General features: G+C 60.0%; 77 protein-coding genes, 5 tRNA genes, 3 rRNA genes and 1 CRISPR repeat array (1 of these 86 running past the window's edge). Of the genes, 60 read left to right on the top strand and 25 right to left on the bottom strand.

The features are described 5' to 3' along the window. Window positions 1–188 precede the first annotated feature (188 nt). The 9 genes from BN2664_RS01945 to ilvD all read left to right on the top strand — a co-directional run bounded on the left by BN2664_RS01945 (window position 189) and on the right by ilvD (window position 14,456). Window positions 189–1,726: ribosomal RNA gene (locus tag BN2664_RS01945) — 16S ribosomal RNA — on the top strand. Window positions 1,727–2,037: 311 nt separating this feature from the next. After that, window positions 2,038–5,131: ribosomal RNA gene (locus BN2664_RS01940) — 23S ribosomal RNA — on the top strand. Between the two features lie 94 nt (window positions 5,132–5,225). Then, a 5S ribosomal RNA gene (gene rrf, locus BN2664_RS01935) occupies window positions 5,226–5,342 on the top strand. Together the 16S, 23S and 5S rRNA genes form the textbook arrangement of a ribosomal RNA operon. 291 nt (window positions 5,343–5,633) lie before the next feature. After that, complete coding sequence (locus tag BN2664_RS01930) at window positions 5,634–6,707, top strand: heme/hemin ABC transporter substrate-binding protein (protein ID WP_051014085.1); 1,074 nt, start codon at window positions 5,634–5,636, stop codon at window positions 6,705–6,707. Window positions 6,708–6,806: 99 nt separating this feature from the next. Continuing rightward, a complete protein-coding gene (locus BN2664_RS01925) occupies window positions 6,807–8,681 on the top strand; it encodes an ATP-binding cassette domain-containing protein (RefSeq protein WP_007000538.1) in 1,875 nt (624 codons plus the stop codon). Then, entirely contained in the window at window positions 8,674–10,482 is a 1,809-nt protein-coding gene (locus BN2664_RS01920) for an amino acid ABC transporter ATP-binding/permease protein (RefSeq protein ID WP_007000537.1), read from the top strand. The genes BN2664_RS01925 and BN2664_RS01920 overlap by 8 nt, the downstream gene beginning before the upstream one ends. A 135-nt stretch (window positions 10,483–10,617) precedes the next feature. After that, window positions 10,618–11,673 carry a FecCD family ABC transporter permease gene (locus BN2664_RS01915; protein ID WP_007000536.1) on the top strand — a complete coding sequence of 352 codons (1,056 nt, stop codon included), beginning with the start codon at window positions 10,618–10,620 and terminating at the stop codon, window positions 11,671–11,673. Beyond that, the gene (locus tag BN2664_RS01910; RefSeq protein WP_007000535.1) at window positions 11,670–12,446 is read left to right on the top strand and encodes a heme ABC transporter ATP-binding protein; all 777 of its coding nucleotides are present in this window, start codon (window positions 11,670–11,672) and stop codon (window positions 12,444–12,446) included. The genes BN2664_RS01915 and BN2664_RS01910 overlap by 4 nt, the downstream gene beginning before the upstream one ends. Window positions 12,447–12,611: 165 nt before the next feature. After that, window positions 12,612–14,456 (top strand): dihydroxy-acid dehydratase, encoded by a 1,845-nt coding sequence (gene ilvD / locus BN2664_RS01905; RefSeq protein WP_007000534.1) that lies wholly within the window; start codon window positions 12,612–12,614, stop codon window positions 14,454–14,456. 17 nt (window positions 14,457–14,473) lie between these two features. Here ilvD and BN2664_RS01900 read toward each other — a convergent pair whose 3' ends face one another. After that, window positions 14,474–15,886, bottom strand: a complete 1,413-nt coding sequence (locus BN2664_RS01900; RefSeq protein WP_231723430.1) for a threonine/serine exporter family protein — start codon at window positions 15,884–15,886, stop codon at window positions 14,474–14,476. Window positions 15,887–16,264: 378 nt separating this feature from the next. On the opposite strand from BN2664_RS01900, the gene BN2664_RS01895 reads away from it, so the two are divergent. From BN2664_RS01895 to BN2664_RS01880, 4 genes are all read left to right on the top strand, one after another. Beyond that, window positions 16,265–18,139 (top strand): acetolactate synthase large subunit, encoded by a 1,875-nt coding sequence (locus BN2664_RS01895; RefSeq protein WP_007000532.1) that lies wholly within the window; start codon window positions 16,265–16,267, stop codon window positions 18,137–18,139. Between the two features lie 12 nt (window positions 18,140–18,151). Then, entirely contained in the window at window positions 18,152–18,673 is a 522-nt protein-coding gene (ilvN, locus tag BN2664_RS01890) for an acetolactate synthase small subunit (protein ID WP_007000531.1), read from the top strand. A gap of 46 nt (window positions 18,674–18,719) precedes the next feature. Beyond that, window positions 18,720–19,748, top strand: a complete 1,029-nt coding sequence (gene ilvC / locus BN2664_RS01885) for a ketol-acid reductoisomerase (RefSeq protein ID WP_007000530.1) — start codon at window positions 18,720–18,722, stop codon at window positions 19,746–19,748. 108 nt (window positions 19,749–19,856) lie between these two features. Next, window positions 19,857–20,771: a DsbA family protein gene (locus BN2664_RS01880; protein WP_007000529.1), complete on the top strand. Its 915-nt coding sequence runs from the start codon at window positions 19,857–19,859 to the stop codon at window positions 20,769–20,771. Window positions 20,772–20,940: 169 nt separating this feature from the next. Here BN2664_RS01880 and BN2664_RS01875 read toward each other — a convergent pair whose 3' ends face one another. Next, complete coding sequence (locus BN2664_RS01875) at window positions 20,941–22,125, bottom strand: thiolase family protein (RefSeq protein WP_007000528.1); 1,185 nt, start codon at window positions 22,123–22,125, stop codon at window positions 20,941–20,943. Between the two features lie 257 nt (window positions 22,126–22,382). Between BN2664_RS01875 and BN2664_RS01870 the strand changes: the two genes are divergently transcribed. Further along, window positions 22,383–23,522: a branched-chain amino acid aminotransferase gene (locus BN2664_RS01870; protein ID WP_007000527.1), complete on the top strand. Its 1,140-nt coding sequence runs from the start codon at window positions 22,383–22,385 to the stop codon at window positions 23,520–23,522. Window positions 23,523–23,693: 171 nt separating this feature from the next. Here the strand turns inward: BN2664_RS01870 and BN2664_RS09135 are convergent, their stop codons facing one another. The 3 genes from BN2664_RS09135 to BN2664_RS01860 form a co-directional block, all read right to left on the bottom strand. Beyond that, complete coding sequence (locus BN2664_RS09135; RefSeq protein WP_155856436.1) at window positions 23,694–23,903, bottom strand: hypothetical protein; 210 nt, start codon at window positions 23,901–23,903, stop codon at window positions 23,694–23,696. A 187-nt stretch (window positions 23,904–24,090) separates the two neighbouring features. Beyond that, on the bottom strand, window positions 24,091–24,834 hold the full coding sequence (locus tag BN2664_RS01865; protein WP_007000525.1) for a YggS family pyridoxal phosphate-dependent enzyme: 744 nt from the start codon (window positions 24,832–24,834) through the stop codon (window positions 24,091–24,093). 68 nt (window positions 24,835–24,902) lie between these two features. Further along, window positions 24,903–27,584 carry a DEAD/DEAH box helicase gene (locus BN2664_RS01860; RefSeq protein ID WP_007000524.1) on the bottom strand — a complete coding sequence of 894 codons (2,682 nt, stop codon included), beginning with the start codon at window positions 27,582–27,584 and terminating at the stop codon, window positions 24,903–24,905. 444 nt (window positions 27,585–28,028) lie between these two features. On the opposite strand from BN2664_RS01860, the gene BN2664_RS01855 reads away from it, so the two are divergent. The 11 genes from BN2664_RS01855 to BN2664_RS01800 all read left to right on the top strand — a co-directional run bounded on the left by BN2664_RS01855 (window position 28,029) and on the right by BN2664_RS01800 (window position 42,589). Further along, window positions 28,029–30,995: a CRISPR-associated helicase/endonuclease Cas3 gene (locus BN2664_RS01855; RefSeq protein WP_058120599.1), complete on the top strand. Its 2,967-nt coding sequence runs from the start codon at window positions 28,029–28,031 to the stop codon at window positions 30,993–30,995. A 49-nt stretch (window positions 30,996–31,044) separates the two neighbouring features. Further along, complete coding sequence (gene casA, locus BN2664_RS01850; protein ID WP_007000522.1) at window positions 31,045–32,685, top strand: type I-E CRISPR-associated protein Cse1/CasA; 1,641 nt, start codon at window positions 31,045–31,047, stop codon at window positions 32,683–32,685. Beyond that, a complete protein-coding gene (gene casB, locus BN2664_RS01845) occupies window positions 32,666–33,379 on the top strand; it encodes a type I-E CRISPR-associated protein Cse2/CasB (protein WP_051014084.1) in 714 nt (237 codons plus the stop codon). The genes casA and casB overlap by 20 nt, the downstream gene beginning before the upstream one ends. Window positions 33,380–33,397: 18 nt before the next feature. Then, window positions 33,398–34,540, top strand: coding sequence for a type I-E CRISPR-associated protein Cas7/Cse4/CasC (cas7e, locus tag BN2664_RS01840; protein WP_007000520.1), 1,143 nt, complete (start codon window positions 33,398–33,400; stop codon window positions 34,538–34,540). Further along, window positions 34,540–35,238: a type I-E CRISPR-associated protein Cas5/CasD gene (gene cas5e / locus BN2664_RS01835; RefSeq protein ID WP_007000519.1), complete on the top strand. Its 699-nt coding sequence runs from the start codon at window positions 34,540–34,542 to the stop codon at window positions 35,236–35,238. The genes cas7e and cas5e overlap by 1 nt, the downstream gene beginning before the upstream one ends. Continuing rightward, a complete protein-coding gene (gene cas6e, locus BN2664_RS01830; RefSeq protein WP_007000518.1) occupies window positions 35,235–35,966 on the top strand; it encodes a type I-E CRISPR-associated protein Cas6/Cse3/CasE in 732 nt (243 codons plus the stop codon). The genes cas5e and cas6e overlap by 4 nt, the downstream gene beginning before the upstream one ends. A gap of 167 nt (window positions 35,967–36,133) precedes the next feature. Beyond that, window positions 36,134–37,204 (top strand): type I-E CRISPR-associated endonuclease Cas1e, encoded by a 1,071-nt coding sequence (gene cas1e, locus BN2664_RS01825; RefSeq protein ID WP_007000517.1) that lies wholly within the window; start codon window positions 36,134–36,136, stop codon window positions 37,202–37,204. Continuing rightward, the gene (gene cas2e, locus BN2664_RS01820; protein WP_007000516.1) at window positions 37,201–37,593 is read left to right on the top strand and encodes a type I-E CRISPR-associated endoribonuclease Cas2e; all 393 of its coding nucleotides are present in this window, start codon (window positions 37,201–37,203) and stop codon (window positions 37,591–37,593) included. The genes cas1e and cas2e overlap by 4 nt, the downstream gene beginning before the upstream one ends. A gap of 84 nt (window positions 37,594–37,677) precedes the next feature. Beyond that, a CRISPR array of direct repeats spans window positions 37,678–40,695; the repeat unit is 28 nt; unit sequence GTGCTCCCCGCGTAAGCGGGGATGAGCC. Between the two features lie 176 nt (window positions 40,696–40,871). Continuing rightward, a tRNA-Lys gene (locus BN2664_RS01815) sits at window positions 40,872–40,943 on the top strand. Between the two features lie 111 nt (window positions 40,944–41,054). Continuing rightward, complete coding sequence (locus BN2664_RS01810; protein WP_007000515.1) at window positions 41,055–41,864, top strand: FMN-binding negative transcriptional regulator; 810 nt, start codon at window positions 41,055–41,057, stop codon at window positions 41,862–41,864. Between the two features lie 308 nt (window positions 41,865–42,172). Further along, window positions 42,173–42,589, top strand: a complete 417-nt coding sequence (locus BN2664_RS01800) for an Hsp20/alpha crystallin family protein (RefSeq protein WP_007000514.1) — start codon at window positions 42,173–42,175, stop codon at window positions 42,587–42,589. A 161-nt stretch (window positions 42,590–42,750) separates the two neighbouring features. Here BN2664_RS01800 and BN2664_RS01795 read toward each other — a convergent pair whose 3' ends face one another. Further along, entirely contained in the window at window positions 42,751–44,319 is a 1,569-nt protein-coding gene (locus tag BN2664_RS01795; protein ID WP_007000513.1) for an aspartate:alanine exchanger family transporter, read from the bottom strand. Between the two features lie 243 nt (window positions 44,320–44,562). Between BN2664_RS01795 and BN2664_RS01790 the strand changes: the two genes are divergently transcribed. The 12 genes from BN2664_RS01790 to BN2664_RS01735 all read left to right on the top strand — a co-directional run bounded on the left by BN2664_RS01790 (window position 44,563) and on the right by BN2664_RS01735 (window position 57,820). Then, window positions 44,563–45,486 carry an ATP-grasp domain-containing protein gene (locus tag BN2664_RS01790; RefSeq protein WP_007000512.1) on the top strand — a complete coding sequence of 308 codons (924 nt, stop codon included), beginning with the start codon at window positions 44,563–44,565 and terminating at the stop codon, window positions 45,484–45,486. Window positions 45,487–45,648: 162 nt separating this feature from the next. Next, window positions 45,649–45,721 (top strand) — tRNA-His (locus BN2664_RS01785). Between the two features lie 119 nt (window positions 45,722–45,840). Next, a complete protein-coding gene (locus tag BN2664_RS01780) occupies window positions 45,841–46,362 on the top strand; it encodes an SRPBCC family protein (protein WP_051014082.1) in 522 nt (173 codons plus the stop codon). 240 nt (window positions 46,363–46,602) lie between these two features. Continuing rightward, window positions 46,603–47,586 (top strand): mevalonate kinase, encoded by a 984-nt coding sequence (mvk, locus tag BN2664_RS01775; RefSeq protein ID WP_007000510.1) that lies wholly within the window; start codon window positions 46,603–46,605, stop codon window positions 47,584–47,586. Beyond that, window positions 47,583–48,593: a diphosphomevalonate decarboxylase gene (gene mvaD, locus BN2664_RS01770; RefSeq protein ID WP_007000509.1), complete on the top strand. Its 1,011-nt coding sequence runs from the start codon at window positions 47,583–47,585 to the stop codon at window positions 48,591–48,593. Before mvk ends, mvaD begins: the two co-directional genes overlap by 4 nt. A 66-nt stretch (window positions 48,594–48,659) precedes the next feature. Next, window positions 48,660–49,730 (top strand): phosphomevalonate kinase, encoded by a 1,071-nt coding sequence (locus BN2664_RS01765; RefSeq protein WP_007000508.1) that lies wholly within the window; start codon window positions 48,660–48,662, stop codon window positions 49,728–49,730. After that, window positions 49,730–50,791: a type 2 isopentenyl-diphosphate Delta-isomerase gene (gene fni / locus BN2664_RS01760; RefSeq protein ID WP_007000507.1), complete on the top strand. Its 1,062-nt coding sequence runs from the start codon at window positions 49,730–49,732 to the stop codon at window positions 50,789–50,791. The genes BN2664_RS01765 and fni overlap by 1 nt, the downstream gene beginning before the upstream one ends. Window positions 50,792–50,807: 16 nt before the next feature. Next, entirely contained in the window at window positions 50,808–53,015 is a 2,208-nt protein-coding gene (locus BN2664_RS01755) for an AAA family ATPase (RefSeq protein ID WP_007000506.1), read from the top strand. A 93-nt stretch (window positions 53,016–53,108) separates the two neighbouring features. Beyond that, window positions 53,109–54,293 (top strand): hydroxymethylglutaryl-CoA reductase (NADPH), encoded by a 1,185-nt coding sequence (locus BN2664_RS01750; RefSeq protein WP_007000505.1) that lies wholly within the window; start codon window positions 53,109–53,111, stop codon window positions 54,291–54,293. 61 nt (window positions 54,294–54,354) lie between these two features. Further along, entirely contained in the window at window positions 54,355–55,557 is a 1,203-nt protein-coding gene (locus BN2664_RS01745) for a hydroxymethylglutaryl-CoA synthase (RefSeq protein ID WP_007000504.1), read from the top strand. A gap of 221 nt (window positions 55,558–55,778) precedes the next feature. Further along, window positions 55,779–56,519 (top strand): hydrogen peroxide-dependent heme synthase, encoded by a 741-nt coding sequence (gene hemQ, locus BN2664_RS01740; protein WP_007000503.1) that lies wholly within the window; start codon window positions 55,779–55,781, stop codon window positions 56,517–56,519. Window positions 56,520–56,527: 8 nt separating this feature from the next. After that, complete coding sequence (locus tag BN2664_RS01735) at window positions 56,528–57,820, top strand: ferrochelatase (RefSeq protein ID WP_007000502.1); 1,293 nt, start codon at window positions 56,528–56,530, stop codon at window positions 57,818–57,820. A gap of 148 nt (window positions 57,821–57,968) precedes the next feature. Here the strand turns inward: BN2664_RS01735 and orn are convergent, their stop codons facing one another. Beyond that, window positions 57,969–58,604 carry an oligoribonuclease gene (orn, locus tag BN2664_RS01730; RefSeq protein ID WP_007000501.1) on the bottom strand — a complete coding sequence of 212 codons (636 nt, stop codon included), beginning with the start codon at window positions 58,602–58,604 and terminating at the stop codon, window positions 57,969–57,971. 368 nt (window positions 58,605–58,972) lie between these two features. On the opposite strand from orn, the gene BN2664_RS01725 reads away from it, so the two are divergent. Next, on the top strand, window positions 58,973–60,010 hold the full coding sequence (locus tag BN2664_RS01725; RefSeq protein ID WP_007000500.1) for an alcohol dehydrogenase catalytic domain-containing protein: 1,038 nt from the start codon (window positions 58,973–58,975) through the stop codon (window positions 60,008–60,010). 73 nt (window positions 60,011–60,083) lie between these two features. On the opposite strand, the gene BN2664_RS01720 is transcribed toward BN2664_RS01725, so the two are convergent. Further along, window positions 60,084–60,156 (bottom strand) — tRNA-Arg (locus tag BN2664_RS01720). 152 nt (window positions 60,157–60,308) lie between these two features. Between BN2664_RS01720 and BN2664_RS01715 the strand changes: the two genes are divergently transcribed. The 4 genes from BN2664_RS01715 to ettA all read left to right on the top strand — a co-directional run bounded on the left by BN2664_RS01715 (window position 60,309) and on the right by ettA (window position 65,937). Continuing rightward, entirely contained in the window at window positions 60,309–61,850 is a 1,542-nt protein-coding gene (locus BN2664_RS01715) for a GTPase domain-containing protein (RefSeq protein ID WP_058120597.1), read from the top strand. A 76-nt stretch (window positions 61,851–61,926) separates the two neighbouring features. Beyond that, a complete protein-coding gene (locus BN2664_RS01710; protein ID WP_007000498.1) occupies window positions 61,927–63,405 on the top strand; it encodes a GTPase in 1,479 nt (492 codons plus the stop codon). Between the two features lie 178 nt (window positions 63,406–63,583). Continuing rightward, the gene (locus BN2664_RS01705; protein WP_007000497.1) at window positions 63,584–64,135 is read left to right on the top strand and encodes a single-stranded DNA-binding protein; all 552 of its coding nucleotides are present in this window, start codon (window positions 63,584–63,586) and stop codon (window positions 64,133–64,135) included. A gap of 122 nt (window positions 64,136–64,257) precedes the next feature. Then, window positions 64,258–65,937, top strand: a complete 1,680-nt coding sequence (ettA, locus tag BN2664_RS01700; protein WP_007000495.1) for an energy-dependent translational throttle protein EttA — start codon at window positions 64,258–64,260, stop codon at window positions 65,935–65,937. 99 nt (window positions 65,938–66,036) lie between these two features. On the opposite strand, the gene BN2664_RS01695 is transcribed toward ettA, so the two are convergent. Continuing rightward, window positions 66,037–66,969 carry an acyl-CoA thioesterase gene (locus BN2664_RS01695; RefSeq protein ID WP_007000494.1) on the bottom strand — a complete coding sequence of 311 codons (933 nt, stop codon included), beginning with the start codon at window positions 66,967–66,969 and terminating at the stop codon, window positions 66,037–66,039. A gap of 300 nt (window positions 66,970–67,269) precedes the next feature. Here BN2664_RS01695 and malQ point away from each other — a divergent pair, with 300 nt between their 5' ends. Then, on the top strand, window positions 67,270–69,423 hold the full coding sequence (malQ, locus tag BN2664_RS01690) for a 4-alpha-glucanotransferase (RefSeq protein ID WP_007000493.1): 2,154 nt from the start codon (window positions 67,270–67,272) through the stop codon (window positions 69,421–69,423). Window positions 69,424–69,520: 97 nt separating this feature from the next. Here the strand turns inward: malQ and pepN are convergent, their stop codons facing one another. Then, on the bottom strand, window positions 69,521–72,079 hold the full coding sequence (pepN, locus tag BN2664_RS01685) for an aminopeptidase N (RefSeq protein WP_058120596.1): 2,559 nt from the start codon (window positions 72,077–72,079) through the stop codon (window positions 69,521–69,523). Window positions 72,080–72,338: 259 nt separating this feature from the next. Here pepN and BN2664_RS01680 point away from each other — a divergent pair, with 259 nt between their 5' ends. After that, on the top strand, window positions 72,339–72,935 hold the full coding sequence (locus BN2664_RS01680) for a mycothiol-dependent nitroreductase Rv2466c family protein (protein WP_007000491.1): 597 nt from the start codon (window positions 72,339–72,341) through the stop codon (window positions 72,933–72,935). Window positions 72,936–73,002: 67 nt separating this feature from the next. Here the strand turns inward: BN2664_RS01680 and BN2664_RS01675 are convergent, their stop codons facing one another. Then, entirely contained in the window at window positions 73,003–73,443 is a 441-nt protein-coding gene (locus BN2664_RS01675; RefSeq protein WP_007000490.1) for an HNH endonuclease signature motif containing protein, read from the bottom strand. 213 nt (window positions 73,444–73,656) lie between these two features. Here BN2664_RS01675 and BN2664_RS09420 point away from each other — a divergent pair, with 213 nt between their 5' ends. After that, window positions 73,657–73,785, top strand: coding sequence for a hypothetical protein (locus BN2664_RS09420; protein ID WP_269431461.1), 129 nt, complete (start codon window positions 73,657–73,659; stop codon window positions 73,783–73,785). A gap of 1,311 nt (window positions 73,786–75,096) precedes the next feature. Here the strand turns inward: BN2664_RS09420 and BN2664_RS01665 are convergent. The 3 genes from BN2664_RS01665 to BN2664_RS01655 all read right to left on the bottom strand — a co-directional run bounded on the left by BN2664_RS01665 (window position 75,097) and on the right by BN2664_RS01655 (window position 81,401). Next, window positions 75,097–77,568, bottom strand: coding sequence for a LacI family DNA-binding transcriptional regulator (locus BN2664_RS01665; RefSeq protein ID WP_007000488.1), 2,472 nt, complete (start codon window positions 77,566–77,568; stop codon window positions 75,097–75,099). Between the two features lie 135 nt (window positions 77,569–77,703). Next, window positions 77,704–79,041 carry a sugar porter family MFS transporter gene (locus tag BN2664_RS01660; RefSeq protein ID WP_007000487.1) on the bottom strand — a complete coding sequence of 446 codons (1,338 nt, stop codon included), beginning with the start codon at window positions 79,039–79,041 and terminating at the stop codon, window positions 77,704–77,706. A 341-nt stretch (window positions 79,042–79,382) separates the two neighbouring features. Next, window positions 79,383–81,401, bottom strand: coding sequence for a M13 family metallopeptidase (locus BN2664_RS01655; protein WP_007000486.1), 2,019 nt, complete (start codon window positions 81,399–81,401; stop codon window positions 79,383–79,385). Window positions 81,402–81,517: 116 nt separating this feature from the next. Here BN2664_RS01655 and BN2664_RS01650 point away from each other — a divergent pair, with 116 nt between their 5' ends. Continuing rightward, window positions 81,518–81,970 (top strand): ribose-5-phosphate isomerase, encoded by a 453-nt coding sequence (locus tag BN2664_RS01650; RefSeq protein WP_007000485.1) that lies wholly within the window; start codon window positions 81,518–81,520, stop codon window positions 81,968–81,970. A 28-nt stretch (window positions 81,971–81,998) separates the two neighbouring features. On the opposite strand, the gene epsC is transcribed toward BN2664_RS01650, so the two are convergent. The 3 genes from epsC to BN2664_RS01635 form a co-directional block, all read right to left on the bottom strand. After that, the gene (gene epsC / locus BN2664_RS01645) at window positions 81,999–82,607 is read right to left on the bottom strand and encodes a serine O-acetyltransferase EpsC (RefSeq protein WP_374047444.1); all 609 of its coding nucleotides are present in this window, start codon (window positions 82,605–82,607) and stop codon (window positions 81,999–82,001) included. Between the two features lie 145 nt (window positions 82,608–82,752). Further along, on the bottom strand, window positions 82,753–83,688 hold the full coding sequence (gene cysK / locus BN2664_RS01640; RefSeq protein WP_058120594.1) for a cysteine synthase A: 936 nt from the start codon (window positions 83,686–83,688) through the stop codon (window positions 82,753–82,755). A 676-nt stretch (window positions 83,689–84,364) separates the two neighbouring features. Beyond that, complete coding sequence (locus BN2664_RS01635; protein ID WP_040317094.1) at window positions 84,365–85,009, bottom strand: IMPACT family protein; 645 nt, start codon at window positions 85,007–85,009, stop codon at window positions 84,365–84,367. A gap of 166 nt (window positions 85,010–85,175) precedes the next feature. Between BN2664_RS01635 and rpmF the strand changes: the two genes are divergently transcribed. Beyond that, complete coding sequence (rpmF, locus tag BN2664_RS01630; RefSeq protein ID WP_007000481.1) at window positions 85,176–85,340, top strand: 50S ribosomal protein L32; 165 nt, start codon at window positions 85,176–85,178, stop codon at window positions 85,338–85,340. 141 nt (window positions 85,341–85,481) lie between these two features. Here rpmF and BN2664_RS01625 read toward each other — a convergent pair whose 3' ends face one another. Next, the gene (locus tag BN2664_RS01625) at window positions 85,482–86,087 is read right to left on the bottom strand and encodes a TetR/AcrR family transcriptional regulator (protein ID WP_007000480.1); all 606 of its coding nucleotides are present in this window, start codon (window positions 86,085–86,087) and stop codon (window positions 85,482–85,484) included. Window positions 86,088–86,312: 225 nt separating this feature from the next. Here BN2664_RS01625 and BN2664_RS01620 point away from each other — a divergent pair, with 225 nt between their 5' ends. Both BN2664_RS01620 and BN2664_RS01615 read left to right on the top strand, forming a co-directional pair. After that, entirely contained in the window at window positions 86,313–87,449 is a 1,137-nt protein-coding gene (locus BN2664_RS01620) for an ABC transporter permease (RefSeq protein ID WP_007000479.1), read from the top strand. A gap of 140 nt (window positions 87,450–87,589) precedes the next feature. Then, on the top strand, window positions 87,590–88,033 hold the full coding sequence (locus BN2664_RS01615; RefSeq protein WP_007000478.1) for a DUF6591 domain-containing protein: 444 nt from the start codon (window positions 87,590–87,592) through the stop codon (window positions 88,031–88,033). Window positions 88,034–88,077: 44 nt separating this feature from the next. Here BN2664_RS01615 and BN2664_RS01610 read toward each other — a convergent pair whose 3' ends face one another. Together BN2664_RS01610 and BN2664_RS01605 are read right to left on the bottom strand one after the other, a co-directional pair. Beyond that, complete coding sequence (locus BN2664_RS01610; protein ID WP_007000477.1) at window positions 88,078–88,305, bottom strand: hypothetical protein; 228 nt, start codon at window positions 88,303–88,305, stop codon at window positions 88,078–88,080. 146 nt (window positions 88,306–88,451) lie between these two features. Continuing rightward, window positions 88,452–89,015, bottom strand: coding sequence for a TetR/AcrR family transcriptional regulator (locus BN2664_RS01605; RefSeq protein ID WP_007000476.1), 564 nt, complete (start codon window positions 89,013–89,015; stop codon window positions 88,452–88,454). A gap of 192 nt (window positions 89,016–89,207) precedes the next feature. On the opposite strand from BN2664_RS01605, the gene BN2664_RS01600 reads away from it, so the two are divergent. Both BN2664_RS01600 and BN2664_RS01595 read left to right on the top strand, forming a co-directional pair. Further along, a complete protein-coding gene (locus tag BN2664_RS01600) occupies window positions 89,208–91,691 on the top strand; it encodes a YhgE/Pip domain-containing protein (protein WP_007000475.1) in 2,484 nt (827 codons plus the stop codon). 56 nt (window positions 91,692–91,747) lie between these two features. After that, window positions 91,748–92,281, top strand: a complete 534-nt coding sequence (locus BN2664_RS01595) for a hypothetical protein (protein WP_197408633.1) — start codon at window positions 91,748–91,750, stop codon at window positions 92,279–92,281. 495 nt (window positions 92,282–92,776) lie between these two features. Here BN2664_RS01595 and BN2664_RS09505 read toward each other — a convergent pair whose 3' ends face one another. Beyond that, entirely contained in the window at window positions 92,777–93,094 is a 318-nt protein-coding gene (locus BN2664_RS09505) for a helix-turn-helix domain-containing protein (RefSeq protein WP_007000473.1), read from the bottom strand. A gap of 369 nt (window positions 93,095–93,463) precedes the next feature. Further along, a tRNA-Gly gene (locus tag BN2664_RS01590) sits at window positions 93,464–93,537 on the bottom strand. Window positions 93,538–93,730: 193 nt separating this feature from the next. Here BN2664_RS01590 and BN2664_RS01585 point away from each other — a divergent pair. Both BN2664_RS01585 and BN2664_RS01580 read left to right on the top strand, forming a co-directional pair. Further along, window positions 93,731–93,807 (top strand) — tRNA-Pro (locus tag BN2664_RS01585). Window positions 93,808–94,262: 455 nt separating this feature from the next. Continuing rightward, window positions 94,263–95,315 carry a zinc-dependent alcohol dehydrogenase family protein gene (locus BN2664_RS01580; protein ID WP_007000472.1) on the top strand — a complete coding sequence of 351 codons (1,053 nt, stop codon included), beginning with the start codon at window positions 94,263–94,265 and terminating at the stop codon, window positions 95,313–95,315. Between the two features lie 32 nt (window positions 95,316–95,347). Here the strand turns inward: BN2664_RS01580 and BN2664_RS01575 are convergent, their stop codons facing one another. Together BN2664_RS01575 and BN2664_RS01570 are read right to left on the bottom strand one after the other, a co-directional pair. After that, entirely contained in the window at window positions 95,348–95,593 is a 246-nt protein-coding gene (locus BN2664_RS01575; RefSeq protein WP_007000471.1) for a helix-turn-helix domain-containing protein, read from the bottom strand. After that, window positions 95,593–96,057, bottom strand: coding sequence for a DUF2975 domain-containing protein (locus tag BN2664_RS01570; RefSeq protein ID WP_007000470.1), 465 nt, complete (start codon window positions 96,055–96,057; stop codon window positions 95,593–95,595). The genes BN2664_RS01575 and BN2664_RS01570 overlap by 1 nt, the downstream gene beginning before the upstream one ends. Before the next feature lie 171 nt (window positions 96,058–96,228). Here BN2664_RS01570 and BN2664_RS01565 point away from each other — a divergent pair, with 171 nt between their 5' ends. From BN2664_RS01565 to BN2664_RS01535, 7 genes are all read left to right on the top strand, one after another. Then, window positions 96,229–96,867, top strand: a complete 639-nt coding sequence (locus BN2664_RS01565; protein ID WP_007000469.1) for a GNAT family N-acetyltransferase — start codon at window positions 96,229–96,231, stop codon at window positions 96,865–96,867. A 305-nt stretch (window positions 96,868–97,172) separates the two neighbouring features. After that, window positions 97,173–98,807 (top strand): trigger factor, encoded by a 1,635-nt coding sequence (gene tig / locus BN2664_RS01560; protein WP_007000468.1) that lies wholly within the window; start codon window positions 97,173–97,175, stop codon window positions 98,805–98,807. A 332-nt stretch (window positions 98,808–99,139) separates the two neighbouring features. Then, window positions 99,140–103,792 (top strand): metallophosphoesterase, encoded by a 4,653-nt coding sequence (locus tag BN2664_RS01555; RefSeq protein ID WP_197408632.1) that lies wholly within the window; start codon window positions 99,140–99,142, stop codon window positions 103,790–103,792. Window positions 103,793–104,196: 404 nt separating this feature from the next. Further along, window positions 104,197–104,814 (top strand): ClpP family protease, encoded by a 618-nt coding sequence (locus BN2664_RS01550; RefSeq protein WP_040316929.1) that lies wholly within the window; start codon window positions 104,197–104,199, stop codon window positions 104,812–104,814. A 41-nt stretch (window positions 104,815–104,855) separates the two neighbouring features. Further along, entirely contained in the window at window positions 104,856–105,521 is a 666-nt protein-coding gene (locus BN2664_RS01545) for an ATP-dependent Clp protease proteolytic subunit (protein WP_040317091.1), read from the top strand. 273 nt (window positions 105,522–105,794) lie between these two features. Then, on the top strand, window positions 105,795–107,060 hold the full coding sequence (gene clpX, locus BN2664_RS01540; protein ID WP_058120592.1) for an ATP-dependent Clp protease ATP-binding subunit ClpX: 1,266 nt from the start codon (window positions 105,795–105,797) through the stop codon (window positions 107,058–107,060). Beyond that, window positions 107,057–107,356, top strand: coding sequence for a chorismate mutase (locus BN2664_RS01535; protein ID WP_007000462.1), 300 nt, complete (start codon window positions 107,057–107,059; stop codon window positions 107,354–107,356). The genes clpX and BN2664_RS01535 overlap by 4 nt, the downstream gene beginning before the upstream one ends. Before the next feature lie 6 nt (window positions 107,357–107,362). Here BN2664_RS01535 and BN2664_RS01530 read toward each other — a convergent pair whose 3' ends face one another. Beyond that, on the bottom strand, window positions 107,363–107,816 hold the 3' end of the coding sequence (locus BN2664_RS01530) for an AMP-dependent synthetase/ligase (RefSeq protein ID WP_007000461.1). 1,355 nt of this gene lie beyond the right edge of the window; only the last 454 of its 1,809 coding nucleotides appear in the window; its start codon lies off the right edge, out of view; the stop codon is at window positions 107,363–107,365.

Below are 107,816 nucleotides of genomic sequence, written 5' to 3'. Positions count from 1 at the left end.
ATGAGTTCGGGTGTGGTGTTTGGGTGCTTGATAGTGTGTTGGACATTGTTTGTGGTGGACTGACAGTTTTTTCTGTTGGTTTGTTTTTTTGTTAAATCCTCTGCTGGTGTGGGGGTCGATGCTTGGCTGGTTTTTTCTGGTTGGGTGTTGTTTTTTTGAGAGCTGGTTTGGCTTTCCATTTTTTGTTTTTTGTGGAGAGTTTGATCCTGGCTCAGGACGAACGCTGGCGGCGTGCTTAACACATGCAAGTCGAACGGAAAGGCCCTTCCTTTTTTGGTTGGGTGCTCGAGTGGCGAACGGGTGAGTATTACGTGAGTAACCTGCCCTCAACTGTGGGATAAGCCTGGGAAACTGGGTCTAATACTGCATATTCTTCTTTCACCGCATGGTGGGGGTTGGAAAGTTTTTTCGGTTGGGGATGGGCTCGCGGCCTATCAGCTTGTTGGTGGGGTGATGGCCTACCAAGGCGGTGACGGGTAGCCGGCCTGAGAGGGTGGTCGGCCACATTGGGACTGAGATACGGCCCAGACTCCTACGGGAGGCAGCAGTGGGGGATATTGCACAATGGGCGCAAGCCTGATGCAGCGACGCCGCGTGAGGGATGAAGGCTTTCGGGTTGTAAACCTCTTTCGGTACAGAACAAGGCACGTTTTTTGCGTGTGGAGGGTATGTGCAGAAGAAGCGCCGGCTAACTACGTGCCAGCAGCCGCGGTAATACGTAGGGCGCGAGCGTTGTCCGGAATTATTGGGCGTAAAGGGCTCGTAGGCGGCTTGTTGCGCCTGCTGTGAAAACGCGGGGCTTAACTCCGCGCGTGCAGTGGGTACGGGCAGGCTTGAGTGTGGTAGGGGTGACTGGAATTCCAGGTGTAGCGGTGGAATGCGCAGATATCTGGAGGAACACCGATGGCGAAGGCAGGTCACTGGGCCATTACTGACGCTGAGGAGCGAAAGCGTGGGTAGCGAACAGGATTAGATACCCTGGTAGTCCACGCTGTAAACGTTGGGAACTAGGTGTGGGGCCCTTTTCCGGGGTTCTGCGCCGTAGCTAACGCATTAAGTTCCCCGCCTGGGGAGTACGGCCGCAAGGCTAAAACTCAAAGGAATTGACGGGGGCCCGCACAAGCGGCGGAGCATGCGGATTAATTCGATGCAACGCGAAGAACCTTACCAAGGCTTGACATACACCGGGAGCATGCAGAGATGTGTGTGCCTTTTTGGCTGGTGTACAGGTGGTGCATGGTTGTCGTCAGCTCGTGTCGTGAGATGTTGGGTTAAGTCCCGCAACGAGCGCAACCCTTGTCTCGTGTTGCCAGCGCGTTATGGTGGGGACTCACGAGAGACTGCCGGGGTTAACTCGGAGGAAGGTGGGGATGACGTCAAATCATCATGCCCCTTATGTCTTGGGCTTCACGCATGCTACAATGGCCGGTACAGTGGGTTGCGATACTGTGAGGTGGAGCGAATCTCTGAAAGCCGGTCTCAGTTCGGATCGGGGTCTGCAACTCGACCTCGTGAAGTCGGAGTCGCTAGTAATCGCGGATCAGCATTGCCGCGGTGAATACGTTCCCGGGCCTTGTACACACCGCCCGTCACGTCACGAAAGTTGGCAACACCCGAAGCCCGTGGCCTAACCTTTTGGGGGGAGCGGTCGAAGGTGGGGTTGGCGATTGGGACGAAGTCGTAACAAGGTAGCCGTACCGGAAGGTGCGGCTGGATCACCTCCTTTCTAAGGAGCTGCGTTGCTGGGTCTGTGTTGGGCCTGGTGTTTTGCGTGGTTGTTTTTTTTGGAAACTGCGAACGGCCTCATGTTTGTGTGGGGTTTCTGCCTGTTGTGGGTGGGGTGTTTGGCACACTGTTGGGCTCTTGGGTACTTGGTGCCTGTGCTGCCTGCGTGGCTGGCCTTGTTGTGGGGTTGGTTGTGTGGTGTTGGTGTGGTGGTTGTGAATCGTATAGTGGACGCGAGCATTTTTCTGCAATTTTGCGTGTGCGTGACTGGCCTTTTTTTGGTTGGTTGTGTGCGTGTTTTTGTTGAGTTTTTTGTAGGTGTTTTAGGGCGTTCGGTGGATGCCTTGGCACGATGGGCCGAAGAAGGACGTTGCAGTCTGCGATATGCCTCGGGGAGTTGACTAGCGAGCTGTGATCCGAGGGTGTCCGAATGGGGGAACCTGGCTCGAGTTGTTTCGGGTCGCCTGCCTTTTGAATTGATAGGGGGTGGGTGGTGACGCGGGGAAGTGAAACATCTTAGTACCTGCTGGAAGAGATATTTCGTGAGTAGTGGCGAGCGAAAGCGGAGGAGTCTAAACCTTGTGTGTGTGAGAGCCGTCGGGTGTTGCATATGAGGGGTTGTGGGACGCATTTTTCTACTCACCGACGTGGGTGGGCGTAGTGATAAACCATGCTGATAGTTGAAGGGTCTGGGATGGCCTGCCGTAGTGCGTGATAGCCGTGTAGATGAAATTGGTGTGGCTGCGTGGGTGTGTTCCCGAGTAGCACGGGGCTCGTGGAATCTCGTGTGAATCTGCCAAGACCACTTGGTAAGGCTAAATACCTGTCGTGACCGATAGCGGATAGTACCGTGAGGGAATGGTGAAAAGTACCCCGGGAGGGGAGTGAAATAGTGCCTGAAACCGGGCGCCTACAATCCGTCAGAGCCTTTTTTGTGGGGTGATGGCGTGCCTTTTGAAGAATGAGCCTGCGAGTTAGTGGCATGTGGCGAGGTTAACCCGTGTGGGGTAGCCGTAGCGAAAGCGAGTCTGAAGAGGGCGTTTGAGTTGCATGTTCTAGACCCGAAGCGGGGTGATCTACCCATGACCAGGGTGAAGCGCGTGTAAGAGCGTGTGGAGGTCCGAACCCACCAGGGTTGAAAACCTGGGGGATGAGTTGTGGGTAGGGGTGAAAGGCCAATCAAACTCCGTGATAGCTGGTTCTCCCCGAAATGCATTTAGGTGCAGCGTTGCGTGTGTCTTGTGGTGGTAGAGCGACTGGATGGCTGATGGCCCCGACCGGGGTACTGACGTCAGCCAAACTCCGAATGCTGCAAGGTTGAGCGTGGCAGTGAGACTGTGGGGGATAAGCTCCATTGTCGAGAGGGAAACAGCCCAGATCGCCGGTTAAGGCCCCTAAGTGTGTGCTAAGTGGGAAAGGATGTGGAGTTGCTGTGACAACCAGGAGGTTGGCTTAGAAGCAGCCATCCTTGAAAGAGTGCGTAATAGCTCACTGGTCAAGTGGTTCCGCGCCGACAATGTAGCGGGGCTTAAGTACACCGCCGAAACCGCGGCAACAATTTTTGTTTGTTGGGTAGGGGAGCGTCGTGCTTGGGGTGAAGCGGCTTGGTGATGGGTCGTGGACTGGGTGCGAGTGAGAATGCAGGCATGAGTAGCGAGTGGTGGGTGAGAATCCCACCGGCCGTATGACTAAGGGTTCCAGGGGCAGGTTTGTCCGCCCTGGGTTAGTCGGGTCCTAAGGCGAGGCCGACAGGCGTAGTCGATGGGTAACCAGTTCATATTCTGGTACCGGCGTAGGACCGTCAGTGTAGCCCGCGTTGATGCTAACTGCCATGAAGCTGTTGTCATGCTTTCCATTTTTTTGGGGGGTGTGGTGGTGGTGGAGTCGCAGGGTCCTAAGTGTGGGTTGCAAGCGTATTAACAGGTGTGACGCAGAGTGGTAGTTCCGCGTGCCTAATGGCTTGGCACGTCTAAGGGCGCAGCCCGTCTCTCAGGTAAATCCGTGGGGCGTGTGGGTGAGGCCTGATGGTGACTGGTTTTGACTGGGAAGTAGGATGATCCTGTGCTGCCGAGAAAAGCATCGACGCGAGGTCCGGGCCGCCCGTACCCGAAACCGACACAGGTAGTTGGGTAGAGCATACTAAGGCTAGCGAGTGAATCGTGGTTAAGGAACTCGGCAAAATGCCCCCGTAACTTTGGGAGAAGGGGGGCCCTCGCTTTGAAGCCTTTTTCGGGCTAGGGGTTGGGGGTCGCAGAGTCTAGGGAGAAGCGACTGTTTATCAAAAACACAGGTCTGTGCGAAGCTGTAAGGCGATGTATACGGACTGACGCCTGCCCGGTGCTGGAAGGTTAATCGGACTGGTTAGCCCACGTTGTGGGTGAAGCTGGGAAGTTAAGCCCCAGTAAACGGCGGTGGTAACTATAACCATCCTAAGGTAGCGAAATTCCTTGTCGGGTAAGTTCCGACCTGCACGAATGGCGTAACGACTTCTCCGCTGTCTCGACCACGAGCTCGGTGAAATTGCAGTACGAGTAAAGATGCTCGTTTCGCGCAGCAGGACGGAAAGACCCCGGGACCTTTACTATAGCTTGGTATTGGTGTTTGGTTCGGCTTGTGTAGGATAGGTGGGAGACTGTGAAGCAGTGACGCTAGTTGTTGTGGAGTCGTTGTTGAAATACCACTCTGGTCGTGCTGGATGTCTAACTGTGGCCCGTGATCCGGGTCCGGGACAGTGCCTGGTGGGTAGTTTAACTGGGGCGGTTGCCTCCTAAATGGTAACGGAGGCGCTCAAAGGTTCCCTCGGCCTGGTTGGTAATCAGGTGGTGAGTGTAAGTGCACAAGGGGGCTTGACTGTGAGACAGACATGTCGAGCAGGTACGAAAGTAGGAACTAGTGATCCGGCGGTGGCTTGTGGAAGCGCCGTCGCTCAACGGATAAAAGGTACCCCGGGGATAACAGGCTGATCCTGCCCAAGAGTTCATATCGACGGCATGGTTTGGCACCTCGATGTCGGCTCGTCGCATCCTGGGGCTGGAGTAGGTCCCAAGGGTTGGGCTGTTCGCCCATTAAAGCGGTACGCGAGCTGGGTTCAGAACGTCGTGAGACAGTTCGGTCCCTATCCGCTGCGCGCGTAGGAGAATTGAGAAGGGCTGTTCCTAGTACGAGAGGACCGGAACGGACGAACCTCTAGTGTGCCAGTTGTTCCGCCAGGGGCATTGCTGGTTGGCCACGTTCGGGAGGGATAACCGCTGAAAGCATCTAAGCGGGAAGCCTGCTTCGAGATGAGTTCTCCAGCCACAATTTTTTGTGGGTGAGGCCCCCTAGAGATGATGGGGTTGATAGGCCGGGGGTGGAAGCCTTGTGAGGGGTGGAGCTGACCGGTACTAATGGCCGACCACCTATGATTACTTTCTTTTTTGTGGGAAACGTGTTTCGCGTCTGCTATACGATTCAGGGCTACCACGCTATGGCATGGTGTGTATGGAGTGCCTGACTGGTTTGACGGTGGTTATAGCGGCAGGGTAACGCCCGGTCCCTTTCCGAACCCGGAAGCTAAGACTGCCCGCGCCGATGGTACTGCACTCGGGAGGGTGTGGGAGAGTAGGTCACCGCCGTCATCATTCGTGAATAAAAAGAGTGAACGGGATCTGTTCCGATAGGTTGATAGCCTATTCGGTGACAGGTCCCGTTCCCGCATACCCCCAAACAACCACAACACACAACACACCGGGTAAATAGGAAACATTTCGCGTTCGTAATCCGTAGATCGTTGCCAGCGCCAAAGGTGTCGCGTAAAAAATCTTCTAGAAGTGCCGTGTTTGAGTTGAAATATACGCGGGCGTGACAGAAACTAGAGCGGTTCCAGTTTTGGATGTCGCTAAATGTATGGCAGGGAGTCGAAGCGTTTTATGAGTCGGAAGTTCTGGGCAAGCCTTTCCGGATTGGTTCTAGTGCTTAGTGGATGTTCCCTCGGTGCGGCGTCGTCGGAAATGGAAACGATCACGGAGCAGACCCAAAGCGCCAGCGTTCCGGCGGCAGATAGCGCTGGCGAGGGGCCGCGCCAGTTGCGGGGAATGGGGACTGTTCCGGATTTGGGCGATCCCGTTCCGGTGGCGCAGGCGCCCGCGCCGCAACTCCCGGTTACTGTGAAGGACGCGGATAATAAGGACGTCACGATCACGGATACCTCGCGGATCGTTACCCTGGATCTTTCGGGGTCAATTTCGCGCACTGTTATAGGCCTTGGGTTGGAAAATACCATCGTTGGTCGCAGTGCCTCGGACACCGCCAGTGGGTTGGCGGGAGTTCCGGTGGTGACTCGCGAGGGACATGCCGTGAATTCCGAGGCGATTCTGGCTCAGTCGCCGTCGTTGGTCATGACCGACGGGAGTCTGCGGGGGAGCGAGGGTGAGCTCGCTACGTTGCGAGCTTCCGGGATCACCGTGCTCAAGGTGAAACACGCCCACTCCTTTGACGGCGCGCCGGATCGGGTGCGCGAAGTTGCCACTGCCCTCGGCGTTCCCGGTGTGGGCGAGACGCTTGCGGTGCAAACCGCTCAGAGTATTCGCGACGCTAAGGAACAGATCGCGCAATGGACGCCCGCGGACCCTATGAGCGGCATTTTCCTCAATATCCGTGCGCAAGCTGGCGTATTTTCAATTCTCGGATCTTCCTCGGGTGTCACGGATCTGATTGAGGCGCTGGGAATGAAGGACATGGCCGCGGCTAACGGGATCACCCAGGCCGTGCCGGCTTCGCAAGAGGCCCTGCTCGCTGCTGATCCCGAGGTGATTTTTGTGATGGTGAAGGGGCTGGAGAGTTTTGGAGGGCTAGAGGCCCTGCTCGCCCAACCCGGGTTGGCAGAAACAACCGCGGGCAAGCACCAGCGGATTATTCAAATTCCCGATAACCAGTCACTTTCCTTTGGGCCGCAGGCAGGAGAGATGCTTCTGGAGACCGCGAAGGTGGTTTACGGCAAGTAGATGCGCGATGACTAACATGCTTGCATCGTGGAGCCTTCGCGCCGGGGTCAATATACTGCGTAAACGTAGTTAGCTTTTGCAACCGAGTGGGTTTTCAGGATGCAGATTATTAGTCAAAGCGGAAAACGCGGCGCGGCGCTTGCCGGCGTGTGGAGGTTCGCGACGATTGCCTTCACCGCGGCAACTCTGGTGATCGCGACCGGGTTCTTTACGCGCCCGGAGGGCGAAGCGAGCGCGGATGTGGGGCAAGTAGTGGCGCTCGGCGTATGCGCCCTTTTTGCCGGAATCGCCGCCTTCGCCGAGATGGAAACCGGAGGTCGGGCGGCTAGGGAAGAAGAACGGCGTTTACGGGCGCGATTGCTCGGGCACAGTTTCGCGCTTTCGGAGAAAGGGAGCCCCTCGACCTACGCCGCCGGGCGCCTGCTATCCATGCTTACCGATTCGGTGGAGCGGGTTACCGAGTTTCGTCAGAATTATCTGGGCGCTACTATCGGCTCGCTCCTCGCGCCGGCGGCAATTTTGATTTATATGGCGGTGGCGATTGATCCGGTGGTCGGCATTGGCGGGCTGATTGCGATGCCGCTCATTCCGGTGCTTCTGGGCGTGTTTATGAAGTTCTTCCGCAAGTCTTCCGGGGCTAATCGACGACGCCGGAGCGAATTATCCGCAGCTTATCTGGATGCCATTCGTAATATGAGCACGATTCGGCTCTTTAACGCGGGGCCTCGCATTGAGCGAGATCTGGCGGAAAAGGGCGAGGCGAACCGCCGCTCCATTATGAAGCTGTTAGCCGGGAACCAGATCGTCATCATTGTGGTTGACGGCCTGTGCGGCTTGCTGCTTATTTGCCTAATTGCCGGCCTGGCGATGATGCGTGGCGCTTCGCTAAGCACCGCCGAAGCGTTGACTATTGTTTTGCTGACGGTGCTACTCCTGGATCCGCTCTCGCGCGTCGCGGGATTCTTCTATATCGGTATGGGCGGGCGTGCGGCGCAAAAGGCCATCACCCGCTACCTCTCCGGGGCGGGTCAGTCTGGCGGGCATCCGGCTGGGCATGCCGGTGAGCATCCCGGCGGGCATCCGGCTGGCCATCCCGCCGAGCGGGGCGAGCACCCCAGTGCTCATCGCGGCGGTCACCCCGGTGCGGGTGCCACGGCTGAACCCAGCAAGACTCAGCTACCCCAAGCGCAACCGGCGGCCGAAGCAACGGCGATGGTAACTGAAACCGATATGTTGGAGCTGGAGACGAGCGGCGGCGTCGTCGCCCGAAACGTGAGTTTTGACTACGGACGCGGGAAGGTGCTCGACGGGGTCGACCTTACGATTAGGCCTGGCAGCAAGGTGGCCCTTGTGGGTCCCAGCGGCGCGGGAAAATCGACGCTGTTTAACCTCCTCCGCGGGGCGCTGGCGCTCCAGAGCGGGCAGATCGCGGTGGGAAGCGCGCGGGCGAGCCGCGGCAAGCCGGGCGAGCTGCGGCGCGAATGCGCGGTAGTTGCGCAAAACACCTGGCTGTTTACCGGAACCGTAGCGGATAATGTGCGCATGGCTGCCCCGGGCGCGAGCGACGAAGAAATTTGGCGCGCGCTGGACGCGGCGCAGGTGGGTGAGGATGTGCGGGCGATGCCCGAGGGAATCAACACCTACCTCGGCGAAGATTCCGCGCTTATTTCGGGTGGGCAGGCTCAGCGAATTGCGCTGGCGCGGGCGCTCGCATCCGGGCGGCGAATCCTGTTCCTGGACGAGGCGACGAGTCAGATCGATATCGAGTCCGAGGCGCGAATTATCGCCGCCTTGCGTGATTTGCCCGCCGATTGGACGGTGCTTATGGTGAGCCACCGGCATAGCTTGCTAGAGATCGCGGACGAAATTTATGAGTTGCGGGCCGGAGAACCCGGAATTCGCCGGCTCGCTGGCGGGGCCGAGAACGCATCGGCCGGGGCGCACAACGAAAAGCGAGGCGAGAGACATGAATAAGACCCAGGAAACCCAGCCGACGACGAACGGAATTTTGCGTTGGCTCGCCTCGATTACCCGGCCGGTGCTTGCTCCGCTCGCAATTTCCACGATTTTCCGCGCGCTTCACTTGCTTTCCGATATTGCCATGTTTGCCCTCGCTGCCTATGCGGTGGTGGCTTCGGTGAGCGGGGGAGGCGCGCGCTGGGGCTTGCTCGGAATTGTGATTGTGCTGGCCCTGTGCAAAGCTCTGTTCCGCTACCTCGAGCAGTTCACCGGGCATTATGTGGCTTTCCGTTCGCTGGAAATTCTGCGCACGTATGTGTTCTCGCGGCTGTGGCCCAAGGCGCCCGCGATCGTGGCGAGTCAAAAATCGGGAGAAGTACTAACTTCGCTGACCGATGACGTGGACCGGATCGAAGTTGTGTACGCCCACACCGTGGCGCCGATGATTACCGCCTACGTGCTCACGCCCATCGTGGGCCTGGGGCTCGCGCTCGGTTCGGGGCATTTTGTGGCGCTCGTGCCGGCGCTTGTGTGCCTGGCATTCTCGCTTTTCGCTGTGCCTTACCTGGGCTTTGGCGCGAGCTTGCGGGGAACCGATCGCACGCTGGCCGTGCGTCGCGAGCTTTCCCAGCACATGACGGATTCGCTTTACGGCATGGATGAGGTCCTCGCTTTCGGGCACGCCGCCGCGCGCGCTGAGCAGGCCGACCGAATCGGCGCCCAAATTTCGCGCACCTCGGCGGTGGCGCGGGGTTGGGCCGGTGCCCGCTCGGGTATCAACGCCACCCTCACGGTGGTGGCGGTTGCCGCCACGATTATGTGCTTCCCGGGCGACTCCGCCACGACGGCCGCACTTGCCTTGGCGGTGTTCCGCCTGTTCGTGCTTCCCCGTTCTATTGAAGCGGCGACGGCGTCTGTCGATGCCTCACTTGCCGCCGCGCGCCGACTCTACGATATTGCCAACTCCCCGATGCAGGTGGCTGATGGGCAAGTAACCGCAACGTTTGATAGCGCACCGGAAGTGGAAATTGATGGCGTGAGCTACCGCTACCCGCGGCAAAACGATAGAGGTTCGGGCGCGGAAGCGGTGGCTACGCAATCTGCCTCGGCGGGCGCGCGCGGACGGGCCGCGGCGGCCATTGCCGCAGCGCCGGCGGTAGTCGAGGCATCGCTGCGGGTTCCCGCTGGCGGGCGCGCGGTGATCCTTGGCCGGTCGGGATCCGGCAAGTCCACATTGCTGCACCTGGTGCACCGTTACGCGGATCCGGACTCTGGGCAGATTCGAATTGGCGGTGCGCCCATCACACAGATGACCCTCGAATCACTACGCGCCACGGTTGTGCAGGTGTCCCAAAAGAACCAGCTCATCGCCGGTTCGATTGCGGATAATCTGCGGCTCGGCGCGCCCGGCGCATCTGAGGAAGAACTCTGGGCGGCGCTAGACGTAGCCAAGCTTGCCGGCGAGGTACGGGAGATGCCTCAGCAACTGGCCACGAAGGTGGGCGGGCAACCGGCGCACGGCCGACCCTCCGGGTACGCGCTTTCCGGCGGTCAAACCGCGCGGCTTTCGCTTGCCCGCGCGCTCCTTATGCGCCCGAAGGTGCTCCTCTTGGACGAATTCGCCGCGAACCTCAATATCGAGCTCGAAGCCGAGATCCGCGCAGCGCTGGCGCGGGCCCTTCCGGACGTGACGATTCTTGAGGTAAGCCATCGGGTCGAGGCCGCCAACGGCGCGGATGTGGTGGCGGTCATGGACCGCGGCCACCTGATAATTTTGACGTTAACCTCGGCCGACGAATTAACTAGGGTATTCTGAAACACTTAGGCGGGCCGCTTTGGCTGGTAGGTCGCTTTGACCGGCGAGGCCGTCAAGGCAGGCGAAGCCGCCTAGGCGAGGAAGGTCGCTTAGGCTAGCAAAGCCACTTAGGCGCGCGGCGCGATGGGAGTGAGAATGGCGGAAGTAAAAACCGGCCTGGCGCGGCGGCGCTCGCGGCGGGCCGTGACCTTCGCCGTACTCACGATCCTGCTCTGCGTCGGGGCACTCGGTTCCGCGCACCTCGGCCAATTCCCGGTTGAGTTTGGCGACGTCACGCGCGGATTCCTAGCGCAATTCAATCTCGCTGACCCGCCCGAAGGTGAGCATGTGATGAGCGCGCTGTGGAACATTCGTTTCCCCCGCATCGCCTTGGGTATTCTGGTCGGCGCCGCACTGGCGGTGGCCGGTACCGTCATGCAGGCAATCTTTTCAAACCCGCTCGCCGAGCCCGGAATTATTGGCGTATCTTCGGGCGCGGCCCTCGGCGCCGCCATCGCCATCGTCCTCGTGCCCCAACTCCTCGGCGGTTTTTCGGTACCGCTTGCTGCTTTCGCCACCGGGTTGGTGGCCGCGTTGTTGGTGTACACGCTCTCGCGCCGCGGCGGGCGAGCCGAATCCCTCACCATTGTGCTGACCGGAATCGCGGTGCAGGCCGTTTGCTCGGCGCTCACCTCGATCGCAATTTACGCCGCTGAATCCAATGCCCGCGATCAAATCGTGTTCTGGCAGATGGGGTCGCTCTCCGGTGCAACCTGGAGTCAGGTGGGAATCGTCGGTGTCGTCGTCGTGATTGGAACCGCACTCGCGGGCGCAATGGCGAGCCGCCTCGACACCCTCGCCCTCGGAGACCGCGCCGCCGGCCACGTCGGGGTGAACGTGCAGGCGCTTCGCCTCGGAGCAATCGTCGTGTCCGCCCTGTTGACCGCCGCCGCGGTGTGCTTCGCGGGGGTTATCGGTTTCGTGGGCCTGATCATCCCCCACGTTCTGCGCCTCGCGATTGGTCCGCTCAATCGCTACCTGGTGCCCGCCTCGATGCTCGGCGGCGCGGTGCTCATTACGTACTCGGACCTCGCCGCGCGCACGATCGTGCCGTTCGCCGAGCTCCCGATTGGGATTTTCACGGCCCTGGTAGGCGGGCCCACGTTCTTCGTGCTGTTGCGGCGCACCATGAGGGGGTTTGCGGGGCGATGAGAGAAATTGTCGAACTCGCCGTTGAGGCGCGCGACCTCCATTTTTCCTACGGTCACCGCGAGGTGTTGCGCGGAGTTTCGCTCGCCGCTCGCGCGGGTGAAGTTGTGGGGTTGCTCGGCCCGAACGGCACCGGCAAATCCACCCTGGTGGGCGTGCTTTCCGGTGACCTCATTCCCGCTTCGGGGAGCGTAGAACTGCGCTCGCGGGCAGTGGCGGAGTATTCGCGCGCCGACCTTGCTCGCGTGCGAGCGGTTATGCCGCAAGTTTCCGATTTTCCGTTCGCTTACCTGGTGCGCGACATCGTGGAGATGGGGCAGGGTCCGGGGCGCGACGACGCCGCTCGCGTGGACGCGGCTATGCGGGAAACGGATGTGATCCATCTGCAGGATCGAGATGTCACGCGGCTTTCGGGTGGAGAAAAAGCGCGAGTGACACTCGCCCGCGTGCTGGCGCAAGATGCACCGATTGTGTTCTTGGATGAGCCGACCGCCGCGCTGGATATTTCGCATCAGCAGCGCACGATGGAGATTTGCGCGCGGCTGGCCGCGCGGGGGAGGGCCGTTATCGCCGTTATGCACGATATTCAGCTCGCCGCGGCGTATTGCGACCGCATCGTCCTCATGAGCGAGGGAAGCATTGTGGCGCAGGGCCAGCCGGGAGAGGTGCTTTCGGCGGACCTCCTGACCCGCGTTTACGGCTGGCCGATCCGGGTCGCCCAACTTCCCGACGGGGAACTAGCGATCATTCCGCGCCGCGGTAACGCAGCCGGCTAGGAGCGCCTCGTTACCTCGCCGCCCGAGCCTCGGGCAGCGCTCGCGACGGACTCAACAGGCATCGCGGGGAGGGGTAAGGGTAACCTAAGTTTGTGTACAGTATGCGGACAGTGCGCAGCTCGGCGCGAAGGCTGGCCTAAACTCGGCACCTGAAAGGGAGGAACTATGCCGCGTTTGCGTTCAGCTACATCAATGACGGGCCGCAATATGGCCGGTGCGCGAGCCCTGTGGAGAGCTACCGGGCTAGGATCCGGGGATTTCGGGAAGCCAATTATTGCCATTGCGAACTCGTTTACGCAGTTTGTTCCCGGGCACGTCCACTTGCGAAACGTCGGAAAGATTGTGGCGGAGGCGATTGCCGAGGCAGGCGGGGTAGGGCGCGAGTTTAATACCATCGCGGTAGATGACGGTATCGCGATGGGCCACGACGGCATGCTCTACTCGCTCCCGTCGCGCGAGATCATCGCCGATTCCATCGAATACATGGTTAATGCGCACACCGCCGATGCGCTGGTGTGTATCTCCAACTGCGACAAAATCACCCCGGGAATGCTCCTAGCCGCCATGCGCCTGAATATCCCCACCATTTTCGTCTCCGGCGGTCCCATGGAATCAGGTGAGCCGGTGGAGGGCGTGATTGACCATCGCCTCGACCTTATTGACGCGATGACGGGATCTGCCAACGACGACATTTCCGACGACGAACTGGCCCAGATTGAAGCCAACGCGTGCCCCACCTGCGGATCATGCTCGGGCATGTTCACGGCAAACTCCATGAACTGCCTGACGGAGGCATTGGGGCTATCTCTGCCTGGAAACGGATCCACGCTGGCAACCGCCACGCGGCGTCGCGAACTTTTCGTGGAAGCCGGGCACATGATCGTGAAGCTCGCTAAGAGGTTTTACGACGACGACGATGATTCCATCCTTCCGCGTTCCATAGCCACCAAGGATGCCTTCACGAACGCGATGGCGATGGATATTGCGATGGGTGGGTCAACGAACACCGTGCTCCACATTTTGGCAACCGCGCAGGAGGCGGCGGTGGACTTCACCCTGGCGGATATTGATGCGCTCTCGCGGCGAGTGCCCTGTCTGTCGAAGGTGGCGCCGAATTCGCAGCGCTTCCACATTGAAGATTTCCACCGCGCGGGTGGAATCCCAGCGCTACTCGGGGAAATGTATCGGGCGGGGATGCTTAAGGATTCTGTGCACTCGGTCCATTCGGATGACTTTAAGAGCTGGCTAGAAAAATGGGATATTCGCGGTCCGAACCCCTCGCCGGAGGCTATTGACCGCTTCTCGGCAGCGCCCGGGCGGGTGCGAACCACCAAGGCGTTTTCCCAGGACGTCACGTGGGAGAGCCTCGATACAGATTCGGTGGAGGGCTGTATTCGGGATGCCGACCATGCCTATACGAAGGATGGCGGGCTTTGTGTTTTGCGGGGAAACATTGCCCCGGATGGAGCGGTGGTGAAAACCGCCGGCGTGGACGAATCGCTGTTCCACTTCGAGGGCCCGGCGCGGGTGGTGGAGTCCCAAGAAGACGCGGTTCAGCTGATTCTTTCCAAGCAGGTGAATCCCGGCGACGTGGTCTTAATCCGCTACGAAGGCCCCAAGGGTGGGCCAGGCATGCAAGAAATGCTTTATCCCACCTCGTTCCTCAAGGGCCTCGGGCTGGGGAAAGTGTGCGGGCTCATTACGGACGGGCGTTTTTCGGGGGGTACATCCGGCCTTTCCATTGGGCATATCTCCCCGGAAGCCGCGGCAGGCGGGCCAATTGGCCTGGTGGAAGAAGGCGACCGGATTATTATCGACATCCCTCACCGCGAGCTACGCGTAGACGTGCCCGAGGAAGAACTTGAACGGCGCCGGGCGCAAAAAGGCCCGGCCCCCTGGCGTCCGAAGTCTCGCGACCGGAAGGTATCCAAAGCCCTGCGTGCTTACGCCGCACTTACCACCTCCGCCGATCGTGGCGGCGTGCGCGTGGTAGACGGATCGGTGTTCTAAGCCCGGACGCGGCGTCGCTATTTGGCTAAGCCGTCGTTCTCCGCTCCGGCCTCGTAGTTCGCCGCTCCGGCGGCGTCGTTCATCTTGCGCACGTGGTCAAGCACTTCGGGGGTGAGGGTAGCGCGCGAATCGCCGAGCGGGCCGACTAGGGAATGCGGCGGTTCCATGCGCCAGGTGCGGTCGGTAAGCATCCGGGCTGCGGCGAGGCCAACCCCGATCGCGGTAATCACGAGGATCACGCCGATGGCGGCTTCCGCGGCTTCCATAGTGTGGCCGTTGACGAGGTTGCTAATCGCGCGGAAAAACGTGACGCCAGGAATCATGACGACGACGGACGGCACCGATAGCGATACTCGCGAATGGCGGGTGCGGCGGGAAATGGCGTGCGCGATGAGGCCGGCGAGGAGCGCGGCGAGTAAGCAGGCCAGGGCCGGCATAACGCCCGCGTCCTGAGCGGTAAGGCGCGCGGGGTTAATAATTGCGCCGTTGAGGGCGGCTAGCGCGCACGCCGTCGGGCTGGCTTGGAAAAGCATCGCGAAGCCAAAGCTCGCGACGAAAGTGGCGGTGATTCGCGCGGGTAACAGCGCCCACGGAACCAGGTGGTAGCCGTCGGCGCCGGTTGTACCCCAGCCAACGATCGTCGTTACCGCCCACACGGTGGCGGCCGCCGCGAACATCAGAATTGCAACGTAGATCCCGCGCGGGACGCCGGCGGAAAAATCGGCGCGCAGAAGATCCAAAAGCGCGGTAACCATAGGGAACCCGGGGATAAGGAACAGTATGGCAGAGACGACGCCCGCCTGATGGGCACCGCTAATCCACCCCAGTGAAAGTTCGAGCGTAACGAGACCAACGTAAATAAAACACGAGAGCAAGCCGCACAAAAACCACACTCCGAATTGATTCCAGAGCCGCTTCATCAGACCCGAGCGCAAGAATTGGCCGGCCGCGGCAGCGCAAAATACCGCGGAGCATTCCACAATTCCGCCGTGGTTCAAAAAACAGAAGCAGGCGCACGCAAACCCGGTAATGAGAACCATGAGGTATCGGTTGTAAAGGGCAGGTTTGGCGCTAAAGCCATCCATTTGCTCGTTCGCGTCCTCCACCAAGATGGCGGGCGGCAAGGTTTCCACCCAGCCCACCAGCTCGTCGATTCGCGCCGCATTGGTCCCCATGATGCGTTGCTCGGCGGTCTCGGTGCGGAAGGTGCCGCCCGCGTAGCAGGTGAGGGTGATTTCGGTGAACGTTACAGTTGCGTGAGTGTCCTCGACGCCGAGGGCCAGGGCGAGTTTTTGCATCGAGTGCTTGACTCGGTAAGCCGAAGCCCCGGCCGAAAGGAGCATCATGCCGAGCCGCAGAACCGCCCGCGACTGGTGCGCGAGGCGCGAATGCTTCTCGAAGTTGCGCTGTGCATTCTGGATTTCCTTCACTAGGCCATGGTAGGCCGTAAGCGTTCTGGCCGGTATCCGGCGGGCGGCGAGAGCGGGCTGCGGGCAGGTCCCCGCCGCGGCGGCAAGAAAACCTGCGCACAGCCCCGTGCCCACAATTCGAGACGTTGCGGTGTTTGCGTCGCAAACGAGCGATCTTCGGGTATTCTCAGAGCCATGCCAAAGATTTCCGTCATCGTAGTTACCTAGCGCGTAGGTGCCCACCCGGCTTACCTACGCGCTCCCCTCCACGCGAGGGGATTTTTTTATGAGCGCGGACGGCGGCCGGCGGGCACTGCGGGAGAAGCGCGCGGGGCGTAGCGCCTGCCACGTGCACGAGCTACGTGCAACGAATGAAGGAACGACATCGAAGGAGGAGCCATGGCGAAGCGGACCTCAAGCCAAGTCACCGAGGCGGCGGTAAGCGCGCCGGAGCGGCTGACGGGTGCGCAGGCGATCGTGCGATCGCTGGAAGAACTCGGTGTGGAGGTTGTATTCGGCCTGCCGGGCGGAGCGATTTTGCCGACGTACGATCCGCTGTACGACGTCGAACAACCGAAACATATTCTGGTACGCCACGAACAGGGAGGCGGGCACGCCGCTGAGGGGTACGCGCTCGCGACCGGGAAGGTCGGCGTGGTGATCGCGACCTCCGGGCCGGGGGCCACCAATCTGGTGACGCCGCTCCTGGATGCCATGATGGATTCGGTACCGCTGGTGGCGATCACCGGGCAGGTCGGGGCGGCAGCGATCGGAACGGACGCGTTCCAGGAAGCCGATATTGTGGGCTCGTCGATGCCGATGGTCAAGCATTCCTACTTGGTGACCGAGGCGGAGGATATTCCGCGGGCAATCGCGGAGGCGTTTCATCTTGCCTCGACCGGCCGGCCCGGGCCGGTGCTGGTAGACATTACGAAGTCCGCGCAGAACGCGGAGATTGATTTCAGTTGGCCTCCGCAGTTTGAGCTTCCCGGCTATAGGCCGGTGGGCAAGCCGAATTCGGGCCAGGTGCGCGAAGCGGCAAAATGGCTGGCCGCTTCGCGCCGGCCGGTGCTGTACGTGGGCGGGGGATGCGTGCGGGCGGATGTCTCCGCGCAGCTGGTGGAATTGGCTGAGCGTTCCGGGGCGCCGGTGGTGACGACCCTTCCCGCGCGCGGGGTGATCCCCGATTCGCATCCGCAAAATCTTGGAATGCCGGGGATGCATGGAACTGTTCCCGCGGTCGCGGCCATGCAAAAAGCAGATTTGATCGTGGCCCTTGGCGCGCGTTTCGATGACCGCGTGACCGGGGATCTGAGCGGGTTCGCGCCGGGCGCGAAGGTGGTGCATATAGACATTGACCCGGCGGAAATCTCCAAGAACCGCGTTGCGGATATCCCCATTGTGGGTAATTTGGCGCATACCGTGCCCATGCTGGTGGCTGAGCTCCGCGCGCTCGGCCAGGAGGCGAACATTGCGCATCCGTGGTCGGCCGCTCCGGAATTGGAGGCGGGAGCTTCGGCGTCGGGAAACGGCGCGCGGGCGCGCCTCTCACCCTGGTGGTCCTACCTCAACAGGATGCGCGAAACCTATCCCAGCGGATACGCCGAGCCGGCCGACGGGCTGCTCAGCCCGCAGTTTGTGATTGAGCGGCTCGGGGAGCTCATGCGCGGGGAGGACGTGATTTGGGTGACGGGCGTGGGCCAACATCAAATGTGGGCTTCGCAGTTCCTCCCACTCGAGCGGCCCCACAGTTGGCTCTCCTCCTGCGGCGCCGGCACCATGGGATACGGGATTCCGGCGGGAATGGGCGCGAAAGTCGGGCGGCCGGGCGCCACGGTGTGGGTGATTGACGGCGACGGATCCTTCCAGATGACCAACCAGGAACTCGCCACCTGCCGCCTGAACGGCATCAATATCAAGGTGGCAATTATCAATAATTCCTCGCTGGGGATGGTGCGCCAATGGCAGAGCCTTTTCTACGGCGAGCGCTACTCGCATACCGATTTGGAAACCGGAATGAATACCAAGCGGATTCCCGATTTCGTGAAGCTGGGAGAAAGCTACGATTGCGCGGCTTGGCGCGTGGAAGAAGCTGGTGAGGTCGACGCCGCAATTCACCGCGCGATGGAAATTGACGATCGCCCGGTGGTCATCGACTTCGTGACCTCTCCGGAAGCGGAGGTGTGGCCGATGGTGGCGGCCGGCGTTTCCAATAGCGAGATTTTGTACGCGCGGGATTTACGCCCGCAACTCGACGAAGAAAACCACGCCTGAAAGGAGGAGATCATGCGCCACGCACTCTCAGTATTGGTGGAAAACCGCCCGGGCGTGCTTACCCGAGTCTCCGGGCTCTTCGCCCGGCGCGCCTTCAATATCAAGTCACTTGCGGTGGGGGAGACGGAAAATCCCGCAATTTCGCGAATGACGTTGGTGGTGGAAGGCGATGAGGCGCCGCTTGAGCAAATCACCAAGCAGCTCAATAAGCTCGTGAACGTCCTGAAAATCGTGGAGCTCGAGTCCGAGCTCTCGGTTCAACGCAAGCTCATGTTGATTAAGGTCGCCGCTAGCGACGCCAACCGCACCAATGTGCTCCAGGTGGTCGACCTCTACCGCCTGCACGTGGTGGATATGGTGCCCGACGCCGTGATTATCGAGGCGACCGGTTCGGACGCAAAAATAGAAGCCCTGCTCGTGGCCCTCGCGCCCTACGGGGTCAAGGAAATCGTGCAGTCGGGAACCGTGGGGCTTCAGCGCGGCGCGAAGTCACTTTCCGAGCGGGTTACGCAAGAATTGCAGTTGAAGAAATAGATTTGGCCGGCCGAAAGGCGCCGTGCCGAGAATTCAAGGAGAAAAAATGGCAGAGATCTATCACGACGACGACGCAGATATGTCGATCATCCAGTCCAAGCGGGTAGCGATTGTTGGCTACGGTTCGCAGGGTCACGCTCACGCTCTGAATTTGCGGGATTCCGGGGTGGACGTCGTCGTCGGACTACGCGAAGGCTCGAAATCTATTGAGCGCGCCGAGGAGCAGGGCCTGGAAGTCAAGCCGGTGGCGGAGGCGGTCAAGGACGCCGACGCGGTGATGATCCTCGCCCCCGATCAGCATCAGCAAAAGATTTGGACGGAGGATATTGAGCCGAATATCCGCGAAGATGCCGCGATTTTCTTCGCGCATGGATTCAATATTCACTATGGCTTCATCAAGCCCGCGGCCGGGCACGACGTTCTGATGGTTGCGCCCAAGGGGCCGGGCCACACCGTGCGGCGCGAATATGAGGCGGGGCGCGGAGTTCCGGTGCTCGTCTGCGTGGAGCAGGATGCTTCTGGCGAGGCGTGGGAGCTCGGTCTTTCCTACGCGGCGGCGATTGGCGGAACGCGCGCCGGGGCTATTAAGACCACCTTCCGGGAAGAAACCGAAACGGATCTGTTCGGGGAGCAAGCGGTGCTATGCGGCGGGCTCACCTCGCTCATTTCGGCGGGATTCGAGACCCTGGTTGAAGCCGGATACCAGCCGGAAATGGCGTACTTTGAGGTCTGCCACGAGATGAAGCTCATCGTGGACCTTATCTACGAAGGCGGGCTTTCCAAGATGCGGTGGTCGATTTCCGATACCGCCGAGTACGGGGATTACGTTTCTGGTCCGCGGGTCATTGGCGCGGAGGCGAAGGCCGGCATGAAGGCGATCTTGGAGGATATCCAAAACGGTAAGTTCGCGCAGCGATTCATTGACGACCAGAAGGCGGGCGCGCCCGAGTTTCAGAAGATGCGCGCCGATCACGAGGCCGCGCCAATTGAGAAGACCGGGCAGGATATCCGCTCGCTTTTCGCCTGGAATACGCGCGTGGATGACGACTACGAGGAAGGTCACGCGGCCCGCTAGAATCATCTAGTCTGTCTTGGGTTCTATAATCCAGAAATAGCTAAAAACGCCGGCTTTGGGCGTTGCCCGGAGGGAATCGGGCACGGTCCACAAAGGAAGGGCAAACCTGTGAAGATTTCAAAATTGGTTGCGACATTGGGAGCTTTCGGTTTGGCGTTGAGCCTGGCCGGATGCTCGGATACCAGCACGGCGGGCGCCAGCAACAGCGGGACGCAAACGAGCCCGAGTGCTACGGCGTCGGCAACCCCTAGCGAGGAACCGACCTCCACCGAACCGGTCCTGATTCCGGTGCAGCGCACCCCGTTGGCGGGGGTGGAGATGCCCACGAATATGGATGAGTACGGCGGGATTTCGCTCGGTCAGAACCTCGTGGCGGGAACGAAGAACGATGGCGCACCGGTCGTGACGATCTACTCCGATCCGTTCTGCCCCTACTGCAACCTGCTCGAGCAGGAGTACGGCAAGCGCCTCGAATCCATGGCGCAAAGCGGCAAGATTACACTGGTCAACCAGCCGAATTTGCGCTTCGCGGAGACGCAATTCTCGCCGCTGTCCCTGCAAGCGGAGGTGTGGTTCGCGGCCAATCACCCGGATAAGTACAAGGAGTTCCATTCGCGCCTTTACGCGGATATTGCGGGCCCGGTAACCACCCGTGACGGTGAGCCGGTTTCGCATGAGGAGCGCGTGGAGCCCGCGATGTCACGGGTTTACGAACTCGCCGGCGCGGTGGGCCTGACGCAAGATGATGTTGCAAAGCTCCGCGCTGATATTGAGGCAAACCCCTACCGGTCCCTGCTCGAGCAGCTCCGCCAGCGCTTCCTCGACGATGGCTTCAAGTACGTACCGACGGTGATGATCGACGATATGCAGCTTGAGGACTACTCGGAGGGCAAGCTCGGCAAGATTCTTGACGAGATCGAGGCCGGTACCTGGCAGGCTTCCCGGGGCGCGGGCGGCGCGAGCCCGAGCGCTCCCGCGAATGGGGGCGCGGCCGATGCCTCGGCGACCCCTACGCAGGGCTAAGGCGCTAATAATCTAGCGACCTGCGGAGCTAGGCGCCCGAGGGGGTTTGACCCTCGGGACGGCTGAGGCGCCGAAAGGCTCGCTGGAGCGAGAAAATGCATAAAAGGTGGCCCGCGCGTCTAATCGCGCGGGCCACCTGAATTTTTCGCTTAGTCCTCGAATTAGGACGTTAGATCGCCCGGAAAATCGCGGCAATTGCTTGGCCGCCACCAATGCACAGGGTAACCAGAGAGTGCTCGATGCCCTTTTCCTGCTGGTTCTTTAGCGCCCGCAAACTAATAATCGCTCCCGAGGCGCCCACCGGGTGGCCGAGCGCAATTGCCCCACCGAGCGGATTGGTGCGTTCCGGGTCCAGGCCGGCATCGCGGATAACCGCCACCGCCTGGGCAGCAAAAGCCTCATTGAGCTCCACCCAGCCAATATCAGCCAAGGTGAGATTCGCCCGCTCGAGCACCTTCGCGATTGCGTAGGTCGGCGCATATCCCATCAGATCCGGCTCGTTGCCGACCGTCGCGAATGCAACAAGTTCTCCGAGGGGTTTTGCCCCGCGCTCGCGAGCGGTTTCCTCGCCCATCAGCACCAGCATGGCAGCGCCGTCGTTAACTCCGGAGGAGTTCCCGGCGGTCACCGTTCCATCAGCCTTGAACACCGGGCGTAGGCGCGCCAACTTTTCGGCCGTGATCCCCGCGCGCGGATGCTCTTCATCCGTAATTGTCTGTTCGCCGCGGCTCGTTTTCTTCGTGAAAGCGACTCGCTCTTTATCAAATTCGCCGCACGCGAGCGCTTCCTGGGTGCGGCGCTGTGACTCGGCGGCAAAAGCATCCTGGTCGGTGCGGCTCACGCCGTACTTTTCAGCTACTGCCTCGGCGGTGAGGCCCATCGCTTTCCCACTGAAAGGATCGCTAATCAAGGACTGCGTGCCGTTTACGAGCTTGCGATCGCCGAGCGAGTAGCGCCCCTGCGCACCGAAATCCATAAAAGGTTGCCGGGTCATATTTTCAGAACCGCCCGCAACTACGATGTTTGCCTGCCCGAGCCGGATTTCAGCCGCACCGGTCCAGATAGCCTGAAGTCCTGAACCACATACGCGATTGACGTTCTGCGCCGTCGTCGTCACGGGCGCGCCAGCGGTGAGCGCGATGGCGCGGGAAACGTAAGCGTCAGGCCCGGTTTGCCCCACACAACCAACCACAAACTCGTCCACGTCCGCGGGGGAGACGTCCGCACGGCGAAGCGCCTCAACGGCGGCGCCGGCGCCCATCTGATAATTCGGAACGTCCGCGTAAAAGCCGCCGAAACTCCCGGTGGGAACCCGGGCTCCGTCGACGATAAATACTCTCGAATCTCCGGCCATTTCACTCCTTCGCAGACCGACGATCCATTGTAAACGCACGGTTAAAGAATCGCGGTGCCGCGGGTCACGTGCGCGGGTCACGGGGGCGGGCAGAATGCAAAGAATCGGCGCGTGGCGATCAATACGTCGATCACCACGTGGTCGCAGATGAGAATCGGGAAGCCACGCGCGTATGATCAGCGCGAAAGTACCGGCAGGGGCGGACTCTTCGTTCCGCCACGAAACTCATCAGTCGGACGAAGAGGAAAGGAATGCTTATGCCAACCACTCCGGAAGAACTTGAACAAATCGCAGACGCCCCGCACGCCGAGGCCGATGATCTGGCGGGAACCTTCGCCCTGCAGGGAAATCCGGCGCCGCGCCCGCAGGCTGAACTTGACGAGATTCTGCAAAAGCCGGGATTTGGCGTGCATTTCGCGGACTATATGGCGCGCGCAACCTGGACTGCCGACGCCGGCTGGCACGACAAGCAGATTGTGCCCTACGGCCCGCTTTCGCTCGACCCGGCAGGCGCCGTACTTCACTACGGCCAAGAAGTTTTCGAGGGCCTAAAGGCGTACGTTCACGACGACGGATCTCTGTGGACATTCCGTCCCGCCTACAACGCGGCTCGGCTGAATTTCTCCAATTACCGCTTGGCGATTCCGGAATTGCCGGTTGACGATTTTCTCGCCTCGATTGTGGACGTGGTGCGCGCCAACGCGCGCTGGGTGCCGGCCAAGGAGGGAGCCTCCCTCTATCTGCGTCCCTATATTTTTGCCTCAGAGGCGTTCCTCGGGGTTCGGGCGGCGGCCAAGTACGAGTACCTCTGCATCGCCAGCCCGGCCGGCCCTTACTTCCCAAACGGATTTACTCCCATCAACGTGTGGGTGGAGCAGGACTTTCATCGCGCCGGCCCAGGCGGCATGGGCGCGGTGAAAACCGGCGGCAACTATGCGGCGTCGCTTTTGCCTAAGGTAACGGCCGCCCGCGAGCACTACGATGAGGTGCTCTTCCTTGACGCCGCGACCAATACGAATCTGGACGAATTCGGCGGCATGAATGTTTTCGTGGTGTACGCCGATGGTCGCGTGCGCACGCCGCGGCTAACCGGAAATATCCTTCCCGGGAACACCCGCTCGTGCATTATGCAGCTTCTGCGCCGCCGCGGGGTTGACGTGGCCGAGGATACTCTAGCGCTCGCCGACGTGATTGCCGGAATTAAATCCGGCGAGGTGAGCGAGATGTTCGCTTGCGGAACCGCGGCTGTGGTGACGGCGGTGGGTTCCCTGACCGGCGCCGACTTCAAGGTCGAGTTGCCCACCCACGAGGTCTCGCAGAGCGTTTACGACGAGCTCACCGGAATCCAGGCCGGTAAGGTCGACGACGAATTCGGCTGGCTCTACCGCATCGGCTAGGAGTCTGGCGAAGCGCGGGAAGCGCGGGCGCGGGCGGGGAAGGCCTTCGCCCGCGCTTTGCGTGGGCGCGTTTTCGCGCTTGCTCGTGGGGCGAAAATGCCTTCACCCGCACGTGGGTTTTGAGGGCTTCGCGCGCCCCGCATTCATGCGTGGCAGGCGCTAACTATTTTACTAATCGTCTCGGTTGGCCTGAATGTCGCGGTTTGCTTGTGTCGTCCAGTGCGGAATGAAGAAGGCCGATGCGAAGGTAATAACCAAGATCACGGACAGAGCCAGCATTGCGATCTGGAAGGTGATCCCGAATTCCGCCCATTCCAGGGCATTTGCTCTCTCCGGGTAATCCATCCGGATCAGTCCTTCCGCGAGAATCTTGGGGATCATAGCAAACACGCAACCGAAAAAGGCGATATCGAGCCCGAGTATGAGTTCTCTTCATCCGAGCCTTGGTTCCACGGGTATTTCCCGTATCTACCGCCCATCTGTCACCACCCCAGCCGCGAGCCGGATCCCTGCGGACGCCCGCTTCTGCCGTTCTGAGTTGTGGAAATCCTGCCGGCTAGAGAAAAATCTACGCCGCCGGGCGCGGGCCGAAAACGGCGGTGCCGACGCGCACGATGGTGGACCCTTCGGCCACGGCGATTTCGAGGTCATGGGTCATGCCCATGGAAAGCTCGGTGCAGGTGGGGATATCCGCGGCAAGGGAATCGCGCAAATCGCGGGTGCAGGCGAACGAGGCGGCGATTTCGGAGACGTCATCCGTGTGGGCGCCAATCGTCATCAGTCCGCCGATTTTGAGGTTCCCCAGCTCGCTCACCTGGTAGGCGAGTTCTTTAGCGCGCCCGGGCTCAAGGCCGAACTGAGAATCGGCGCCGGAAGAATTGACCTGCAGATACACCTCGAACGGCGCGCTGGCCTCTCCGGCCGCGATCCGCTCGCCCTGGAGGCGATCGAGGCGGCGAGCAAGTTTCAGGGAATCCAGCGTCTCGATGCAGTTGGCGAAGGCCAGGGCTTTGCCTGCTTTATTGGACTGCACATGGCCAATCACGTGGGTCCAATGCGGCTGAACATCGCGCAGTTGTGGCTCGATATCCTCCAGTTGCTGGATAATGTTGTGCCCCATGAATCGCGCACCATAATCGAGTGCCGCCCGGATCTTTTCGACCGGCTGATACTTCACCGCCAGTTGTAGGCGCGTTTCGCCCATTGAGCGCCCGGCCTTCGTTTCTGCCTCCCGCAACGCTTCGACCACGCGGGCAATTCGCCCCGGAATTTCGGCCGGGGTAGCGGGTTCGGTACTAAATTCAGTGCGCATGGTTGCCTATCTTAGTAGTCCTCGGCTCTCAGGGCTTTGGTCGCAGCCGCGCCCGTGGTGTCGATCCTCTAGCCAGCGAGCGGCCCTACGTTGACCACTCGCAAGGCGGCTCGGCCCAGTTCGTCCGATTCCGCGAGGTCAATGAGCGCCCAAAATCCCCAGGCGTTATCGCCAACGCCATCGTCGAAAGTTTGCCGGGTGAGCCACCAACCGCCGCCGGCGAACCTTTCAGCTGCGGCCTCGGGTACCCCGGCATCCACCAGGTCAACCACCTCGGGTTTCTCGTTGATCTCCACGAATCTGCTCGAGCGGGCGTCGGTATCCGTCAGAATCGACTCGTAATCGTCGAAGAAGGCGTCGGTGGCATCCATCCACTCGTCGCCGCCCCAGAACTCACCCCCCTCCCACAGGGGTGCGCGGCCGAGGTCATCAAGCGTATCGAGGTCCTCATTCGCCACCGCCTCCACCAGCCGGAAAAGTTCGTTGCGAATCGAGCGGCGGAAGGCGTATTTATTACGCGAAAACGCCACGTTTCCGTCCTCGTCCGCGCCGAAAGCCCGCTCTCGCGAACCACCCTCGGGGTCGGATTCAAGATTCGTGAGCTCCGCGGAGGTAAGCGTGCCATCGCGCAACGCCTCCCACTCATCGAGAAGCGAGGAGTCCACCGAGCGCACCAATTCGCCGAGCCAGGAAATCATTTCCTCCAGCTCATCGGTCCGTGCTTCGAGCGGCACGGTTTGGCGCAAGGCCTTATACGTATCCGTGAGGTAGCGCAACAGGACGCCCTCTGACCGGGCGAGGTCGTATCCGCTCACAAACTCGGAGAACGTCTGCACATTCTCAATCATTTCCCGCACGATTGATTTCGGCGTCAGATCGTAGTCGGCCACCCAAGGATTCGTCTGAGCGTAAGTTGCGAGCGCCGCGCGCAACTCCTCGCCCAGCGGCTGGGGCCAGGTGATCTTGTCGGCCTCATTCATGCGTTCCTCGTAGGGGATGCCGGCCGCCTTCATCCGCCCAATAGCCTCCCCGCGGGCGCGTTTTTCCTGCGCGATGAGCACTTGCCGCGGGTTTTCCTGTACGGCTTCGATCACCGAAATAACATCGAGCGGGTAGCTTTCGGCATCCTTATCCAGCAAATCGAGCGCCGCCAGGGCGAAGGGCGCTAGCGGCGAATTGAGTGCAAAATCCTCCGGCACTTCCCGCGCGAACCCCACCGCGGATTCCCCGGGATGCTCGGCCTGCCACTGCGGGCTGTGGTGAACGAGCACGCCCGCGCGATGCAGCGTGTTATAAATCTGAATCGCCTGACGCAAAAGCGGATTGGACTCGCGCTGCGGTTCGTGATTGTGCGTGAGCAAATGGTGAATCTGTGCCACCGCATCCCCGCGACGCTGCAACATATTGAGAATCAGTGAATGGCTCACCCGCATCTGCGACTCCAGACGTTCGGGCTGGGCGGTCTTGATGTAATCAAAAGTCTTTTCCGACCACAGCACCTGCCCCTCGGGTGGCTTCTTCTTCTGTACCTTCTTGAGTTTCTTTGGGTCGTCCCCGGCCTTCGCCAGCGCCCGCGCGTTCTCAATTTCGTATTCGGGTGCCTGGACGACGACGTCGCCCTTCGTATCAAATCCGGCCCGGCCAGCCCGCCCGGCAATCTGATGGAATTCGCGAGCCTTGAGCTGGCGCGAGCGGCTTCCGTCATATTTCGCTAAACCTGTCATCAAAACAGTGCGGATGGGAACGTTAATTCCCACGCCGAGAGTGTCCGTGCCGGAAATAACCGGCAGATATCCGCCCTGAGCCAGGCGTTCAACCAGGCGGCGATAACGCGGCAAAAGGCCGGCGTGGTGAACTCCTATTCCCTGACGTAGGAGCTTGGAGAGAATTTGCCCGAAGCCCGGGGAGAACTTGAAGTTCCCAATCGCCTCGCGAATCGCCTCCTTCTGTTCCTTGGAAATCAGTGCCATGGACTGGAAACTGGTGGCGGTTTCTACCGCCTCGCGCTGGGAGAAATGGACGATGTAGACCGGCGCACGATGCGTTTCCACGAGTTCTTTGACCAGCTCATTGGTAGCTTCGTAGGAGTATTCAAACTGCAGGGGAACGGGGCGCTCGGCATTCGAAATAAGCTCCACGTGCCGCCCGGTGCGTTTCTCGAGGTCCTCTTCGATCCGAGTGGTATCCCCGAGGGTTGCGGAAAGCAAAACCTGACGGGTCTGGGGGAGTTCAAGGAGGGGAACCTGCCAGGCCCAGCCGCGCTGCGGATCGCCGTAATAGTGGAATTCGTCTTGCACCAGGGCATCGATCTGCGCGTCGCTTCCCTCGCGCAGGGCAATATTGGCCACGATCTCCGCCGTCGCGCACACTACCGGCGCTTCGCGATTGATCGTGGAGTCGCCCGTCATCATGCCCACGTTGTCCGCTCCAAAAGCATCAATGAGCTCGAAAAACTTCTCCGAGACAAGGGCCTTGAGCGGGGCGGTATAGAACGCCGTCTGCCCGTGCGCCAGCGCGTAAAAAATCGCAATGAGGGCGATCATGGATTTCCCCGAGCCGGTAGGCGTGGAAACAATCATGTGGCTTCCCTCCAGGCACGCCAGCAGAGCTTCCTCCTGGTGGGGGTAGAGCGGGCGACCGGTACCCTCCGCCCAGTTCTTGAAGGCTTCATAGACGGCATCGTCCGGAGGGTTGAATCCATATTCATCCTCGAGACGATCCAGCGCGACGTTCAACTGCGGTAATGCCATGTCTCTAGGCTAGCGGCACCCTCCGACATGGTTTTCGTGTCGGAGGGATATTGCATGATGTGAGCGTAGGAAAGATGAGTTAAGGAAAGGCGGAAAATGCGGGCCGTGGTCGAAAACTGCGCTCCGCGAGCAATTTAAGTGGGAAAAGGAATTTAGGCCGTCGGCTCATGGGGTGGCCGTGGTGGTTGGGAGGCTACGAAGGCGACCCGGTAAGCCCCGCTAACGCGGGGAGTACTCATTATTTAAATGGTGAATGGGTTCATCCCAACGCCACGGCCGCAACATAAGTCTAGTTGGAGCCGAGAGGTTTATCCGGAGGTTAGGGGATCGACCGTTGGCAGCGGGCTGGTTCAGACTATAAATGTTGAATATTAGAAATGGTGTGTTAGTATACGAGGGCAGGGCGTAAGACTGGGCTCGGATGAGCTGCTAGCGTCGTCGTCAATGGGAGTTGCAAAGATGCAGGAGAATTCTCGAACGGAAAAATCGAATACCACGTGGTCGCGGCAGGCAATTGCGTTATGGGCCAAGACCAGTAAGGAGTTCCCGGAGGCCGAGTACATGACTCTGCCGGAGCATCTCATGGACTCTGCCTATGTCGCGGGAGGGTTGTGGGATACGTGGGTCTGGCCGAACCTGAAGAATGGTCTTGCCTCCGATCTAGGATTTTCACCCGCGGAAACGCGCGATTTCATCAGATGGTTGGCGGGAACGCACGACGTTGGAAAGGCCACCAAGGCATTCCAGTCGCAATTGGAGAAGCGAGGCCCGGAGTTTGGGAACTATGCGCAACGAGTTCGGGATGCGGGACTGCCGCTGGGCCGCGCGTATACCAAGGACGACTGGTATCCGCATTCGGCCGCCAGTCAGGTGATAATTACCCGTTATCTCGAGAACGCCTTCGGAGATACGCGGGCGAAACGGGCGGTAATTCGCGGCATCGCTGAGGTCTCAGGAGCGCATCATGGTTTACCGGCTTTTTCGCAGAAGATTACTAACGCAAAAAGTGACATCTGCGATCGGCAAGAAAGCGCCTGGGCCGATGTTCAACACGAGTTGGTTTCTACGCTTACGCATCGTCTCAAAGCGGAGAGGATTCTGGACCAGCTTATTTGCGTGGGCAAGCGAATTACTTACCGGGTGCGGATGATTGCCACGGGGATCGTAATTATGGCGGATTGGATCGCGTCCAATGTCGACTATTTCCCACTCGTCTCGAGTCCGACCGCTGATATCGAGGAACGATTTCAGGTGGGGATGTCGCGTGCACATCTAGCGGCTCCGTGGCGCCCGGGTACTTTCGAAGGAGAGGCGTCTTCCAGCTACGCAGCCCGGTTTGGGTGGGCGGACGATCGCGTTCCCTTCGCCGTTCAAGAGCAAGTTTTCGAGGTAGCCAGGCGTATGGAGGGGCCCGGACTTCTCTGTATCGAGGCACCCATGGGGCAGGGAAAGACGGAAGCCGCTCTTATGGCGGCGGAAATACTTGCGCAGAAGAATGGTCAGACTGGGATTATTTTCGCTGCGCCGACAATGGCGACTAGCGACTCGCTTTTCAAGCGCGTACGTGACTGGGCAGAGCTCTCGGGTGGCGGCCAGGTTCTCTCCATGTATCTGGGGCATTCAAAGAATCAACTCAACCGGGAATATGTCCAAACTCCTAAGAATTCCGCCACGCAGTTGTTTGATAATACAGACAGCAAGGGTCGTAGCGTCGGCACGGGTGCTGATGCGCAAAAGCGGTCGACGGCGGTGGTTGATGACTGGATGAGGGGCCGCAAGAAGGGAATGCTGTCCAGCATCGTAGTCTCGACGGTGGATCAGATATTGATGCTTGCTCTCCAGTCGAAGCACGCAATGCTTCGCCATCTCGGATTGGCCGGGAAAGTCGTCGTCGTCGACGAAACTCACGCTTACGATGCGTATATGACGGCCTATATGGCGCGCACCCTCACGTGGTTAGGTTATTACGGAGTTCCGGTCATTCTACTCTCTGCAACGCTTCCCCAGGCTATAAAAGGGGTGCTTCTTGGGGCTTACCAGGAAGGCCTACTCCGGGGCGACCGCGCTGGCGACGATAACTCGGTGCCGCCTTCGGGTAGTGCGTATCCGGCGATTACCGTCGCGGATACCGGGGGAGTATCGGTTGTTGATGTGCCTGCGCAGAGCAGAGAAATTGCGTATTCGCTTGAGGTTATTCCGGACGAGTTAGACGATTTACGCCAACAGATGCGTCCCGTGGCAGAGGCCGGGGGATGTTTGCTTGTGCTCTGCAATACCGTTAGCCGCGCGCAGGACGCATATACAGTTGCGAAAGAGTTGGTCGGTGCGGATGCGCGGCTACTCCATGCGCGCTTCATTTCTTCTGACCGCGTTGTTGCGGAAGAAGAGTTATCACGCGAACTGGGGCCCGATGCGCACGCTGGGGACGGGCGGCCGCGGCGGCGCATCGTTGTCGCAACCCAAGTCGTTGAACAGTCGCTCGACGTCGACTTCGATGGGATTATTTCTGATATCGCCCCTATTGACCTCCTGCTTCAGCGGCTCGGGCGGGTATTTCGACACCGTCGGGATGCGGAGGAACGCCCAGCGTGGGGAAAGGTTCCGACGCTTACAATCCGCGGGCTTAATGCAGAATTCGACGAATTGCATCTGCCTGTTTTTGAAGAGAGCCAGGAACTCATTTACGAACGCGCCGTGCTACTAGGAACGTGCGCGCAACTCCTTCCTTATTTAGCTGAGCGACGGTCACTGGTAATTCCTACGGAAATTCCGAGTCTGGTCCATGCGGTTTATGACGACCAGAGTGGGATTCCCACTAATTGGGTAGGCGACTTTGCGCAGGCTTGCGAGGAAATGGAGAACAGGCGAGCCGCGGCGCGGAAGAAGGCCTGTAGATTCCAATTCTCTGTGCCATTTAGGGATGGGAACTTCACGGCGTTGTGGGATCAGCAGGATCGTGACGTTGAGAAGAATGCGGTGAGCGAGGCGCAGGGCCTAGCCCAGGTCCGCGACGTCGACCCCACGCTAGAAGTTATCGTCACGCAACGGGTTCCTGGAGGGTATCGGCCATTGCCTTGGGTTGGTGATGGTTACGAGGATGAGGTGCTCAGCGAAGGGATGGAGGTTTCCTGGAACGTGGCCCGGGATCTGGCAACGTCCACAGTTCGTCTACCTTATGCGTTTTCCAACCCGAAGAGGGGACTATTTGAGGACGCGTTGAACGAATTGGAGCGATCGACAGATGAGGGGTGGGCCCGCACACCCATACTCAGCGATCAGCTCCAGTTACTTCTCGATGAAAACTTCCGCGCCACGATTGCGGGCCGTGTGGTTCGGTATGACCGTGAACTCGGACTAATCGACGAATCCGCCGAGCAATGGAGGGCTTCGAAAAAAACCGTGTCGGAGTAGGGAGGTAGAAAAGAATTGTCCAAGACAACAGATAAGAAAGGAGGAGGAAATGACCGATCGTAAAACCTTTAATCTGGTCGATGAGCCGTGGGTAGTTTGCGAACTCGCGGGGGGAGAAACCGAAGCACTTTCGTTGCGTGAACTCTTTGAGCGTGCAGACGAAATCGCTCGAATATCGGGCGATAGTCCCAATCAAGATTACGCCGTGCTTCGCGTCCTACTCGTGATCGTCTGGCGAGCGTTCGCCAGCGATTCAGCCATTGAGGATCCACGAGGCAGTTTTGAAGATTGGTGGGTCTCTCAGTTCGAGAACTCGGGCTGGTTGAGATCAAATTTGATTGGTGATTACCTCGATAAATGGCATCACCGCTTTGATTTGCTCTCGCCGTCGGAGCCGTTTATGCAGGTGTCTGATCTGCATACCGCCAGCGGGAAAACGAGCGAACTGATGGCGCTCGTGCCCGAGGCGAATTCCGATCACTTCACAATGCGCGCGGGTAGCCAGCGTGAATCGCTCACCCTTGCCGAAGCCGCGAGGTGGCTTGTTAACCTTCAGTCCTGGGACTTTTCCGGAATTAAGTCCGGTGCCGTGGGGGATCCCAGAGTGAAGGGTGGCAAAGGGTATCCGATCGGCACGGGATGGTGCGGCCGAACCGGCGGCACGGTGCTCTCCGGCGAAACCTTGGCGGAGACGCTCATTCTCAACACGAACCCAAGCGTGGTTTTCGAGGATACTCGAGGCGATCTGCCCGTGTGGGAGCGTGAACCGGCAACTGCGGCTCCGCGCGGCATTGAGCAGGCTGATGGGCCATGCGATCTGCTAACTTGGCAAATTCGCAGAGTTCGGCTTTACGAAGATGCGGGAAAGATTACCGGCGTTCTCATCTCGAATGGAGACCGGATTGCCTCGGAGAATCAGCTTGCCGATCCTATGACAGCCTATCGAGAATCTGCTGCGCAAACGAAAAAACAGGGCAAGCCCGTGTCTTATCCGCGACGTCACGCAGAAACTCGAACCCTGTGGCGCTCGGTGGAACCCCTCCTCGCCGTCGCGGGTCCGGGTGAGGGTTCACGCAATAATCCGATGACCGTGGCCTGGTATAACGAGCTTGATAAAAGAGACCTAGAAGGTAGGAGAATCTCGGTCGATCTAGTCGGACTCGTTTACGGCACGCAAGATGCGATTGTGGTCGATTCCATCAGCGAATCCCTTCCTCTGTATCTCGGGGTTTTCCTCAACGGAAACGAGGGGCTCGCTCGAGAAATCGTTATTGCCGCAAACGCAACTGTTGACGCGGCAAGTGCGCTAGGGGTGTTTTCGGGGCAACTCGCTCAAGCGGCTGGCGGCGAATTCGAATTCGACACGGTGGCGACGGATGCGCTCCTCTCAGAGATGACCGAGCGCTACAAGGACTGGCTGATGGCAATGGTGCCTGGTGTCAATCTCTCTCTCATGCGAAATCGTTGGTTTGCTGAAGTTGAACGAGCGGTTTTGGAAGCGGCAGCCCGGCTCGTCGCCGGTGCTGGATATCGAGCAATTATTGGGCGAACTGATACCGATGGTCGGCTACTTTCGGCGGCTCGGGCAGAACAGTCTCTACGGAAGAAGCTAAAGATAGCTCTTCCCGCTGTTGAAGTCGATACGGACGATTCAAGGAAGGGAGTGGAGGATGAAGATGGAGTCGATTGACGGCGTCTCTCGCGCTGACGGAAAGCACGAAGACAATCCGAACGGGGAATCAGGATCGTGGGAAGACCGGCGGTCGTTACTGGCAAGAATCGTGGCAGGAGCGATTCATAGGCTCTATCGCGGATTTGCGGGGGAGAGCTCTCCGCACGCGCGAGCCGCACTTAGTAGGTTGCGGCGTGCGGCGGGGAAGCGCCCTGAAGATGACCTCATGGCCTGGAGTGAGCTCTTTGAGCAGGTTCTACCAGAGTTTCCCGAGCGTCTCCTGGGCCGTGGAAATTCTCCTTCACGATCGGAGTCGGGCGCATTCGCCGCAATAACGCTCTACGCACTCCACCAACAGTCGCAAAATTCTAATATGCACAAAGACCATCGAGCATTCGCCGAGGTCATGGGCGAGTTCGCCCAGAGATCCGAGAGTAAATCGATCAAACCAAGGTTTGATGCTCTGCTGACCGCCAGCACATTTGAAGCAATGCTTTACCACCTTCGAACCTTGATACCGCTACTGGCGAGCCAACAGAAGTTGGGATTCGATACCGCCTTTGATTACGGCCAGCTAGCGAACGATCTAGCACGATTGCAGAGCCCCCAATATCGCTCGGGGATCTTGCTCCGGTGGGGTCGAGAATTTGCGCGCGGATATTTAGTCCAGCGCCGCGATAACAAAGTTGAACAACAAAAAGATTTTAAGTAGAAAGATGAGGAGACTCTAATGAGTACATTCATTGACGTGCATGCGTTGCACACCCTTCCGCCCTCAAACATCAACCGCGACGATACGGGTTCGCCAAAGACGGCGACGTTCGGAGGTGTGCCGCGCCAGAGGGTATCTTCCCAGGCGTGGAAGCACGCGATTCGGATGGATTTTGAATCCTATTTGGATCGCTCGAAGCTTGGAGTTCGTACGAAGCGTGCCGTTGACGTTATTGCACGGCAGGTGGTTGAAAAGAATCCGGAATGGTTGATCGAGGATGCGCGTTCGGCAGTCGCCGAAGTTTTCACCAAAGGTGGCTTCAAACTAACCACTCCAAAACCGAAGAAAGATCAAACGGATGTTGAGGCCAGCCCCGAGACCAGCTACCTCTTCTTTATTTCTCGTCGGCAAATTGAGAATGTTGCGGATTTTGTTCTCCAAAACGAGGAAGGGAAGGTAGCGAAGAAAGACGCTCAAAAGCTACTCGATACTGAACATTCAGTCGATCTAGCTATGTTCGGGCGCATGGTTGCGGATGCCCCTGATTTCAACGTCGACGCGAGTGTACAGGTTGCGCACGCAATCGGGGTGAGCGCCGCTACCCCCGAGTTCGATTACTTCACCGCTGTGGATGATGTGGCAAAGGAATCCGAAGAAACCGGAGCGGGCATGATTGGTACCGTCGAGATGATGGCATCCACTCTCTATCGGTATGCCACGGTGGACCTCGAGCATCTTGCTGAGAATCTCGGGACTAAGGCCGCTGCAGTTGAAGCAACAGTAGCTTTTGTGCGCTCCTTCATTGCATCGATGCCCACTGGTAAGCAGAACACGTTTGCAAACCGTACTCTTCCGGATCTCGTAGTTGTTGCGGTTCGTAAGGATCGCCCCGTTTCTTGGGTAAATGCCTTCGAGGAGCCGGTAACGGCTAGCGGTCATGGGGTGCGCGCGGAGGCTGCCAAGAAGTTAGTGGAGGAGGCGAGCTCACTCGAGGAAATGTACGATTCGCCTGCGTTGGAAACCTTGGTCATCGCGCCGCATTCGCTTGTGGATGAGGCGACTGCCCTGGGTAGCGTTGTTACCCGTAAGGAACTGCTTGAGCAATTGGAAAGCACACTCGCCGAGCAGCTATCAGAGTTCCGGGACATGGGTGAGAACTAATGGTGCAGTCTCTGGTGCTCAAGATGAGTGCGCCCCTTCAATCGTGGGGGAGCGATTCACGGTTCACCAAGCGGTCAACGGATCAGATCCCCACGAAGTCGGGAGTAATCGGGCTACTTGCCGCTTCCGAAGGACGCTATAGAACCGACCCGATCGCCGATCTGGCAGGTCTTCAGTTCGGAGTGCGAATTGATCAACAAGGCACGTTGGAACGCGACTTCCAAACGGAAATTGATTGGCGCAAAGGTCCGCCCGGAAGCCTTTCTACCCGATTGTATTTGGCTGACGCGATTTTCTTGGCGGCCATTTCCGGTCCGCAGTCGATTCTTGAGGACTTGGAAAAATCCTTGCGTTCCCCGAAATTCCCGCTCTACCTTGGTCGCCGGTCGTGCCCCGCGAACCCGGATTTAGTTCTTGGAATGCGTGATGGAGATGTTGAGGAGGCCTTACGTGCAGAGCCGTGGCATGCCGCTAAATGGTGTAGGAAAAAAAGAGGAAAAACGGTGAGGCTCCCCATCATTCGCGATGCGAAAGGCGGCGAGGCCGGCGATTCCATTCGCGATATTCCAGTGAGTTTCTCGCCAGAGTCTCGTCAATACGCCTGGCGTCGTGTTGTGAACGCAGTGCCGGTGGTGCTCGAGAATTCTGATGGGAGTGAACGGATCGACCCGTTTTTCGAGGCGGTGACTAGCGTATGACGTACTTTTCATCGATGCTTTTGAATCCAGCTTTGCGGACTGGCCGAAAGCTACTTGGGAATCCCCAGGCGATGCATGCCGCGGTAATGGCTTCGTTTCCTCCTGATGCCTTCGGGGAGAACGATGGGCGCCCATTGTGGCGGATGGATCACGATGGAGAAACTCATCGGCTCTATATCGTGAGTTCGATGGAGCCTGATCTGCGGCACATCCAGGAGCAAGCGGGCTGGCTAAATTCCAGTGAGCCATGGAAGACGGTCTCTTATGACAGGTTCCTCGATAATCTCATGGTGGGGCAAGAGTGGACTTTCAGATTAACCGCAAATCCCGTCAAGAGAATCGCTCCTGGCAAGGATTCCGGTCGGAAACGAGGGAAAGTCTTACCCCATGTGACGGTCGAGCAACAGATCGCCTGGCTTGAGGGTCGAGCTTCCAATGCTGGCTTTGAGGTTCTAGACGGAGCAAACTCTGCAGGAGTCCCGTTCCGACAAATTGCCGTAACGCGGAGGGAAGATTCCCGGTTCAATCGTTTTTCCGATCTGTCGAATGCGGATCCTCGCCCCAACCGCGAGCGGCATCGGGATCGAGTGACCATCAGGCGAGTTCAGTTTGAAGGAAACCTGCGAATCATTGACGTTGGTGCGTTTAGGCAGACCCTCACCGAGGGGCTTGGGCGTGCTAAGGCCTACGGGTGCGGCCTGATGACCTTGCGGCCAGTTAACGGGTGAAACATCCCAATCAGTACGGCGTCCAATTTCGCGATATAAAGTCATGAATTGGGCGCCGTACTCCATTAATCGTCCTTTTCAGGGGACGGAAAATCTGTACGAAAAACTCTCTGGTTCCGCCGACATGGGTGGCAAGTCAGCAGTTAGGGATTTAGGAAGGGGAATCTATGGTCTTACGAGGCGCGCCACCGCCGTCGCGCTACGAACTCGGGCGGATAGAAGATCGATGGAGTTTCGTCTATTTCGAGCATGCGGTTATACATAGATCGGAAAATGCAATAACAGCTACAGACTCGGAGGGCATTGTTCACGTTCCTGCCGCGGTTATCGCGTGTCTGATGTTGGGGCCGGGGACGCGCATAAGTAATGCCGCGATGGCTCTCCTCGGTGATTGCGGTGTTTCTGTTGTTTGGGTGGGTGAAAAGGGGGTGCGATACTACGCGCATGGTCGATCAATCGCTAAAAGTTCGCGGATGATTGAACTGCAGGCGCGCTTGGTGTCTAACACGCGCTCAAGACTCGCGGTGGCGCGAGCTATGTATTCGTATCGTTTCCCAGGAGAAGATGTTGCCGATTTGACGATGCAACAACTCCGTGGGCGAGAGGGTGCTCGCATTCGTCGGGTTTATCGGGCCTTTTCGCAACAGACGGGAGTTCCTTGGAAGCGGAGAGACTACAAAGTTGACGATTACGAGGCTTCAGATCCAATAAATCAAGCACTTACTGCCGCAAACTCATGCTTGTACGGGGTAGTCCAAGCAGTAGTCGTGTCCCTCGGGTGCTCTCCGGCGCTCGGATTCGTACATTCGGGGACGGAAAGGTCGTTCATTTACGACGTTGCTGATCTTTACAAGGCGAAAATTAGTATTCCTGTCGCTTTTCAAACTGTAGCTACTAAACCCGACGACGTATCTTCCGAAGTGAGGCGTGCGATGCGTGATCGCATGGTTGAGAATGATCTGATTTCCACATGTGCGCGGGATATCAAGGCGCTACTTGAGGCTGGGCGCGTTGTCGAAGAGCCAGGTGCAGGGCTCAAACTCTGGGCGGGCACGGGTAATCGGTACGTTCCCGCAGGCGTCAACTACACGTCGGATGAAGACGACTCTGAAGTCTCACTTCAAGATCTCCGCTCGAGCGCATCCTTCGTCTCTTGGGATGAATTGGATCATCCCGGAGATTTGGGGTCAAGCTCGCCGAAGGAGAGAGAGCAGAGTTCTTCAGAGGAGTGGAAATGATGGTTTTAGTCCTGACGGCAGCGCCCGCGAGTTTGCGTGGAGATCTAACGAAATGGTTGTTAGAGATCTCTGCGGGGGTATTCGTTGGCAACCCGTCGGCTCGGATTAGAGAGCTGATATGGGCGCGAACGAAGGAGTTATGCCAGAATGGCAAAGCGATCATGGTGCATTCGGCTGCAGGCGAGCAACACCTTCACTTTGACGTTTACCACCACGAGTGGGAACCTACAGATTTCGACGGGCTTGTCTTGATGAAGAGGCCGTGCTCCTCTGAACAATCCAGAACGGTAAGTAGGCGGGGTCGCGGCTGGAGTGCAGCCAGGAGGATGTACGATGCCCGTTCCCCGAAGTGGGCGAGTGATGCCGAAGGGCACCAATCCGACTCCTAATACTTCGTATTCCACAAACAACGAAAACCGGATAAAGTGAATAAAAGAGCTAAAGCCCTCGGGTAAAACCCCAGGTCATTTAGTGTGCTCCCCGCGTAAGCGGGGATGAGCCCGCGGTACCGGGAAGCTGACGCTCCTTGTCATAGTGCTCCCCGCGTAAGCGGGGATGAGCCTGTTTAACGGTGATGTGACGATGCGCGACCCGAGTGCTCCCCGCGTAAGCGGGGATGAGCCGGCATGGGCAGAGCTTGGCGGCGGCGGCGATAGGTGCTCCCCGCGTAAGCGGGGATGAGCCCTAACGCAATGGAAAGGGATAACCGATGAAACAGTGCTCCCCGCGTAAGCGGGGATGAGCCGCCACCCAAGCAATCAACCAAACGTTCGAAAGGGTGCTCCCCGCGTAAGCGGGGATGAGCCGGGGCCGGGAGGCTCGGCCGCGGCGGGCCCCACGTGCTCCCCGCGTAAGCGGGGATGAGCCCATGAGCCGATTTTTTACGGGTTCACGCCGGCAGTGCTCCCCGCGTAAGCGGGGATGAGCCCTAAGGGCATGGCACGAGAACCTATACCCCCTGGTGCTCCCCGCGTAAGCGGGGATGAGCCTCTCACGCACACTATCCAGGCCAGCCGCATTTAGTGCTCCCCGCGTAAGCGGGGATGAGCCTTTCCTCGTATCCCCAGCCAGTGAGGACTGTAAGTGCTCCCCGCGTAAGCGGGGATGAGCCGGGTTACTACCGTCTCACTGTCGTAGTAGTCGGGTGCTCCCCGCGTAAGCGGGGATGAGCCCCCCACAAGTCGCGCCTGACCAGCTTGAGGAACGTGCTCCCCGCGTAAGCGGGGATGAGCCGAAAGTGACCCCGGAGGAGTTCTGGGCAGTGGCGTGCTCCCCGCGTAAGCGGGGATGAGCCGGAAAAAGTTCCATCCCACTCACATAAAGGAGAGTGCTCCCCGCGTAAGCGGGGATGAGCCGTCGACGAGTTGTTGCCTACCAGGTCGCGCCAAGTGCTCCCCGCGTAAGCGGGGATGAGCCGCGAGCACCTTTCGCCGCCCATTCGGTGGCTTGGTGCTCCCCGCGTAAGCGGGGATGAGCCTTCCTCGAACCACTCAAAAAATACGCGCCCGACGTGCTCCCCGCGTAAGCGGGGATGAGCCCCTTTCCCGGGTTGAAAACGGCGCGTTGACATAGTGCTCCCTGCGTAAGCGGGGATGAGCCGGGAAGACCCCGGAGACGAAGGCCTGGACTTTCGTGCTCCCCGCGTAAGCGGGGATGAGCCTACGGGCTCGACGACGACCCGCAAGAACTGGAAGTGCTCCCCGCGTAAGCGGGGATGAGCCATACTGCATATCGAAGGCGTTTGCCGCGCACGTGTGCTCCCCGCGTAAGCGGGGATGAGCCTCGGCACAACATACCCAGAACCCGCATACGTGAGTGCTCCCCGCGTAAGCGGGGATGAGCCTGAGCCAAGCAACTCTTTTCGATATTGATTTCACGTGCTCCCCGCGTAAGCGGGGATGAGCCCGCGACGCGGAACGGCTCGTAAAAGCGGGACTAGTGCTCCCCGCGTAAGCGGGGATGAGCCGCGCTGGTTTGGGTTCCTCGGAAAGCGGGGCTAGTGCTCCCCGCGTAAGCGGGGATGAGCCGCGCTGGTTTGGGTTCCTCGGAAAGCGGGGCTAGTGCTCCCCGCGTAAGCGGGGATGAGCCCTTCTCGCGGACGCGCCCCTCACTCGGCATCGCGTGCTCCCCGCGTAAGCGGGGATGAGCCTTTCGGTTCCATTCGACACAACGGGAAAAACTGGTGCTCCCCGCGTAAGCGGGGATGAGCCCACAGCGGCCGCACATTTGACGGGCTATCAGCCGTGCTCCCCGCGTAAGCGGGGATGAGCCAGCATTACCGGATACCTGCCCTACCGAGAATAGTGCTCCCCGCGTAAGCGGGGATGAGCCGCCGCCGAGGGCATCCGCGCATCACTCTCCATCGTGCTCCCCGCGTAAGCGGGGATGAGCCTGCCTAGGCACGCCCGCCAGTTCGGCGAGAAAAGTGCTCCCCGCGTAAGCGGGGATGAGCCCGGCTGTCGCCACGCCACAGGCGGCGGGCGGGAGTGCTCCCCGCGTAAGCGGGGATGAGCCTTTGGTGAGCGTGCCGATTCCGGGATGTACGCGGTGCTCCCCGCGTAAGCGGGGATGAGCCTGCGGGGCGGCGAATGTTGCCGCAAGTCGCTAAAGTGCTCCCCGCGTAAGCGGGGATGAGCCTCAACGTTTACGCGCTTACAGCTAACGCAGAGGGTGCTCCCCGCGTAAGCGGGGATGAGCCCTCCTCCAACAGTCACCGACCCGTATCGCCCGTGTGCTCCCCGCGTAAGCGGGGATGAGCCGCCGCCGATAACTAGACGCCCGGCGGGGCGTAAGTGCTCCCCGCGTAAGCGGGGATGAGCCGATTGGGTTAATTCACGTACTGCTTGCTTGAGGGTGCTCCCCGCGTAAGCGGGGATGAGCCCACGTCAGCCACATTACCCACACGATAACGCCGGTGCTCCCCGCGTAAGCGGGGATGAGCCTGCCGGTTTTGGCCCGCTCCTCACCGATATCGAGTGCTCCCCGCGTAAGCGGGGATGAGCCGTCTCCACCAACTGTCCCGCCCTCATCGACGAAGTGCTCCCCGCGTAAGCGGGGATGAGCCCCGCCCCGCCAGAGCTAGCTTGTCTCGCTCCACGTGCTCCCCGCGTAAGCGGGGATGAGCCCCTGATTGAGGAGTTATTTACGCGTGATGAAGGGTGCTCCCCGCGTAAGCGGGGATGAGCCTCGAGTTCCACCGCCGGAGCCCCTCATCCCTTGGTGCTCCCCGCGTAAGCGGGGATGAGCCTTCGGCCCGGTACGCCTCCGAATTGACGGCCATGTGCTCCCCGCGTAAGCGGGGATGAGCCCTCCGACGGTGCTCGATGCGTACGCGAGTCTCGGTGCTCCCCGCGTAAGCGGGGATGAGCCTACGGAGAACGCTCCACGTTCGCGGAGTTCGTCGTGCTCCCCGCGTAAGCGGGGATGAGCCCAAGTTTTGAATGCGCGGCGTATGCCCACAAAGGTGCTCCCCGCGTAAGCGGGGATGAGCCGGCCGAACGCAGGACCGCGAAGACTTCCACTTAGTGATCCCCGAGTTAGCGGGGCTAACTGCCGCCGCATTGAAGCGTGTGCCGAGCATTACACGCGCTCGGCTTGCAAAGGCCGCGGGAGCGACGCTAAAGTATTACTTCGTTGCAAGGGTGACTGAAAAAACTTTGCGGCAAATGCACCGCTAGCTCAATGGTAGAGCAACTGACTCTTAATCAGTGGGTTGTGGGTTCGAGTCCCTCGCGGTGTACAGGCGAGGCCCGGAGCTAAAAGCTCCGGGTTTTTTCGTTTTCCGAGTTCTCGCTTTACCCGCCGGTTGCGGCTGGTGCTGGCGCAGGCGCGAGCCAGGTAGCCTGCTTTCATGTACGTCGCAGCTCAGTTCAACCTCGATCCCGACGCCGCGGTGGCGTGGGCCGCTCGCATTGGGGTCGGCCAATTTATCACCTGCGCCGAGCGGGGGATTGATGCCACCTTTCTCCCTTTTAATATTGCGCGCCGCGCGGACGGAAAACTCGCGCTCCATACGCACTGCGCCAAGGTCAACCCGCAGTGGCACGACGCCGGAGAATGCCTGGTCACCGTCACCGGCCCGAACTGCTACGTTTCCCCATCCGATATGACGCGGGCGGCCCCGGATGCTCGAATGCCGCGCGTCCCCACCTGGAATTACCTCACGATCCAAATCCGCGGGCGCCTCGTGGCCCATCACGACTCCGACTGGAAAATCCGCACCCTCGCCGAGCTTTCGCGCGCCCACGAGCCCGAGTGGAGTCCCGGCGCGTGCGGGGCCGGCACGGAAAGCGGCGCGGGCGTGGCGCCCATGTTAAAGGCGCTGGTCGGAATCGAGGTGGTGGTCGATGACGTCGTCGGGAAGGCGAAACTCTCGCAAAACCGTAGCTCGGAAGACATTTCATACACGGCGGGCAATTTGCGTGCACGCGCTCGCGATGCGGCGCGGCGGGCGGTTGCCGCGGGAACTAACTCCGAAGCGATTTTGGAACGAGCGGGGGAGGCCGCGGATTTGAGTGAAATGCGCGTGGATCACTCATTCGAGCATCCGGGAGCTGTGGCTGATTTGATGGAGCGGATAGCTATTCCCTGGGCGAAGGAACGCGAGGCGCGGGTTGCCGAGGCGAGAGAAATTCAGCGCCTGCGCGACGAGGCCGATTGAGCTCAGTGGGCGAGCTGGAGCGCAGTGAGAGCAAAAAAGCTGAGCCGCTGAGCTTCTATAAACTTGAGTCAATAACGCTCAACTATACTCGCGATTTATTCCCATTTTCCGCAAATTATCGCCGTTTTTACTCTTCGAGAAATTTGGCGAAAACGGGAAGTATTTTTGGCTGAAATTCCTTGTACTCACTGAACAGAGAAATTGAATAGAGAAGCGGAGCCGGTTCGGGCAAACCGAGCGGCGAACGTTTCTCGAGCTGGCCAATGCCGGTGGCAGGGGCCAGAGCTTCAGGAATGAAAAGAGGAAAAATGGCTAGCGAACTCAATCGGCAGTTTTCACGGATGATGGATCCCTTCGAGGGCTTCTTTGCTTTCCCGACTCGTGTTTTGCGCAATGAGGCGGGCGAGGCTGAATCCGTGGGGGAGCGCTACCGCTCGTTCATGAAGAAGAACGACGACGGCTACGAAGTCGTCTTTGACGTGCCCGGTTTCAGCGAGGAAGAGCTGGATCTATCGGTGTATCCCGATCACATCACGTTGAAGGCGGAGCAGGAAGAGGAAAATGAGAACGGCAAGCGTACGCGCCGCATCTCCCGCGATCTTGCTTTCGACCAGTCGGTGGATACCTCCACGGTCGACGCTGAGCTGAAAAACGGTGTGCTCGTGGTAACGGCCAAGACGAGCGAGGCGGCACAGGGCCGCAAGATTCAAATCGCGCGAAAGTAATAAAGCGGAAGCAATAGGACTGCAATCAAGTAAAAATAAAACTGCTCCCCGAAAGCTGGGCCGAATGCCTCCTGCTTTCGGGGAGCAGTAGCTTGCGCCGCAAGCACGCCAGCTTGCGCCCACCAGCCCGGGAGCCTGTGCCGCCAGCCCCCAGCCCTCTCCTAGAGCGTGAGCACCACGGGGACCAGCAGAATTTTCACGATGATCGCGAAGGCGAAAAGTGCAGCATAAGCAGAATCGATGCGCTCGTCTGCCACCTTGGAGACGGCGGCCTCCAGAATCGCGGCCTGGCCTAAGAATCCGGCCATGGCGCCGGCGGAACGCGGGGCGGAAAGATTGAGCCAGAAGCGGCAGCACAGCAAAATCGCCACGCAACTAAAGATCGTCACGATCGCCGCGGTCAGAGCGGCCTTCCAGGCCAGGGGAGAGGCAAGAACTTCCGCAAAGCTCGGTCCCGCCGTTAGCCCCAGCCCCGCCAGGAATAGGAACAGGCCGAACTGGCGCAACGTCAAATTAGCGGCTTCCGGAAGCTGCCAGACCAGTGGCCCGGTGCGGCGGATCGCCCCGAGGATCATGCCAATAACCAGCGGGCCAGCGGCGGTTCCCAACGAGAAGGAAAGTCCGCCCGGGAGCGGAACTTCCACCAGACCCACGAGCACGCCAATGGTGAGGCCGAGCGCCAAGGTCAGCGCGTCGACTTCCGAAACCTTGCGCTCGGAGTTACCGAAGATTGCTTCGACGTCGTCGTGATACTTGGTGGGAACAACCACCGCAACACGATCGCCCGGCTGGAGCACCGAATTGCCGTTGGCCAACAACTCCAGATCACCGCGCTGAATGCGGGTGACCGTGGCGCCGTAGCGCGCGGGCAGGGAAAGCTCGGCGATTTTGCGCGAGTAGAGATCCGGGTTAGAGACCACAAAGCGCTCAAATTCGACGTTTGAGCGATCGTCCGCCAGATGCTCGGGAACTTTGTGCCCCAGCTCCTCAATCACCTGGTTGACCGGCTCGGGCAAACCAACCGCCACCACATGATCGCCTTCGTGCAGGTCTTCCCCGGGCAGGACCACGCGAGTTTCACCATTGCGCTGAAGGTAGGAGAACTGCACATCACCGGAGCGCCAGCGCGGAATTTCGCGCAGATTTTCCGGATGCTCCACCTCAATCGTGACCGGGGTCAGATGCGCATCGGCCAGCGAGGGAGTGTCTTTACGCCCTGGCCAGCGCATTGTCACAATCGCCGAAACAATAATGATTCCAACGATGACGGCGATGGGGTAGCCGAATGCGTAACCCACCGAGGGGTCCGAGGAACCCGAAATCGAGTTCGCCGCCGCCATCGCGGGCGCGGAGGTCATGGCGCCGGTAAACAGGCCGGCCAGTAAATTGCGCGGAATGTCGAAAACGTGGCCGAGGAGCACCGAAATGAGGGCGGCGATCGCCGTCGCCACCACACCGCTTCCGAGCAGGCCCAGTTGGGAACGGAACTGCGAGAAGAATCCGGCGCCCGCCGAGATTCCGATGGTGTAGACGAAAAGCGCCAGGCCAAGTGACTGCACGAGTGCCATTCCCTCGCCCAGGGTGGGGTCGGCGGCGGAAAGCGCCAGGCCCACGAAAAGCGCGCCGGCCGCGCCGAACTTGAGCTTTCCGAACGGTATCGCACCAATAATCGACCCCGCCGCGATCACCACGAAGAGGGTGAGAAGCGGGCTGGATCCAAGTAGCTGCACGGGTTCCTCCAAAATCCATTTCCTGACGATTTTTCCCGACGGCGTTGCCCGCCGGCCGGCGCGTGTACCGGGCCAGAGTTTCCTACCTCTGAGATTACCTTTGTGGAGGCGATTGGGCTGGCTGGAAACCTGGGTTTGAGAGGCGCACCATGTAGTTGAAAGTGACGCAGTAAAATTGGCGGCTTTCGACCCCACCGGAAAGTTCGCGCGAAAGTTTCGCTTCGTGAAGGTAGGCTGGGCCTTGTGTCTGATCCCGTAGTAATCCTTGCGACTTCCGCAGATTTGCCGAACCTGGCCCCCGACGAATCGGGCCTCCCGGACGCCCTTCGCGATAAGGGCATTGAGCCGCGCATTGGCGTGTGGTCCGATCCGGACGTGAAGTGGGACGAAGCCGATCTGGTCGTGGTGCGTTCCGTGCGCGACTACGCCCGGGATCGGAAGAAGTTCATTGATTGGTCCCGCTCGGTGCCGCGCCTCCTGAATGCGCCGGACCTTTTGGAATGGAACTCCGATAAGCACTATCTGGAGGATTTGCGCCGCGTGGGTTTGCCGACCATCCCGACGGCGTGGCTGGAACCGGATGAAGACCTCACCAAGCACCAGGTGCATACCCGTTTCCCGGCGAGTGGCGATTTCGTTGTGAAACCCGCGGTTTCTTCGGCGGGTCGAGGCACGGGGCGCTACACCGCCAATGAGGCGCCCTCGCGCTCGGAGGCCATCCTCCACGCCCAGCATGAGCTTAAGCGTGGCCGCGCGGTGATGGTGCAGCGCTACCTGGAGACGATCGATACCACCGGTGAGATTTCGCTGGTCTTCCTCAACGGCATGCCGAGCTACCGAGTGGAAAAGGAGCCCATGCTCCACCCGCGCTTCCGTGGCGGCGATACGCTGACCGAAGAAGTGGTGCGCTCCTCGCCCGCGCATGAAAAGGAGTGGCGCTGGGGCGATCGGGTGCGTGGCGGCCTGCACAAGGTGGTACGCGAGAAGTTTGGGCGCGATCACCTACTGCTTTTCAACCGAGTTGATCTTGTTCCCGCCCCCGAGGATGACCCGAACGAGTTCTACATTATGGAGGTCTCGCTGATTGACGGCTCTCTGTATCTTTCCGCCGACGAGAGCCATTTGAAGGCTTTCGCGGGCGCCATTGCCGTACGCGCGGCGTGGTAGCGGCGGCCGAGCCCGGCGTCGGTGGTCTTTTCCCGACGGCGGAGCGCGCGGATCGGCGTGGTAGCGGCGAGCGGGTTTCGGTACCCGCCGTGTTCGGTATCACGGGCGGAAAGCTGGGTGTAGAGCACGCATTTCAGCTATAGTTTTCTTTCGTTGCTCATGGTGGCCGTAGCTCAGTCGGTAGAGCGCCTGGTTGTGGTCCAGGAGGTCGCGGGTTCAAGCCCCGTCGGCCACCCGGTAGCCCCGATTTTTGATGGAACAGCGTCCATTTCTTGGATGCATGATGATCGAAAATCGGGGCTTTGTGCATTTTTTGGCTCCCCACCGCGGGCCGTGATGGGTACGCTTGGGTCTATGGAAAAGCACAGTAAGAATGGCGAAACGGATTCTGCGCTAACGCAGCGAGTGCGATGGGTGCACTCGGGCCCCTACCAAGTCAGCTACCAGATCGAGATCAACGCCCCGGCACGCGAGGTCTGGGAGCTGATCTCCAACCCGCATCGTCACCACGAGTTTGATGGCTCTGGCACCGTCAAGCCGCGAGTGGTCGGCCCCTCGAAGCTGGAAGTGGGCGACGAGTTTACGGTTGATATGACGATGTTCGGCGTCGATTACTGGATCACCTCCGAGGTAACCGAGTCGATTCCCGAGCGCCTTCTGGAATGGCGCCACCCGGCCGGCCACCGCTGGCGCTGGGAGATGGCACCCCAGGCGGGCGGGAAAACGCTTGTGCGCGAGACCTTCGATTACGGATATCGGGGAAGCCGGGGCGGAAAGGTATACGAGCTACTCGGTTTCCGCCGCGCCAACGGCGGTGGAATCCGCGCCTCCCTACTGCGTTTGGCGCAGGTCTTAGAAAGCGGCGCCGCTGCTTAGTAGCCACGAGCTTGGCCGTTATGGCGCGCGCCGCGGGCGTAGCTAAACCGCGCGCCGGGGTACCTAGTAGCCGCGATTGCCGCGGAGCGGCGGCGTCGGGAATGACGTTAAAAGTGGCACGCGTTATTGAAACAGGCATAAACCTATTCGGGTAGCTAACATGGGAAATCGTTACGGCGGTGCCTCACCGCGCCCGCGTGTTCTTGAGTTACCAGCCGGGTAGATCCCTAGGAGTAAATATTGAACCAGTCGCCGAAGCTTGACGCGTTCGACACCCATACCCGCATACCTCGGGTTGGAACGGGTGTGGGGCGTGCCCACGGAAAGATCATCCTCTTTGGCGAACACGCGGTGGTGTATGGAGCTCCGGCTATCGCTTTCCCGGTCCATGTGCTCCCGGTAATCGCAAACGCGTCAATTATTTCCGGCGAGTCCTATATCGAGTCCGAGCTTTATAAAGGCCCGGCTGGCTTGGCTCCCGATCGCCTAGCTCCGGTAAATGCCGCAATTGACGCGGCGCTGGACGCCGCCGCACCCGGCCTGGGCGCGCGCGTTTCGATTTACTCAGACATTCCTCATGAACGCGGCTTGGGATCGTCCGCCGCGGTTTCGTCCGCAATTATTTTGGCGATTACGCGAGCGGCAGGAATGGAGCTTACCCACGAGGAGCGCTTCAACCTCACCCAGACTGCCGAACGAGTTGCCCACGGGCGCCCCTCCGGGATGGATGCCCACGCCGTCAACGCCGATTCGGTGATTGAGTTCCAAAAGCCGTTCGTGGACGCGCTCGCGGTGGGAGCCCCGTTCCATTTCATTATTGCCGACTCCGGGGTGAAAGGATCCACCCGCCAGGCGGTTGAGTCTGTGCGCCGACTGCGCGAAACCAAACCGGAGCTGGCCACCTCACATATTAATGAGCTGGGCGATATCGCGCGCCGCGCCGCGGGCTATTTTGCCAGCGGAGACGCGCAAAGCATGGGCCGTGCCATGTGGCGTGCACATAAACTTCTGCGTGAAATTGGAGTGAGCTCGCGCGAGCTGGATAACCTCGTGAGCGCGGCGCGCCGGGCCGGGGCTCTCGGCGCCAAGCTGACCGGCGGAGGCATTGGCGGTTGCATTGTGGCGCTCGCGGCCAGCTGGGACGATGCCAACCGAGTGCACCGCTCGCTTCTGCAAGCCGGTGCGAAGAACGCCTGGGTAACCTCTCTGGAGCCAACAAAGTGACAGCAACAGCACGCGCCTACCCGAATATCGCCCTTATTAAATACTGGGGCAAAGCAGACGAAGAATTAATGCTTCCCGTGGCGGGGTCACTTTCGATGACCCTCGATGCTTTCCCGACGACGACGCAGGTACGCCGCAATAACCTGGGCCGGGACACCATGCGGATTGGGGGCCGGGAGGCGACCGAGCGCGAGCTTTCGCGTGCTTCCCGCCTGCTGGATGTTGTGCGCGAGTGGGCCGCCGCGCCCGAATTTGCCGCGGCCGGGGCGAGCGCAGAAAAGCGCGAGTGGTACGTGGATATTGATACCCGTAATGAGGCGCCGACCGGCGCCGGAATGGCCTCGTCTGCCTCCGGCTTTGCGGCGCTCGCTACCGCGGCCGCCAGAGAGTTTGGGTTGAATCTCAGCGCGCGCGATCTTTCGCGGCTGGCTCGGCGCGGATCGGGGTCAGCCACGCGCTCAATCACTCCCGGTATGGCCGTTTGGCACGCGGGAAGCGATGAAGAGTCATTTGCGGAAGAGGTCCCCGCGCCGCAAGTGCGCATGGTCTGCGTGATCACCTCCAATACGCATAAAAAAGTCACCAGCCGCGAGGCCATGCGAATTACCGCGCAAACCTCGCCCTATTACGGTGCTTGGATCGCTGCTACCGAAGAAATGTTGGCTGAGGCGATTGAGGTGGCCGCGGCTGGGGATTTTGCCCGGCTGGGGCAGCTGACGGAAATGTCCGCGTTGCGAATGCACGCGGCGATTGAAGCCTGCGAGCCGCCGATTCGCTATTTGGCTCCGGTAAGCTGGGAAATCTTTGACCTTGCCGCCCGCCTGCGTGAAAGTGGGATCCCGGTGTACGCCACCGCCGATGCGGGCCCGAACGTCGTGTTGCTGACCTTGCCCGAGTACGCTGATGAGGTAGCCGCCCAGGCGCGCCAGTTTGGCACGGTGGTGGTCTGCGGGCCGGGCCCCGGGGCGCAGGTTATTGCGGCAGACGGAGCGGCAACGGCCGTCTAAAACGGCGTCGGGCGCGAACTGGCAACGCGCGCTAACGCGTTGTGGCGCAAAACGAAAGGATGGGCAGTGAGCGAGGCGATTACCACCCGGGCTCCGGGCAAGCTGTACATTGCTGGCGAGTACGCCGTGGTGGAAAGCGGGCAACCAGCGATTCTCATCGCCGTCGACCGTTTTATGACGGTGAGCCTGCGACCCGCAAAAAGCTACGGACTCATTCGTTCACTCGGAAGCGCCTTTGACACGGTCTACTGGCGCCACGAAAATGGCGCGCCCGTCTTTGATGATTTCGGGCAAGATTACGTGGCAAATGCGATTCGAGTAGTGGAGCAGCTACGCGAAGAGCGCCATTTGCCGGCCCGCCACTACGCCATTGATATAACGTCCGGTTTGGTTGAAGATGACGGCCGAAAATACGGCCTGGGAAGTTCGGCCGCGGTCACCGTGGCGATTGTGGACGCGCTCAATCAGTTCTACGAGCTTTCGCTGGATGATATCGAGCGGCTGAAGCTTGCGCTCATTGCGGTTTTGGGCCGCGCGCCGCGAGCCAGCGGCGGGGACGTGGCCGCCTCCACCCTGGGTGGATGGATTTCCTATACCTCCCCGGATCGCGCCGGAATCATGGCCGTAGCGAGCGAGGGAAGCATTGCCGCGGCCCTGGAATGCCCGGCCTGGGAGCCCTTCTCGGTGAGGCGCCTGCCGGCTCCCGCCCGCGAAGAGATCGTGGTGGGATGGACGGGATCGCCGGCCTCCACCGAGCATCTCGTCTCCGGCGTGCAGGCGCGCAGCCACGGCGCGTATTTCCCCGGTTTCCTAGAAGAATCCGCGGCTGTTGTGAGCAAGATTGCCGCCGCTTTGCGGGGAGGCGAGGCGATTGGCGATCTTATTTCCCAGGCCCGGAGCCTGCTTCGCACCCTGGGCGAAACGTCCGGGATTCGCATTGAGACCCCGCTTTTGCGGGAGCTGTGCGACATTGCCGAAAGAAACGGGGCTAGCGCCAAATCCTCCGGAGCGGGTGGCGGCGACTGCGGAATTGCGTTCGTTCCGCGGGAGGCCGGGCGCCTGACGGCAATTCGCGAGCAGTGGGTCGGCGCGAGCATTAGCCCCTTGGATATGGCGGTCTGGGAGAGGGGGCAGTAGTGAATGCGCAACCCTCACGGGCCGCCCGCAAAGACGAGCACGTAGACCTGGCCCTCGCCCAGCCCGTGCGTGCCAATGAGTTCGACGACGTCGACTTTGTGCACCACGCCCTCGGAGCAACCGATGTGGCGAGCGTTGAGCTAGAAACGGATCTGGGGGAGTTCGCCTGGCCGGTTCCGTTCTATATTAACGGGATGACGGGCGGCACCGAAAAGACCGGCGCAATTAACCGCGCTCTAGCGGTGGGCGCGGCCGAAATTGGGGTGCCGATGGCCTGCGGCTCGGTTTCGGTGGCGCTGGATGATCCGCGAGCGGCGGAGAGCTTCACCGTGATCCGCAAAGAAAACCCGCGCGGTTTTGTCATGGCAAATATTGGGGTGGGGCGAAGCGCGGACGATGCCAAGCGTGCCGTGGAGCTATTGGAAGCCGACGCCCTGCAAGTGCACATCAATGCCGTCCAAGAAATCGTGATGCCGGAAGGCGAGCGAGAGTTCTCGAACTGGGAAAAATCGCTGGAGGAAATTGCCACGGGTGCCGGTGTTCCGGTGATCGTGAAAGAAGTTGGGTTTGGCCTTTCCGCGCCAACCTTGGAACTTCTGGCCGGCTTAGGAATAAAAATCGCGGACGTGGGCGGGCGTGGTGGCACCGACTTCGCGCAAATTGAAAACTCGCGCCGGCGCTTCGGGGAGTTTTCTTACCTCGCCGGTTTCGGTCAATCCGCCCCGGCGTGTTTGCTCGATGCGGGCGCCGGCCTGGCGTTGCTTGCCTCGGGCGGGGTGCGAAGCGCCTTTGACGCCGTGAAATCTTTGGCTTTAGGTGCGCGGGCCGCGGGGGTCGCCTCGCAGTTCTTGCGTGCCGCAATGGTCGGGGAAGACGCCGTCGTCCTGGAACTACGTACCTGGAAGGAACAGATTCGTTCGCTCATGGCGCTTTTGGGGGCGCGATCGGTGGATGAGCTCGCCGCAACCGACGTCGTCGTTCGCGGTGACCTGGCCGAATGGTGCCGCGCGCGGGGAATTGATTTGACCGGCTACGCCCACCGCTCTGAGCGGGCACGTTAGGCGCCGGGCGGCGACGGTGGCAGACCAGCTTCGCCTCACCGGCGATTTTCAGCGCGCCCTCGAGCTGATGGAGGCGGGGGAGAACGTTTTTATCACCGGCGATGCCGGAACCGGAAAATCCACCCTCATCAGGTATTTTATAAAGCGGCGCCGGGCGGGCAGGAACGTGGTCGTGGCCGCGCCAACCGGCATTGCCGCGCTCAACGTGGGTGGCTACACGCTCCACCGACTCTTCTCATTTCCTCCCGGCGTCACCCGCGATGATGTGCGAAGCGGCGCGTATTTTCCGCGCGCTTTCGCGAAGGTGATTGGCGAACTCGAGACGCTGATTATTGACGAAGTCTCGATGGTGCGAGCCGATCTGTTCGATCTGGTGTGCGAAGCCCTGGAAATGTACGGGCCGCGGCGTGGTTACCCGCTGGGCGGGGTGCAGCTGGTGCTGGTTGGCGATCTGTATCAGCTTCCGCCGGTGGTAACGCCAGCGGAAGAGGAATACTTCACCACCGTCTACGAAAACCCATACTTTTTTGCGGCGCACCACTATTCGCCCGAGCTTTTCCACACCGTTACCCTGCGGGAGATTTTTCGCCAGCAGGGTGACCGCGAGCTGACCGAGCTTTTGCGCGCGGTTCGCTCGGGGCGCGTGACCGGCGGGGTGCTGAGTGCGCTCAATCGCCGTGTTGCGGGGGAGTTTTCGCCGCCCGACGGCGAATTTTGGCTCACCCTCGCACCCACGAATCGGCGCGTGACAGCCGAGAATATGCGCAAACTCGAATTGCTCGACGAACAGGAATTTGTGTCGTTCGCCGAGCGGCGCGGGGACACCGAGCATTTCGAAAAACCCACCGACGACGAATTGCATTTCAAAGTCGGGGCGCAAATCATGATGCTCACCAACGACCCGTCCGATCGCTGGGTCAACGGCACCCTCGGGCAAATCCTGCGGATCTGGCGCAATGAAGAGGGCGATTTCGAAGTTGATGTACGTTTCCGCGACGGAAGCGAAGTGGCCGTCACGCCGCACAATTGGGACGTCACCCGGCCGGTTGCCGACGGCGGCACGCTACGGCGCGAAATCGTGGGGAGCTTTCGCCAGCTTCCCTTCAAACTTGCCTGGGCAATAACGATCCACAAATCCCAGGGTCAAACCCTCGACCGCGCGGTGATCGAACTTTCTGGCGGAATCTTCGCTAACGGGCAGCTTTACGTGGCGCTTTCGCGGTGCCGGAGCCTGGCGGGCATTGTGCTCACGCGCGAAATCCGCGCGCGCGATGTGCGAGTCGATTACCGCGTGCGCAGGTTCCTTGCCGACGCCAGCGGCACCCTGGCGGAGCGCACCTGCGCTCTTTCCATGCGGGTGGTGGGGCAAAGTGACGGATTTATTCGGCCGATCCACATCGCCCTCGATTTTGGCCCCGGCTCGCCGCACGGTGATAATTCCGCGTTTTTGCGCGACGAGGCGCTTGGCGGACCGCACGTAAACCGCTTCGAGAGCCTGGTCAATCCCGCTCGCGATATTGGAAACGCCACCGAAAAATACGGCATTAGCGCGGCCGATCTGCAGGTGGCGCCGAGCCTGGGCGAACTGTGGCCGGCCATTGAGCGGCTGGTGGACGGCTGGGGAATCGAGGTGACCGGAAATCCGGATGAGGTCCTGGCCATTATTGACGCGGAACTAAAAAGGTGCGGAATTATCGCCCCGCTCGAGCCCTTCGGCCTGGCCGGCGATCCGCACGCGGTCCCCATCGCCTATCACGCTTCGCCGAGCCCGCGCGCCGCCTGGTTTATCGCCCCGCGCTCGCGGCGAATCGTTCCAGTTGGCGACCCGCAAGAGGTGGCCCGGCTACTGGAAGAAAAGCTTTTCGAGCTTCCGCTTGCCCCCGCGGCCGCGGCAATGATCGACGAATTTTGCGAAAAATACGGGGTCCGGGTGACCTATAAAACGCTGGGCGAACAGCCTGATATTTCCAGCATCCTCACTCCCGGAACGCGAGTAGCCTTCACCGGAACGGTCAACTTTCGCGGAACTATCTGGGAGCGCGGGGAGATGGAAGCCCTCGCCGCCACGCGCGGCCTGGAGGTAAAAAGTAGCGTCTCTCGCACTCGTTGCGATGTGCTGATCGCTGCGGACGTCACCTCGCTTTCCCGTAAAGCCAAGAATGCGCGGGAATTCGGGAAACCAATTTACGCGGCCGTGGAGTTCCTCGTTTGGGCCGAGGGCTAGCGGCGCCGCCTCAGACACAGCCGCGCCAGGATAGCCGCCGCCAGCCGCGCCGCCCGCATCCGGCTCTCGGTACACCCACGCTAAGATTTAGCTATGTCGCAAACTAAGGATTCCACCGGCCGCGCCGCGCCCGATTCCATCACTCCCATTCCCACCAAATGGATCGGGCCAATTCGGATTTCCGCCGCCGGCGAGCAAACCGACGTCGACGTTCCCCTCGCCACCTACGAATCGCCGCTGTGGCCCAGCTGTAACCGCGGCGCGGACGTGTCGCGCATGAGCCCGGGTGGGATTCGCGTGAGCGTGGCGGACGAACGGATGTCGCGATCGGTTCTTTTTGTTTCCGACGACGCCGTAGCCGCGCTCGCTGCCAGCGAGGAAATCATTGCCCGCCGGTCAGAGCTGGAACGCGTGGTGGCCGGGCAGTCCCGTTTTGCCAGGCTGCTAGGAATACACCCGGAAGTAGTGGGCAACCTGCTGTTTGTGCGCTTTGAATACGCCACTGGGGACGCCTCAGGGCACAATATGGCAACCCAGGCTTCGGAAGCCGTTATGGACGCGGTGCTGGGGTGGGGCCTGCCAATTCGATACGGCTCAATTTCTGGCAACTACTGCATTGATAAGAAGGCGTCGGCGGTCAACGGTATTTTGGGGCGCGGAAAGCGCGTGGTCGCCGATATTTTCATCCCGGACGAGGTCATCACTAAGCGTCTGCACACCACCGCCGAGGCAATTGCGGAGCTGAACTACCGCAAAAATTGGGTGGGATCGACGCTTGCTGGCTCCCTGCGCTCAGCTAATGCACATTTCGCAAATATGCTGCTGGCTGTTTATCTCGCTACGGGTCAGGACGCGGCCAATATCGTCGAAGGCTCCCAGGGCTTTACTCACGCCGAGCAGCGCGAGGGAGGTCTGTATTTCTCGGTCACGCTACCTAACTTGATTGTGGGAACGGTTGGCAACGGCAAAGATTTGCCGGAAATTGAGCAAACCATGCGGCGAATGGGATTTGAGCCCGACGCGCAGCCGGGTGTTAATTCCCGCAAGCTCGCGGGGATTATCGCGGCGGTTGTGCTTTGCGGCGAGCTCTCGCTTTTGGCGGCACAGACGCGCCCCGGCGAGCTGATGAATGCGCACCGCCGCTTCGAGCGCCACGGCGCGGCCAAGCCGGCGGGCGCCAGTAACGTAGCCAAGCCGGCCGATGCCAGCGGCCTAGCCGAGCAGGCGCCCGCCAGCGGCGTCGCGCCTCAATCACCAGACGCGCCCAATGCGGGGTAGGCTACCCGCCGGATAGGCCGGCGCACTGAAAGCTAGAGCCAAAGAGATTTGCAGGAGAACGATGAGTAACACACAGATTCCGGTGGGGATTGACGCAATTGCGATTGCCACCACGCATTTTGAACTGCCGCTGGTAGAGCTCGCGCAGGCCACCGACGTGCCGGTGGGCAAATACCACGTGGGACTCGGGCAAGTTCATATGTCGGTTCCCGCGCCGGATGAAGACGCGGTGAGCTTGGGGGCGGACGCGCTGAGCAAACTCTTGCCCGCCACCGGAACCGAGGGCGTGCGTTCACTGTTCTTTGCCACCGAATCATCGGTGGACCAGTCCAAATCCGCGGGGGTTTATCTGCATTCGCTTCTCGATTTGCCGCAAAATATCCGCACGGTGGAATTCAAAGAAGCCTGCTACGGCGGAACGGCGGCTCTCCAGGCGGCCCTCGCTCTGGTTGCCCGCAATCCCGAGGAACGGGTGATCGTCGTCGCCGCGGACGTGGCGAGGTACGCCGTCGACTCTTCTGGTGAACCGACCCAGGGCGCCGGCGCGGTGGCGATGATGGTGAGCGCAAATCCGCGGCTCCTGGAAATTGAACCGACCAGCGGCGTCTATACGCGCGATATCAACGATTTTTGGCGCCCCAATGATTCGACGACGCCGTACGTGCTGGGGCATCTCTCAATGGACGCGTATATGGACGCGCTGGTGGGGGCATGGGACGATTACGCGGCGCGCACCGGCACAGCGACCACCGACCTGGCGCGGTTTGTGCATCACCAGCCGTTCGGGAAGATGGCGCGCAAGGCCCACCGGCGCCTAATGGAGCACGCCGGGGATACGCGCGGGGATGAAGTAATTGAGGCCGGCCTCCTCTACGGGCGTGACATTGGCAATACCTATACCGCGGCACTTTATATTGGGCTTTCTTCGCTGCTCGCTAATGAGGAAGAGGATCTCACCGGGCAGCGCTTGGGGTTGTTTAGCTACGGTTCGGGCGCGGTGGCAGAGTTCTTTGTGGGCTCGCCGGTTGCCGGGTACCGGGATCGCCTACGCGAAACCGGCGCCGATCGGCTCGCGGTGGAGGCAATGCTCGGCGCGCGTGTTTCGCTGAGCTTCCCGCTTTATCGCGCTCTGCACGCGGCAGTGCGCAAGGATTCGGAGGATTACGAAACTCCGGCCGAAACCAAGGGCCCGTTCCGGTTTGCCGGGGTGAAAGATCGCGTGCGGATCTATACCCCCACCGGGCAGGCGGGAGCCGGCGCGTAGGGGAAGGCCGAAGCCAGCGCGTAGCGGATTCCGGCGGAACTTAGCGACACCCTCGGCGGTCGCTTTCCGAAAAAACGCCCGGGCGGGTATTTTCGCAAGAATAGAGTGGCGAAATTAAAAACCGCGTAATCAAGCGATAAACTACCCTTCGAGACTTAAGTCCCGAAGATAAAGGTGGGTTTTTGCCACATTTTCTTTTAGCGACAGCTAGGGTGCGAAGCATGAGTGAAGTACGTACTGCGGCCCAGCCGCTCTGGAGTGGTACCCCCGAGTCCGAGCGCAATCAAGTTTTTGCTCTCTACTCGGTTTTCCGCCGCCCGGCTGGAACGGAAGCCATCGACGACGTCGTCGGAGCGATTAACGAGCTGAAAGAAACAATTGAAGCGGAAAAGGACCTCGCCACCGTCCGCGGAATTTACGACGCAAATAACCTGCGCGCGGACGCGGACGTAATCGTCTTTGCCCACGGGCGCAAGCTGGAGGATCTGCAAACCTTTATGCGCCGCCTTCGCGCCACCCGGATTTTCCGCGATCTGGAAGCGGTGTGGCAGGTTCCCGGGGTCTATAACGACGTCGAAGCTGAGCGAATCCACAAGCCTGCATTTACTGTCGGTGAGCCGGCGCGCAACTGGGTAGTCATTTACCCGTTTGTACGTACCTACGAGTGGTACCTCATGGAGCCGCGTGAGCACGGTCGGATCATGCGCGAGCACGGGCAGGTCGGCAATCTCTACGCCGGCGTTGCCACCCAGACCATGCACGCCTTCGGCATGTCCGATTACGAGTGGATTCTCGCCTTCGAATCCGATGACTCCACTGAGCTAGTGGATCTGCTCCGCGCCATGCGCTACACGGAGGCGCGCCTCCACGTGCGTCACGAAACCCCGTTCTTCTACGGGCGGCGTTTGCAGGATCTGGCTGAGTTGCCGGTGGTGCTCGGGTATGCGCCGGACGCCCGGTAGGTAGATTTATGAGCTTGAATATCGAAGAACATATAGATACTCGCAACTACAGCATCGACGGTGCGGATCGCACCGATGCTCAGGCGGCCCAGATTCAGTCCCGAAAGCCGGCGCCAGCAACGCACGCACCGCTTCGCGAAGGAGAGAGAGTCGCCGCGGCTTCCCGGGCAAATGCTCCGGGTGGGCGTTGGGTGAGTGACCCGACGCCGTACGACGCCGTTATCCTCTCCTCCTTCGGCGGGCCGCAGGGCCAGGCGGACGTTATTCCCTTCCTGCAGAATGTGACCGGCGGGCGCGGCATCCCGGTTTCGCGCCTGGAGGCGGTTGCGGTTCACTACCGCACCAACGGCGGGGTTTCGCCGCTCAACGTCTGTAATCGTGACCTGCGCGTGGCCCTCGAAAATGAGTTGACTTCGCGCGGGCACAATATCCCGGTTTACCTGGGCAATCGGAACTGGGCGCCTTATATTACCGATGCCCTCGGGCAGGCTTACCGCGAGGGCAAGCGGACGATTTTAGCCTTGCCTACCTCCGCTTACTCCGGTTATTCCTCCTGCCGGCAGTACCGGGAAGACTACGCCGATGCGCTTGAGGCAACCGAGCTTTTCGGCGAGGTGACGGTCGATAAAGTTGGGGCGTTCTTCAATCGCGAAGGCTTCATCCTGCCCTTTGTTGAGGGCTTGGTAAACGCTGTTCGCGAGATGTGGGAACGGGGTGTGGAAGGTGAGGTGCTCGAAGTGCTCTTCTCCACTCACTCCATCCCGCTCTCGGATAATGCCGGGGCCGGCGGGACGGAATATAGCGGCGAGCAGGGCCTTTACGTGGATCAGCACCTGGCGGTTATTCGCGAGGTGCTCAAGCGAGCGGAGCAGGAGCTGGAAGCGAAGCTGCACTGGCAACTGGTCTACCAGTCGCGTTCTGGGCCGCCGCACGTTCCGTGGCTCGACCCTGACGTGAACGACGTTATCAACGAGCTTGAGGGCAAGCGCGGGGTGATCGTGGTGCCGGTCGGATTTATCTCCGACCACATGGAGGTCTACTGGGACCTCGACGTGGAAGCGCAAGAAACCGCCCAAGAGCGCGGCCTGGAATTCATCCGCGTAGCCACGCCCGGTACGCATCCGACCTTCGTAGCCCTTTTGGCGGACCTCATTGAGGAGCGCATTAATGGCACCGATGTGTCTGAGCGCCCGCACCTGACGGATTTTGCTCCCGGTTTTGACGTGTGCCCCGCCGGCCACTGCGCCACCTCGCGCATGGCCGAGCGGCCGGCGATTGCTGGCATTCAAACTCTGGAGTGAGCGGGTAGTTCAGCGTAGGCAAGTGGTTTAGCGCTGGCGCCAGCTGAAGCTAGCTGACTTGTGCTGAAGCTAATCGAGGCCGGCTCGGGATTTACCGGGCCGGCCTCGCGTATGCACGCATGGTCGCTAAGTTGCTCCTGCTTGCCGGCTACTCGCCAGCACTCGACGCGGCGTCGTCGAGAAGCTTTTGAGTCATTCCCGCGACCTGCTTGGCAATTGCCTGGGCGTCCTCGGACGAGGGGCCCTCACCTCCTGGCATAAGCGCGCCGCGGTAGTAGCGCAATTCGTCGATGGAATCGTAAATATCGCCGAGTGCGCGGTGATTGCCAAACTTTTCCGGCGAAGCGAAGTAAACCCGCGGATACCAGCGCTTGGCGAGCTCCTTGATGGAGGATACGTCCACAATGCGGTAGTGCAGATAATCGACCAAGCGTGGCATCTGCTTTTGCAGGAAGGTCTTGTCTGTGCCCACGGAATTGCCGCCGAGGGGCGCCTTGCCCTTTTCGACGCGCGGCGCCAAGTAGGCGAGCACCTGCTCTTCGGCTTCCTCGATGGAGACGCCATTATCCCACTCGTTGATAAGGCCCGAGTTCGTGTGCATATTTCGCACAAACTCGTTCATGGAATCGAGGCCCTCTTGGCTGGGTTTGATAACGATATCAATGCCCTCATCCACCGGGTTCAGTTCCGAATCAGTGACGACCACCGAAATCTCGACGATGTCATCGTGCTCGAGGTCCAAGCCGGTCATCTCGCAGTCAATCCAAACAATTGGTGTACTCATATCGTGGTAACTCACGCGTTCTATTGTACGCGGCGGTTCCGACACTGGTTTGGCTGGCCGACTGGTGCCCGTGACCGGCGAGCCGGCGGGCGCGGCTTGGGCTGGCACGCATAGGCCTGGCCGGCGGGCGCCTGCTACCGGCGAGCCGCCCAGTGCCGAAGAAGTTCCTAAGGAACTGGTTAATTAAGCGAACGGCATTAGTTTATGGCCGTTCGACCGTGGTATAACGGATATGTCCGAGATCACAAAGGCGTGAGCTCGGGCTTTAGCTGTTCGGGCGTTAGCAGTTCGGGTCAACCGGCGTAGCGACGCTTGGCCGGTGAAGCTCGGGCGAAGAAGGTGCGACGTCGCACCGGAATGGAGACACATTGCGCGCGGTAACTTTCTATGAAAAAGACAAGGTTGAACTCGTTGAAAAGCCGGTGCCGGAGATTGCCGGCGATGAGATCCTGCTGAAAATTCGGGGCGCCGGTCTGTGCCGTTCGGATTTTGACATTATCGCCATGGGGGAGGGTCCGTGCAGCGGCTACACCCTCGGGCACGAGGGCGCGGGAATCGTCGAGAAAATCGGAGATGAGGTCGAAGGCTGGGAAGTGGGTGAGGCGGCGGTTGTGGCCCTGGTGCTCAGCTGCGGGCACTGCTGCGAGTGCCAGCGCGGGCGCGATAATTACTGCGAGTTCGCCTATCCGCGCGGTCGCATGGCTCCGCGTTCTCCCGGAATCGCGTTCGACGGCGCCATGGCTGATTACATGGCGGTGAAGGCCTACCACCTGGTTCATCTTGGGGGTATTGATCCCGTCGATGCCGCGCCGCTGGCCGACGCCGCCGTCACGCCAATGCACGCGATCAACACGGTTCGCCACCGCCTGACGGCTGATTCTTACGTGGCCATTTCTGGCTTGGGCGGTCTGGGGCATATTGGCTTGCAAATCGTTGCCGCCACCACGGGCGCGACGATCATCGCGCTGGATACTGCGGACGAAAAGATCAAATTTGCCGCGGAGCATGGAGCTGACTACGCAATAAAATCCGATGCGCAGGCCGCGGACAAGATTCTCGAGATCACCCAGGGCAAGGGCGTAGACGTCTATTTGGATTTCGTGGGCGTGCAACCGACGGTCGACCTGGCCCTCAAGGTGATTCGCAACGGCGGTGCAATCCGTTTCGTTGGCCTGGGCGGGGGCCGTTTCAACTATATCGCCGGCAACGAAAAGCAATTCCCGTGGGGCGTGGAAATCTATCAAGGCTACGGCGGCACCATGGCCGATCTGCGGCAGGTGGTAGCCCTTGCTGCGCAAGGAAAGATCACGGTAGACACCGTTCATTACCCGCTCGATGACGTCGTTCAGGCTTTCGATGACCTCCGCGAAGGAAAGATCGCGGGTCGGACGGTGCTGGTGCCGTAACGCCAGCGAGCATTGTGCCGTCAGCAACGCGGGGCAGGCGCGCCAGCGCCGGCCTGCCGCGCGCTACGAAAAGCGCCCTCGAAAGGATTCGAACCTTCGACCAACGGATTAGAAGTCCGGTGCTCTATCCACTGAGCTACGAGGGCAACGAGGGTAAATCTTACTCCGTGGCCCGCGCGTGGTCAGTAATGCAATGCATGGAGTGAACCACGGACGCCACCGAGAACGATCGGGTAATAATCTACCCAAAGAATTGCTGGCGCGCGCAAGAACTACCAATTTGCGCCACAATAGAGGGGTGATTACCCAACGTGAGTTCGCCAAATTAGTGGAGAGGACGATCTCGGCGCTCGAGGGCGCTCGGCTCCCGCTAGCTATGCCGGGCGCGGCCGAAATGAGCGAAGCAAGAGTTCAGCTTCTGACCCAGCTTCGCACCCGCGTGCTTCCGAAACTGCGCCAGCGGGAAACGCCGGCCGTGATCGTCTTCGGAGGTTCGTCGGGTGCGGGTAAGTCAACACTGTTTAATTCCTTGCTGGGTGAGGAGCTGTCCGAGGCCTCGGTGCTACGTCCCACCACCCGCACGCCGGTAATCGCTGTTCACCCGGACGATGAGTCAGCCGTGCGTGAGCACGCGCTGTTGGAGATGGGAAAGGTCGTTGTTACCGAGGGTGTTCCGCGCGGAACTATTGTGATTGATGCGCCGGATTTGGACTCCATTGACGCGGATAATCGCGAGGTATCGCGGCGTCTTTTGGATGCGGCTGACCTGTGGATTTTTGTGACGACGGCGGCGCGCTACGGCGATTCTATTGCCTGGGATATTTTGACTGAGGCAAGCCGGCGGGGAACCACCATCGCCGTCGTTCTTAATCGTGTTGGCGAAAAGGCTTTGGAGAATATTCGCCTTGACCTGGTAGGGCGCCTGGAAGAAGCGGGATTGGGAAATTCCCCGCTACTGGCCGTGGCAGACGCTGGCCCGCACGAGGGAATTCTGTCCGCCAGTTACGTCGAAGAGCTACGCGAATTGTTCACCACAATCGGGGGCGCGGGGTACGGCCAGGCACTGGTCGACCGCTCGAACGCTTCGATGTTTCCGCAGATTGGAAACACGCTCGAGGAGCTTTCCGCGGCGGTGGAAACTCAGGCGCTGATGGTCGATTCCCTGCGCGAAGCGGCTCAAGAAGCGGCGCGAGCCACCCGCGAACAGCTGGTCTCTTTGGCGAGTCACGGCCGCTTTGGGCAGGGCGCGCCGACCACGGCCTGGATTTCCCACGCCTCAGCCGGGGGAGCCCTGGCGCCCGTGGCCGGAAAAAACGCCCCCGGTTTTTTGCAACGGCGCCGTACCGCGCAGCGGGATGTCGCGGTAGCGGAAGTAAACCAGGGCATTGTGAAGGCTATCCGCACCGCGCTGAGCCGGGCACTTATTTCGGCATCGAGTGACATCACCTCGGCCTGGCGCGGCGGAGTCGCGGACACCACCCAAGTTATTGCCGATGCCGAGCAGCGAATTAGTTTTGAGTCGACGACGCGGGCGGCCCTCGGCCGTTGGGACGTGGCCCTGCGGGATCTGGCTCGCCGCCATGGCGTCGCTTGGTTTAGCGACGAGGGGACTGCCGCACTGTTTGGCGCGGCGGCCGGGGGCGTGAGCGGCGCCGTCGCGCTCACAAATGAGGCAACCGAGGGCCAAGTGGTGCGCACCGGTAGAGAGCGCCTGGCGCAGATTTTAGGTGAGGCAATTGACGAGGTCGTGGAAGGTTTTTGCGCCGCCTTGGGTACGGTAAGCATTGGTAACGGGCGGGAGTTGCGGCTGCGCGCGGCAGAATTCAAGCGCAGGTTTTAGCAGTCTGGCGGCGGCTGGCGCCCGCGCCCGCGCGGCGGTCTCGCGGCGAGTGCAAAGCAGGAGATAGGGGAGAGTCATGGGGGAAAAAGAGCAGGAACAGCGCGCGGCTGAGGCATTCGGCGCGGCTGAGCCCGGCGAGCACGCGCCGGTAGCGGACCTCGCGCGCGCGATCGGGGAAGCAATCGAGGTCGCGGGCGATCGCGCCGATCCTTTCGCCTCCGAGCGCGCCCGCCGCGAATTGGCGAGCGTGCAAGAGCGGCTCGATGCGGGGATGGGGCTCACCGTTGCCGCGCTCGCGGGCGGAACCGGCTCCGGGAAATCCACCATGTTCAACGCCCTCACCGGTTTGGAGTTTTCCGAAACCGGCGATATTCGGCCAACGAGCATGGATATCACCGCCTGCATTTGGAGCGCCGAGGCCGAATCGATTTTGCGGGTGATGGGTGTGAACCCGCGCCGCGCCATCACTCACGACTCAATCCTCACTCCCGATGACCACGGCATCAGTTCCCTGGTCCTACTCGATTTACCGGATCACGATTCGGTGGCGGCCTCGAATTCCGCTCAGGTAAACCGCGTTCTCCCCCTCGTTGACCTGCTGATTTGGGTTCTCGACCCGCAAAAATACGCCGATAATTTGATCCATGCCTCCTATATATCGGCGATGAAAAGCCGCCAGGATCGCATGATCGTCCTGCTCAATCAGGTAGATACGTTGCCGGCCGCACGGGTGGGCGACGTCGTCGAAGATGTGAAGCGCCTGCTTGCGGAAGACGGTTTGGGTGGCGTCCCTGTGTACGCCACCTCCGGGCTCAAGCGCGTCGGGCTGGAGCAGATTTGGGCGGAAATGCGCCGCGCCTCTCAGCGTACAGACAGCGCACTTGGCACCGCCGCGGCCGAGCTCGAAGCCGTGCGAGCGCGATTGGCAAAGGGCTACGAAGAGCCGCCGGTGCAGGTGAGCGAGGAAAACCGCGCGGAAGTGGCCAATAGCCTATACTCCGCATCGGGTATTCCGGCGATTACGGCCGCGCTGAGCGATCCGCGCGAGCGAGCGGTAGCGCGCCCGGAGCAACCCGCCCTATCGATGATTACAGCCGAACGCGAGTCGTGGATTGCCTACGCGCGAGCGGGTCTGCCGGCGCGCTGGCAAGAAGCGCTGACGGAGGAGATCCCGCCCGCGGACCACATTCGCCGCGCGGCCGGCACCGCTCTACGCGCTGTTCCCATCACGAAGCCGAGCCGCGCGCTACCTTTTGTGCTCTTGGCGCTCGGAGTGGTGGCGTTGATCGCGGGCGTGGGCTTGCCGCTCGCCGGAATTCTGCGCGTCCCCTGGTATGCCGGGCTTGCCGGTGGAGTGGTTATCTGCGCCGCGTTCTTCGCGGTTGCGTGGTGGTCCGCGCGCCGGAATGCTCGGCGCGGTGCTCAGCGGTACGACGACACCGTTCGCGGTGCCTTGCGCAAGGTGGTGACCCAGGAATTCGCCGAGCCTACGGAGCGAATCCTGGGGGCCTACCGTAAGGTGCGCGAGGCTTTGGGCGCCGGCATGGCTGGCTAGTGCCCGGCTGCGCCGGCGAGCGCGCGGCTGCGTGTCCACAGATCGGTTCGCGTCGCTCCTATCCACAGGTTGCGCGCGGTGGCCAAAGCGCGCCGCAAAAACCCGGCATCCTCAAATCTGTGACTCACAAATATGTGAGCGCTCCACAAAGCGAAGAGCTAGAGATGAGGAGAAAACCGTGTCCAATGAAACGTATGTAACCATCAAGGGGTTCGCGGGTGCGGATCCAATTATTTTCAAGAATGAAACGTCTTCGGACGTGACCCAAGTGTCGGTAGGCGTGACGCCCAGCTTTTGGGATCGGGAAAAGCAGGAGTATCGCGACGGCGCCACCACTTGGTACGAGGTGCGCGCTCGCGGTGTGCTGGGGAAGAACATGGCGGACTCGTGCCGGCGGGGAACCCCGCTGCTGGTGCGAGGTCGGCTCACCACGCGCGAATGGACCGCGAGTGAGGATGAGAAATCCACTCCGCGCACCCGCCTGGTAATCGTGGCTGACTCGGTGGGAGTCGAGCTCTCGCTGGGGACGGCCAGCTATGCGAAGGTGCGCCGCGGGGAAGAAGACCTCGGATCCCTCAACTCGATCGTCGGCCTACGAGCAGGCGAAACCGGGCCCGAGGATTCCCAGTTCGCCGTCGGGCAGGAGGAAGGTGCCCCCGCGGAAGCGGAGCAACACGACGGGGCACCGGCGGCGGATATGTGGGAAATAAAGGAGCCGCAGGAGGTGTGACATGAGTTCAGCCGCGGATGCTTCTAGCGACTTTCAGGCCGTCTCCCTGTATGCTGTTACGGGGCCGAAATCCCTAATTATCGCGGATTTTGGAAAATACGACTGACATGAGCTGAGGAAACGTGGCTGAATTTATTTACCAGATGATCCATGCCTCCAAGCGCGTGGGGGACAAGGTGATCCTCGACGACGTCACGATGGCTTTCTATCCGGGCGCGAAGATCGGCATGGTGGGTCCGAATGGGGCCGGAAAATCGACCATTTTGAAGATTATGGCCGGCTTGGACGAGCCGTCCAATGGCGAAGCGCGCCTTTCGCCCGGCTACACCGTGGGAATTTTGCAGCAGGAGCCGCCGCTCGATGAGGACAAAACCGTCCTCGAAAACGTGCAGCTGGGCCGCCAGGACATCATTGACAAGATTCATCGCTTCAATGACATCAGTGAACAAATGGCTGATCCCGACGCCGATTTTGAGGCGCTGATGGAAGAGATGGGCAAGCTCCAGGCCGAAATTGACGCGGCGAATGCGTGGGATTTGGATTCGCAGCTTGCTCAGGCGATGGAGGCTTTGCGGTGCCCGCCGGCCGATACTCCGGTAAGCGTGCTATCCGGTGGCGAACGCCGTCGCGTGGCGCTGTGCCGGCTTCTGCTTGAAGAACCGGATCTGCTTCTGCTCGACGAACCGACCAACCATTTGGACGCCGAGTCGGTGGACTGGTTGGAAAAGCATTTGCGGACCTACCCCGGCGCGGTGATCGCCGTAACTCACGACCGCTACTTCCTCGACAATCTTTCCGAGTGGATTGCTGAGGTCGATCGCGGCCGGCTCTACCCCTATGAGGGCAACTACTCCACCTACCTTGAAAAGAAGCAGGAACGCCTGGAGGTTCAGGGTAAGAAGGACGCCAAGCTCAAGAAGCGCCTGAAGGACGAACTCGAGTGGGTGCGGTCCTCGGCCAAGGGGCGCCAGGCCAAGTCTCGCGCGCGTCTGGATCGTTACGAAGAAATGGCGGCGGAGGCTGAGCGCACCCGCAAGCTTGATTTCGAAGAGATTCAGATTCCGCCGGGGCCCCGCATGGGCACCCTGGTGCTGGAGGCGAAGGATCTGCAGAAGGGATTCGGCGATCGCAAACTCATCGACGGCCTGTCCTTCTCGCTTCCACGCAACGGCATCGTCGGCATTATCGGCCCCAACGGCGTCGGAAAAACGACCCTGTTCAAGACGATTGTGGGGCTCGAACCGCTCGACGGCGGAGAGCTCAAGATTGGCGAAACCGTCAAGATCTCCTACGTTGATCAGAACCGGGCCGGCATTGATCCGGATAAGACGCTCTGGGAGGTCGTCTCTGACGGGCTCGATTACATCCAGGTCGGCGGAGTTGAAATGCCCTCGCGCGCCTACGTTTCTGCCTTCGGGTTCAAGGGGCCCGACCAGCAGAAGAAGGCGGGAGTGCTTTCGGGCGGCGAGCGTAACCGACTCAACCTGGCGCTGACCCTCAAGCAGGGCGGAAACCTGCTCCTGCTGGACGAACCGACCAACGATTTGGACGTGGAGACCCTGGGATCCCTGGAAAATGCGCTTCTGCAGTTCCCGGGTTGCGCGGTGGTTATTACGCACGACCGCTGGTTCCTGGACCGCGTGGCCACCCACATTCTGGCGTGGGAGGGCACCGACGAAGATCCGGCCCAGTGGTACTGGTTCGAGGGCAACTTCCAGGGCTACGAGAAGAATAAGGTGGAACGCCTGGGCGAGGCGGCGCTGGCTCCCGGAGCCGGAACGCATCGCAAGCTCACGCGATAACTAGCTACTGGGGTCCGTCAACTTTGGCGGGCCCCAAGCTTTGCCCGGCGCAGTTTGCGCCGGCGAGCGGCGCGCGTAGCGTGCGAGCGCGCTAGCCGCCTACTCGACGGTTTGCCGATGCCCGCTTTCCTTACGCACGCGAACCATTCCCTCTTGCATCATCGTCGCCACATGCTTTTGGTCCTGGAAGAAGCGTGCCTGCACTAGCGCGCGGCCATTTTGCGCGGAGAGGCATTCCATATCGACCAGAATCCAGTCAGAAATGTCGAAGTTGCGGTGCCACCAGATGGAGTGGTCGAGGGTAGCGATCGAAGAAATCGGCGACATCCAGGAAAGCCCGAGGGCTCGCAGGGCCGGTTCGAGCATGAACTGATCTGCCGAATATCCCAGCACCGCTCGCTGCAGGGTGCGGCTGGAATTTTCCGGCATGGGCGAGCGCGTGCGGAGCCAGAGATACTGGTGTGGCGAGCGCTCCGCGGATGGCTTCATGTAAACCATTCCGTCCACGTGCCGCAGGTCTAAGGCGTTGGTGGAGCTCATAATGTGGCCGTAGTCGTTGTCGATTGCGGCGAAGAAATCTACCGACGAGGGAACGTCTTCCGGCGGCGTGACGTTCTCCGGCTGAGACTCACCGAAGGAAGGGCCAGGCTGGCGGAGCTGGAAGGAAACTCGGGCGGAGAAAATGATTTCATCGCCCTGGTGCGCCACCACGTTTCGGGTTGAGAACGATCGACCGTCATTGAGGTCCTCAAGCCGAAAATCGATGGGCTTGCGCAGATCGCCCGGCCGCAAAAACGCGCCGGTGATGGAATGAGCCAGCCGAACGTCCGGATCCAGGCCCAGCGTCTTATTGACGTGGTCCGTAGCGGCTACGGTCGCCTGCCCCAAAACTTGCCCGCCGTAGACGCGACCGGTCAGCTGGACCAGGCTTACTCCGCGGTAAGTCTTTTCTCCCGTCCGCTCAAGCCGGAGATTATTCAAGATACTCGCCAGAGGTTCGGTGTCGGTCTCCGGGATGTCAATGCGCTCCACGCTCGTTCCTTTCCGTGCGATTGCGCGCTACCGCGCGAGCATGTAGCTCTATGCTAACCGCCCGGCGCGCGGAGCCACCGCCTCAAAGCAAGATGTTCGCCGCGCGGGCAAGCAGCGGAGCGTCAGCGCTGGCGCTCCGGCGCGCCAGCGCCCCTCCAGCTCGAGCGCGGGCGAATGCCGGCCATTTATGAAAACACACTGAAAAGAGGTGAAAATTTGCTATTGCTTTGGGCCGCTACCATATATTCTGTTAGCTAGCGTTACCACACGTAATCGCGCGCGATTTCAACAGGAGGGCACATGGCAGAGAAGCCAACGCGGGACCTTCTCAACCGACTCGCAGATGCATATCACGTCTCGTCTGCGTATTGGAGCTTCGGTGGAGAGCACATCACGGTCGAAGATGACACCTTGATCCGTGTCCTCGCGGCCATGGGCGTCGATGCTTCGACGGAAGAGGCAGCGCAGTCGGCGCTCGCGGATGCCCAGCTCGGCCCGTGGCGCCAGGTTCTCGATGACACGACCGTGGTTCGCGAGGGTGCCGGAGCCGTTATTCAGTTGCATGTGCCCCACGGCGCGGGGGTCGACGTCGACGTCGAACTTGAAAACGGGGAAGTACGCGCGGTTAACCAAACCGACGACTTTACTTTGCCGCAGCTCGTGGACGGGCGCCTCATCGGGCAGGCGTCGTTCGTGATTCCGCAGGATCTTCCCCTCGGCTACCACCGGCTCCGCGCGCGCGTGAGTCCGCCGGGCGAAGACCGGGCGGAGGAACATTCCGGAATGCTCATTGTGGTTCCGCAGCGCATGCCGTCACCTGCCGAGCGCGGCGTGGATGGCTGGGGCGTGATGGCGCAGCTTTACTCGGTTCGTTCTCGCGAATCCTGGGGTATTGGCGATCTGGCCGACCTGGCCGAACTTGGTTCGCTTTTTGGATCGCTGGGCGCTCAGTTCGTGCAGGTCAATCCGCTCCACGCGGCCCAGCCGGAGCCGCCGCTCGAGCCCTCGCCATATCTGCCGGTATCTCGCCGCTTCTTCAACCCGATGTACATTCGCCCGGAGGATATCCGCGAGGTCGCCTACATGGATTCGGGGCGCCGGTCGCTTCTGAACTGGGCCGGGGAGCCGGCGAAGAAGCAGTCGCTGAATAACTCCTTCCTTGATCGCGACGCTTCCTGGATTGCCAAAAAGCGTGCTCTGCAGGTTATTTTCGAGGAGCCGCGTAGCGCGGCCCGCCAGCGCGCATTTGACCGATATCGTGAGCGCGAGGGCAAGGGCCTGGAAAACTTTGCTCTTTGGTGCGCGCTGTTCGAAAAGTACGGTGAGGATTTCCCGGAGGGACTCGAAAGCCCTGACACCTCCCAGGCGCTCGCGGCGCTGGAGGAGCTTTCTGACTCCGTGAACTTCTACGCTTGGATGCAGTGGGTACTCGACGAGCAACTATCAGCGGCGCAGCGCGAATCAATTAGCTCAGGTATGCGCATTGGAATTGTGCACGATCTGGCGGTGGGCGTGAACCCGAAGGGCGCTGACGTGTGGAGCTTGCCCGAGGCCTTTGCGCACGGCGTGACGGTGGGCGCCCCGCCGGATATGTATAACCAGCTGGGCCAGAACTGGAGCCAGCCGCCATTCAACCCGGCCGAGCTTTCGAAGCTGCACTACGCGCCCATCCGCAACATGGCCCGCACAGTATTGCGCCATGCCGGCGGTCTACGAGTGGATCACGTTATGGGATTCTTCCGTCTGTGGTGGATTCCCGAGGGGGAGAAGCCCACCGAGGGAACCTACGTCTACTACAACCACGAGGCGATGATCGGTGTGCTGATGCTCGAGGCCCAGCGCGCCGGGGCCCTCCTTATCGGCGAAGACCTGGGCAACGTGGAGCCGTGGGTGCGCGATTTCCTCGCGGAGCGCGGGCTTTTCGGCACTTCGGTGGTGCTCTTCGAGAAGAACGGCGAAGATTTCCGGGCTCCGCACGAGTATCGCGCGAACACCCTCGTCACCGTGGACACCCACGATCTGCCGCCGCTTGCCGGATACCTCGCGGGCGAACACGTGGATCTGCGCGATATGCTGGGCATTCTCACCGAGCCGGCCGAGCAAGTGCGCGCCGACTGGGAACGCGAGATGGAGCATCTGCGCGCGTGCCTGCGTAGCGAGGGCCTGCTGGAGGACAACGGCGCCGAGCCCACCGAACGCGAAATCATTGAAGCAATGCACGCCTTCATGGCGCGCACGCCCGGTGAGTTGCAGTCGATCGCACTGGTCGACGCCGTTGGGGAGCGCCGGGTGCAAAACCAGCCCGGAACGAATAAGGAATACCCGAACTGGAAGGTCCCGCTCGCCGATGGCACCGAGCAGCCGGTGCTTATCGATGATCTGGCGGATAACCCCCGCATGCTGTCGCTCTTTGATCGATATAAGGCGGAGCGTAGCGCCGCGCGTGGCGAGTAGCGCCAAGCTCAATTAGATAAAGCGGAAGGCCGGTGAGCAGATCTCCTGCTCACCGGCCTTCCGCTGTGCTTAAGCCCTCGCGCCTGGCGACGGGCCCTTACGCCTCGCGCCGGGCGTCTACCTTCTGGTTGCGCACCGCGCGCCTGGTCTGGTCAACCACCTCGGAAACGAGGCGCTTGGCGGCGGGTGCCGCCTCTGCCTCAGCCATCCACTTTTCGCCCGCGGCCAGGAGGTCTACTCCCAGGTCAGTGCGGCCAGCGAGCTTGCTGGGGTAGGCGTAGCCGAGCATATTGGAGGCAATTTCGACGGAATTGTCTTCCCACATGCGAGCGGCCTCAGCGAAGTACTTTTCCACGTAGGGAACCAGGAGCTCCGGCTTCTTGGTGCGGAAACCAAGCGCCAGGTTGCGCTGGCGAGTATTCGACTGTGGGTGCAGGATTTCCTGCCAGGCCGCCTCGGTATCTTCTTCGGTTGCCAGCGCACCTTCCGCGGTGGCCTTACCAATCTGGCCATACGAGGACTGGTCGCGCTCAAATTCGGCGTCGATCTCGGCGCGCGAAATGCGCCCGGCGGCCGCCAGCGCGGCGAGAATATCCCAGCGCACGGCCTGGTCGATCTCGTAGCCTTCGGGAACATTCGTCCCTTCCAGCCAGCCGGCGATCTGATCGAGCTGCTCGGCGCTCGTGACCAGCGGGATCACCGAGTCGAGGATCTGCTTTTGCGAATCCGAACCGGCCTTGGCCGCGTAGCCAATCTCCAGAAGCTCGCCGGCCACGCGGGTGGCGAATTCCTCGCGCGTTGCCGGATCAGAGTAGCTTCCCACCGCGCTGGAAACCGTGCTGAGCAGGTAGCGCAAAACGGTGCCGTTGGGCTCGTCCTCAATAGCAGTCACCGCGATATCCGCGTAAGCGTGCGCATCGAGTTCGCCGTCCTGCACCATATCCCAGGCAGAGAACACGAAGATCGCCCGCTGCAGGCCATCGTCGAAGGCGTCGAGGTGATCGACCCCGGCCGCGAAGGAGCGCGGGTCAAAGCGTAGCTTGGCGTAGCCCCAGTCGCCGTCGTTCAGGAGAATGAAATCGGGCTCGCTACCCTCGAGTTCGGGAACGCGGGTGCGCTCGCCCTCCACGTCCACGTCCGCGCGAGCAATTGGCTTGAAGGTGCCGTCGTTGAGCTGGAAAGCGGTGACCGTCAGGCGGTGCGGGCGCAACGAAGAGTTCGCGTCGTTGCTCTGCACCAGCTCGAAGCGGGCAACCTCGCAACCCTCGAAAGTGACGTCCGCGGTCAGCGTATTGACGCCGGCTTCCTGCAACCAAAGCTTAGTCCAGGAGCTCAGGTCGCGCCCGGAGGAGACCTCCAGTTCGGCCAGCAGGTCGCCGAGGGTGGCGTTACCCCACTTGTTCTTCTCGATGTAGCTACGCACGCCGGCCAGGAATTCCTCCAGACCCACGTAGTTCACGAGTTGCTTGAGCACGCTCGCGCCCTTGCCGTAGGTGATGCCGTCGAAGTTCACCAAAACGTCTTCCAAATCGCGAATATTCGCCGCGATGGGGTGGGTGGACGGAAGCTGATCCTGCTTGATCGCCCAGGTCTTCTCCGAGGCGAGGAAAGTGGTCCACGCATCGGTCCAGCGAGTGTTGTTCGCGGCGGCCAGGTGGCTCATGAACTCCGCGAAGGACTCGTTGAGCCACAGGTCATCCCACCACTTCATGGTGACCAAGTCGCCGAACCACATGTGGGCCAGCTCGTGCAAAATCGTGATCGCGCGGCGGTCTACCATGGCGGCGGTGGGGCGGGTGCGCCAGACGTATGTTTCCACAATCGTCACCAGGCCCGCGTTTTCCATCGCGCCCGCGTTGTATTCGGGGGCGAAGACCTGGTCGTACTTGGAGAAGGGGTAGGGGTGGCCGTAGTTGGCCTCGAAGTATTCAAAGCCCCGGCGCGTGGTATCGAAAATATCGTCCGCGTCCAGGTACTGCGCCAGTGACTTGCGCGCGTAAACGCCGAAGGGGATCTCGCGGCCATCCGAAGAGATATACGGCTCGCCCTGTACGCCCTCGTAGGGGCCGGCGACGAGCGCGGTGATGTAAGTCGAAATCGGCTCGGAGGGCGGGAAGGCCCAACGAGCGACGCCGTCGCGCCCCTCAAGCGGGTCGGGCTGCGGGGTTTTGGCGTTGGAAAGCACCGTCCAGGTGGCGGGCGCGTCGATGGTGAACTCGAAAGTTGCCTTCAAGTCCGGCTGCTCGAAGTTCGCGTACACGCGCCGCGCATCGCCCACCTCAAACTGCGAGTAGAGGTAGACCTCGCCGTCGGCCGGGTCCACGTAGCGATGCAGGCCCTCACCGGTGTGCGAGTAGAGCTGGGTGGATTCCACACGCAGGGTGTTGTGCTCGGCGAGGCCTTCAAGCGGGAAGCGCGAATCCGCGTAGGCGGCCGGGTCAAGCTCCGTGCCGTTGAGGGTCACCTTCTCCACCGACTGCGCGATCAGATCGAAGAACGTTGAGGCGCTCTCTTTCGCGTCGAAGTCGATTTCGGTAATTGCCGTGAACGTCTCCTCGGACCCCGTAGCGAGGTCCAGGTGGATGCGGTAGGCGTTGGTCGCCACGACTTGCGCGCGCTCCGCCGCCTCTTCACGGGTCAAGTTTGTGCCCGGCATAGATGTCCTTTCGTTACGTTGTTCGCAGTATCTTTTACGACGACGCCGTAGCCACGCTACGCAACAGCCGCGCAACCGTCATGCGCTAGACACGCGCTAGCCACACTGCGGAGGGCTGTACTGAGCCGCGAAGCTTGCAGGAAGCCGCTACGGGAAATGCCGCAAAAAATGGCCCGAGTTTCGGGTCGAAAATATACATCGGAAGTCTACTCGGAAATAACTTGCGCTTCAGGCGGTGGATGTGTGAAAAACTAGGGCTATGAGCACAACAGTTGATTTTTGGTTCGATGCGGCTTGCCCGTGGACGTGGATTACCGCCCGGTGGGTGACCGAAGTTTCCGAGGCGCGCGATTTCGAGGTGCGCTGGCACCCGTTTTCGCTTTCGATCCTCAATGAAGGCAACACCGAGTGGCTGGAGTCCCATCACGGTGGGGATCTGATCCGTTCGGTGGCGCAGATCGCCATGAAGATCGCCGACCAAGAAGGCAACGAAAAGCTTGACGAGTTCTATACCAACTTTGGCAACGCTGTACACCCGGGCGGTCGCATTTTCGGTATCGAGGTAGCCGCCGAGGTCCTTGAGGCAATGGGCCTAGGTGAGGGTTACGGTAACGACGCCGATGAGTGGGACGACGCCCTGCGCGAGTCCACCGAGCAAGCCCTTAAGCTGGTGGGTAATGAGGTGGGTGTGCCGATTATCGCCATCGATGGTGCGGCTTTCTTTGGCCCGGTCCTTTCCCCGGCCCCGCATGGAGACGCGGCTTTGCAGGCCTGGGATGCCTGCGTGGCTTTGGCCAAGACCCCCGGCTTCTACGAGCTCAAGCGCTCGCGGGATACCGGCCCGCTATTCGCCTAAGGCGGCGGACGCCAGCAGCGTTGGCCGCGCTGAAGCTAGCCGCCAACCCAGCTAGCCGCTACCCCCGTCACACATGCGTCGCGATAAGTCCCTGCTCGTCGTTTTCGAAAAGAATCCCTTTCTCGTGGATGTGGATTCGGACGTGCTTCGTATGCACGTAGCGGTGGTGGCGCCAGCAGAGGCAGACCGCGTTATTTAGATCGGTGTTCCCATGGCAGCTCTCACACTCCTGCGCATGATGGACGTCGCAGGTCTGGTAAGTGTCGGTGCAACCGGGGAAGGTGCAGCCGCCGTCGCGTGCGAGCACCGCATTCTTTTGGTCGTCCGAATAGAGCTGGCTAGCCCGTTCGGCGTCGAGCACGGTGCTCGCTCCGGCGAACACAGTTCGAATAATGCGCGAATCGCACAACAGGTGTCTAAGTTGCGAGGGTAGTAGCGGCGTGCCATGACCAAGCATGGTCGGTTCATACCCGGCCATAGCTTCGGCCGCGGGATCATCCCAGATCACGCTTCTTAGCTTTCCAAGTAAGGCGTGCGACTCGGCGGTGGGCCGTCGAGGCGCCGGCGACCAGGCCAAAAGCTACCCTGCCGGGTGTTCTGCGCGCGGAGTTGGATAAGGTCGGAGTGCCCGCGTGCGCGGCGCTGGGATAGCGTGCGGCGGTCATCCTTCGCTTTGCGGTCCGTAATGCAATTGGACCAGGCGTTGATGTGGTGGCCGTCGATGTCGTCGAAACTGCCGCTGATCCGCCAGCCTGTCCCGTATTTGGCCGCGAAGAAATTCAAACTCGAGACTGGGGTTACGCAAGCCGCGTGCCTTTCCATGGTCGCGGGTATGGTCTCTATCGCCTAGGCACGCATCGCTTTTCCGACGGCCTCCGGGGTAATCGATTGTTTAGTGAGGCCGAGGAGTGCGTTTTCTTCCTCGGGGTGAGGGCTTAGTGATTTCGTAATTGTTGCACCTTCGAGATCCGGGTCTTTAGCACGTCAATGAATCGGGGGGGGGAATCTCCCCGTTCTTGTCCGCCTCGCCGAATTGGGGAAAGTCGACGGCGGTTTGCGCCCTGTCCAAGGCGCCGCGTGCACTGAGGCTCGATTCGCCATGATTCTCGAGCAAATCCTGCGGGTTTGCGAACATAACGGGATTGGTGAATCGGGGCGGGAAAAGTTCAGCGCCGCCGGGATCCGGCTCCCCGTCCTTTTCTCGAGCGTGTTTGCGTTCTTCGGCGATTTTTCGAGCCTTAGCGCGCGTCCGCTTCTCCCAGCCAGGACATCTCGATTCCCTGCAGCGCGTTGCAACGGGACGTTACGCCTGAGATAAGGCGCTCCAGCTTGCCGTTATTTACCTCGGTGATGGGCAATGCGCGCAGTTGTGTAGTAGTTGTGTCCAGCGCTGAAAAAAGATCCGTTACATTTGGTTTGAGATGCTCGATGGATTTTCGCTCCGTAGCGCTAGATGCGACGGTATTTGAATGGTCTAGCGAGAATTGAGGCGTAATTATTTGCTTGTTATGCTTTGGTTCGCATTATTGGGACACGGGGAGTGTCATCATTTCACCTCTTTTCAGTGTAAACATCGCATAAGCTCTTGTATAGGTTGAAATATTCTTATTCGGGGTGCGTATATAGCGTGTAATGAAGTTTAGTATTGCCATAAGCGTTATGACCGTCAAATAATCGAAACAAGTGGCGGTTGATTGTGTCGCCCTTTGAAAGCAAGTCGGGCGCTTTTTCGCATTATTAAACGCGCTTTACCTCACTGGACGTTCTACCGGTCAAGTTTTAGCGTTTGTCGACCACGCCGACTCTTCCAGCATGGAGAACTCATCGACATCACCGCGGGTAAATGGCAGAGCAGTGGGCGCTGGGAACCAAAAAAGTTCCCGGCGCCCACTGGCTAAAAATACGGACAGAGGCGAGCTGGTGAAGTAACGCGTGTTTGCTAAGCAATATGCCACGGCGAGCGGTGCCGGCTCGGCGGTTTTACATGGCCAGCATGGTAGCTTGTCTGTGGCGAGCGGCGCGGGCCCGGCCGCGCAATGATAACGACCGGCATGCCCGGGCCACTATGCAGGCTCGGCCACGGCCGGCCCGGCAGGCCTCGCGGTTACGCCGCCCGGTCCGCGCGCGTAATCCCGCGCGGTTGCCAAGCGGCCCGGCCGCCCTATTCCACCTCGCCGGCAAACCTCACGGCGTTAGCACGCCGCGCTCCGTCGTCGTCGAACGCTGAAAGCGCGAAAGCCTGAACCTTCACGTTTTCGGAGGTCGTCAGTTTGAGAGAACCCTTGGGGTAAACGCGTTGCGTCACCGACGGACCGGCACCGAAGAACTCAACGATGGAACCATCGACCCACAACGATGCCTGGCCGGTAACAGTCAATCGAACCAGGTCCTCGCCTGTCTGCGTATCTGAAAGTTGTACGGTGCCTTCACCCGTGAGGTCGGCCGAGAAGGGAATATCAATATGTGTGAGTTCTCGTAAACCGCGTTCGCGAAGCTTATAGATTTCCGGAGCGGGGCGCATATGAACTCGACCATCCGTCATAACCACTTCTCGCGGGAAGGTTAGGGCGCCGTTGTATCCGGACTCGTCGATTTCTTGATCGGAGCGTTCGGCGCCTTCCCAGGTCCAACCCCAGGCAAGAACTCGATCGTCGTCCAGCTTGCACTGGGGAGCATAGAAATCGGCGCCGCGATCAAAGCTGCCGCCATCCGAGGGAATGAATTGTGGATAACCAGCGGAAAGGTCGAGGTCGCCGACCAGGTACGCAACGCCGGTGAGATGATCCATGAGGGTTTCCGCCTCCACCCACAGAGACAGAATAAGTACCCATTTGTTTCCGACGGGCACGAGTTGCGGGCACTCCCAAATCGAGGCGTGCGCGTGGACGGACGCAATTGCGTCGTCGCCCTTGAGAAGCGTGCCGAGGAACTTCCAGTTCTTCCAGTCGCTGGCGTCGTAAACGAAAACTGCGGGCGTTCCATCGTCGAAACCACCGCCGTGGATGGCCAGTGTTTTCCCATCGTGTTCGAACACAAACGGGTCGCGCATTGCGCGCACGTTTTCGATAGGTGGCATTTCCGCGACGACGGCGGTGCGCTCCCAGCGTGAGCCATCTGCCAGTTGCTCCGCGAGAATCGTAACGGAAGGGCCATCCTGGCGCGTGACACCTGTATAGAGAAGCGACGAGATTCCCTCGTGAATGAGGCCAATACCGGACCAGCATCCGGCGGAGTCCTCCTTGCCCGAACGCGGGCGGAGCGCAATTGGCTGCTCGACCCAGTTGACGAGATCTTTGGAGGTCATGTGTCCCCAGGTGATCTGATTGTGCCAGGGTGCTTCAGGGTTGTGCTGGTAAAACATGTGCCAAGTGTCTCCCACGCGGTGGAATCCGTTGGGGTCGTTCACCCATCCGAAGCGCGGACGAATGTGAAGGCCGGGGAAATAGCGGTCGGGGAATTGGGAATTTGTCATGGGTATCTCCTTCGATACTCGATGGGGGATGGTGTGTTTTCTATCTGTGAGATTCCAACCGGCGGCACGGCGTCCGTGCGCGGAGGTTGTAAGGACGACGTCGTCGTAATCATTAGTTAGGTAGGGCTCGGACAATTTGGTATGGGATTCCAGCGCTCGAGCGGAAATTCCGCTTTGCTTACCCGCAATGAATACGGGCAAAACAGTTTCAGTTTTCCGCTGGGTGGACGCGCTTTGCCCAATCTGGCTACGCAGGAGTGCGATTGCTCGATCGGCGATACGATCCGTAGCCGGAATCGCGCGGACAAATTGTTCAGGGGTTGGAAGAAACTTAGGTGCGTCGTCGAAAACGGCGACCTTTACGTCGTAACCAACAATCAACCCGAGGTGGGCGGCCGCCGCGAGCGCGCTTCGGGCAAAAGCTGAACTTCCTAGCACCAGGCCGTCCCCACTATCCGAGAGAGCCCGCATGAGATTCCTGGTGAGGCGTGTTTCCGACGGGGTTCCGGCCAGGAGCTGGCCGCGCCCGACCCTTTTCCCTTCCAGGGCATGCGCACGTTCAAAACCGCGCATCTGCTCCGAACCCGCCGCAATATGACGATCGGGAAAAACGAGAACGGGATGACCAGTGCCCGAGCGGAGCAGGGTTTGGGTAATGATTTGAATAGCTCCGGCGCGGTCGGGAGCAATTTGATGGGCAAGGGTTCCCCGGTCAACTACTCCAACAACCACGAATGGGATTCCGCTTTGGCGTAAGAGGCGGAGACTGTGCCGGCGCCACCCCCTGACGGGGCTGATGGCGATGGAGTCAACGTGCTGGGCAAGGAGCGTGCGCACGGCTCGCTCCTCGCCGGGTATGGAAGCGAGTGAATCGGCCATAATTGGTTCGAATCCTTCGTCTTCCGCCGCGCGCATAACTTCCAACAGTTGAGCCAAGCCACCTGAATTCTCAAGAATCGAGCCAACGATTCCCAGCGAGGGGCGCGCCCCCGCACGGAGCGAACGAATCGTGCGTGGCGCCTCGTAATTGAGCTTTTGGATAGCGTCAATTACTGCCTCTCGGGTCGACTGCTTTACACGCCGTGTCCCGTTGAGAACATGCGAGACGGTCGAGATTGAGACTTGAGCCTCTCGAGCAACGTCAGCCATGGTTGTTTTCATGATTTATATTCCTCTGAAGAGACTACTAAAGATTCAGGTGCGGACGGCTTGGATTTTTCCATCGCACCGACGTCGCCAAAGTGAGGGCGACGGCGACGCATCGCTGGACACGATTTTGCGACGCGCTAACCCAAGCTACTCTTCGCCAATTTCTTCCAATCTGCGGCCCTTAGTTTCGGGCATTTGGAACACCGACCAGGCGACCGCGCCCAGCATGCAGGCGGCGTAGAGCGCGAAGGTGCCGACCATGGAATGGGTGAAGAGAACCGGGAAAGTTCCCGAAACGATGGCGGCGCAAATCCAGTGCGAGGCAGATCCAACCGCCTGACCCTGCGCGCGGTATTCGGGCCGGAAAATCTCCGAGATGAAGACCCACAGTACCGAACCGATTCCGGCGGCGAGTGCCGCGATAAATACCATGATGAGAGCGAGCACGATAATTCCCGTGGTGGAGTTCAGCTCTCCTCCGGAGAAGTGGAAGATACCCGCGATGGCGATCAAGGCGAGGAAATCAACTCCGGCTCCAATCATGACCAGCGGCCGGCGCCCAACGCGATCAATGAGCGACCTGCCGAGAAGCGTAAACACGAGGTTTGTAAGGCCCACCAGAATGGAAGCGGCAAACGCGGCGTCACCCGGGATGCCGGCTTGCGATAGGAGTGACGGGGCATAGTAAAGCACCGCGTTTGTTCCCGCGAATTGGCTAAAGAAGGCAATCAAGAACGCCATAAGAATTGGGCGAGCATTGTGGCGGTTGAGGAACGGGAGAGAGGGCTTTTTATTTTCTGGCTCGTGGGCGGGTTCAGCGAGGCTGCTTAGCACCGCGCTAAGTTCTTCCTTGTCGAAGAGATCTTCCATCACCGCGGTTGCTTCCGCGGTCCGTCCGCGTGAGTAAAGCCAGCGCGGCGATTCCGGAATGAAGTGAACCAGGATCCAGAAAATAATTGCGGGTACTGCCTGCATCGCGAGCATCCAGCGCCAGCCTTGCTCAATCGGCATCATGCGGACGATGACGAAATTGGACAGGTACGCCAGTACGATGCCAATCACCACGTTCAGCTGGAAGGTAGCGACGAGCTTTCCTCGTCTCTTTGCCGGTGAAATCTCGGCCGTGTAAAGAGGCGCAACAACCGATGATGCCCCGACCGTGACACCGCCAAGTGTCCGGAAAACAATGAATACCCACCACGAACTGGCGATTGCCACGAATATGGCCGTCACTGTGTACAGGAAACCGAGGACCATGAGCATTGGCTTACGGCCAAACCTATTGGCGGGCGCGCCACCAAATAGGGCTCCGAAAATTGTGCCAATGGTCGCGCAAGATACGGTGAAGCCAAGCTCTCCCGGGGAGAGTTGCCACATGTCTTGGAGTGCACCGGTGGTGCCGGAGATGACGGATGTGTCAAACCCGAAGAGCAATCCACCCAGTGATGCCACCGCGGCGGAGAAAATTACTAAATTCTTTTTCATGCGATCTTCTTTGACTCGAAAAAGTGGAATCTGAAGGATACAACGGCGTGCCCCTCATGAACCCGACGATAAAGAAAACCGACGGAGCCAATAAAGCCGCAAAGGAAAATATTTGCGCAATAAATATGCGGTCGCGACAAGGCAATCTGGGGTGCCTAAGCCTTTTCAGGCTCAAGCACCCCAGATGTCGGATTGTTTCTGTTAGGCGCTACCGGCTGCCAACCGCCGGCTGGTATTCGCAGCCACTGCCGCGCGATCCGCGCGACTGCCTGCACCGCATTCCGCACGAACTACCCCCGCGCGGCGCCGACGGATCACCAGCCAGCCACCCCTAGCCGCCGCTACCAAATGCGCACGCGCTCCTCGGGCGCGAGGTAGAGCGCATCGCCCTCCTTCACGCCGAATGCATCAGCGAAGGCGTCGACGTTCTTCACCACGCCATTGCAACGGAATTCCGACGGCGAATGCGGGTCGGTGGAAACCTGCCGCTGCAAGAAAGCGTCGCGCGATTTTTCCTGCCAAATGCGGGCGTAGGAAAGGAAGACGCGCTGCGCCCCGGTCCAGCCCTCGATCGTGGGGGCGTCGGCCAGCTCAATTCCCTCGCGCTCCAGGAAAATGCGGTAAGCCTTCAAACCAATCGAAAGCCCGCCCAGATCGCCAATGTTCTCGCCCAGGGTCAGCTCGCCGTTGACGTGGAAGCTCGAGCTGTCCTCAAACTGCTCGGGAACATAAGCGCTGTACTGGTCAACCAGTGCCTTCGTGCGTTTCTCAAACTCGCTACGATCCGCGTCGGTCCACCAGTTCTTGAGCTTGCCGGTTTCGTCGTACTTCGAGCCTTGGTCATCGAAACCGTGGCCGATTTCGTGGCCGATTACCGCACCAATGCCGCCGTAATTAAACGCCGCGTCGCGCTCGGGGTCGAAGAACGGGAACTGCAAAATTGCCGCCGGGAACACGATCTCATTCCACTGCGGGTTGTAGTAGGCGTTCACTTCCTGCGGGTTCATAAGCCATTCAGATTTATCCACGGGCTTGCCAAGCTTGTCGATATCGCGCTGGAATTCGAACTCCGAGAGCGCGGCCACGTTCGCCAGCAGATCGTCGCCAATGGAAACGCTGGAATAGTCCTTCCACTTCTCCGGGTAGCCAATTTTCGGGTTGAAAGTGTCTACCTTAGCCAGCGCGCGCTGCTTGGTTTCTTCGCCCATCCAATCGAGCTCGCGAATCGAGCGACGGTAGGCCTCGAGGAGATCAGCCACCAGCACGTCCATCTTCGCCTTGGCCTCCGGCGGGAAGTACTTTTCCACGTAGAGCTTTCCGGCCGCCTCGCCAATGAGCGAATTCACCAACGCCACGCCGCGTTTCCAGCGATCGCGCTGCTCTTCGGTGCCGGAGAGTACGGTCCCGTAGAACTCAAAGTTCTTGGCGTCGATGGCCTCGGTAAGGAAGGTTGCCGAGCCGAGGAGCAGGCGCCAGGCGCAGTAAGTCTTGAGGTCGTCGAGGGAAGCCTCGTCCCATACCTGCGCGCCACCGGCAATCGCGTTGGGGCTGAGGACGATAATTTCGCCGAGGTTTTCGGTGTCAAAACCGGCGGCCGAGAGCGCGGCCTCCCAATCGAATCCGGGTGCGCGCTGGGCGAGCTCAGCAAAACCCATGGGGTTGTTGAGCAAATCGGCGTTGCGCGAATCCACGATATTCATGTGGTGCGCGGCAATTTTCTTCTCCAGTTCGACGACGACGCCGCCCAGCTTCTCGGCCTCGGCAGAGTCCTTTTCCAGGCCGAGTTCAATCAGCTCGGGCACGAATTTCTGGTATGCCTCGAGGACCGGTGCAAATTGCTCTTCGCGGTAGTAGGCCTCGTCAGGCAAGCCAATCCCGGACTGCCACATCAGAGCGTGGTTGGTGTCGGGATCGTCAAAACCGGAGTCCACGCCAATGCCGAAGAAAGTGCCGATGCCGGTGCGCATAAGTTTGCCGACGATGACCGCGAGTTCGCTCTTGTCCGCAGCGCCCGCGATCTTATCTAGCTGAGGCTTAATGGGGTCGGTGCCTTTGGCATTAATGGCCTCGGTGTCCATCCAAGAAGAGTAGAGATTCTTGACTTTGGTGGTGTCGGAGGCGGCCGGAGCGGCGGCGTCGTCGGAAACTTCACCGGCATCTACGGAGGCGTTTTCAATGAGCTCGCGAACGTGCTCTTCCGCCTCATCGCGCAGTTTCATAAACGATCCCACGCGGGCCTGATCGGCCGGAATGGGTTCGTTGTCGAGCCAGGTTCCGTTAACCGCGCGGAAAAGATCATCTTGCGGGAGAACGGATTCATCGCGCCCGGAGAGGACTTCTTCTAATGCTATATTCGTCATAGGAGAACCTTAATCGACGACGCTGGTAGAGGTCGAAATCAAGGCCATGAGCGAACGGGCGGCGCCCGGCTCCAAAAGCCCATGTTTGGGCAAAAAGGTCAGCATAGAATGAGGCCATGCGAGTACATATTGGAACTGACCATGCCGGTTTTGAACTGAAGGAACATTTGCGCGAGGAGTTGGGCAAGCTCGGCTACGAAGTGGTTGACCACGGAGCCAAGGAATACGACGCCCAGGATGATTACCCCCAGCCGTGCATCGCCGCGGCAGAGGGAACGGTGAACGATCCCGGTTCGCTCGGAATTGTGCTGGGCGGCTCGGGCAACGGCGAGCAGATCTCGGCGAATAAGGTGAAGGGCGTGCGGGCGATCCTGGCCTGGAACGAGGACACCGCCAAGTTGGGCCGCGAGCACAATAATGCGAATGTCATTTCGATTGGAGCTCGGCAGCACAGCCAGGAAGAGGCGCTTCAGCTGGTGAAATGGTTCCTCGAGACGCCGTTCTCGGAAGACGAGCGCCATCAGCGCCGGATTAATGCCATTGGCGCCTACGAGGAGCAGCGCGGCTAGCTAGCGCGATTGGCAACGCGGCCAGCTACTAAATATAAATTGCCGGGTCGATGTAGAAATCGTCGTCCTTCTTTTGCGCCGGCTGGCGCGCCTCTGCGGGGATTCCCACCGCGGTTGCGCCTGCCGGCACATTTTTGACGACGACGGCGTTGGCGCCGACCTGCGCGTCGTCGCCCACATCAATTGGCCCAAGGATTTTGGCGCCCGCGCCGACCATGACGTTGTCACCCAAAGTGGGGTGACGCTTGACGGGATCCGACGATGTGCCACCCAGGGTAACGCCGTGGTAGAGCAGGCAATCATCGCCCACTTCCGCGGTTTCGCCGATGACCACGCCCATGCCATGGTCAATAAAGAGTCGGTGGCCAATTTTTGCTGCGGGATGGATCTCGACGCCGGTGACGGCTCGGCTGAGCTGGGACAAGAGCCGTGCCGGCAGGCGGAGTTTCTCGGACTTGACCCACATTGCGTGCGAAACACGGTGGGCCCACACGGCATGCACCCCGGAGTAAGCGAGCGCCACTTCTAGAGTGGAACGCGCGGCGGGATCGTGGCGCTTTGCTGCCTCGAGGTCTTCGCGCATGAGCTTGAGGAAGCCTGGTTTTTTCACGATTCCGTCTCTTTCCGCTCGGTGAATGCTTGGCTATATGGCGCGGTTTCGGGTACGAATACCGCCAGCCGCGTGCGAGCCGCTAGTTGCTTATGCATTTATTGCCTATGGCCTGCCGGCTTGGCAAGTTCGGGGGAACTCGCCAAGCCGGCTAACCTGCGTTATGTGAACGCTACTCCTTGTATCCGTCGAAGAGCGCGGTAGAAACGTAGCGCTCGCCGAAGTCCGGAATGATCGCCACGATATTCTTGCCTTCGGCCTCGGGGCGCTTCGCTACTTCGAGCGCGGCGTAAAGCGCGGCGCCGGCGGAAATTCCGACCAGCAGGCCCTCCTTATGCGCGGCCTCGCGCGCCACGCGGAACGCCTCGTTGCTCGGTACAGTAATCACTTCGTTGTAGAGCTCGGTATCGAGTACATCGGGCACGAAGTTAGCGCCAATGCCCTGGATCTTGTGCGATCCGGCCTTACCTTCGGAAAGCAGGGGCGACTCGGCGGGCTCGACGGCGACGAGCTTGACATCCGGGTTCTGGGAACGCAGGTAGCGGCCGATGCCGGTAATCGTTCCGCCGGTACCAATGCCGGAAATGATGTAGTCAACCTTGCCGTCGGTGTCTTCCCAGATTTCCGGGCCGGTGGTCTTCTCGTGGATTCCGGGGTTCGCCTCGTTGGAGAACTGGGAGGCCAAAATCGCGTTTTCGGTGGTTTCGGCGATTTCCTTTGCTTTGTCCACCGCGCCCTGCATTCCGGCAGCGGGCTCGGTCAAAACGAGCTCGGCACCAAATGCGCGCAGGAGCGCGCGGCGCTCAACCGACATCGAGGACGGCATGGTGAGGATGACCTTGTAACCGCGGGCCGCGCCCACCCAGGCCAGGCCGATACCGGTGTTACCCGAAGTACCTTCCACAATCGTGCCACCCGGCTTGAGTGCCCCCGCCTTTTCTGCGGCGTCGACGATCGCAACCGCCACGCGATCCTTCACCGAGTTCGCGGGATTGTAGAACTCGAGCTTGGCGAGGATCTGGCCGCCGTTGCCCTCGTTGAGCTTGTTGATGCGGACGAGGGGGGTGTGCCCAACAGCCTGCGTTGCGTTTTCGAAAATCTTTGCCATGAAAGTACCTTTCAGCGTTGTGTTGTTCTATCCGTTTTTCTGTCTTGATTTGGGGCCTTGACGTTTTCACGTAACGGCCATTTACATAACGGCCACGTGTGCGGGGATGAATAACTCAAACATCAGAGTGCGCCAAGCGGGCAAACCGACGATGAACTTTGAGGAGAAAGAGAAAAGAGGTTGCCTTATTTCTCCGTTTTTGCGATCCCGAACGTGTTGTTCGCGTGAGGGAAAAGATCAGAATGCGATGGGCCTTAGATCAGGATGTATAGAGCCACGAATCCAGACGCACATGCGCACTGATCGAATACGCGCAAATAAAAAGTGATCGGGAGTTACTCATCCGGCACGATCGTGCCGCGCGAGCCAGCGGGATCGATCCCCGAAGCTGAGCTCAGTTGGAGCGCCGAGAGCGCACGCGAGTAAAGCGCACCTTTAAGGCTCGACGCTCTACAAACACGGACAGGTGAAAACGACGTTAAACACGGCGGGCGACTGCATGAAACACTGCATGATCGGCTCTCCTTCCGGTGTCATTTTCAACCAACGGCATTCAATATAGTCCATAACCGGGGTCAACGTACAAATCTCACCGAGAATGAAATCTGGAAATAAATGCGCGGCAAGCGCGCGATAGGCGCGCGACGGGGTGTCGCGCCGTGCCGACGGGCGGGCCCTAAGCCAGCTCCCCGGCCGGGATTTCTACCGCAATTTCGCCAATATGGCGTGGCTCGGCGGCTCCTGAGCTCACCGACGCCACGAGCCCAAAAAGCTCGGATTTGTTCGCGGATGCGACTTTCACCTCAACTCCGCTAGCGAGGTATTCCTGGCTGGTGCTGAAGCCCCCCGCCTCGAGCGCCGCAATGTAGCGCCCGGCGTCGGCGTGTCGAAACATTATCTCGTATTGGGGGAGCATCACCCGCTCGAAAATCGCCGCGCCGCGTAGCGCTTCGGCCGTTGAGTCAGAGTAGGCGGAAACCAAACCTCCCGTGCCCAGTAGCGTTCCCCCGAAGTACCGAGTCACGACGGCGACGACGTCGACTAGCTCCCGGCCGGTGAGGACATCAAGCATGGGGCGGCCCGCGGTGCCTGAAGGTTCGCCGTCGTCGGAAGAATTAAGTACCGGACTTGAACCGGGGATGGAGACCACAAAAGCCGTGCACCAGTGACGCGCGTCCGGGAAGCGCTCCTTTTCGCCCTGGATCACCGCGCGTGCCTCTTCCACGGTGGAAACCCGCTCAATGACGGTGATAAAGCGCGAACGCTTGCGCTCAATTTCCGCTTCGAGGCGCGCGCCGGGGGAGAGGAGGTAGTCGGTCATGCCTTCTATGGTAAGCAAAATGTGACCCATGAGGATATTTAAAGGCTGGCGCGGCTTTGAGCCCTCGGTTAGACTAGTCCATCGTGCGTGGCACAAGTGTGCGCACGCGTTCAGAATTCGATGGCTGCGCAAGAGCGGCCCAGAAGTAGGAAGGAGCGGTAGACATATGGCAGTACCTAAGCGCAGGATGTCCCGCAGCAACACCCGCTCTCGTCGCTCGCAGTGGAAGGCTGGCCCGATTCGGCTTCAGTCCGTCCGCGTGCGTGGCCGCGAAGTGCGTATTCCGCGCAAGCTGGCCAAGGCTTACCAGAGCGGCCTGCTCTCGGACTAACTAACTTTTAGTTTCAGCGCTAAAGCCCCCGGGGTGAACTCCTCGGGGGCTTTGCGTTGTATTCGCGAGGTGCGACGCGAGGTGCTCGGGCAAGCAGAACCGGATGCGGCTGCTAGGCCTGGCTGGTGAGGGCCGAGTGAATCAGGACGGCTGGCCATCGCCAACGGCCCGCGCGTGGGCGGCCCGCAGGATCGCGCTGGCGTGGTCGACGATGGAGAGATAAAACGGAACGGAAATGATCCGGTTAATCTCGATCCAATTGTTGGTTTTCGGGGCGTCCGCAACGAGGGTGATGAAACCGCCGATGGTAAAGCGAAGAATCTGGCAGTCTTCATCGGTAAGCGCTGATTCTGGAACCTCGAATAGCTCTAGCCAAAATTTGATCGCGTTCTGCTTCACGAGTTCTGGAAGCGCTCCTGAGCCATGCGGCCCGACCGCCAAGCTTAAGCGATGTGCCCGTACCGCGATCTCTGGAAATTCCTTGACTGCCTGGAGAACCGCAGCGGTGTCATGCGGATTGGCAAGGACTCTCGCTGCTAGTTCGTGCGGCCGTAGCACGCGCAGGGCATCTTCGGCAAGCTCGGTTACATTGGCGTAATGGTAATAAAACGAGTTTCGGTTCAGGCCCGCTCGCCCCACCAGCTCGCGCACCGTCAATTGCGCATATGGGGTTTGCTCAAGCGCGGCCCAGAACGCTTCTCGCAAGCGGGCGGGTGCGGCAACAGCAGTTTTTGATGGGCGTGCCATTCTTCTTTCTTTCGTTCATGGACATGCGCGGGGTATGTGCTGGCGTAAGCGCCACGCGGGGGAGTGATTTGCGAGTAATTGGCCGGCCAAGCCCTCTTCAAGCGTTTAGCCTCCGAGATTACTGGTGTGTAGCCCTCGCGAGCTAAAAACTAGACACATTGTCTAATTTACCCGTTTTTTCGGCGCACCGCGGCTATCACGCTAGCGTCGTCGAAAGGAATTCAGATGGCTTCAACCCTCGGAAAGCGCCGGTATGCGCTACCTATCGTCGTGATCTTGGCGGTGCTCATAATTTTCCCGATCATGTTTTACCCCATGGCAAATATGCAGGTGAAAGACCTGCCGTTTGCGTTCCTCAGCCGCGATAAGGAGATCGCCACCGCGCAGGGGCCGATGAACCTGGGCTCCAAGGTTGCCGAGCAAATTGGAAGTAGCGGCGCAATTGAGCTCCGGCCGGTTTCTAGCCAGGCCGAAATTGATGAGCTATTTGAGGATCAGGAAATCTACGGCGCAATCGTGATTCCGGAGAACTTCACCGCCTCCGCCCTCGCGGCCAGATTGGGCCAAGGTGAGCTCGAAACCGTGCAGATTACGCTCGACCGGGCGAAGTCCCCGATGATCGTCAACCAGCTCCAGGCGGGTATGTCCCAGATGCTCAGCACCCAGGCGTCTCAAGCTGAGCAAAGCGCGCAGGCGGGGCCGGCAGCACAGGGCGCTCAAGCCACGTCACCGGCACAGGGCGCTCAAGCCACGCCAGTGCAAATCACGGTAATCCATGAGGGGCCTGATGTTGATACCTCCTCTCCGCTCGGAACGGTAATCGTGTTCCAGATGTCCATCCTGCCGCTGGTTATTGCATCGTTTATTGCCGGCTTCCTGGTCTACAAAGTGCTGGGCGGCGGCGCGAAGGACCGGATGGTCAAGAGCCTGGCTTCGCAGCTCGGCTATGGCGCGGTGGCGGCGCTCGTCATCGGCGTGGGCGTTACCTGTGTGGTGCACTGGGTGGCGGGAATTCCCATGGCCTGGGGTATGGGCATCGTCTTCTACTCGCTTTGCGCATTCTTCCTTTTCACCTTCTTCAACGGAATGTTCAATTTGCACGTGGTGGTTGGCGGCCTCGCGGCGCTGTGCACGATTGTGTTGGGCGCAATGACGGCAGTGCTCCCCGCGGAGGTGTTGCCGAGTTTCTGGGCGAATTACGTTATTCCGTGGGCGCCGCAGGGGTATATGAGCGCGGGGTTGCGAGAAATTCTTTATCTCGACGGCGGAGCCTGGAACGCGGGAACCCTGGCCCTGCTTTGCTTCTTTGCGCTGGGTCTGCTGGGCTATGCCGGCCGCTGGGCGCTGGCGCGCCGCAAATAGCTAGCCCGAAAATCGCCGACTGTACGACGGAGAAGATTTACGACGTCGTCTCGGCCGACGTACTTAATGACCTCACCAAGGCGGAATATGACTCCGCAAAAGATCCGGAAGGTGCTGTGTAGCTGGCACTTAGCCAGTGCATGATGGATGTGGTCAACGAGTCGTACGCAAACGCGATCGAAGAGTGGCAACGGTTCGCTGACGAGGAGAATGCCGAGGCGGAACAGTCCGCGTCGGCTAGTACGGAGGCGACAGCGCAGGAGCCGGAGTCGGAAGATCCGACGGAGGAGTCCGGGCAGGGTGGCAATGCCGCCGGTCTGCGCCCCGAGTTCAATGCGGCGATGGACGAGTATGAGGCGTCTATCGATGAGTACGTTCACTACCGGAAGCAGTTGGCGGCGAATCCTGCCGATCCGGAGCTTTCCGCGAAGGGCATGGATTTCGCGAAGTCGTATAACGGGGCGATTGGTGAATTCAGTAAATGGCTGAGCGAGGATCTGAGTGCCGAAGAGCAGGAGTACTACCGTGACGTCAGCTCGCGCATGAGCTCTAAGGTGAGCGAGTTGGGGCGGGCGGAAAACTAGTAAGCGCCATTAAACGCCTGGGCGAGGTTGTATTACCCGCGGGCCTATGGCGTGTGCGGTTTCTCGGAGTCCGCTCGGACCGAAGATCGCAGGAGCGCGACGGCGTCAGGAAGCGAGACAATCACCGCGGCAAAGAGCGCGATCCACCAGAAGCTATACGAGCGGGAGATCTTGGTCGTCACAATGAAGGCGACAAAGAGAACTAGGCAGAACTCGCCGATTAGGCGGACGGCTCGGTTTTTGAGTAACTTTTCGGGCGGTTTTCCGAGCACTGCGGGTTTCTCCCTTCGTGGATTGCGTGGCACTGGCCAAGGCTCGTGGCGCGCGCCAGGCTGGGTTGCTTGTGCTGCGATTCGTGGCGTGCACCAGGCTTGGCGAGGACCCAGTTTATCCCATAATCGAACCCCGTTACTCGCCGTTACTGTCCCTCGACGCTACGGGCGCCGCCGCGCGTTTTGAATCCCTTAATCCCGTACGCGCTGGCGGTGCCGACGGCCTGGGCTAGATCCTCTGGCGCGGTGTCGCAGCCGCGGGCGAGCCAGGCGCGGGTGAGGCCGAGGATGCCGGCCACCGCGTAGGGGCGGAAGAGATCAAGTGTTGAGGAATCCAGCGGGCCGTAGGCGCGGGTAACGGTTTCGACGTAGTAAAAACCCACCACCTCTTCCATGCGGTGCTGGAGCGTCAGGCTTCCGCGGCCTCCCAGCAGAAGCTCAACTTCGTCGCGGTGGGCGACGACGAACTGGAAGGCGCGGCGCAGGCGGGCGAACTCAGCTTCGCCGTCGCCGGCGGGTACTTCCTGCAGGAGCTGTTGTTCCAGCTCTTCCAGCAACTCCGATTCCACCTGCTCCAGCAGGTCAAAAACATCGTGATAGTGCAGATAGAAGGTCCCGCGGGAAATATTGCAGGTTTCAGCCAGCTCGCGAACCGAAATTTTGCTCACCGGCTTTGTGCGGAGCAACGTGAAGAACGCCTTACGAATCATGGCGCGGGTTCGTTGAACGCTTCGGTTAGTTGTGGACCGCACTGTCTCTTTTACCCTTCTTTCTGGACATTAAGCCTCTATCTGTCAAACCTTTGACACGTGCCCAGAGATTACATATTGAACCATTGGCAGGAATCTATAGATTGACTATCGTCCATTTATTGACACTCGTCAAGATCCGCGGGGGTAGTGATGAAATCTCGGCGCGCCAAGCAAATCAGCAAAATCATCGGCGTCGTGCTAGTGGTGGCATTCTTCGCCAGCTTCTATTGCTGGAGCTATATGGATGTAGCCGGAAATATGTCAAAGGTTCCGGTCGGCATTATCAATAAAGACGCCGGCACGACTTTGGGTGACGACGCCGTTAATATGGGTGATGCACTGGTCGATGCGCTGGCGGACAATGCCGCCGCTAACTGGCAGGTCCTAGACGAGCATGCGCTGGAAAATGGCGTCGAAGAATCTGGGTATTTGCTCGTCTTCGAGATTCCCGAAGATTTCAGCCAGAACGTTGCGGCCGGGAAGTCTGGCCCGCCCAAGGCCGCGGATCTCATTGTTTATCGCGACGTGCGGTATAACTACATTTTCAGCCAGCTATCAACCCAGGTTGTGAAAGCATTTGAAGATGCGCTCGCGGACAGAATCGTGAGCAACTACGTTTCCGGCGCCTACGAGGGATTGCACTCTGCGCGAGACGGAATGCAAAGCGCCGCGGACGGAGCGGGGCAACTCAATGACGGTCTGCAGGACCTAGATACTGGCCTAACGGAGGCCTCCAACGCCGCCGGAGACGCCGCGAATGGCGCCGACCGGCTGGCAGGCGGCGCCGCGTCCGTGGCGGAAGGGTCAAAAACACTCGATGCTGGCGCCCAGCAACTGGCGCAGGGCACCGATGGGCTTGCCGTGGGTGCACAAGATTTGGCGTCGGGTAATGCGCAACTGGCTGCCGGCACCGATCAGCTATCGAAAAGTACGCAAGCGCTGCCGCAACAGACTCAGCAACTTGCCGAGGGAATCAACTCCGCTCAAAGCGGCCTCGCGCGGGCGGGTGGCGCTGCTGAAACCATGCAGCAAGCCGCTAGTGGCATTACCGCGGGTTTGGATGATCTTTCCACGCAAATGGAAAATGGCGAAGATTCGCTTCTTGAACTATCTGCCCAGCTGTCTCATGGCGCCATTGGAGCCCAGCGGCTTGAAGCTGGTGCCAACGGAGCGGCGCAGTATTATCACGCCGCGATTGCCGCCGCTCAATCGGGTGGCATCTACCAGGGGAAGACTACGGAGGAGTGGCAGGCATTGGCCGATCAGGCCAGCGCGCAAGTCGCTACTGGAGCCGGCCAAATGAGTACCCAACTGAGCCAGGCTTCCGGAGCTACCGAGACCGCGGCAACGAACCTCGGTGCGGCGAGGAGCGCGGTGGGCACAAGCGAAAGCGAAGACCGGTCGCTCGCCTCGGCTTCGCGTCAGATCCGCGACGGGTTGGGACAACTAAGCGGTGAGCTGACCGGTTCCTCGGAGGCCATGGGAATGCTTTCTGCCGGAGCCGGGCAACTGGCGAGCGGCTCGCGAGAGCTAGCTGGTAGTACCGCCCGGCTCAATGACGCCAGCCAGCAACTTTCGCAGGGCGCGGGCGCGCTCGCGGACGGCGCTGAAAGTGCCGCTGCTGGTACGCGCGGCCTGCTGGCGGGAACCGGGGAGCTGTCCGCCGGTGCGGAGAGTGTTTCCGCGGGCGCCGGCCAGCTGGCGCAAGGAATGCCACAACTCCAAGCGGGTTTGAATTCGGCCACCGATGGTGCGGGTGCGCTCGCGGACGGCGCGGCAACCCTCGATGATTCTCTTACCGATGGCGCCGCTACCTTGGGAGAAAATCTTGGCGCATCCAGCGAGGAAATGGGAGAGTACGCGGCGAGCCCGCTGAAAACTCAGCAGGAATCCTTCGGCGCGCTCGATGGATACGGCCAAGGCTTTGCCCCATTCTTCATGACCACGGCGCTCTGGCTCGGTGCATTGCTGCTGTTCTTCGTCGTCGACCCCATGTACCCGCGCCGCGCCCGCGCCGGCCGCATTCGCACGGTCATCGGCCGCCTACCGCTTTACCTCCTCATTTGCGCGCTCGAGGCGGTCGCGGTGGTTGGCGCGGCGGCGCTCATCGGCGTCACCTCGGCTTATGACGTGAACTTCCTGGTCTTGTACGCGTTTGCTTTTGCCGTCAGCTGTGCCTTTATGCTGATCATGCAGTTCCTTACCCTGACGTTCGGCATTGTGGGGCGGGGCATCGCCGTCGTCGTGCTGATTCTTCAACTCGCCGCCGCCGGTGGTACGCTCCCCGTGGAACTCGGACGCTCCGAACTCGCCGCCATTAAGCCGTGGCTCCCGTTCACGTATTCCATTGATGGCTTCCGCGAAGCCATCAGCCTCGGGCGAGGTGCCGTGATTGGCAAGGATGCCCTGATTTTGCTCGGCGTGGGGCTTATCTGCCTGGCGCTTTCCCTGCTGTGCTGGCGCATCGCGCTCCTGCGGCAAAAGAGTGACAACGCGGAGTACGCCGCCTACCACCTCGACGACGGCGCAGCCCCGCATGACGCGTTCGTGGCCGGAGAGGCGAGCGGGGACGAGGCCGTCCAAAAGGCGACAACCGAGCAGCTAGCTGTACTCGATTCAACCGCTGGGAAGTAATATCTACGAAGGATTTCCCGCGGTGGGGCGGCACTAGCCAAAATGAGGGGCGGATTTTGAACCGATGGATGGATGAAGCGCAGCTTGAGGTCGAGACTTTTGTTCTGAAAGGGGTCGGCGTCGTGGATCCTGCTGCCTTTGCCGCCAGTCACCCTGACTATCTGGTTTCGATTAGGCGCGACCCTGGGGAAGCGGCGCGTTGGTGGAATTGGCAGGCGGACCAAGGATTTCCCGGCGAGGGGTGGGTGTCCATAAAACTCAATGACGCGCAGATTATGCCGCCGGACGCTTGGACAAACGTCGGGTTGTTTTGGGGTGGAGTGCTCGACGCCGTCGAAGGCTACGGAAACACGGGGTTTGGCAGGGGAGACTTCAGCGAAGAACGCGCCGGTTTTTCAGTTGCCAAAAAAGGTCCGCTAGCAATTTTTGAGCTACGCGGGGATCGATACCCTGTCGAACCCTCATCTTTCCTGCGCGGGCTCCTAGATGCCGCTCGCGAGTTCTATAGCTGGGCGGGCCGATACACGAGAGAATGCGATCCATCGGCTCTCACGCGAATAAAGGAGCTCGCGGAGGGAATGCTTCGGTAGGAGATTTAGCTGCTCCTGAGTTGCTCGATACTGAAATTCTGGGCTTTGCGACATCGGTAAACCATATACGACGCTATTTATCTTGAGTTTGAGGAATCCCTTGCGGTCCCGCTGGTGACGTGTAACTAAAAATTGGTTCGAAAGCTACGTCAGGCTGAAGTTCGGGTGGTCGGAAGATCTCGGTACAGGCTACGCTCCCTATTTGGTTTGTGGACGATTGGTTTCATCGCCAAGGAAAACACAAAAGTGCTATGTGATCCCAATGATCCGATGGGTAGCCAATACACTCCGTAACTGCAGACAAGTAACTCTCACTTCGCCATTTGGTTCGGGTTGGCCATGGCCTGACCTTTCTGCGCAAGAGTCTCTTGCTAGAGAGTGTGGTGGTGAAATTGTGGACTTAGCAGTCTTGGAAAAGACGAATAATTAAGCACGCTAGTAAATGAATTCAGCTACGCCACGGTACGATGATTAGGGGAAGGCTTGCGCAGGCAACTAGCGGCCCTGATCGTTCGATCTGTAATTATATTCGCTCAGCGTTTGTGCTCTCGTGATTAATTCGGCGGCGGAGAGGCTAAATACTTTAGCGATCATGTCAAGTTCTGACAGGGTTAGCGAAAGTGTGCCTCGCACAGTACGCGCAAGGCGCGAATAGGCTATGCCGGTGCGCCTAGATAATTCGAGTAGGGAAAAGTCTTCATTGAGAAGGCACTGTTCGATATAGGCGCTGACTGCGCTGTCTATCGCTATCGGTCTTGTTTGGTAACGCGCGCCGGGAGACTTGTTTGGGCCCGGGTGGTGAACGTGATACATGAAATCCTCGTTTTTATATGTTGCACGTCGTGTGCCTAGTTCACAGTATCCCAGGTGGTAAGCGAAAACTGGAAAGACGGCAAGTGGTTGAAGCTGGAGAAGTGTTTACTAGGCAGACCAGACGCCACATTATTTTAGCAATGGCGTATTTAGCTCGTACTCGAGGCGTGTTCGTTGGATTCCAGGTGAGCGTGAAAGCGAAGAAATGTGGGCGCGTTCCGTCAAGTAGTTCAAAACCTTTTAGCAAGCCGTAATTTACGGCCAGAAGGAAGCAAGTTTGTGTACCAAGTTGAGTACTTTCGCATTTTTGGCACACCGCGCACTGTTTACATAGTGCGTGTTTGTGGCTTGAATGCTTAGAAAAGTGCTTGGAGCGAGTGACGGGAATCGAACCCGCGTCAACAGCTTGGAAGGCTGAGGTTCTACCATTGAACTACACTCGCGAGCCCTCGCGATGAACCGCTCGGGACCAAACGAATATACCAGGTGGGGCGCGGCGAATGCACGGTTGCGTGCACCACAGTGGTGCTGGATTCCGATGATTAAGCTAACGCCCCGGCTTGCCGCGATTTCGCCTAAACTAAGACAGTTGCCTGGCGCTCGGCCGCATAGTTGCTTTGAGTGAAGCGGGCAATTCGGGACGTGGCGCAGCTTGGTAGCGCACCTGTTTTGGGTACAGGGGGTCGCCGGTTCAAATCCGGCCGTCCCGACCATTGCTTTAAGCCCATTCCGTAGGCAAACTGCGGAGCGCGGATAACTTTGAACCGTTCTATGTGAATGAACCTTGGGGTTTCCTGAATGACTTTTTCGACGCTCGGGTGGGGCGCGCCTCGGCGGCTTTCGGGATGTGCCGAAATCTCGCCGTCTTGAATCACTCAATACTGTGAGTGGCGCTAGGAAACCAAATAGATAATCATTTATCTAACATAAACTTCGCTTTGTCTCTTTCCCGAGCCTCTTTCATCCCGTTAGCCTGAACTCGATGAGGCGCTATATCTCATCTAAATTGGGCAAGCCTTACCTCGAAGAAAACTCCAGCTAGGGGTGCGGTTTTGGGAGGCAACTTTACGACGCGACCCACCAACGATGCGCGTGGTTGCGAGTGGGGGTAGGCCCGCCCCTAACGATGAGCGGCGCGGGCTAACCGCGACGCGGATAAGGAGAAAAAATGAAGGCAATGGTTTACGAGGGGCCAGGGAAGCGCTCTTGGATGTCGGTTCCCGATCCTAAAATCCAAGAACCAACGGACATCATCGTAAAAATGGACGCGACGACGATCTGTGGCACAGATCTTCATATTCTCAAGGGTGATACCCCCGAGGTTCAGACACCTCGCATCCTCGGCCACGAAGGTATTGGAATCGTTGAGGAAGTAGGCGCCTCCGTTACCAATTTGGAGCCCGGGGATCGGGTCATCCTCTCCTGTGTTTCCTCCTGCGGAAAGTGTAAATACTGCCGAATCGGTATGTACTCGCACTGCCTCGCCGCGGAAGGCGCTGAAGGAATCGGCTGGATCTTCGGCTACATGATTGACGGCACGCAAGCTGAATACTGCCGCGTGCCCTTTGCGGAGAACTCGGTTTACAAAATCCCCGAATCGGTGAGCGACGCCGAAGGCATCCTCCTTTCCGATATCCTCCCCACCGGTTTCGAGATCGGTGTGCAGTCGGGTGGCGTGAAGCCGGGCGACGTCGTCGCCGTCGTCGGCGCGGGACCCGTCGGCCTCTCCACCGTCATGACCTCGCAGCTCTACGGACCGTCGCGGACGATTTCGATCGACCTCGACGACGCGCGCCTGGCGCGCGCTAAGCAGTTCGGTGCAACGGACACCGTGAACAATAGCCAGGAAGGCTGGCAGGAAAAGGTTCTGGAGCTAACTGACGGACTGGGTGTGGACGTGGCAATCGAGGCCGTTGGCGTGCCGGCAACCTTCCAGGCCTGCCTGGACATCGTTCGCCCCGGCGGCGCGGTGGCGAATATGGGCGTGCACGGCAAGCCGGTCGAGTTCCCCATCGACAAGATGTGGATCCACAATGTGAAGCTGACGACGGGCTTGGTGAACACCAATACCCTCGGCATGCTCTTGAAGATGGTCGAGGCGAAGAAGCTTCCGGCCGATAAGTTCGTAACGCACGAGTTCAGCTTCGATCAGTTCGACGAAGCCTACGAGGTGTTCTCGCACGCGGCTGAGCACGATGCGTTGAAGGTGCTTATTCACTAGTCCGAGCTACTGGCTAGCGCCACTAGCGTTTTCTAATCGCCGTCCTCGGCGCCGCCGACCTGCGGGCCCTCGGCGTCGGGGACGAAACGTAACAGGTCGCCCGGTTGGCAACCGAGCTCGCGGCAAATTGCCGAGAGAGTAGAGAAGCGCACCGCCCGAGCGCGGTTGTTCTTCAAAATAGAGAGGTTGGCGGCGGTAATGCCAATGCGCTCGGCCAGGCCGCTCACGCTCACCCCGCTTCGCTCCATGACTTCATCGAGGGAAATGCGGATCGCCATTAGATAACCTCGGAGAGCTCGTGCTCCATCGTGACGGCGCGGTGGAGCAAATCTCGCAATACGATGGCGAGCAAATCTCCCAGCGCAACCACAATGATGGCGGCAATACCCACCAGCGAAACCCCGAAGTGCTGCGCGGGCAAGAAAAGCGTCCAGGCGAACAGAATCAACATGACCACCAATGCGACGCTGATTGCCTTAATCGCAACGTTGATCCAGCCCTCTGGCGCCTTGGTAAAGCTCTCCGCAAAATCCGTCATGCGCCAGATCGCGGTAATGAGGGAAATCAGGCAAATTGCGCAAATCCATGCGCCAATGGTGAAAGGCCAGCGGAAAGAGCCATTTTCTGGGGCTTCCGCGAGAATGGCATCCACTAACCAGGGCGTGAGCATAGCCGCGAGGACAGTTCCCAGCGTGCAGGCGGCCAGCAGGAGCTTAATGGCGAAAACTGTGATCCGATTCATGCCTAAAGTATCGAATAACGATATTCGGATGTCAAGTAGTTCGCGCTTGCCCGGCGGTGGCGCTAGCCTGGCGCGAGAGTTTGCGGGCGCTATAGATTGCCGGGATAGCGCCTGCCGGCCGCAGCGCCTGCCCGGTGGCCGCCCCTTCGCCGTGGTGAGACAATGGCGCACATGAGCGATCCATTTGCGCGTCTTGATGACGTTATCGAAATTGAAACCCGCCACCTCTTTCTTACTGGCTGGCGCCGCGAGGATGCCGAGGCTTGGGCGGCAATTAATGCCGATGAAAAGGCCCGAGAGTTTATAGGCGAAACAATTTCGGCGGAGCGCGCGGCCCGCGAGGTTGCAATGTTCCAGGCTGACCTGGTGGAGCGCGGCTTCGGCTTGTGGGCGGCGCGGCTCAAGTACTCGCTGCGGGATCGCGGGGAGATCCTCCTCAAGGCGGGAGATTTGGTGGGCTTTGTGGGAGCGACCCCCGCCCCGCAGCCGGATGGGAAACCTGCGGTGTACGAGGGGCAGGAAATTGAGTGGCAACTCGCCTGGTGCCTTGATCGGCGCGTGTGGGGGATGGGTCTGGCCACCGAGGCGGCGTCTAAAGTCCGCGACTATTTGCTGGGCGTGGAGCGTCTAGACGTGATTGGCGGGTTTGCGGCGTCGGCGAATGGTGCGAGCCTGCGGGTGATGGAAAAAATTGGGTTAAAGGATACGGGTATTCATTACGCAGATGCTTCCGTTGCCGGAGGTGGTGACGACGACGCCGTTGTGCGGGCATTGACCCGCGAGAAATGGCGGAAGATGCTCGAGGTGTGAGCAAGCGGCGGGCGCGGTTTGCCTGATCGGGCCGGGCCCGGCGGGCCTGAGATGGTTACCAGGCCCGCGGTGGTTGCCGGGGCGCGACCGCGGCCGAGAGAGTCGGCGTCGTCGCTTATGCGCCTCGCGCGCCTTAAGTAACGCGCTCCACTGAAAGCGTAAGGCTACCCACAAGCGCGAAAAGGCAGATTTGGCTTAGAATTAGCCGGTATGCCTAAACGCAATGCGCGTTTTGGGCCTGTAAGTGGGCCGCGTGCCTTTCAAGTCGGGCGAATTGCCCTTAAGACCTAGAACATGGAGAAATAGTGAAGAGCTCCTACGAACTGCTCGAAGCCACCCGCGCGAAGGTGAGCATCGAGGTACCTTACGAAGAACTGCAGCCGGAAATCGACAAGGCCGCTAAGAAGATCGCGACCCAGGTGCAGATCCCGGGCTTCCGTCGCGGGCACGTGCCGGCGCGAGTGCTGGAGGCGCAGATTGGCCGCGGCGCGATCGTGGAGCAGGCCGTCAACGATTCGATGGACGATTACTACACCTCGGCTCTGGAAGAGCATGAGCTTTCCCCGCTCGGTCGCCCCGAGGTTGACGTTCGCGAGATGCCGGTGGAGCGCGGCGAAGAAGGCCCGCTGGCTTTCGACGTGACCGTTGATGTGCGCCCCGAAATCATTATTCCCAACCCCAAGGATCTGAAGATTGAAGTCGATCCGGTGGCGGTGTCCGACGACGATGTCGAAAAGGCTCTGACCGAGTTGCGCGAGCGTTTCGGCTCCCTGAAGACGGTTGAGCGCGCTGCAGCCGAAGGTGACTACGTCACGATCGACCTTTCTGCCGTGATCGACGGCGAAGAGATTGATACCGCTTCCGGTGTTTCCTACCGGATTGGCGCCGGCAACATGATTGACGGCCTTGACGAGGCGGTCACTGGCAAGTCCGCCGGCGAAGAAGCGAACTTCACCTCCGCACTGGTGGGCGGCGATCACGCCGGCGAAGAAGCGGAAGTTTCCGTGACGGTTGAGAAGGTCCAGGAGATGGAGCTTCCCGAGGCCGACGACGACTTTGCCGAGATGGCCTCCGAATTCGATACCCTCGAGGAGTTGCGGGCCTCTCTGCGTGAAAAGTCGGAGAAGGAAGCCGGCGAAAAGCAGATCGCCCAGGCTCGCACCAAGCTCATTGAGCAGTTGCGGGATTCGGTTGAGGTGCCGCTTTCGGACTCCATTATCGACGAGCAGGTTCGCCAGCACCTGCAGTCCGAGGGCAAGGATGAGGACGACGCCCACGGTGCCGAGGTGCGCGAGGAGATCACCTCTAGCCTGAAGGATCAGCTCATGCTTGACGTTCTGGCTGAGAAGTTCGGCGTTTCCGTCCAGCAGGACGAGCTGTTCAACTTCCTGGTGCAGCAGGCGCAGCTTTACGGCATGGATCCCAACCAGTTTATTTCGGCGGCCGTGCAGACCGGCCAGATTTCGGCCTTCTCCGGCGAGCTTGCGCGCGGCAAGGGCCTCGTTTCCGCCCTCCGCTTGGCGCAGGTGAAGGACACCGAGGGCAATGATGTTGACGTCGTGGCTGTGGTTGGTGAGAAGCCGGAAGAGGAGAACGACGATCCGGACTTCTCGCAGGAGCCCAAGCGGCCCGCCCCGAAGAAGGCCGCCAGCAAGCCGGCCGCTAAGAAGTCGGCTAAGAAGGCCGAGGGCGCAGAGTCTCCGGAGTCGGCTGATTCTGCTGAGTCGGCAGAATCCGCTGAGTCGGCAGAGTCCGCGGATTCGGCTGATGAAGCCGCCGGGGCCGAAGATGGCGATTTCGATCCGAGCGGTTTGAAGATCGACGATGTGATGGAGTACGTCGAGGGCAAGGACAGCGCCGAGGTCCAGCGCGTTCTCAATGCCGAGAAGGCGGGTAAGGCCCGCAAGTCTCTTATTTCCAAGTTGGAGAAGCTTATCTAAGCGCTTCTTATCAGTCGCGCGTCTAATACGCGCCCAACGGCGGTGCCCCCGAGGAATCGGGGGCGCCGCCGTTTTTAATCCCTCCGACGTATCTCACATTCGTGTTCGACCGGCGCGGAATGCGTTTATTTCAGCCGTTCTGGCGTGGCGCGAGTCTAGTCGATAACGATTATCGCCAACTCTTCTCCGGGAATTTACAGCGTGTTCACATGTGCGCCGTAGGTTCACCATGCGTTTCCGCGTAGGGCGTTTGCATCGTTCTTGCGTCTTCCACGTCGGCGCGCATCTCATTCCTGACAACACATCTCACTCAAAGAAAAATGGAGAAGAAAATGAGATCACCGAAGAAGGGACTTTGCGCCTTGGTGGCGCTTGCTCTCGCGCCGCTCGGCGTGGTGAGCCTACCCTCCGGTGCCCTCGCTGACGAAGTGCCGACGCCGGGTATTTACTCGCCGGCTCTCGCGTCAACGAATGACAATCCGACGGTGGTGGACGGCAAGACCGTTCCGCTCGACCCGCGGCCTGGATTCCGCGTGTTGCCGTACTTGCAGCGGCCGTCCGATACGGGCATCACAATCAATTGGTTCACCGAGCTCGGACATGACGCGAAGCTGACGGTAACCGGCCCGGGCCTGCCCCCTACCGGTTTGGTTAAGACCGTCAAGGGCGTTCACAACCCCGTCAATGATTACCAGGACTACGAACTCACGCAGGGCGACCTCACCCGTAAGAAGGCCCTCAAGGTTGCGCAAGGTGCGTGGATTCGTGCCGATAAGCCCTTCAAGTACTCGATTGATCTCGACGGTTTGACGGCTGATTCCACCTACCAGTACAAGGTGGAAGTTGATGGCTACGAGCACGCCGCGGACTTCTCGACGCTTCCGGCGGCGGGCTCCAAGCTCACCAAGCCGATTCACATTATTGCTTTCTCGGATACGGAAACCGATCCGATTGGCCGCGTGACCTACCGCGAGTGGGAGCAGACGCTCAACCTCGCTGAAGGTTCCGAGGATCGCCCGGGCGAGGGTTCCACCTGGGATGAGAAGTTCGGTGGTAGCACCCGTAACGGCAAGTATGCCGTGAACTACGCCCTCACCGAGGATCAGGCGCAGGAGATCAACAACGCCGCTATTGCCGATGCTGATCCGGATCTGCTGCTGCTCCCAGGCGATATCGCCGAGCGCGCCTCCTCGCAGACGCATTGGGATGAATGGTTCCGCTACTTCGCAGGCGATAAGGGCCACCCGCTCGATTCCATCCCGGTAATTACCTCCTTGGGCAACCACGAGGTTTACGGTTACGGCACCCCGGACGATCGCACCTCCGTGATCCGCGCCCGCGCCGCCTACAACCAGGTTTTCGATACCCATGGTTCGGATAACGCCGATGCGCGCGATGCTTACCATCGCACCGATTACGGCCCGATCACCTTCATCTCGCTCGACTCGACGAATGGTCAGCCGGATCAGTCGCCCGAGTCGGCGGAGGCGAAGAAGCAAAAGGGCGATCCGAACTACCAGCCCTTGCCCGCTCCCGCGGATATGAAGGGCAATGACGCGAATATTACCGAGGAACAGCTCGGCACCGACACCCAGAACCAGTTCACCATGGAGGAGATCCGCCGCGACTTCCCGAAAACGGTTGAATCCGGTTGGTGGGGCGAAGGCCAGGACCCGAACTCGGTTGATCAGCCGGACTTCATGCCCGGTTCGGATCAGTACAAGTGGCTCGAAGCCCAGCTCAAGGATGCCCGTTCCAAGGGTCAGACCATCGTGGTGCAGTACCACCACGTGGCCTACTCGAACGGTACGCACGGCACCACCATGGGTCACGAGTTCTCCGATTTGCAGCCGGGTACGCCCATGCGTCACCTCGAACCGCTTTTCGAGAAGTACCAGGTAGCTTCGGTCTTCTCCGGCCACGATGAAATGTTCCAGGCGTCCTATGTTGACGAGGATGGCGACGGCGTCGGCATCTACCACTGGGACGTGGGCGTGGCCTCCGACGGCCTGCGCGGCGAGAAGATGGTGAAGAACGAAAACGGCGAGTACGTGCCGCTTCGCTTCAACTCTCACTCAATCTGGATGGCTCAGGCCGATGAGCCGGAAATGTGGAAGACCAACAAAAACGGTGTGAAGCACCTGGTTTCCGGCGGTAAGCATTACGGCCACCTAGACATCAAGATTGCGCCCTACGAGGGGCAGCCGCTCGCCTCGGGCAAGATGCCGGCGGCCACCATGGTGATGACCCCGATCTCCCTCTTCCCGGTGCTCGATGACAACTACGACCTCGACCACGTCGAGCGTCGCGTGCTCGAGTCCGGAATTCAGACGGTCTACCTGGATGAGAACGGCGCTCCGCTTCCCGTAAAGGCGGCTGATGACGATGATACGGATCAGGGCGAAGGCGTGAACCGCTTCTCCATGGCCGTTCTCCCGGACACTCAGTTCTACTCGCGCTACTCCACCGAGAGCAGCGGTAACCAGTTCGGCGCTATGTACGGTAGCGAACCTTACGATTCCCAGACTCAGTGGATTGTGGACAACGCTGACGCGCTCGGCCTGAAGCTCACCATGCATTTGGGCGACGTCGTCGATCAGGTGAACCATGACGACCAATGGGCCATCGCCTCGAAGGCGATGAAGAAGCTCGAGGCGGCGGGCCAGCCGTACTCGATCCTGGCCGGTAACCACGACGTCGGGCGCACCGCCGAAGAAGAAGGCCTTTCGGCCGATTACACGATTTACAAGAACATCTTCAGCTCCGAGCGCGCCGCGAAGAACTCCACCTTCATTGAACGTGACCCGAGCGGCGCTCACGAAGCGCACCTCGTGAACGTCGATGGTACGCAGTTCCTCGTTCTCAACCTTTCGTGGGCCGCGGACGCTAAGGCCTTCGAGTGGGCGCAGGGAATCCTCGATCGTTACAAGACGACCCCGACGATCCTCAACTCCCACCAGCTCATTAACGTTGAGGGCGACGGCGTCACCCCCTTGCGCACCGACTTTGGTGAGAAGGTCTGGAACGAACTGATCAAGAACAACGATCAGGTGTTCCTCACCTTCAACGGACACCACCACGGTGCAACCAAGTGGGAGCGCACGAACGAGTTCGGCCACCCCGTCTACCAGGTGCTGATGGATTACCAGATGGCCTACATGGGCGGCAACGGCTACATGGGCGTGGTGGAGTTCGATCTGGCCAACGGCAAGATCCACCAGACCACCTTCTCCCCGTGGGTTCCGCAGAAGCCGAAGGACACCCTGGTTCCGGACGATCAGGCGAAGCTGACCGGTGATAACCAGACCTTCACCATCGACTTCGATTTCGCGGCCCGGTTCCCCGAGCTGAAGATCGGCCAGAAGCCGGCCACCGAGAAGTCCGCTACCGAGCAGCTCAATGCTTGGTTGGACACCTTTGAAGAGCCGTCTGCGAAGGACACCCAGCCGGCCCAGGACGCGGACGACTACCAGAAGGTAGAAGGCGCCGTGGCCCACTGGAAGATGCCCACCGACCTCACCGAGGGCCAGACCGTTCCGGTCGGCTACGAGATTGAAGATGCCACCGATCCGGCGAACAACTTCACCCGCGCCCCGCTCAACGAGGGTTCGGTGACGAACGCGCAGGAGTCAGACGTGACCTGGACGGCGAACCATCACCCGCTTTCGGCTAACTCTGGTGCCATGTGCTTCAGCGGTGCCGGACGCGATGATAACAACGCCTCCTACTTCATGACTGCCGAGGGCGCTCCGATCAACGCGGAGACCTTCCCGAACGGTTTCACCTTCGAAACCTTCGTGTCGATTTCCTCTGAGTTTGATAACGAGAACAACGCCTGGATGCAGTGGCTGACCCGTGACGGCCAGCGCCAGAACATTAAGGGCTACGCCGGCACGGAAGGTGAGGAGCCGCCGTTCGCGTGGGCCTTCTCGAACCTCGCTGAAGTTCAGTTCTCCTTCACCGACGGCCAGAACCCGCCGGCGGAAAGCTCCGCGTGGTCGGGTGAGATCGTCAAGCGCGATCAGTGGATGCACCTCGTGGTTGTGAATGATCCCGAGACCAAGACGGCCACTATGTACGTGGATGGCGTGCCAGTGCTCCGCAACTCCACCGATGTGGTGGGCGTGGGTACCGAGGGCCTGCCCTGGGTGCTTGGTGCCGGTTCTTACGCTGGTCAGCGTCAGTCTGGATTCGTTGGTTGCATTGGTGAAACCCGTTTGGTTGATCACCCGATCGCCCAGTCGCAGTGGCTGACCGCCCGCGCTAGCGATGTTCCCGCGCCGGAGCCGACGCCGGAGCCGACGTGGCCGCAGGTTGGCAACGTCTACGTGCGTGATTCGCTCAGCACCGGCGTAGCGAACAGCATCTTCGGATACGGCGATACGGGCGAGGACGTGTTCTTCGGCGACTGGGATGGCGACGGCGTTGCTACCCCGGGCGTGAAGCGTGGAAACGCCTTCCTGCTTCGCAAGCAGAATACACCGGGCGTGGCGGATATCGTCTTCACGTACGGCAACCCCACGGATTCCTTCGTGGTCGGTGATTTCGATGGCGATGGCGTGGACACGATTGCCGTCCAGCGCGGCAACAAGTTCTTCGTGAAGAATTCGCTGAAGACCGGCAAGGCCGACTTCGACTTCATGTACGGTGACTCGAATGACGTTGCGATTGCCGGCGATTTCGATGGCGATGATGTGGACACGATTGCGGTCCAGCGTGGCAACAAGTTCTTCGTGAAGAATTCGCTGAAGACCGGCAAGGCCGACTTCGACTTCATGTACGGTGACTCGAATGACGTTGCGATTGCCGGCGATTTCGATGGCGACGGCGTGGACACGATTGCGGTCCAGCGTGGCAACAAGTTCTTCGTGAAGAATTCGCTGAAGACCGGCAAGGCCGACTTCAGTTTCGCCTACGGAGACAATGGCGACTTCGGCTCCATTGCCATCTTTGGCAAGGGTGTTGGGGTGGCAATTTCCCGCTAACGGAAAATGATCCATTCGTGAATCCCTGAATGGGCGGGGCCGGACTCAACTTCGGGTTGAGCCCGGCCCCGCTTCCATTGCGGCAGGGTTGGCCATTGGTACGCGCCGGAACAGGTGCGGCGGCCAGTGCCTCGTGCCGGAGTGGTGGCACCGGCCGCCGCATCGCGCCGGAGTATCTACGGCGTCGGGAAGGAGAGCGGCGGCGTCGGGAAGAAGCGCGAAACTTTATGGGAGGGGACTCAACTTCTGGTCGGAGCGGGGTGCTACCATGCGCCATGAGCGAAAAAGAGACGAGGCTGGATGAATCGGCTTTCGTCTGGTCGTTAAAGTCTTCAGTGGCAATGCGGGTGCCGTACCCGAAATCGGTGCCCTAGGAAGGATTAACTGTGCAGAACACCCCGAGGATGGCCGCTGAGCAGCCGAATATGCTCGGCGATTCCGTCTATCAGCGGCTTTTGAAGTCGCGCATTATTTGGCTTGGATCGGAAGTGAAGCAGGAGAACGCGAACGAGATTTGCGCCCAGCTCATGCTTCTGGCCGCGGAGGATCCCGAAAGCGATATTTATCTATACATCAACTCGCCGGGCGGCTCGGTTACCGCGGGTATGGCGATTTACGACACCATGCAGTACGTGCAACCGGATGTGGTGACCGTGGCAATGGGGATGGCGGCCTCTATGGGCCAGTTCCTGCTTTCGGCCGGCACGAAGGGGAAGCGCTACATCACGCCGCACACACGCGTTCTGATGCATCAGCCGTCGGGCGGCGCGGGCGGCGTTGCCGCGGATATCCGTATTAATGCGGACCTCATTCTCAAGATGAAGCAGGAGCTTTCCGCTCTGAACGCCGAGCACACGGGCAAAACGGTGGAGCAGATCCTCGAGGATTCGGAGCGTGACCGCTGGTTCACGGCCGAAGAGGCGCTCGAGTACGGCTTCGTTGACCACATCATTGAGCCGTCTCAGGCCATGCTTAAGGGCAAGGCATCGGAGTCCGATTCCAACGCGGAGGGGGAGAACTAATGGATATCAACTTCAACGCGGCCGGACAGCTCCCGCAGATGATGGCGAAGGGCGCCGCTCCTTACGGAAACGCGCCGATGATGCCCACCTCCCGCTACGTGCTCCCGGATTTTGAAGAGCGCACGCCTTACGGCTACAAGCGGTCCAACCCGTACACCAAGCTTTTTGAGGATCGCATTATCTTCCTCGGTGTGCAGGTGGACGATGCCTCCGCGGACGACATTATGGCTCAGCTCCTGGTGCTCGAGTCGATGGATCCGAATTCCCCAGTGACGATGTACATCAACTCGCCGGGCGGCTCTTTCACCGCCCTCACCGCGATTTACGACACGATGCAGTACATCAAGCCGGAGATTCAGACGGTGTGCCTCGGCCAGGCGGCTTCCGCCGCGGCGGTGTTGCTCGCGGCCGGTTCGGCCGGGCGGCGCCTCGCGCTTCCCAATGCGCGCGTGCTGATCCACCAGCCCGCCATGGAGGGAATGCAGGGGCAGGCAACCGATATCGGGATTATTGCCGATGAGCTGGACCGCATGACGGACTGGCTGGTCGAGACCCTCGCTCACCACTCCGGCCAGGATCCGGAGAAGGTGCGCCAGGATATCCAGCGTGACAAGATCCTTACCGCTCAGCAGGCGAAGGATTACGGTCTGGTCGATCAGGTGCTCGAATCTCGCAAGGGGAGCGATACTCCGCAAATCGCGGGTTAGCGTTCTAGCGAACGGGGTAAAAAGAACCTTCGTGGGCAGAGGCCGGGGGCGTGGCGGGAAGCTACGCTCCCGGCCTTCTTGTATGTGGCCGGCCCCTTTGCGCTCGGCGCGCCGAGCGTGTGCTTCGCGGCGCTGGGCGCTGGGAATTGTAGGGTTATCGAAGGCGTTAGGCAGGTTGAGGAAACAGGGCGAGCTGTGGAAACAGCAGGCCGCGCGTTTGCCGCCTTTGGATAAGCTTGGCGGGTAAGAGTAGTCGAGGAGAGCAACGGATACATGGCTCGTACAGTTGATGCAGCAGAGACCTTGAAATGCTCGTTTTGCATGAAGAGTCAGCGCCAGGTGAAGAAGCTCATCACCGGCTCGGGCGTCTACATCTGCAACGAGTGCATCGAGCTGTGCAATGAGATCATCGCCGAGGAGCTTGGCGAAGAAGCGGCGGAAGCTGCGCCGTCGAAACTACCTACCCCCGCGGAAATCTTCGAATTCCTCAATGAATACGTGATTGGCCAGGAAGCGGCCAAACGCACGCTCTCGGTGGCGGTGTACAACCACTACAAGCGCCTGCGGGAGATGAATAAGCCGAAGCGCAAGAGCCAGGAAACCGACGTTGAAATCGGCAAATCGAATATTTTGCTGCTCGGGCCCACCGGGACGGGAAAAACCTATCTGGCGCAGTCACTGGCACGAATGCTCGATGTCCCCTTCGCTATCGCGGACGCCACCGCGCTCACCGAGGCAGGCTATGTGGGCGAAGATGTGGAAAACATTCTGCTTCGCCTTATTCAGGCGGCCGGGGATGATCCCAAGCGCGCCGAAAGCGGCATTATCTACATTGACGAAATTGATAAAATCTCGCGCAAATCTGAGAATCCCTCGATAACTCGCGATGTTTCAGGCGAGGGCGTGCAGCAGGCGCTACTGAAAATTATTGAGGGAACGGTTGCCGCGGTTCCCCCGCAGGGCGGGCGCAAGCATCCGCAAAGCGACTATATCCAGCTCGATACGTCCAATATCCTCTTCATCTGCGCGGGCGCTTTCGATGGGATGGATGACATTATTTCCCAGTGCCAGGGCACGCACGGAATTGGCTTCGGCGCGCAACTCCACGACGCGGAAAAAACGCCAAACCTGTTGGCCGAGGTTACCCCGGAGGATCTGCATCGCTTTGGCCTGATTCCGGAGCTGGTGGGGCGCCTTCCGGTGGTCGCCACCGTCAACGCGCTAACCGAAGAAGATCTGGTGCGGATTCTTACCGAGCCGAAGAACGCCCTGGTCAAGCAGTATCGGCGCATGCTGGAGCTGGATGGGGTAGGCCTTGAGTTCGACGACGACGCTCTGACGGCCATGGCACAAGAGGCCATGCGGCGCGGCACAGGCGCGCGCGGGTTGCGAACTATCCTTGAACGCGTTTTGGCCTCAACCATGTTTGAGATTCCGTCTCGGGACGATGTCTCCGAGGTGGTGGTTAGCCGCGACGCGGTGGAGGGCAAGACGTCCCCCGAGTATGTTGCCAAGCGCTCGCAGGGGAAGACCGCATGAGCGGAGTTGACCCCGAGCTCGCGCGAATGCGCGAGCGGATTGATGAACTAGATCAAGAGCTCGTCTCGGTGCTGGCGCGCCGTTTTGGCGTCACCGATAAGGTTGGCCGTTACAAGGCCACCCACGCCATGCCGGCGAAAGACATGGCGCGGGAGGAACGCCAGCGGGAACGCCTTCGCCGCCTGGTCGAGGAGGCCGGACTCGATCCGGAAATCGCGGTACGGATTCACGCCGCGGTAGTAGCCGAAGCGGTGGAAAATCACCGGCGAATTCGAGACGAACTCGCCGGGCGATAGGTGCGACTAGTTTCCGCCGTAAATCTCCGCGTCGATAATCTCGGCAAAGTCGCGTAGCACGCGCTGCCGCTTTACCTTGAGGGAAGCCGTGAGATATCCGTTTTGCACCGTAAAGTCGGTCGGCAAAACCACGAACTTACGAATCGACTCGGCGCGCGAAACCGATTGGTTGGCACGCTTGACGGCGCGATCGAGCGCGGCAATTACCTGCGGGTCGCGCGCGGCCTCCGCCACCGATTCGGATTCCAATCCTTTCGACTTCAGCCAAATTGGCAGCATTTCCGCATCGAGTGTGAAAACTGCGGAGATGAACGGCTTTTGATCGCCTACCACAACCACTTGAGAAACCAGCGGGTGGCCGCGGAGCTTATCTTCCAGTTGCGCCGGAGCAACGTTCTTCCCGCCCGCGGTGACAATGAGTTCCTTCTTGCGCCCGGTAATCCAGATGAATCCATCCTCA

The sequence above is a fragment of the Actinobaculum massiliense genome, assembly GCF_001457435.1.
GTDB lineage: Bacteria > Actinomycetota > Actinomycetes > Actinomycetales > Actinomycetaceae > Actinobaculum > Actinobaculum massiliense.
This window is presented reverse-complemented; position numbering and strand designations above follow the sequence as displayed.

Bases quoted from the DNA above. Each gene is read 5' to 3' on its own strand.
- BN2664_RS01930 (WP_051014085.1), top strand. From the start codon at position 5,634: ATGAGTCGGAAGTTCTGGGCAAGCCTTTCCGGATTGGTTCTAGTGCTT.
- BN2664_RS01925 (WP_007000538.1), top strand. From the start codon at position 6,807: ATGCAGATTATTAGTCAAAGCGGAAAACGCGGCGCGGCGCTTGCCGGC.
- BN2664_RS01920 (WP_007000537.1), top strand. From the start codon at position 8,674: ATGAATAAGACCCAGGAAACCCAGCCGACGACGAACGGAATTTTGCGT.
- BN2664_RS01915 (WP_007000536.1), top strand. From the start codon at position 10,618: ATGGCGGAAGTAAAAACCGGCCTGGCGCGGCGGCGCTCGCGGCGGGCC.
- BN2664_RS01910 (WP_007000535.1), top strand. From the start codon at position 11,670: ATGAGAGAAATTGTCGAACTCGCCGTTGAGGCGCGCGACCTCCATTTT.
- ilvD (WP_007000534.1), top strand. From the start codon at position 12,612: ATGCCGCGTTTGCGTTCAGCTACATCAATGACGGGCCGCAATATGGCC.
- BN2664_RS01895 (WP_007000532.1), top strand. From the start codon at position 16,265: ATGGCGAAGCGGACCTCAAGCCAAGTCACCGAGGCGGCGGTAAGCGCG.
- ilvN (WP_007000531.1), top strand. From the start codon at position 18,152: ATGCGCCACGCACTCTCAGTATTGGTGGAAAACCGCCCGGGCGTGCTT.
- ilvC (WP_007000530.1), top strand. From the start codon at position 18,720: ATGGCAGAGATCTATCACGACGACGACGCAGATATGTCGATCATCCAG.
- BN2664_RS01875 (WP_007000528.1), bottom strand. From the start codon at position 22,125: ATGGCCGGAGATTCGAGAGTATTTATCGTCGACGGAGCCCGGGTTCCC.
- BN2664_RS01870 (WP_007000527.1), top strand. From the start codon at position 22,383: ATGCCAACCACTCCGGAAGAACTTGAACAAATCGCAGACGCCCCGCAC.
- BN2664_RS09135 (WP_155856436.1), bottom strand. From the start codon at position 23,903: ATGATCCCCAAGATTCTCGCGGAAGGACTGATCCGGATGGATTACCCG.
- BN2664_RS01865 (WP_007000525.1), bottom strand. From the start codon at position 24,834: ATGCGCACTGAATTTAGTACCGAACCCGCTACCCCGGCCGAAATTCCG.
- BN2664_RS01860 (WP_007000524.1), bottom strand. From the start codon at position 27,584: ATGGCATTACCGCAGTTGAACGTCGCGCTGGATCGTCTCGAGGATGAA.
- BN2664_RS01855 (WP_058120599.1), top strand. From the start codon at position 28,029: ATGGGAGTTGCAAAGATGCAGGAGAATTCTCGAACGGAAAAATCGAAT.
- casA (WP_007000522.1), top strand. From the start codon at position 31,045: ATGACCGATCGTAAAACCTTTAATCTGGTCGATGAGCCGTGGGTAGTT.
- casB (WP_051014084.1), top strand. From the start codon at position 32,666: ATGAAGATGGAGTCGATTGACGGCGTCTCTCGCGCTGACGGAAAGCAC.
- cas7e (WP_007000520.1), top strand. From the start codon at position 33,398: ATGAGTACATTCATTGACGTGCATGCGTTGCACACCCTTCCGCCCTCA.
- cas5e (WP_007000519.1), top strand. From the start codon at position 34,540: ATGGTGCAGTCTCTGGTGCTCAAGATGAGTGCGCCCCTTCAATCGTGG.
- cas6e (WP_007000518.1), top strand. From the start codon at position 35,235: ATGACGTACTTTTCATCGATGCTTTTGAATCCAGCTTTGCGGACTGGC.
- cas1e (WP_007000517.1), top strand. From the start codon at position 36,134: ATGGTCTTACGAGGCGCGCCACCGCCGTCGCGCTACGAACTCGGGCGG.
- cas2e (WP_007000516.1), top strand. From the start codon at position 37,201: ATGATGGTTTTAGTCCTGACGGCAGCGCCCGCGAGTTTGCGTGGAGAT.
- BN2664_RS01810 (WP_007000515.1), top strand. From the start codon at position 41,055: ATGTACGTCGCAGCTCAGTTCAACCTCGATCCCGACGCCGCGGTGGCG.
- BN2664_RS01800 (WP_007000514.1), top strand. From the start codon at position 42,173: ATGGCTAGCGAACTCAATCGGCAGTTTTCACGGATGATGGATCCCTTC.
- BN2664_RS01780 (WP_051014082.1), top strand. From the start codon at position 45,841: ATGGAAAAGCACAGTAAGAATGGCGAAACGGATTCTGCGCTAACGCAG.
- BN2664_RS01750 (WP_007000505.1), top strand. From the start codon at position 53,109: ATGTCGCAAACTAAGGATTCCACCGGCCGCGCCGCGCCCGATTCCATC.
- BN2664_RS01745 (WP_007000504.1), top strand. From the start codon at position 54,355: ATGAGTAACACACAGATTCCGGTGGGGATTGACGCAATTGCGATTGCC.
- hemQ (WP_007000503.1), top strand. From the start codon at position 55,779: ATGAGTGAAGTACGTACTGCGGCCCAGCCGCTCTGGAGTGGTACCCCC.
- BN2664_RS01735 (WP_007000502.1), top strand. From the start codon at position 56,528: ATGAGCTTGAATATCGAAGAACATATAGATACTCGCAACTACAGCATC.
- orn (WP_007000501.1), bottom strand. From the start codon at position 58,604: ATGAGTACACCAATTGTTTGGATTGACTGCGAGATGACCGGCTTGGAC.
- BN2664_RS01710 (WP_007000498.1), top strand. From the start codon at position 61,927: ATGGGGGAAAAAGAGCAGGAACAGCGCGCGGCTGAGGCATTCGGCGCG.
- malQ (WP_007000493.1), top strand. From the start codon at position 67,270: ATGGCAGAGAAGCCAACGCGGGACCTTCTCAACCGACTCGCAGATGCA.
- pepN (WP_058120596.1), bottom strand. From the start codon at position 72,079: ATGCCGGGCACAAACTTGACCCGTGAAGAGGCGGCGGAGCGCGCGCAA.
- BN2664_RS01680 (WP_007000491.1), top strand. From the start codon at position 72,339: ATGAGCACAACAGTTGATTTTTGGTTCGATGCGGCTTGCCCGTGGACG.
- BN2664_RS09420 (WP_269431461.1), top strand. From the start codon at position 73,657: ATGTCGTCGAAACTGCCGCTGATCCGCCAGCCTGTCCCGTATTTGGCC.
- BN2664_RS01665 (WP_007000488.1), bottom strand. From the start codon at position 77,568: ATGAAAACAACCATGGCTGACGTTGCTCGAGAGGCTCAAGTCTCAATC.
- BN2664_RS01660 (WP_007000487.1), bottom strand. From the start codon at position 79,041: ATGAAAAAGAATTTAGTAATTTTCTCCGCCGCGGTGGCATCACTGGGT.
- BN2664_RS01655 (WP_007000486.1), bottom strand. From the start codon at position 81,401: ATGACGAATATAGCATTAGAAGAAGTCCTCTCCGGGCGCGATGAATCC.
- BN2664_RS01650 (WP_007000485.1), top strand. From the start codon at position 81,518: ATGCGAGTACATATTGGAACTGACCATGCCGGTTTTGAACTGAAGGAA.
- cysK (WP_058120594.1), bottom strand. From the start codon at position 83,688: ATGGCAAAGATTTTCGAAAACGCAACGCAGGCTGTTGGGCACACCCCC.
- BN2664_RS01635 (WP_040317094.1), bottom strand. From the start codon at position 85,009: ATGACCGACTACCTCCTCTCCCCCGGCGCGCGCCTCGAAGCGGAAATT.
- rpmF (WP_007000481.1), top strand. From the start codon at position 85,176: ATGGCAGTACCTAAGCGCAGGATGTCCCGCAGCAACACCCGCTCTCGT.
- BN2664_RS01625 (WP_007000480.1), bottom strand. From the start codon at position 86,087: ATGGCACGCCCATCAAAAACTGCTGTTGCCGCACCCGCCCGCTTGCGA.
- BN2664_RS01620 (WP_007000479.1), top strand. From the start codon at position 86,313: ATGGCTTCAACCCTCGGAAAGCGCCGGTATGCGCTACCTATCGTCGTG.
- BN2664_RS01615 (WP_007000478.1), top strand. From the start codon at position 87,590: ATGATGGATGTGGTCAACGAGTCGTACGCAAACGCGATCGAAGAGTGG.
- BN2664_RS01605 (WP_007000476.1), bottom strand. From the start codon at position 89,015: ATGATTCGTAAGGCGTTCTTCACGTTGCTCCGCACAAAGCCGGTGAGC.
- BN2664_RS01600 (WP_007000475.1), top strand. From the start codon at position 89,208: ATGAAATCTCGGCGCGCCAAGCAAATCAGCAAAATCATCGGCGTCGTG.
- BN2664_RS09505 (WP_007000473.1), bottom strand. From the start codon at position 93,094: ATGTATCACGTTCACCACCCGGGCCCAAACAAGTCTCCCGGCGCGCGT.
- BN2664_RS01580 (WP_007000472.1), top strand. From the start codon at position 94,263: ATGAAGGCAATGGTTTACGAGGGGCCAGGGAAGCGCTCTTGGATGTCG.
- BN2664_RS01575 (WP_007000471.1), bottom strand. From the start codon at position 95,593: ATGGCGATCCGCATTTCCCTCGATGAAGTCATGGAGCGAAGCGGGGTG.
- BN2664_RS01570 (WP_007000470.1), bottom strand. From the start codon at position 96,057: ATGAATCGGATCACAGTTTTCGCCATTAAGCTCCTGCTGGCCGCCTGC.
- BN2664_RS01565 (WP_007000469.1), top strand. From the start codon at position 96,229: ATGAGCGATCCATTTGCGCGTCTTGATGACGTTATCGAAATTGAAACC.
- BN2664_RS01555 (WP_197408632.1), top strand. From the start codon at position 99,140: ATGAGATCACCGAAGAAGGGACTTTGCGCCTTGGTGGCGCTTGCTCTC.
- BN2664_RS01550 (WP_040316929.1), top strand. From the start codon at position 104,197: ATGGCCGCTGAGCAGCCGAATATGCTCGGCGATTCCGTCTATCAGCGG.
- BN2664_RS01545 (WP_040317091.1), top strand. From the start codon at position 104,856: ATGGCGAAGGGCGCCGCTCCTTACGGAAACGCGCCGATGATGCCCACC.
- clpX (WP_058120592.1), top strand. From the start codon at position 105,795: ATGGCTCGTACAGTTGATGCAGCAGAGACCTTGAAATGCTCGTTTTGC.
- BN2664_RS01535 (WP_007000462.1), top strand. From the start codon at position 107,057: ATGAGCGGAGTTGACCCCGAGCTCGCGCGAATGCGCGAGCGGATTGAT.